Below are 111,609 nucleotides of genomic sequence, written 5' to 3' on the forward strand. Positions count from 1 at the left end.
AAGCGATCAGCATCGCAGTTGCTGGCTCACACGTTGGCCGATGATTGCTTCGTCGCGACTGGTATTTCAGCAGCCTGCTAGGTTCAGCCAGTCAGGTAGTGCATTGCTCCAAGGCCTTGGTTTTCCAGGGCCTCTTTATCTGTTTGCGGGGGCAGAGTGGGCCTTGAAGAAGATATCAACCACCCAAAATCATCCGCGCCGCATTATGCCCAGGCGCCCCGGTCACCCCGCCGCCCGGATGCGTGCCGGACCCACACAGATACAGCCCGGCAATCGCGTCGCGATATGCGCCCTGCCCCAGCATCGGGCGTGCGCTGAAAAGTTGATTGAGGCTGAGGGCGCCGTGGAAAATGTCGCCACCGATCAACCCGAAGATACGTTCCAGATCGAGCGGGCTGAGGATCTGCCGGCCTAGCACCGAAGCCGCGAATCCGGGAGCGTAGCGCTCGACCGTCGCGATCATCAGATCGGCGAGCTCACGATGATCGTCCCAATGCCGGCCATCCGGCAGCTGTGGTGCCACGTGCTGGCAAAACAGGCTGGCCACATATTGACCGGGCTGTGCCAGCGTGTCGTCCAGCGTGCTGGGAATCAGCAACTCGACCACCGGTTCGCATGACCATCCCGAAGCGCGCGCGTCCTGCCCGGCACGATCCATGTAATCCAGGCTCGGCGCCAGGATGATGCCGGCAGTCAGATGATCGCCCGTGCCCGGCAAGGCGGTGAAATCCGGCAGCCGTGAGAGCGCGACATTCATGCGGAACGTGCCCGATCCGCAGCGGTAATGCGCCATGCGTTCTCGTGTCGCCGCGCGGACAGCGTCCGGCTGCATCAAACGCTGATACAGCAGCTTCGGATTGACGTTGGCCACCACTGCACGCGCACGTAGCGTCTCTCCTTGGACGGTGATGACACCGACCGCACGACCCTGCTCCACCAGCACGCGCTCCATCGCGCAGCCGGTGCGAATAGTCACGCCAGAGTCGCGCGCACTGGCGGCCATCGCCTGGGTGATCGCGCCCATGCCGCCGATGGCGTGTTCCCAGGCGCCTTTGACGCCATTGCTTTGCCCGAACACGTGATGCAGCAACACGTAGGCGGTGCCCGGCGTGTAGGGGCTGGCGTAATTGCCGACGATCCCGTCGAAGTCGAATAGCGCCTTGATCGGAGCTTTCGAACCAGCGATCCAGCTACTCGGCGGCCGAAATCGTGAACAGGTCGAGCAGCTCCTGCCGCAACGCGAGCGGTAGTCCCTGCAGCTACAGCCCCAGCTTGCCCGCGGCCATAGCTGCGGCAACGCGCGCAGCCATCCACCATCGCTGACACCCGGCGGTGGCTGCAATGCCAGCGCACGCAAGACATCGGCCAGTTGCTCCAGGCGCGCTTCATAGGCAGGCAATGCAGCGGCATCGCGCGCGGAGAACTTGCCGACTTCCATAGCCGTGCGCCCCGCACCGGCCAGCAGGTACTCGCCAGTCGGCAATGGCAGAAAGTTGTTGATGCGGCGCGCCACCACGCGCAGGCCATGTCGCTCCAGGTCAAGATCGGCGATGACCTTGGGTTGCAGCAACGACACCGTGTACGCCGCCACCGAGTTGCGAAACCCCGGATGGAATTCTTCGGTGACCGCTGCGCCGCCGACGACGTCGCGCGCTTCCAGCACCGCTACCAGCTTGCCGGCTTTGGCCAGGTAGGCGGCGCAGACCAGGCCATTATGGCCAGCGCCGATGATCAGGGCATCCAACGGTTCGGAGGCGGTAGGCATGCGCTTGTATATAGCAGTGCTTGCATAGCCGGACCATTGGGCTTTCGCGGCCATCAAGATGGCTGTCCGGCCACCGAAATCGACGGTCAGGCCGGGAGAGCAAGAACGGGATCCGAAGCCACAGCGCGCAGGACTCGCAAACATCGGATTGCCACTGCGCTTGGCGCCCTGCGCAGGACTGCCACGCACCCGGACACCGTGGGCCGTCCCACCTACACACGCCGCACCCATGACCTTCGACACCATGCCTATCGGCTGGGCAGGCGTAGAGTGCCGGCCACAGCCCCGGCGACGGGGCTTCCCACATCTGCTCCCGGAGCCCTTTGTGATTCGTACACCTCATTTGTTGACCCTGTCCCTGGCCGTGGCCGCCGCGCTGAGCGGCTGCAAGAAATCCGAAGACGCCACGCCGGCCGCGCCCGCGGCCAATACCGCCGCAACCACTCCGGCGGCTTCCAAGGCGCTGACCCTGGACCAGAGCAAGCTGCCGGCCGTGAACCAGTTCACCGCCGCCGACCTGGATACCAACGGCAACGCCTGCACGGATTTGAATGCGTACGCCAACGCCAAGTTCCTGGCCGCCAACCCGGTGCCGAGCGATCGCACCAGCTGGGGCGCGTTCGAGATGCTCGACGAGCGTTCCAATGCGATCCAGCAGCAACTGGTCGAACAGGCGGCGGCCGACACCGGCGCCACCGGCGTGGAAAAGATCGTCGGCGACCTCTGGTCCACCGGCATGGACGAGGCCAAGATCAATGCCCAGGGCATCGAGCCACTGAAGCCCGAACTGGCCGCGATCGACGCCATCAGCGACCAGACCAAGCTGGTCGACTATCTGCGCAGCAGCGCGGCCAAAGGCAACAACGAGCTCTTCAGCTTCGGCGCCGAGGCGGACTTCAAGAAGTCCAGCCAGAACATCGCCTATGCCATGCAGGGCGGTCTGGGCCTGCCGGATCCGGAGTACTACACCAGCGCCGCCAACAAGGCCAAGCTGGAGGCCTACCAGGCGCACGTGGCCAAGGTGCTGGAACTGTCGGGCGTGACCGCGGCCGATGCCGCCGCGCAGGCCAAGCAGGTGGTCACGTTCGAAACCCGTCTGGCCAAGGTCTCCAAGACCAGCACCCAGATGTCACGCGATGCCTCGCTGGCCTACAACCCGATCTCGCCGGCCGATGCCGACAAGCTGACGCCCAACTGGTCGTGGACCGAGTTCTTCAAGTCGCAGGGCGTGACCACGCCGGAGATGTTCTCGCTGGCGATCCCGGCCTTCCACCAGGAAGTGAGCAAGATGATCGCCGACACCGATCCGGCGAACTGGCGCGCCTACCTGCGCTTCCATACCGTCGATGGCGCCTCGCCGTTCCTCAGCCAGCCGTTCGTCGATGAGAACTTCGCGTTCTACAACCAGACCCTGCGCGGGCAGAAGCAGATCAAGCCGCGCTGGAAGCGTGTGCTGGCGACCATCAATGGCCAGACCGGCGAAGCGCTGGGCCAGATGTACGTCAAGGTCGCCTTCCCGGCCGATTCCAAGGCCAAGATGGAAACCCTGGTGACCAATCTGCGCACCGCGCTGAAGGCCCGCATCGAAAAGCTGGACTGGATGAGCCCGGAGACCAAGACCAAGGCGATCGCCAAGTGGGAAAGCTTCACGCCCAAGATCGGCTACCCGGAAAAGTGGCGCGAGTGGAACGGCTTGAGCACCAGCCGCGACAGCTACCTGGGCAACGTGATGGCCGCGTCCGAGTACAACTACAAATGGAACCTGTCCAAGATCGGCAAGCCGGTGGACAAGACCGAATGGGGCATGAGCCCGCAGACCGTCAACGCCTACTACAACCCGTTGCAGAACGAGATCGTGTTCCCGGCCGCCATCCTGCAGCCGCCGTTCTTCGACCCGAATGCGCCGGAGGAAATGAACTACGGCGGCATCGGTGCGGTGATCGGGCATGAGATGACCCACGGCTACGACGACCAGGGCAGCCGCTTCGGTGCCGATGGCAACTTCATCGCCGATCCGGGTTGGTGGACGCAGAAGGATCTGGACGCGTTCAAGGCGCGCACCGGCAAGCTGGTCGCGCAGTTCGATGGCTATCGCACCCCGGCCGGCGACAAGGTCAAGGGCGACCTCACGCTGGGCGAGAACATCGCCGACCTGGGCGGCCTCAACACCGCCTATGACGCGATGAAGACCGCCACCGCCGGCAAGGACGACCCCAAGACCGACGGCATCACCCGTGACCAGCGCTTCTTCCTCAACTGGGCCACGGTGTGGCGCCGCAACTTCACTCCGGAAGAACTGGTGGTGCGCCTGAAGACCGACCCGCATGCACCGGCCAACTTCCGCGCCAGCGGTGCGCCGTCGAACATGCCGGCGTTTGCCGCAGCGTTCTCGTGCAAGGCTGGCGATGCGATGGTGCGTCAGGGCGATCAGCAGGTCGTGATCTGGTAACTGCGTAATCGCGATCAATCACGCGGGCGGCGATCGAAAGATCGTCGCCCGTTTTTTTTTGTTTTCGATTTTTGCTGCGTGGCAGGTGAATTACGCTGGCCGGCGACAGTCGCTTCTTGCAGCCAATCGCTTCAAGCATTCAAACGTTGCCATCGCGGCACCGCACGCGTCTTGGCCTGCATCCACACTGCGCAGGTCACCGGCTGCAAGCGCTTCCAGCTCGATGGCACCACACGCTGGCGCGCACGCGCGGGCCTGATGCGTTCATGCAAGCGGCCGGCACCGGGAACCAACGGCGGCTCGCGCCCGCCTGCACGAGGCGCAGCCTTGCTAAACTCCGCCGACTTCAATCTGGCCACCTTTCTTCTCGATGCCCACCATTCGTCCGCTTGCCCTCGCTCTTGGCTTCAGCCTGATCACGCTGCTGTCCGCCCCCGACGCCGACGCCGCTCGCAAGAAGAAGGCCGCCCCCAAGGCCCCGGCCGTATCGGCGGCCTGCACCGACTTCTACGATTACGCCAATGCCGGCTGGCTCAAGGCCAACCCGGTGCCGCAGGCCGGTGCCGTCACCGCGCTGGGCCAGCTGTCCGAGCGCGCGCTGCAGCAGCAACGCGAGTTGCTGGATGCATCGATGAAAGCGCCGCAGGGCAATGTGCAGAAACTGCTTGGCGACTTCTGGGCCAGCGGCCTGGACGAAGCGTCGGTCGAAAAGGATGGCTCCAACCCCATCGCCCCCTTGCTGTCGCGCATCGACGCGATCAAGAAGGCCAAGGATGTGCCCGCTTCCATCGCAGCATTGCATCAGGTCGGCATTCCGGTCGGTTTCAATTTCGGCCCAGATGTGGACCTGAAGGCGCTCGATCGCCATATCGGCTATTTCATGCAGGGCGGCATGGGCCTGCCGGACCCGGCGTTCTACACCCGCACCGACGCCGACACCCAGGCGCTGATGGGCCGCTACCGCGCCTACGTCAAGCAGATCCTGGCGCTGACCGGCACCCCGGCCGACAAGCTCGACGCCGATGCCGCCTCGGTGCTGCAGATCGAGACCGCGCTGGCGCGCAGCGCGCAGTCGGTGCAGGGCATCAACAACCCGTTCAACAACTACGCACCGATCGCCATCAAGGACCTGACAAAGCAGTACAAGAATCTGCGTCTGGCCGACTTCCTGGAAGCGCAGGGCGTCAAGGACGACCTGGTGTCGATGGCAGACCCGGCCATGTTCAAGCAGCTCGACAGCATGATCGTCAGCATCAAGCCGGAACAGTGGAAGGCCTATCTGCGCTGGCGCGTGGGCGATGCGATGGCGCCGTACCTGTCCAAGAGCTTCCACGATGCCGAATACCAGTTCCGCGGCCGTCTGCTGCGTGGCGATGCCCTGCCGCCGCAGCGCTGGCAGCAGGTGCTGGACGCGATCAATATCGCTGCCGGCCCGATGCTCGGCCGCGAATACGTGGCGCGCTACCTGAGCAGTGACACGCGCCGCCAGGCCGAGGCCATCGCCGACCAGGTACGCGACGCGCAGCTGGCCGCGCTGGAGCGTACCGGCTGGGGCAACGGTGAAGTGATCGCCGAAGCCAAGTCCAAGCTGTCGGCGATGAAGATCGAGGTCGGCGCGCCGCGTCGCGATCTGGATTACACCGTGCAGCCGATGGGCCGCGGCAGCTTCGGTGGCAACATGCTGATCGCTTCGACCTGGCGTCACCGCGAGGAGATGAAGCGCATTGGCAAGGGCAACGCCGACCGCCGCTGGGACGTGCTGCCGCAGCAGCCGGCAGTGGCCTACGACATCGCACAGAACCGCCTGATCATCACCGCTGCCGTGCTGCAGCCGCCGGTGCTCACTGCGGGCAGCACGCCGGCCGCGCAGTACGGCGCTTACGGCGCGCTGGTTGCCCACGAAATCACCCGTGCCATCGACGCCAAGGGCTCGCTGGTGGATGCCAAGGGCGAGTTGCGCAGCTGGTGGACGCCGGCCGAGAAGACCAGCTGGACCCTGCTGGCCGGCAAGGTGGCCAGCCAGTTTGGTGCCTACGCCTACCCGGGCGTGCCCAACGTCAAGGTCAACGGTGCACAGACCGCCGAAGAAAACCTGGCCGACCTGGCCGGCATCGAACTGGCCTGGCAGGCCTTCAGCAAGGCACAGCCAGCGGCCACCGAGGCCGACAAGCAGGCATTCTTCACTGCCTGGGCCGGCTTGTGGGCCCAGCAGCTGTCGCCGAACGAAGCGGTGCAGCGCGCCAGCGCCGACATCCGGGCGCCGGGCCAGTGGCGCACCAACGGCCCGCTGTCCAACCTGCCGGAATTCGGTGCGGCGTTCAGCTGCAAGGCCGGCCAGCCGATGCAGCGCGTGGATGCCGAGCAGTTGAAGATCTGGCGCTGATTCAAGCGCCAGGAAGTCACTGGCAATCGACATGCAGTGGCTGGAAATGAAAAAAGAGCGCGGACTCCGCGCTCTTTTTTTGTGCCTGGCATTCCATCCATGACAACGCACGCTTGGCAGGATCGGCACCGGCCGCGATGAAGACCTACCGGTAACGCCCATCGCGGCCAGGGCCGCTCCTACGGATCAGCGTGGATCTGCCACGCCACGACTATCTCAACGCACCACGCGCAGCGGCGGCTTGCGCCCCTTGCCACCGCCCTTCTTGCCGCCACTGCCGCCAAACGGCGACTGCCCGCGCCAGTAACGGATCATCAGCCAGCCGAACAGCATGCCGCCCAGATGCGCGAAGTGGGCCACGCCCGGCTGCCAGCCGGTTGCACCCAGGAATAGTTCGATTGCACCGAACACGATCACGAAGGTACGCGCCTTCATCGGGATCGGCGGAAACAGCAGCATCACCCGCTGATTGGGGAACAGCATGCCGTAGGCCAGCAACAAGCCGAACACCCCGCCCGACGCCCCCACCACCGGCGCCCCGCCCTGGGTGAACCAAGCCAGCAGCAGCTGGCACACGCCGGCGCCGGCCACGCACACCAGGTAATAGGTCAGAAAGCGCTTCTGGCCCCAGGTCTGTTCCAGCGCCGCGCCGAACATGAAAAGCGCCAGCATGTTGAAGAACAGATGATTGAAGCCGCCATGCAGGAACGCGTAGGTCAGTAGCTGCCACGGCATGAAGCTGGCACCGGGCGAGAAGGCATCGAAGCCGTTGGAAATCGGCCACAACATCAACGACGACAGCGCCGCATCGGAGGGCAGCACGCCAGCGCCCAGATCGCCCAACGCCCACTGCAGCAGGAACAAGCCAATATTGGCGATCAACAACGCTTTGGTGACGGGCGGCAGTTGGGGCATGACGGCATCCTTCGGAATGCCAACCATCATAACGGCAGGCTTATGAAGGTCCCCACACGGCCGCGTCCAGACGCTGTGCGGCACTGGCACGACGCACCCGGCCCTGCTCGACCGCCACGCCTTCGGCGCGCAGTCGCCGACATTGCTCACGGTAGCCGGACGAGCCTTCCGGCAACGCGATCCGGCCGTCGCTGCGCAGCACCCGGTGCCAGGGCAGCTGCGGATCGTCATTGCCGCTGAGCACGCGGGCCACCAGCCGCGCCCGCCCTGGCAGGCCGGCGCGCAGCGCGACGTCGCCATAACCGGCAACCTGCCCGGAAGGGATTGCGCGAATCGCGGCGAGAATGCGCAGTCGTGCCTGGTCGCCGCAGAGCGCCTCAGCGCTTGATGCGGCATGCGCAGGCAGGTCGGCAGGTCGACGCGTCGTCGGGTTGCGGGGCTTGGACATCACGCAAGGATGCCAGTTACTGGATCAAAAACCCCTCTTCGCTCGGGCGAAAGGGGCACTGGCTGCGCGCCGTCGACGCGTTCGCCCCGAAGCACCCGCGCCGACTGCAGGTTGTCGAACTCCCGACCGATGTCGGTCCCTGCATCAAGCCAGGGACTGATGCCTCGCCCGCCCGGCCACAACTGGCACCTCAATGCATCAACACGATCTCTTCCGAGGAGGTCGGATGGATCGCCACGGTCTCGTCGAAGTCGCGCTTGGTCGCGCCCATCTTCACTGCCACCGCAAAGCCCTGCAGCATTTCGTCGGCGCTCTCGCCCAGCAGATGCACGCCGACCACGCGCTCCTCTTCGCCCACGCACACCAGCTTGAACAGGCTGCGCTGCGGCGCGTCGGCCAGCGCGTGCAACATCGGGCGGAAGTTGCTGCGATAGATGCGTACCGCGCTGCCATGCCGCGCGCGCGCCTGCTCCTCGGTCAGGCCGACCTGCCCGAGCGGCGGATGCGAGAACACCACGCTCGGCACGCCCTCGTAGTCCACGCGCGCATCCGGTTGCTTGCCGAACAGGCGATCCATCAGCTTGCGTCCTGCCGTGATCGCCACCGGCGTCAGTCCGACCTTGCCGCCGACATCGCCGATGGCATGGATGTTGGGCACGCTGGTGGTCTGGCCATCGTCCACCACCACCTCGCCTTTTTCGCCCAGGCGCACCCCGGCCTCTTCCAGACCCAGCCCCGCCGTATTGGCGCGTCGGCCGGTGGCGAAAAACACCTTGTCGAACACGTCGTTGCCCTGCTCGCTGGTGTGTGCGGGATGGCCATGCACATGCAACTTGGCGTCCGCATCGCGTTCCAGAGCGGTGGTCGAGAAACCGAAATGCAGGCGCACGCCCAGATGCCGCAGGTTGTCGGCCAGTTGCAGGGTCAGCTCGGCGTCGAAGCGCTCCAGCAGCCGCTCGCCCTGGACGAACAAATGCACGCGACTGCCCAGCGCCTGCAGCAAGCCGGCGATTTCCACCGCGATATAGCCGCCGCCGACGATGGCCACCTGCTCGGGCGCATGACAGAGATTGAAGAAATCGTCGGACACTTCACCGTGTTCGGCACCCTGCACGTCGGGGCGCAACGGGTGCGCACCGGTTGCGATCACGATGTGCTCGGCGGTGACCGGCACGCCATCGCCGCCCATGATGGTATGGCGATCCTGCAGCACACCGCGCTGCGGGATCATCACCACGCCATCTTCGTTGAGGCGACGCCGATAACTTGCGTGGATGTTGCCGATGTAGCCCTGCCGGTGCGTGACCAGTTCCTGCCATGCCAATGTCGGTCGCGGCACATCGAAACCCAGCGCCCCGGCAAGCGCGATCTTGCCGGCCAGATCGGCCGCCAGCCACATCGCCTTCTTGGGTACACAGCCGAGATTGACGCAGGTGCCGCCCAACGCATTCGGTTCCATCATCGCCACGCGTGCGCCGTGCTTGGCCGCGCGAAAGGCCGCTGCCAATCCACCGGAGCCGCCTCCCAGTATCACCACGTCGTAGTCGTAACGGACACTCATGCGAATTGCTCCGCCCGGTAAGGATGCAGGTCCAGCGCAGGTGCGCGGCCCGTGATCAGGTCGGCCATCAGTTGTTCGCTTGTGGTGCTCATGCTGATGGCGAGCATGCCATGTCCGGCTGCGAGCCAGACGTGAGGACGGCCCTGCCCGCGGCCAGCACCGGCACCTTGTCCCAGTTCGTCGGCCGCCATCCATCCCAGCGCTCGATCACGGCAGGAGCAGCCGGCGCATGCAGATGGTCGGCCGCGCGCTCCAGTGTGAGCGAACAGCCCTTGCCGGCTTGCACCGGCAAACACCCCCCGGCGGCGGCGCCTGTAGTGGCGACCACGGACCGGTGCGATGACCGCCACCGGGCACTCGTGCGCGCACTACCCCACTTGCCCGCTGCTGCGACGCATCGGCGGCACGCGCAGATAGGTCACGCTGCGCCATAGCCATTCCATCGGCCCGAAGCGGAACAAGCGCAGCCACAACCGGCTCAGCACCACCTGCAGCGCAAACAGCGCCAGCGCGAACGGCAGCTGCCATACGCGCGGCAGTTGCTCGAAGTAGCCCAGCCCGTAACCATAGAAGATCCACGTGCACAGCAACGACTGCATCAGGTAGTTGGTCAGCGCCATGCGTCCGGCAGGCGCAAGCCATGCCAGGCGCGGTGCCAGGCGCACCACCCACGCCGCATAGCCCAGGCTCATCAGCGGGCCGGCAATCAGTGACAACGCGAATGCACCCGACAAACGCAGATCCAGGCGCGCCGGATCGATCCACGGCTCCAGCGCGTAACTCACCCCCATCACGCCCAGCCCGAGCGGCAGCACGCCGTAGCGCAGGGCCCGAAACAGGCGCGGGAAGCGCTCGGGCGCGGCGATCGCGCCACTGCGCACAAACCAGCTGCCCAGCAGGAACATGCCGAGCATCGCCGGGCCATTGATGCTCAGCCCGGTCATCGCCTGCCGCAGGTCGTGCCAGCGCTGAAGCGTCGCTTGCGCATAGCTGCCGCTGCCGAAGGCGGCGCGCTGTGCCTGCACGTTCGCTGCCGCCTGTTGCGCCGCATCGGCCATCGCGGCCTTCCATTCCACGGCAGCCGCCGGATCGAGCTGCATCAAGGTGCCAGCGACGCCATACAGCAGCATCAACGCGGGCGCGCAACAGTAGACCAGCGCGGCAAGCCACGGCAGCGTCACCGTCGGCACCGAGCGTGTAGCGAGCAGCAACAAGGCCAGCAACGCGTAGGTCACCAGAATATCGCCAGACCACAGCAGCAGCGCATGTGCCAGCCCGATCGCCAGCAGCCCGACGGTGCGACGCAGATAGATGCCGAAAAACCCGCGCCCGGCCTGCGCGGCGCGCTGCGCCATCACCGCAAACCCCATGCCGAACAGCAACGAGAACAGCGTGTAGAACTTGCCCTGCACCAACAGGTACACCAGCGCATCGGCGACCCGGTCGGCACCGTGCCAATGCGGCTCGACGCCGGTGATCGCCAGATCGAGCGGACCGACGAAGGCTTCGATGTTCATCAGGAGGATGCCCAGCAGCGCAAAACCGCGCAGCACATCCAGCACCGCGATGCGCTCGCTCATTGCAATGGGCAGCAAAGGATCGCGCGGGGTCATCTCGGTCCGGACAGCGCGGCGCGGCAATCGCGGCGGGCAACATGCAAACGGCCCGCCGGGATGGCGGGCCGCAGAAACGCATCCGGCGAACGCTGGTCAGACCGGCACGATCGGCACCTGCAACCCGGCATCACCGCGCGGTGCATGCCCATCTTGCAGATTACCTGCATCGGTCTGCACACCACACCGACAGCGCGACGGCTGCGCTCAGTGGTGATGGCCGCCTTCGCCATGCACATGTCCATGGTCGCGCTCTTCCTGGGTGGCTTCACGCACCTCGATGATCTCCACATCGAAATGCAGGTCCTTACCGGCCATCGGGTGGTTGAGATCGACGTCGACCACGCTCATGCCGACCTTCTGCACCGTCACTGCGCGCGGGCCGAAGTTGGTCTGCAGCACCACCTGGGTGCCCGGTACCAGCTTGGTGGCACCGAAGTGCTTCTTGGGCACGCGCTGGCTCAGGCCTTCGCGATATTCGCCGTACGCTTCAGTGGCCTTGACGTCCACACCGAAGCTGTCGCCGGCCTGCTTGTCCATCATGGCCGCTTCCAGGCCCGGAATGATGTTGCCGTGGCCGATCATGATCGCCAACGGGTCACGCTCCTTGGAGCTCTCGATCGGTTCCTGGCCGAGCTCGGAAACGGTGTAGTGGAAGCGGACGACGCTGTCTTTTTCGATCTTCATGCCTGGCTCTGAATAGGCTGCCCGGTGGCAGACGGTGGAGGACGGCTTGTCGGCCGCCGGGTGCGCCGCCATCATGGCGACCTTTCGAACCGCCCATTATCCCGGCTCCATGCATATCACGCCAGTTTTCGCCGTCAGCGCCCGCCGCGCCGCGGCCAGTTCGTTGCTGGGACTGGTCGTGCTGCTGGGCGGTTGCGCACAGGCGCCGGTCCGTCGACCGGCAGCTGCCCCGCCACCGGCACCGCGCGTCTGGCCGCAGGTGCCGCCGTCCAACCCGGCCGCCGCCAACAATATCCTGATGCGAGCGCTGGGCTTGGTCGGCACGCCGTACCGCTTCGGCGGCAACACACCGGAGACCGGCTTCGACTGCAGCGGGCTGGTCACCTATGTCTACAAGGATGTGCTGGCGCTGGCGCTGCCACGCACCTCGCGTGAACTGGCCGCGGTGCAGGGCCCGCGCATCCCGCCGGAGACGTTGACCACTGGCGATCTGGTGTTCTTCGGCTCCAGCGGCAACGTGACCCATGTCGGCATTTATGTCGGTGAGGGCCGCTTCGTGCATGCGCCCAACACCGGCGGTACCGTCCGGTTGGATTTCCTGGACGGCGCCTACTGGCGCGACCATTATTCAGGCTCAAAGCGGGTTTTGCCCTGATATGCGATACACGTCACGTTTCATAAAACGGAAATTTAACCTTTTTTGAACGTAACGATTCTTTCACCAGGGCATCATCCCGCATCGACAGCAGAATTGTGATTCCCGCGTGACGAACGACGAACAGATCAACACTGGCGCCGCACCGCTTCCGCCCCGGAAACCGCTCCGCCTGCTATGCGCCACTGCCCTTTGGCTCGCAGCCTTACCCGCCCTGGCCCAGACCGCCAACGGCACGCCATCCGCTCCGCAGACGACCACGCCAGACAGCGCCGTCGCCGCCGAGAAAGCCGCAACCCGCAGCCGCGCCGACGCCGCTGCCACCGCAACACTGGCCGCCCTGCTTCCGCACCTGGCCGCCAACGACGCCATTCCGCTGATGGACCGCTCGGCAATGTTCGCCGGTGACCTCAGCCGCCTGCTGGCCAATTACGACGTTTCCCAGAGCGCGGCCAACGCTGCCCAGAACGCCGTCGCCGACAGCCGTGTCCAGGTGATCCTGCAACGCGCCATGGCCCTGCTCGGCACCCCGTACGTCTGGGGCGGCGAGTCCACCGAAGGTTTCGACTGCAGCGGCCTGGTCGGCTATGTGTTCAAGACCGCCCTGGGCATCGACCTGCCGCGTGTGTCGCGCGACATCGCACGCGACGAGTCTGCAGAACTGATCAAGGACCCCAACGCGCTCAAGGCAGGCGACCTGGTGTTCTTCGGCAGGCGTGGCCGCATCGACCATGTGGGTCTGGTAGTCGGCGATGGCAAGTTCCTGCACGCTCCCAGCCGCGGCAAGGACGTGCGGGTGGATTCGCTGGCCAGCGGCTACTGGAGCGAGAAGTTCATCCAGGCGCGTCGGGTGCTTTGACCTGAGCATCTGACCCACTGCATGACAGAAAGGCCGCGGAGATTCCGCGGCCTTTTGCGTTGTGGGCAGTCTTTGCGCCGAAGCTCCCTGCCGCCGCCGCGCACGCCTCTGGATCGCGTACGCATGCCGCGCGCGTTGCCCCACGGTCAGCGTGCAGCAGCGGCCTGGTAATGCGCCATGGTGTCCTCGATGCCCTTGCTCAGTTCCATCACCTTGAGCGCGTATTCGGCCAGGCGCTGGTCTTCCGGCGTGTCCGGCTGCCAGGAGGGCACTGCCACCGGGGTGATGCCGTCCGGGTCCATCGCCACGAACACGATGATGCAATGCGTGCATAACCGCGAGTCGCCGCCCATCGGGCTGCGCGCCCGCACATCGATGGCAAAGTGCATGCTGGTGCGGCCGGTATAGACCAGCTTGGCGGACACTGCGACCAGATCGCCGATCCGTACCGGCGCCACGAAGCGAATGCCGCCCACCGCCACGGTGACGCAGTAATGCCCGCTCCAGCCGCTTGCCGCGGCAAAGCCGACCTGATCGATCCACTTCATCACTACCCCGCCGTGCACCTTGCCGCCGAAGTTGACGTCGCTGGGCTCGGCCAGAAAACGAAACGTCAGATCACGCTGTTTGCCAATCACCGCCCGCCCTCGTCAATAGATGGGCGGGCAGTGTGCCATGCGGGTGGACTACCAGTGCGCACAACGGCAATGCCTTGGCGCATCGTCCATCAGCGCCGATGCGTCAAGCGGGGACCTGGCGCCTCCAGGGTTTCCCGCCTGCGTAGACACAACATGGGAAAGTGCGGTTGCCGCACTTCAGCATCCGCCGCAGGCGCGCTCCCGGCGTTGCTGGTCGACCAGTCGCTGCACCGCAGAGCGGTCTGCTCGAACGGGTCGTCGGCCAACGACCGCCGCACCAACATGCCCTCGACGCTGTGCAACTCAGGCAGCTACTGCAGGCGATTGCACAGCGTTGGAAATCCAACGCGCATCGGTGGCGGTCAGCGCTGCGTCGGCGCGCGATCGGTCAGCGGATCTTCCAGCCCCACATTGGTCGATGCCGACTCGTAGACCGCCTTGTCGAGCAGGCCGGTTTCCTTGGCCACCAGCACCGGCACCAGCATCTGCCCGGTCACGTTGGTCATGGTGCGCATCATGTCGAGGATGCGGTCGATCGCATACAGATAACCGATCACTTCCAGCGGCAGGTTGGCCGCACTCAGCACCACCGTGGCCATGATCACCGCAGTGCCGGGCACGCCGGCCGTGCCGAAACTACCCAGCACCGAGGCGATCAACACCACGAAGTACTGGTTGGCGGTCAGCGGTACGCCGGTGTATTGGGCGATGAACACCGCGCACAGGGCCGGGAAGATCGCACCGCAGCCATCCATCTTGATGCTGGCACCCAGCGGCACCGCAAACGCGGCGTAGTCCTTGCTGACGCCCAGGTTATGCGTGATCGAACGCATCGCCACCGGCATCGCGGCAAAGCTCGATGAACTGACGAAGGCCACCTGCATACCCGGCGCCGCGCCGCGGAAGAACTTCCACGGATTCAATCCATGCAGCAACAACAGGCTGCTGTAGACCACCACGATATGGATCGTGCAGGCCACATACAGCGCCAGCACGAAGTTGCCGAACGGCAGCAGCTTCTCGAAACCATAGCTGCCGACCAGGCTGGCGATCAGCCCGAAGGTGCCGAGCGGGGTCATCTCCAGCACGAAGCGGGTGACCTGGATCATGATGTCGCTCAACTGCGCGGTGAGCTTGCGTGCTTCGGCCACGCGCTCGCCGAGCTTGACCATCGCAAAGCCCAGCAGCGCGGCGAAGAAGATCACCGGCAGGATCGATCCGCGCCCGGCAGCCAGCACCGTTTCGCCGGCCGCATTGGTCTTGGTGCCGATACCGGTCAGTGCGTAGAACGGATTGGAGGGCACCACGTCCAGCAGCACCTTGATCGGGCTGGGCACATCGCGCGGTTTCCAGGCCGAATCCACGCTCAGGCTGAAATGCCCGGCGCCGGGTTGCATCAAGGTGCCCACCGCCAGGCCTACGCCCACCGCCAGCGCGGCGGTGATGACGAACCACAGGAAGGTGCGCCCACCGAGCGCGGCGACGGATTTTTGCCCGTGCAGCGAGGAGATCGCATTGATCACCGCAAAGAACACCAGCGGGATCGCGATCATCTTGATCAGGGTGACGTACAGATCGCCGAGTGGGCCGAACCACACATCGGCCGCCGGGCCCATGGCCCAGCCGGCCAGCGCGCCGAGCACGAAGCCGGCCACCACGCGTTGCCAGAACGGAATGCGCAACCAGGCCGAGACCAATGTCATGCGTCGAATCATCCGGGGGGAGAGTGCATGCACCATAGCCCAGGCCCGCGCCGCCGGCGAGGTCACGACTGGAACAGCGGCGTGTCATCCGTGTGACACCAGGCATCCCGGCATAATGCGCACTGATTCAGTCACGAGTTCGATGCCGATGCGTTACCGCCTGCCTGCCCTCGCCGCCCTGACCACCCTGTGTATCGCCGCCTGCGCGTCCAGCGCCGGCACCGGCGCATCCGCGCCCGCCGCCGTGCGCGTGGAGGTGCCGCAGGTGACGCATCCCGCCGGCGAGACGCCGCAATGGTGGTACCGCTCTGGTGCAGCGCGCGCAGCCGGCAACGGCGCAATGGCCGGGCGCGCGCGCAACGTGATCCTGTTCCTGGGCGACGGCATGAGCCTGACCACGGTCGCGGCAGCGCGCATCCTGGATGGCCAGCGCAAGGGCGGGCCGGGCGAAGAGAACCTGCTGTCGTGGGAGCAGTTCCCCGCCACCGCTTTCAGCAAGACCTACAACACCGATTCGCAGACGCCGGATTCGGCCGGCACCATGACCGCGATCACCACCGGGGTGAAGTCGCATATGGGCGCGATCGGCGTCAGCAGCGGCAACCGCAGCGACTGCGCCGACAGCCTGGGCAAGGGCCTGCTGAGCTGGCTGCAGCTGGCCGACAGTGCCGGCATGGCCACCGGCATCGTCACCACCACTCGCCTGACCCACGCCACCCCGGCGGCGACCTATGCGCATTCGCCTGACCGCAACTGGGAAAACGATACCGACCTGCCCGAGTCCGCCCGCACTGCCGGCTGCCAGGACATCGCCCAGCAACTGCTGTCCAGCGCGCGCTTCGGGCGTGGCCCGCAGGTGGTGCTGGGCGGCGGACGCAGCCAGTTCCAGACCGTGCAGGAGCGCGATCCGGAATACGACGACAAGGTCGGCCTGCGCCTGGACGGCCGCGATCTGGTCGCCGAGTGGAAGCAGGCGCACCCGCAGGGCGCCTATGTCTGGAACGAACAACAGCTGAAAGCGGCCGCCGGCGCGCCCGCGCTGCTGGGCCTGTTCGAGCCGGATCACATGCAGTTCGATCACGACCGCAATCGCACTCCGCAAGGCGAGCCCAGCCTGACCGAGATGACCCGCACCGCGATCCAGTCGCTGTCGCGCGACCCGAACGGCTTCGTGCTGATGGTCGAAGGCGGCCGTATCGATCACGCCAACCACGCCGGCAATGCCTACCGTGCGCTCGACGAAACCGTGTCGCTGTCCAACGCGGTGCGCACTGCGGTGCAGACCGCGCCGGCGGACACGCTGATCATCGTCACCGCCGACCATTCGCATACGCTCAACTTCGTCGGCTACCCGGTGCGCGGCAACCCGATCCTGGGCAAGGTGCGCGGTACCGGCGGCGAGGAAGGCGACCGCAGCCAACTGGCCACTGACCTGGCCGGCCAGCCCTACACCACGCTGAGCTACGCCAACGGCCCCGGCTACACCGGCGCCAGCAACGCGCAGCCGGCCGGCCCCAAGAAGTACCCGCACGAGCCCAGCAGCAACGAGCCGGCCGCCGGGCGCCCGGACCTGACCCACGTCGACACCGAGGCGCCCAGCTACATGCAGGAATCGCTGGTGCCGACCAAGTCCGAAAGCCATGGCGGCGAAGACGTCGGCATCTGGGCCACCGGCCCGGGCAGCGCGGCCTTCCGCGGCACGCTGGAAGAGAACGTGATCTACCACGTCATCGTCCAGGCCACCCCGCGCCTGCGCGAGCGCCTGTGCAAGGCCGGCACCTGCGACAGCGCCGGCGTACCGGTGGAGTTGCCGCAGTCGGCAACGTTCGAGACTGCGGCCAAGCGCTGATGGGCCGGCTGCGCGGAGCGCGAGTGGCGGCACCGGCGAGTCATACCTCGCCGCCCGCGTCCGGATGCAGCGTCGCAGCAAGCTCGCTGCGGCGATGACCGGATTGCCGCAACCCGCACCGCCGCCCGCCCCGGTGCTGGTCGCCTACAGCGGCGGCGTGGATTCGAGCGTCTTGCTGCATCTGCTGGCAGCGACACCGCGTTACCGCGACACGGGGCTGCGTGCGGTGCATGTGCATCATGGCCTGCATGCCGATGCCGACGCCTGGGCCGCGCATTGCCAGCGCCAGTGCGATGCCTTGCGAGTTCCATTGCAGGTCGCGCACGTGCAGGTCGCGCGCGACAGCGGCCTGGGGCTGGAAGCAGCGGCACGCCACGCACGCCACGCCGCATTTGCCGCCGCGCTGGCGCCGGGCGAATGGCTGGCGCTGGCGCACCATCGCGACGATCAGGCCGAAACCTTCCTGCTGCGCGCACTGCGCGCTTCCGGCCCGGACGGCTTGGCCGCGATGCGCGCGCAGCGTCCTTTCGCCGCCGGCATGCTGTGGCGTCCCTTGCTGCATCACGCGCGCGCCGAGGTGCAGGCGTATGCGCAGGCACATCGCCTGCAGTGGATCGAAGACCCCAGCAATGCCGACGCCCGCCACGACCGCAACTTCCTGCGTACCCGGCTGATGCCCGTACTGCAGCAGCGTTGGCCACAGGCCGCCGAGGCACTGGCGCGCAGCGCGCAGCTGAGCGCCGATGCCAGCGACCTGCTGCTGCAAGAAGACTGCGCACTACTGCCTGATCTGCTGACCTCCGCCGGCGCACTGGATCTGCAAGTGTTGCGTGCGCAGCCGGCAACACGTTGGCCGCGGCTGCTGCGCGCCTGGGTGGCTGCAGCGCAGGCGCCACCGCTGCCTGCGCACGGCGTGGCCGCACTGGAGCGGGAAATCGACGACGACGCGCCGGATCGGCAGGCCTGCTTTGCCTGGCAACAGGTGCAGGTGCGGCGCTGGCGCCAGTGCCTGTACCTGCTGCGTTCGCATACCGCGTGGCCGGCGTCATGGCAGACCAGCTGGGATGGCGCCACCCCGCTGCCGCTGCCGGACGGCGCATGCCTGCAGTTGCAGGGCGCACCCGGCCTGCGCTTCGCGCAACCGCTGCTGGTGCGCGCACGCCGGGGTGGCGAACGCATCGTGTTGCCGCAACGCGCGCATGCGCATCGGCTCAAGCACCTGCTGCAGGCGCTGGATCTACCGCCCTGGCAACGCGCGCGCCTGCCGGTGCTGTGGGCCGGCGACCAGGTGCTGGCAGCCGGCGACCACATCGTCTCGGCGGCATTGAGCGACTGGCTGCGCGCACATGGCGCGTCCTTGCAGTGGCGCGACCACGCCAATGCGAATTGACCCGCCTGCCTGCGCGCCGCACACTTTGACGATGGTCAAAAAATCCTTGAACGAAACCTCCCCGGTCGCCCGCTTCGAACAGTCGCTGGAAGAACTCGAGCAACTGGTGCAGAAGATGGAAGTCGGCGACCAGAGCCTGGAGCAATCGCTCACCGCCTACGAGCGCGGCATCGGCCTGTACCGCGACTGCCAGCAGGCACTGGAACAGGCCGAACTGCGCGTGCGCATGCTGACCGACCCCGCGCGCCCCGATCTGGCCGAAGACTTCCAGGCGCCGTCGCAGGACGGCGGCTGAGGTGAGTTCGGCGTTGTTCGAACACTGGATCGGCCGCACCGAACGCAGCCTGGAGGCCTGTCTGCCAAGCCCCTTGTTGGCGCCGCAGCGACTGCACGCCGCGATGCGGCACGCGGTGCTGGGCGGCGGCAAGCGCATGCGTCCGCTGCTGGTGTATGCGGCCGGCGCGCTGTTCGGCGCCGACGAGGACAGCCTGGACACGCCCGCGGTGGCGGTGGAGCTGATCCACGCCTATTCGCTGGTGCACGACGACTTGCCGGCAATGGACGACGATGCCTTGCGTCGCGGCCAGCCCACCGTGCATATCGCCTTCGACGAAGCCACCGCGATCCTGGCCGGCGACGCGCTGCAGACGCGCGCCTTCGAGCTGCTGGCTGCGGCCCCGGTCAGTGCGGAGCTGCGGGTCGGCTGGCTGCAGAGTCTGGCCACCGCCGCAGGCGCTGCCGGCATGTGCGGCGGCCAGGCGCTGGATATCGACGCCACCGGCCGGTTGCAATCGCTGCCCGATCTCGAGCGCATGCACGCCCTCAAGACCGGCGCGCTGATCCGTGCCGCAGTGCGCATGGGCGCGCTCGCCGGCGCAGCCGCAGCCGACGATCAGCAGCGCCTGGATGCGTTTGCCGATGCGCTGGGCTTGGCGTTCCAGGTCCGCGACGACATCCTGGATGTGGAGTCGAGCTCGGCGCAGCTGGGCAAGACCGCCGGCAAGGACGCCGCACAAGCCAAATCCACCTATCCCGCCCTGCTCGGAATGGACGGCGCCAAAGCCAAACTGGCCGAGCTGGCCACACGCATGCACGACATCCTGCAGCCCTACGGCCCGCCCGGCGACACGCTGGCGACACTGGGCCGGTTTGCGGTGGACCGCGCGCACTAGGGCGCCGCGTTCGTTCGAGCTACCGTGCCGCCGCGCCGTGCCCCTCGTGCCGATGCCTGGTGCCAGATTAGGTGAAGACATCGCCGCACGGGCAGTCACCGGCCGGCATGAGCAGCGCCGTCCGCGCGTGGTCGATCAGCGCGACGGCCAGCCGACCAACAGGTGACCGACGCGAAGGCAGCGCCCTGCCCGCGCAAGCACCACAGACCGGCCGACGATTCGCCAGCGGCCTGCGGCCACGACGACGACCAGGGTTTTCAGGCAATCGATGGCCTGGCCACCGCATCTCCCGCGCTCGCGGCGGACTCGCACCGCATTCTGTCGCGCACTTCGACACCTGCATCGATCAGACGATCGCGCCGCTTTTTGCGCACACCGTGCGCCAGCGCACGGTGCGGTGATGGCGCACCGCCCTGCAAGCACTGCGCTATGTCACAGAACGTAAATTTTCTTCCCAAACATTTTTCACAGGAAGATTTTCATAGATTGATCAAAAAGCGTGGAAGAATTCACATTTTTCTGCCGATTTGTCTCCATCGGTGTCCGCATTTGTCATTGAGTGGCCACCGGCAGGCCAAAAACAGCATCAATCGATTCTCTTGTTGCGTCTGCTCGCTCTGCCTAGGTTGACCTGCCCGCGTCCGCGGACATCCCCCGACCACATGGAGAGTCACTGGTGAAGAACGTTTTTCTCGCATCGTTTGCAGCAGGCACGCTGGCCGTTGTTGGCGTGCTCGGTTCGGCGCAGGCACAGTCCGTGCGCGGCCCGGTCCCGTTGACCATCGAACTGGCGCCGGTCGCCGATCAGGCCGGGCGACACCAGGGCAAGATCGCGGTGACCGTCACCAACAACGGCAGCCAGATCGCCCGCGTGCCGACCTATCAGCTGCCGCTGCAGACGCTGGATAACGGCATCCTGGAAGTGAGCCGCGATGGCGTGCCGGTGACCTACACCGGACGCCTGGTCAAGCGCGGCCTGCCCAAGGCGGCAGACTTCACCATCCTCAAGCCCGGCCAGAGCGTCAAGGGAGAGGTCGATCTGGCCGGCGCCTACGATCTGTCGACCAGTGGCAACTACACCATCCAGGTCCGTTCGTCGCTGCAATACGCCTCGCTGTCAGACGGCAGTCTGATGAAGGCGGCCAACGGCCAGCCGGCCGTGGCCACCAGCACGCCGCTCACCGTCTGGCTGGACGGCGCGCGTCGCGGCGTGCAGCGCCAGCTCGCAATCGGTCCGACCGCGGTGGTTAATGGCATCAACTACCTCAACTGCAGCACCACCCGCACCAATCAGGCCGCCAGTGCCGTCACCGCCGCGCGTAATTACTCGCAGAACGCGCGCAACTACCTCAATGCCGGCAGCACCGGAGCGCGTTACACCACCTGGTTCGGCGCCTACAACGCCTCGCGCTACAGCCGGGTCAGCTCGAACTTCGTCAACATCGACAACGCACTGGACCAGAACAACGGCCAGCTGACGATCAACTGCAGCTGCGAAGCGGATCTGGCGGACTCCTTCGCCTACGTCTATCCAAACCAGCCGTACGAGATCCATGTCTGCAATGCGTTCTGGAGTGCGTCGACAACCGGCACCGACTCCAAGGCCGGAACGCTGGTGCACGAGACCAGCCACTTCACGGTCGTCGCCGGCACCCAGGACCGTGTCTACGGCCAGTCCGGCGCGCGCAGCCTGGCGATCAGCAACCCGGCCCAGGCGATCACCAATGCCGACAGCCACGAGTACTTCGCCGAGAACACCCCGGCGCAAAACTGATCGCATCATCGTCTGAAACGACGAAGGCCCGGCATCGCTGCCGGGCCTTTGTCATTTGCACCGCGCCGGATTACTTGATCAGGCGCAGCGTGAACGGATAGCGGTAGTGCTCGCCGTTATTGGCCTTGACCGCGGCCAGGATGCACAGCACCAAGTTGGCGATCCACACCAGCGTCGGCACGAAGAACAGGATGCCGAACGACACGATGGTCAGGATCACCGCAGCCACATAGGCAATGATCACGGTGATCTGGAAATTCAACGCTTCCTTGGCCTGATCGGTGGCGAACGGCTTGGACGGGCTGGCGTCCTTGCTGATCAGCCAGATCACCAGCGCGCCGATGAAGGACGTGAGGATGCCGAGCAGGTGCGCGGCCAGCGCCAGGGTGCGCTCCTCCGACGGCGTACTGGTCCCGATCGGCGGCGGTGGCGGTACGGCGTGTGACTCGAGTTCGCTCATCATCTCTCCCCATGCATGGTTGTGGTGCGGCGGACTATAGCAACGATTCAGCCAGCCACCAGTGCGGGAAGACATGGTCTCGGCGGCGCACGGCCACTGCCGCCAGGCAGAGCGGCAAGATGCGCGCGCGCCGGGTGGCGGGCGCAGCAGCCCGGCCAGCTGCGCTCAGCTGTCGCCTGCCACCGTCATGCGGTTGAGCAGCACCGAGCCGATCTTGACGTGCGAGCGCGGATCGACATCGTTGCCGACCGCCTCGATGCCGGCGAACATCTCGCGCAGATTGCCGGCGATGGTCAGCCCGTCGACCGGATAGGCGATCATGCCGTTCTCGATCCAGAAGCCACCGGCGCCACGCGAATAATCGCCGGTCACCGGATTGACGCCGTTGCCCATCAGCTCGGTGACCAGCAGGCCGCGCGACATGCCGGCAACCAGCGAAGCCAGGTCGCCGGCATTTGCGCTGACCTGCAGGTTGTGCACGCCGCCGGCGTTGGCGGTGGTCTGCAGGCCCAGCTTGCGCGCCGAGTAGCTGCCCAACACGTAACGCTGCAGCACGCCGTCGCTGATCAATGCCGAATGCCGCGTCGCCACGCCTTCGCCGTCGAACGCGGCCGAACGCAGTCCGCGCCGCAGATGCGGCAGTTCTTCGATATTGAACCAGTCCGGGAACAGTTTGCTGCCGACACTGTCGAGCAGAAAACTGGCGCGGCGATACAGCGCACCGCCGGAGACCGCGCCGAGCAGATGCCCGACCAGCGAGCGCGCCACCTCCGGCGCGAACAGCACCGGCAGCTGACCGGTCGGCAGCGAGCGTGGCTGCAGCCGCGCCAGGGTGCGTTCGGCAGCGTGGCGGCCGATCGCTTCCGGGGCCTCCAGGTCTTCGCGTGCGAGGGCACTGCTGTACCAGCCATCGCGCTGCATGCCGTCGCCCTGGCCGGCGATCAGCGCGCAGCTGATCGAATGATGGGTGCCGCGCTCGCGACCGATGAAACCGTGCGAGTTGGCATACACCGACAGGCTGAGCCCGGTGCTGGCCGAGGCGCCGTCGGAGTTGCTGATGCGCGCATCGGCATCGCGCCCGGCGCTCTCGCAGGCCAGCGCCAGATCCACTGCGGTGTCGGCGTCCAACGCCCACGGGTGCCAGCTGTCCAGCTCGGGGAAGTCGCGCGCCATCAGCTCCGGGTCGGCCAGGCCGGCAGCGACGTCGTCCTCGGTGTAACGGGCGATGGCGCAGGCCTGGGCGACGGTCGATTCCAGACTGGAATCCTGCAGATCGGCGGTGCTGGCGCTGCCCTTGCGCTTGCCGAAGTACACGGTGACCGCAATGCCGCGGTCGCGGGTGGATTCCACCGTCTCCACATCGCCCAGGCGCACGTTGACGTCCAGGCCGCGCTCCTCGCTGCAGCTCACTTCGGCCTGGGTGGCGCCGGCCGCACGGGCGCGCTCGAGCAGGCGCTGCGCGATGTCGGTAAGCGCGTCCAGGCGCTGCAGGCTGTCGTCGTGGACACGTGTTTCGGAGGAGAGTGCGTTCAATGCTTTATCCTAGTCTCATGGTGCGAGTGACCTGATAGCGGGTCCCTGCGCAAGAGCTGGCCGGCATGGCCAGAATTTTTAATCAGTCTGTTTTGGGATGTATTGGCAATGCGCGGACGCGACGAAGATACCGGTGAATTTCGCGGCGCCAGCCGCAGCCAGCAGCGGCGCGAGGCGCTGGAAATTTTCGACCTGGGCGAAAAGCTGGTGGCGCTCACCCCCGCGCAGCTGGCCAAGTTGCCGGTGCCAGAATCGCTGATCCCGCATATCGAAGAGAGCAAGCGCATCACCTCGCATATCGCGCACAAGCGCCAGCTGGCGTTTCTGGCCAAGCACATGCGCCGCGAGGACGATCAAACGCTGGCCGCGATCCGCGATGCGCTGGATGCCAACAGCGACACCGCGCGCCGCGAAGTGGCCGCGATCCACCGCGTCGAGCGCTGGCGCGAACGCCTGCTCGCCGAAGGCGACGTGGCGCTGGCCGAGCTGCTGGAAGCCTACCCGGCGGCCGACCGCCAGCAACTGCGTCAACTGGTGCGCAACGCCATTCACGAGCGGGCCAAGAACAAGCCGCCGCGCGCCTACCGCGAGCTGTTCCAGGTATTGAGGGAATTGTCTCAGGAGCAGGGATTGGAGAGTGGGGAATCGGCATCGGAAGACGACGAATCGGCGTCGGAAGGCGACGAATAAGGCTCCGCCCGATCCATCCAGCCCCGCAACGGCCATCCCGGCCGTTGCCAACCCCGAATCCCGCTTCCTGAGTTCCCGCAGAAACGGACAATCACCCAAGCGGAACCCACCACACCCCGCAGTCCCCGCTGTTGCGATTCCCGATTCCCGATTCCCGAATCCCCGCATCTCAGGCCTGCGTTCCGCCAACGGTGATGCCGTCGATCAGCAGCGACGGCTGGCCGACGCCGACCGGCACGCTCTGCCCGTCCTTGCCGCACACGCCCACGCCTTCATCCAGCGCCAGGTCGTTGCCGATCATGCGCACCTTCTGCATGGTCTCCGGGCCGTTGCCGATCAACGTGGCACCCTTGACCGGCGCGGTGACCTTGCCGTCTTCGATCAGGTAGGCCTCGGTGGCCGAGAACACGTACTTGCCGCTGGTGATGTCGACCTGGCCGCCGCCGAAGTTGACCGCGTAGATGCCCTTTTTCACCGAGCGGATCATTTCCTGCGGATCGTGCTGGCCGGCGCGCATGTAGGTGTTGGTCATGCGCGGCATGGTCAGGTGCGCGAACGATTCGCGCCGGCCGTTGCCGGTCGGCGCCACGCCCATCAGGCGCGCGTTGTGGGTGTCCTGCATGTAGCCGACCAGTACGCCGTCGTCGATCAGCGTGGTGCACTGGGTGGGTGTGCCCTCGTCGTCGATATTGAGCGAGCCGCGACGGCCATCCAGGGTGCCGTCATCGACGATGGTCACGCCCTTTGATGCCACGCGCTCGCCGATGCGGCCGGCGTAGACGCTGGTGCCCTTGCGGTTGAAGTCGCCTTCCAGGCCATGCCCTACCGCCTCGTGCAGCAGCACCCCGGGCCAGCCCGGGCCGAGCACCACCGGCATCACGCCGGCTGGTGCCGGAATCGCATCCAGGTTGACCAGCGCCTGACGCAGCGCTTCGCGGGCGAAGCCTTCCGGGCGACCATCGGCGAACAGTTCGGCATAGCCGTAACGGCCGCCGCCGCCGGAGTAACCGGACTCGCGCCGCCCGCCCTGCTCGACGATCACCTGCACGTTCAGGCGCACCAGCGGGCGCACGTCGGCGGCGAGCACGCCGTCGCTGCGCGCGATCAGTACCGTGTCCACACCGCCGGACAGGCTCACCATCACCTGCTTGACGCGCGGGTCGGCAGCGCGCACGTACTGATCGATACGGCGCAACAACTCGACCTTGGTCGCGCTGTCCATGTCGTCGATCGGGTCGGTCGCCGGATACAGCGCGCGGCCGTTGCCGCGCACCAGCGAACGGGTGGATTGCGCGCCGCCCTCGCGCGAGATCGCGCGCGCGGACTGCGCCGCCTCCAGCAAGGCGTCGCGCTGGATGTCGTCGGAATAGGCGAAGCCGGTCTTCTCGCCGGCAATCGCGCGCACGCCCACGCCTTGTTCGATGGAATGCGCACCGTCCTTGACGATGCCGTCTTCCACGCTCCAGCTCTCGCGCCGCGAATGCTGGAAATACAGGTCGCCGAAGTCGATGCCCGGGCCCAGCAGGGCGCCGAAGGTGCGGTCGAGATGGCCGGTGTCCAGGCCGGAAGGAAGCAGCAGCCGGGTTTCGGCCAGAGTGAGAGCGTTATCGGTCATGCGGTCAGGATGGGGCCCGCGCGCCGGGGAGACAAGTCGTTCGGCTGAACATGCGGCACGGCTATCATCGCAGGCCCATCGCCACGCCGACGCCCGCGCATGAAGCTCACTGCCCACGTCCTGGATGGCCATACGCTGGACATCCGCCCCGCCCCGCACGAGCGCGACTGGATGGACGCCACCGACCAGCGTTATGCGTACCGCTGCCTGCCGCTGGCGATCGCCAATGCGCATGGCTGGGAGCTGTTGTGCCAGGCCGGTTTCGAGGCCAGCTGGGACGGGCGCGAGGGTCTGGATGCGATCCGGATCAGCGTCGATGCCGGCGCCGCGTCACCGGCGATCAGCCACTTCGGCTACGGCGTGCTGACCTTCCACGTGCCCTGCCTGTTTCGCACCGATACCGGCATGGATCTGTTCGTCACCGGGCCCTTGAACCGGCCCAAGGACGGCATCGGCGCGCTGAGCGGCATGGTCGAAACCGACTGGAGCCCGTACACCTTCACCATGAACTGGAAGTTCACCCGGCCCGGGAAGGTGCGCTTCGCGGCCGGCGAGCCGTTCTGCCATCTGTTCCCGCTGCCGCGACACCTGATCGAACAGGTGCAGCCGCAGTGGAAGCCCTTGTCCGAGGCGCCGCAACTGGCGCAACAGCATGCCGACTGGACGCGCAGCCGCACGCAGTTTCTGCAGGAACTGCCGGATGCGCAATCGGCCGCCGCGCGCGAGAAATGGCAACGCGGCTATTTCCGTGGCGTCGCCGGTGCCGATCAGGCGCCGGTGCAGGGCCACCGCTCGCGCCTGCGTCTGCCGATGTTCGTACGCGCCGACAGCGACGGCGACAGTTCAGTCGACTGAGTGCATCAGTGCGCGCAGCTTGCCGGCTGGCGCGCGTGCCGCGTTCGATCGACTTGCGGTAAGACCTGAGCGCCCGCGACGACCAGCACCGACGCTCGCCAGCGCGCCCGCAATCGGGCGCGTCAGCGTGGCGACCGACCGGGCGTGCCTGGAGTTGCCGTTGGCGTGTCTGCTGCAGGCGGCTTGCCCGGCGCGCGCTCGCGCACTTCGCGTTCCACCACGTCCACCTGCGGATCCTTCCACGGCCCGGTGACGTGATAGGTCTTGGCGCCGATCGCCCCCAGCGGCTTGCCGAGCACCGCATTGGCGGCCGCGCCTACCGCCGCACCGACCGGGCCGCCGGCCACGGCGCCGACCACCGTGAGCAGATTGCCGGCCTTGGGGTTGACGTCCACGGTCTGGTCGAAGGTCTGCGCACGTAGGTCGGTCTGCCCCCGGATGGCGATGTCGGCGGCCGGGCCTTCGATGCGGATCGCATCGGTGCGCGCGAAGCCGTCGCCGAAGCGCACCTGGCCGTCCAGCTTGTTGAAGGCCAGCCCCTTGGAGAAGAAATCGCGGAAGTCGAACATCAACCGGCGCGGCAACTGCGCCACGCTGAGCAGGCCGAGCACGCGACCGGCGCCCGGGTCCACTTCCAGCAGCTGGCCGTTGCGCACGTCGATCTTCAGATCGCCGTCCAGCGAACCGAGCGCAAACCCGGTCGGCGAGCCCTGCCAGCCGGCATTGAGTTCCAGCTGCCCTTCGCCGCCGCGCAGCTGGCCGCCCAGGGTGAGGTTCTGCAGCAGGTTGCCGAGATTGCGGCTGTCCACCCGCGCCGACAGCCGGGTGCTGGCGGAATCGCCCTTGCCGCGCCAGGCGCCGGTCAGGCCGATATTCTGGTCGTTGGAGCGCAGCTGCAGCTGGTCCACCTGCATGCCGTCGGTCAGCCGGCTGCTGCGCAGGGTGGCCGCGCCCAGGGTCATCTTGCCGACCTGCAGGTCGTCGATATCCAGCGACAGCGGCGGGATCGAGACCGGGTCGAACTCGGCCACCGCGCGGCGCGCCGGTTCCGGCAAGGCACCAGCCAGCGGATCGCCCGGCTCGGGCGCGGCCGGCTCGGCCGCTGCGGCCACCGGCTGCCAGTGCACCGTGCTCAGCTTGCCCTGCACGGCGGCGCCATCGGCATTGGGCACGCTGAGCTGGCCGGCCAGCGATGGGCCGTCCAGGGTCACCGCGACCGCGTCGCGGGTCGGCCGCAGGCGCAGGCGCGTCTGCGGGAACACCCCGCCGATCATCAGCAACCGGTCGGCCTGCACATCCACCTGCTGCAATGGCACGGCGTCCTGCTTGGGTGCTGCTGGCTGGCCCGGCAGCGGCGGCATGTCCGGCTCGCTGCTGCCGCGCGCCAGGCTGATCCAGTCGATCGCATCCAGCGAGGCGGTGCGGCCGGTGACCACCAGGCCGTTGGCGGGCGGACGCTCGGTGACCGTGTCGGTGCCCATCACCACGCGCACGCCGGTCTGGTTGCCGTGGCTGCTGGCCTTGAGCGCGACCAGCTTGCCGAAGGCCACGTCGATGTCGCCATCGCCCACCGGCAAGGCCACCTTGACCTGCGTGTCCAGCGGCTGCGTGGCCGCCTTGTCCAACGGTGCGGGCAGATCCAGGGTGGTGCCGACCAGCTGCGAGCGCAGCGTCAGCAATGCCTGCGCGTCCGCCCGCCCCGGCGACGGCAGCGGCACGTCCACGCCCACCTGCCACGGTGCGCTGCCATGCACGTAGGGGCGCAACCATTCCATCTGCGGCGCGCGATCGAACAATTCCTTGGCATCCAGGGTGGCGCCGAAGCGCGCCTCGAAGGCCTGTTCGGGGTCCTGCACGAAGCCACCGGCGCGCAACGACAACTCGCCGCTGCGGCCCTGGTGCTGCACGCTCAGGCGTTCGGCGGCAAAGCCGGTGTCGCGGTACTGGGCCTGCCCGTTCACCTGATCGAAGGCTAGGTTCCAGCGCGCATCGGCCAGCCTGGCGCCCTGCAATGCGACCGTGCCTTGCAGATGGCCGCCCACGCCCTTGCTGCGTAACGGGCGCAGCAGATCGAAGCTCACCGCTGCCGGGCCGGACACGGTGAGATTGCGTAAGGTGTCGCCGTAGCGCTGCTCCAGCGGGCTCTTGCGCAGCATGCCCAGCAGCTGCGCGGCGTCGGCCCGGGTGGAGGCGCGCACGTAGAGCTCGGAGGCGGCGAAGCTGGGAATGCCGGCCTCCAGGGACGCGATCGGCGCGCCGGCCAGCTCGCCCTTGCCCTGCAGGGAAAATCCGTTGCCGATGAAGCGCAGATCGGCCTGCACCTGCTCCATTGCCGGCCAGTCCGGATTGAACGGGATCACGCCGTCGCGGATCTGGCCGAAGGCCTCGAACCGGCCGTCGTTGTTGTCGAACGGCCAGTCGTCCAGATCGCCGCTGACCAGGCCGGTGCCGCCGGTGATCACGCCACCGGCAACCGCCGTGTCCAGCCAGTCGATGGCCGCTTTGCTCATCTTGGAGCGGATCCAGAACTTGCGTGCCACCGGCAAGGCGACATCGTCCAGTTGCGTGGCCAGCTGGATGCGCGGGCGGCTGCCATCGTTCTGGAACCACAGCCCGCCGCGCACGCTGGCGCCATAGTCCTTGGCCTGCACGCGCAACGCCGGCGTGGCGACCTGCCAGCCGGCACCGTCGCGCCAGCCCACGATGCTGCCGGCCAGCTGCAACTCGTGTACCACCCCAAAGCCGGTCGGCCAGTCGAAGCGCAGCGTGGCATCCGGTGCGGGGTCGAGCTGAATCGCCTGCGCATCGCCATCGATCCGGCCACGCAGACCGCTGATGCCAGGCGCGTTGCCCACCGGCAGGAAGCCCAGCTCCTCGATCCGGCCCTGCGCCCGCACCGCCCCACCCTGCTCGCCAGCGATCTGCAGATCGGCCAGGCGCACCTGCGGCCGGGACAGGCTCAGCCAGCGCCGCAGGCCGGGCGATAGTTGCTCGCTCAAGGCGGCCGCCGCGATCAGGCCCGAGACATCGAGGTGTTTGCCCACCACCGCATAACGGCGCCCGCCGGCAACGCTCAGCCCGTCCAGCCGCTGCAGCCTGGCCGCCTGGCCCAACCGCAACAGCGGCGCATCCATCCGCCAGCCGCCGTCGATGGCCTGCCAGCGCGCGCGCGCCTGCAGCCGCTCCCACGCCAGCGTGCGGCGTGCGGTCTGCTCGGGCAATGCCGCGCCGGACAATCGCAGTTGCCGCAGATCGGCATCCACGACGACTGCAGTGATCCGGCGCGCGCGCAGTTGCGCCCAGGCCTGCAGGCGTCCGCGACCGCCGTCCACGCGTATGCCGCCGAACTGCAGCAACGGCGCCCAGGCGGCCAGATCGGCCGGGTCGGCTTGCGCATAGGCGCTGCCGTCGCCGCTGTCGCGATCGAACGCGATCACCGTGGTCAACGGCGCGCGCTGCAGGTCGCTCCAAGCGCGGCTGCCGACCTTCACGGTCGAGCCGTTGACGCGCAGGCGCAGGTCGATGCGCGGCAGTGTGGTGTCCACGCCGAGCGACGGCGCGGCCACCCGCAGGCGCGCCTCGGCCACCTGGATCTCGCCGAGCCGGCGCAGCGCTTCCAACGGGTCCGAACGCCGCCCGGCCGGCAGGCCCTGCACCGACCACACGCCATCGTCGCTACGTTGCAGCGTCAGCGCCAGGCCACGCAGACGCACCTCGGTCAGCGAGTGGCCGGGCAACAGGCCGGCATACATCGCCAGCAGGATTTCGGCCTGGCCCACGCGCACCTCGCCATGCGGGCCGATCCGCAGGCCATCCAGCCGCAGCAACGGGCCGCGCCGGGTCCATTCGGTCTGCAGGCGATCGAAGGCGATCGGCTGGCCGGCGCGCTGGCTCAGCCACGCGGCGATCTGCTGCGGCCGCTGCTCGGCCAACGGCAACGCCTGGCTGGCCGCACCCACCAGCAACGCGATCGCCACCAGCGCAAGCGCAGTGGCGGTGATCGCATAGCGGCGAAACAGACGGAGACGGCGGCGCAGCGGGGTGGGCATCAGGGGTGGGGATTGGGCATTGGAGATTGGGGATTGGTCAAAGCAAGGCCGCGCACTGTGCCTTCAAGCGCCATTATCGGACCAAGCCACGCTACCTGGGCCGGCGTTGACCAATCCCGAATCCCGACTCCCCAATCCCGAACTCACAACAGCACCACATCGAACTGCTCCTGCAGATACTGGTCGTCGGACTGGAAGCGGATGCTCTTGCCGAGGAATTCCTCCAGCTCGGCCACCGCGGCCGACTCCTCGTCGGTGATGCGGGCGACGACCTTCGACGAGGCGATCACCAGCAGCCGCGCGGCATCGAACTGGCGCACCGCGCGGGTGATCTCGCGGAAGATCTCGTAGGTCACCGTCTCGGCGGTCTTGATGGTGCCGCGCCCGCTGCACTGGCCGCAGGTCTCCGACAGCTGCCGCTCCAGGCTTTCGACGGTGCGCTTGCGGGTCATCTCGACCAGGCCCAGCGGCGAGAATTCGTAGACGGTGGTCTTGGCATGGTCGCGCGCCAGCGCCTTTTCCAGCGTGCGCAGCACCTGGCGGCGATGCTCCGCGTCGTCCATGTCGATAAAGTCGATGATGATGATGCCGCCCAGGTTGCGCAGCCGCAGCTGCCGCGCCACCGCCTGCGCGGCCTCCAGGTTGGTGCGGAACACGGTTTCCTCGAGGTTGCGCTGGCCGACGAACGAACCGGTGTTGACGTCGATGGTGGTCATCGCCTCGGTCTGGTCGATCACCAGGTAGCCGCCGGACTTGAGCGGCACCTGCTTGTTCAACGCGCGCCCGATCTCGTCCTCGACCCCATACAGGTCGAAGATCGGCCGGTCGCCGGTATACGGCTCCAGCCGCTCGGCCAGCACCGGCATGTACTTGGCCACGAACGCCTGCAGCTGCACGAAGGTCTCGTTGGAGTCGACCTTGACCTTTTCCACGTCGCGGCGGATCAGATCGCGCACCGCACGCAACGGCAGGCTCAGGTCCTCGTAGATGATGCTGCACGGCGGCGCCTCGCGGCCGCGTCGCTCGACCACGTTCCAGACCCGCGACAGGTAGGCGATGTCCTCGGCCAGCGCCTCGGCCGGCTGGCCTTCGGCGTTGGTGCGGATGATGTAGCCGAAGCCGCCGTGCTGGGCCGAGACCTCGCTGACGATGGTCTTCAGGCGCAGCCGCTCGGCCTCGTCCTCGATCCGCGCCGACACCCCGACGATCTTGGATTGCGGCAGCAGCACCAGGTAGCGCGAAGGGATGCTGATCTGCGTGGTCAGCCGCGCGCCCTTGGTGCCGATCGGGTCCTTGACCACCTGCACCACGATCTCCTGGCCGTCGCGCAGCAGCTCCACGATCGGCACCGCCGCCGCCGGCGGCGGCGGGATCGGGGTCTCCTCGGTATCGACCACGCTGGCCGGTGCCGGCACCGGGCGCACCACGTCGTTGGCGTGCAGGAACGCCGCGCGCTCCAGACCCAGCTCGACAAATGCCGCCTGCATGCCCGGCATCACCCGCTGCACCTTCCCCTTGTAGATATTGCCGACCACGCCCCGGCGCCAGCCGCGCTCGATATGCAGCTCCTGCAGCATGCCGTTCTCGATCACCGCGACGCGGGTTTCGCGCGGGGTGACGTTGACCAAGATCTCTTCCGACATCAATGCGCTCCGAAGGCTGTGAGCAACTGCGAGGTGTGAAACAGCGGCAATCCCATCACACCGGAATAGCTGCCGGACAGATGGCTGATAAAACGTTCGGCGCGGCCTTGAATCGCATACGCGCCGGCCTTGCCCATGGGCTCGCCGCACGCCACGTACGCGGCAATCTGCGCAGCATCGAGCGTCGCGAAGGTCACCTCCGACACCACCAGGGCCTGCACCGGCGCGCGTTGTGCGCAGACTAGAACCACTGCCGTGAGCACCTGGTGGGTACGCCCGGACAGCAGGCTCAGCATGGCGATCGCATCGTCCGCATCGGCCGGCTTGCCGAACACCCGCTCGCCCAGCACCACCTCGGTATCGGAGCCGAGCACGATCGCATCGGGGTCGCTGGCCTGCACCTGCGCCAGGCCGGCACGCGCCTTGTCCAGCGCAACGCGCTGCACGTATTGCGCAGGCGATTCGTCGGGCGCGCGCAGTTCGGGCACGTCCAGTTGCAGGGTCTGGAAAGGCACATCCAAGCGTTGCAGCAGTTCTTGCCGGCGCGGCGACCGGGAGGCGAGATAGAGCATCCGTCCAGCATACCTGTTGCCCCTCCCCGCCCGCTTGCCGATCCGGGCGGCAGTGGTCGCGTTCGACTCACAACATGTTCATCGAACCGGCAACACGCTTCCCCTACAGACAAGGAGATCTCATGCGTACCACCCTCAAACCGTTGTTGCTGGCCCTGTCCATCGCTGCCGGAACCGCCATGACCGCCCACGCCCAGACCGCTCCGAGCTACACCATTCCCAACGACGGCACCCTGCTCAACGTGTCGGCCGAAGCGGACGCCAAGCGCATACCGGACATCGCCACGCTGTCTGCCGGCGTGGTTACCCAGGCCGCCGACGGCAACGCCGCCATGCGCCAGAACGCTGAACAGATGAGCAAGGTCATGGCCGCGATCAAGGCCGCCGGCATCGCCGACAAGGACGTGCAGACCACCGGCATCAACCTCAGCCCGCAGTACACCTACAAGGAAAACGAGGCGCCCAAGATCAACGGCTACCAGGCCAGCAACACCGTCAGCCTCAAGGTCCGCGACATCTCGCGCCTGGGCAAGGTGCTGGACGCGCTGGTCGCCCAGGGCGCCAACGACATCAACGGCCCCAGCTTCTCGGTCGACCAGCCCGAACCGGCCTACGACGAGGCCCGCGTGGCCGCGCTGAAGAAGGCCCAGGCCCGCGCCGACACCTATGCCAAGTCACTGGGCCTGAAGGTGCGCCGCATCGTCAGCATCTCCGAAGGCCGCAGCGGCGGCGGCGTGCGTCCGATGATGATGGCCGCCTCCATGCGCTCGGCCAAGGCCGAGATGGACACCCAGGTCGCCCCGGGCGAGAGCACTTTGTCGATCAACCTGGATGTGACGTTCGAGTTGGGTCGCTGACCTGACCGCAACCGCGTTCGGTTTGCTTTCCAGACTGCCCTCCTCGAGGGCAATTTTTTTATTTCACGATGACTCCAGCCTGGCACTTCGCTGGACTGCGCTGAAGCTGGATACAGCAGGTTTATCAATAACTTACGCGCGTCCATCATATGCCGGTGCTTTCTGAAACCTGACCCTGCTTCCACTCTCATGGCTCCCATGTGGCTCTTGGAAACGGGTCTTTCCGAGGAGTCATCATGGCCAAGATCAAACTCACCAAGACCGCTGTGGAGTCGGCGCAGCCCCAGGCGCAGGCGGTCGAACTGCGGGATACCGTGGTGCCTGGCTTCCTGTGCAAGATCACCCCGGCGGGTCGCCGGGTGTTCATGCTCCAGTACCGCACGAATGCCGGGGAGCGCCGCAAACCCGCCTTGGGCCTGTTTGGGGAGCTGACCGTCGAGCAAGCCCGCGTTATGGCCCAGGACTGGCTGGCCGAGGTTCGCCGGGGTGGCGATCCCGGCGGTGCCAAGACCGAGGCGCGCAAGGCCCCCACCATCGCGGAGTTGTGCAAGAAGTTCATGGAGGACTACTCCAAGAAGCGCAACAAGCCCAGCACGCAGGAAGGCTATCAGGGCGTCATCGACCGCTGCATCATCCCATTGCTGGGCCGCAAGAAGGTGCTTGATGTGAAGCGCCCCGACATTGCCGGGCTGATGGAAAAGCTCTCGTACAAGCCGACCGAGGCAAATAAGGCATTCGGCGTACTGCGCAAGATGTTCAATCTGGCCGAGGTGTGGGGCTACCGCCCGGACGGCACCAACCCGTGCCGCCATGTCCCGATGTTTCCGCCGGGCAAGGAAACCCGGCTCATCGTGGACGGCGAACTGGCGCTGATCTACCGCCACCTGGACAAGCTGGAGGCCGAAGGATTGGAGAACTACGTCATCCCGCTGGCGATCCGGCTGCAATTTGAGTTTGCCGCGCGTCGCTCCGAAGTCTGCCCGCTCGAATGGACTTGGCTGGACTTCGAGAACCGCCGCGTGGTTTGGCCCGACAGCAAGACCGGCGGCATGTCCAAGCCCATGAGTGCGGAAGCCTATCGGCTGCTTTCGACAGCTCCGCGTCGGGAAGGCTGCCCCTATGTCCTGCCTTCGCCCCACAACCCCGACAAGCACCTGACTTTTGGCGAGCACTATGGCGGCTGGTGCCGGGTGCTCAAGGCCGCCGGCGTGCCACACGTCGGCACGCACGGCATCCGCCACCGCTCGACGACCGACATTGCCAATTCGGGCGTACCCACCAAAGTAGGCATGAAGCTAACGGGCCACAAGACCGTGGCGATGTTCATGCACTACGTCCACACCGAGGACAAGCCGGTGCGCGATGCGGCCGAACTGGTGGCCAGCCGACGCCAAGCCATCACTGGCGCGAGGCGAACTGATCCGGTGGAAACAGCAGCTACTTAAGCCAACTTCTTGCGATTCATACCCGAACGGATATAATCATGGTTCAGAAACGCAAGCTGCTGTACTGGGAAGGCTCCTCGAAGAAGGACTTCAAGGAGTTTCCCGTCGATGTACAGAAGGACATGGGTGTGGCGTTGTTCATCGTTCAGTTGGGCAGCACACCACATTCGGCCAAGCCCTGGAGGGGGTTGGGCTCCGGTGTGTACGAATTGGTGGAAGACCATCGGAGCGATACTTTCCGGGCGGTCTATACAGTGAAGATGGGCGATGCGGTACATGTACTACATGCGTTCCAGAAGAAGTCCAAGTCCGGCATCGCCACGCCGCAGCCGGACGTGGAACTGATCGAGAAGCGGTTGAAGGCCGTGCTGGCCCGTCACAAGACGAGCGGGAGATAAACGATGAAGCGTAGTGACCATTCGCAAGGCACTGACAACGTGCTGCGAGATTTGGGCTTTGACGATGCTGAAGAGCTTTCGGCAAAGGCAGCGCTCGCGCTCAAGCTCAATGAATTGATTGACCATCGCGGCCTGAGCCAGACGGAGGCTGCGGCGATCACGGGCATGACTCAACCGAAAGTGTCCCAAGTCCGCCGCTACAAGCTCCAGAACATTTCACTGGAACGGCTGATGCAGGCACTGGTGTCACTGGACCAGCGTGTGGAGATTGTGGTGCAGCCTGCGCGGCGTACTCATTCGGCGTGCATTACGGTTGCTGCATGAGTCGATGGGGCCTGCATAGAGGGGGATGGGGAGAATGAAGTTTGCTTATGAAGATTTGAGCGACGATCAGTTCGAGGTGCTGATCGTGCTCTTGTGCCAACGCTTGCTCGGTATCGCCGTTCAGGGATTCGCAAAAGGGCCGGATGGCGGGCGTGACGCAAAATTCGTCGGCACGGCCGAGCTGCATCCTAGCAAGACAGCCCCGTGGGTAGGCACAGTCATCGTTCAGGCCAAGCATACCAACGGGTACAACCGCAGTTTTTCGGAACTGGACTTCTACAGCACGTCTAGCAGCAATACGGTGGTCGGCAAAGAAGTACCACGCATCAAGAAGCTGCGCGAGGCCAAGCAACTCGACCACTACATGCTGTTTGCGAATCGCCGCCTGACCGGCAATTCCGAGACGGAAATCCGTGACCACATCGCCGCCGAATGCGGCGTCCCTGCTTCGTCTATCTATCTTTGCGGCCTGGAACAACTGGAACTTTGGCTGAAACGCTTTCCAGAGGTGGCCCAGGAGGCGAATTTGGATGCGGTGGACTCGCCGTTGATTGTTAGTCCAGATGATCTTGCAGAGGTTGTCCAGGCGCTAGCACGGCAGAAGGATGGTTTGACGGCGTTACTCGACGACCCACCCACCGTACGTGTGACGTATGAGGAAAAGAACACGCTGAACAATATGACGGCAGCGTACGCAAAGGAGCAGAGGCGAAAATACCTGAAGGAAACGGCGCAAATTCGCACGTTTCTTGCTGCGCCAGAGAATATCGAATTGCTGCGCATGTACGAATCTGTGGTCGATGAGTTTCAGCTCAAGATTCTTGCGAAGCGCAAGGACTACCAGACCTTCGACGAGGTCATGGAGTATCTGGTAGATCTGCTGTTCAATCGTGACCCGGTTCTTCGGCAGCACGCGCACAAGCGACTGACGCGAGCCATTCTTTTCTACATGTATTGGAATTGTGACATTGGGGAGGTGGATGATGCTGCGGCCAACCAAACACTCACATCCTGATCGCACAGTTATTAATGTTTCTCTGCTGCTCCTGTCACGACTGAAAGATCGTCGTGTCGATGAATACGATGTGCTGCGCAAATTTGCGAAGAAGCACGTCGTGGGTGGCGATGTACTTTTCCTGCCCGCGCTCAACTTTCTCTATTTGATGGGCTTAGTTGAATATCGCCCCAAGACTGACGCAGTGGAATATGTGGGGCCAAATGAAGCTATCTAAACTCTATTCAAACAAGCCGGATGTGTTCGAGCCCGTGGACTTTGCTCCTGGGCTGAACGTCGTCATGGCTGAAATTCGTCTGCCGGAGAATCGAAACAAGGACACCCATAATCTTGGGAAGACCACGCTGGGGCGTCTTTTGGATTTTTGCTTCCTGGCAGGCAAAGACCCTAAGTTCTTCCTCTTCAAGCATTTTGACTTGTTCAAGGATTTCGTTTTTTTCCTTGAAATTGAACTGGAAGACGGCTCTTTCATCACGATCCGACGCAGCGTAGAAGACGCAACCAAGATTGCCTTCAAGCAGCATGAAGCAGGCCACCAGGACTTGTCGGCTTTGGCGCTCGCGGAATGGGGACATCGGGACGTTCCTTTTGAACGCGCACGCGAACTGCTTGACGGCCTGCTCGACTGGCGTGCTCTCAAGCCGTGGTCGTACCGGAAAGCGCTTGGTTACCTGCTGCGTTCGCAAGAGGATTTTCGTGAAGTTTTCCAACTTCGCAAGTTCGCCTCTAAACACGCCGACTGGAAGCCATTCCTTGCACATCTTCTGGGCTTCGATGCCAAGCTGATCGCTGACCACTATGCGAAAGAGCACGAACTCGCCAAAAAGCAGGAGACAGCGCAAACCATCAAAAATGAACTAGGAGGCTCGGTCGAGGACATCAGCAAAATTGAAGGCATTCTTCTGCTCAAGCAAAAAGACGCAGAGAAGAAGCAAGTGCTGTTGGATGCTTTCGATTTTCGCGCCCAAGACAAAGATCGCACCAAAAAGGTGGTTGATGAAGTCGATGAGCGAATTGCCGCGCTGAATTCGGAACGTTATTCCTTGAGTCAAAACAGGAAGAAGGTGCAAGCATCGTTGCAGGAAGATCAAATCCTTTTCAGTCCCGATGAGGCGCAGAGGTTGTTTGGCGAAGCCGGCGTGTTGTTCCAGGGGCAGATCAAGAAAGATTTCCAGCAGTTGATTGCTTTCAATCGGGCCATCACGGATGAGCGCCGTGGCTATCTCCAAGAGGAGTTCGCGGAAATCGAAGGTGAGCTGAAGCGGGTGAATGCAGAATTGAATGCGCTAGGAAAAAAGCGCTCGGAAATGCTCTCCTTCCTGAGCGGAACGGATGTTTTCACCAAGTACAAACAGCTCTCGGATGAGATGGTGACGTTGCGCGCGGACATCACATCGTTGGAGCACCAGAAAGGCCACTTGCATCGCCTCCAGGAGTTGCGCGCTGAGATTCGATCCTTGACGGAAGAGCGCGACCATTTGCAAGCGCGGATCGAAGCCGACGTGGATAAGCAGAACTCGGATCAGGCAAGCCCGTTCTCCACGATCCGCGTTTTCTTCAGCGAAATTGTTGAGGAAGTCATTGATCGCAAGGCACTGTTGAGCGTGGCGATCAACCAGGTAGGTCACCTGGACTTCAAAGCGGAAATTCTTGATGGATCGGGCAACGCCACCAGTGCTGACCTGGGGCACACATACCGCAAGCTGCTGTGTGTCGCTTTCGATATGGCCGTGCTGCGAGCACACCTGAGCGAGAAGTTCCCACGCTTTGTGTATCACGACGGAGTGTTGGAGTCGCTGGATGACCGCAAGAAAGAGAATTTGCTGACGGTTGTACGTCGCTATGCAGATTTGGGATTGCAGCCGGTCATCACGCTGATCGACTCAGATTTGCCTGTACGTGCAGAAGATGATGCCCCTGTTTTTACAGCAGGCGAAATCGTCGTCACGCTGCACGATGAGGGCGATCGCGGCCGAATTTTCAAGATGAGAGGGTGGTAATTCAATCATCCATGCGTCCCGGCGTGCTGCCGTCGGGCTCGCGGGCTGCGCCCCGCGCTTCGTGCCGAATCGCGGCCATCCGGCTTTGATCCCTGACGCCTCCGGCCCTCTCGGGCCTGCGCGCTGCGCTTGCCCAAAGCCGAGTGTGTGCAGTGGGCGGGATGTGGGCGGTCTTGCTGTTCCCTTCACCGTATCACGGCGTTCTCGCCGTCAAGGGCGGCGCGCGCTGGTGCGCGCTTGCGTCCTGGCGGCCGTCTGCGACCCCTGACTGCTTGCGCTGCGCCGTGTTTCCCACGGTTCCGGGCAATTCCGCCCGAGTAACCGGAGCACGATCATGTCGCAACTTTCCCTCTCTCTCGATACTCCGCTGATGGTGCGCGATGGCCGTGGCCGCTATCGGCCGGCGGACGCCGACCAGATTCTGGAAGCTGCGCGTCAGGTCATCGAACAGAAGATGCAGCGCGGCGAGACGTTCACGTCGCCGGAGGCGGTGAAGGACTACCTGCGCGCCAAGCTGGCCGGCTACGAGCACGAAGTCTTTGCGATGCTGTTCCTCGACACGCGCCATCGGCTGATCGACTACGTGGAGATGTTCCACGGCACGATCGACTCGGCCGAGGTGCATCCGCGCGAAGTAGTGAAACAGGCGCTGCGGCTCAATGCGGCGGCGGTCATCATTTCGCACAATCACCCCAGCGGGAACCCCGAGCCGAGCGCGGCTGACAAAGCTCTGACCGCGCAGCTTCGGCAGGCGCTAGCGCTGGTGGAGGTTCGCACGCTGGATCACATCATCGTCGCGGGCAGCAGCACCACGTCATTCGCCGAATGCGGCCTGCTTTGACCCTCGGGGGCTTCGGCCCCCTTTTTTTGCTGCGCCCGGTGGCGCAGCTCCGGCCCTTGCGGGCCTGCGCGTGCTGCGCACTTGCCGAAAACCGGGGTGCGTGGAGGTGCGAGGGAGGCGGTCTTGCTGTTCCCTTCATCGTGCCACGGCGTCGGGTAGCAGCGGCGCATTGCTGCGCCGCCGCCCCCTAAGAACCGGACGTGCGAGTCGCCCCGCATCCGGCTCAAGCCATTCCTCAGCACCATAGGCTGGCACCGAACAGTTTGACGGAACGCTTCGTGGCTCGACGGCGGTCCAGGTTTTGGGTCCATGCCGGATCGAACGGATTGGCGGAGGCAGGGACTTTGATGTGCCGAGTGATCGCCACCGTCATCGCGCGGAAGAGTCGAAGGCCGACAGTTTTGCCGTCGGCAGAGCCCTTCGTGGCGAAGTCCCCGTTCCGGTTCCCGATCGTTCGGAAGTACCGCTTCTTGATCCACCGTGCTCCTTTGGCGGGATGCCTGCGCTTTGCCCACCTCCAGAGCATGTGCCAGATGAAGTCATCGACTCGGTTAAAGGTTGTTTTCGCCGCAGAGTGGCGATGGTAGACAGCCCAGCCACGGATTACCGGGTTGAGCAGCCTTATCAACGCAGCCTGCGTGGCGGTCGCATTGCCTTTGATGATTTCCCTGACTTTGTCCAGCAACGACTTGATGCTCTTCTTCGCTGGTTTGGTCAGGCACTGGCGACCGTACTTGCGCACGGTCTGGCCCAGGAAATCGAATCCTTCCGCAATGTGCGTGATCCGGGTTTTTTCCTCCGACAGTTCCAGCCCGCGTGCCGCCATGAAGCGGCGGACAGCAGGCAGGACGACGGATTCGAGCACGTCCTTCGACGCACCTGTCACCACGAAGTCATCGGCATAGCGGATGACGTTGAGCTTGGCCCTGCGGTGTGCTCGCTCCGATCCTCCGGTGCTCGCAAGAACCGCTGCTTCCAGACCATCCAACGCCATGTTCGCGAGTACGGGCGAGATGACCCCACCCTGGGGTGTACCAGCACGGCTCTCGAACAAGGTTCCCTCATCGACGTAGCCAGCCTCCAGCCATCGGCGCAGGATCGTCTTGTCCATCGGTATGTGCTCCAGGAGCCAGGCATGGCTGAAGTTGTCGAAACAACCTCGAATGTCGCCTTCCAGCCCCCACTCTGCCGACGTACGATGCGACAGGCAGTTGAAACACTGTTCGATGGCGTCGGCGGTCGAACGCTCCGGCCGGAAGCCGTAGGAATTCGGGTCTGCCAAGGTCTCCGCGATAGGTTCCAGGGCGAGCTTCCACAAAGCCTGCATCGCCCGGCACCGCATGCAGGGGATTCCCAGCGGACGCCTCTTTCCATTGCTCTTGGGAATGTAGACCCGCCTCAGCGGCATCGTGCGATAGTCGTGATGCCGCAGCGACAGCATTCCCTTCCATCTGGACGCCGAGGTCAGCCAGACTTTCCCGTCTACCCCCGGCGTTCTCTTGCCTCTGTTTTCCGTCACTCGCTTCACGGCCAACATCTTGCCGCTGTGCGAGCGGGTCAGCAGGCGTTGCAAGGCTTTCGCCTTGCCCCACCTGCCTTCCCGTACTGCTTTGGCGATACGCATCTGGAGCCGCTTCACCTCCGCTTCGATCTGGGGCCAGTCTGCCTGTTCCCACATCCGAGCATCGGGCGAGGACGCACCAACGCCCGATGCTTGCGCATCGTTCGTCGTCATCTGCTTTTCCTCGTACAACGGTTAATCATCTTCTCTCGCCATGAATGACCTTGCGGAAGTCTGCCCGCTTTCGCGTCGGGCGATGTCGCAGCCCGTATCCCGGCCATTACAGCCAGGCATTCGCTTTCTCCGCATTCCTTTACCCACCACGCCAACAGCGTCCCTTGCGGTTCGCCTGCCGTTGCCGGCAGCGTGATGGGCTTACCCTGTTCCGCATGAATTTCTGGATGGTGCGGACCCGTCCTGTGCGCCGGCAGCATTCGTGTCCATGATGATCCAGAGAACGAAGACCATGCCTTGCCGCGTACCTTTTGGTTCGAGCCTGTCAGCACATTTGGCTCGATAGACGTTACGACGCGTTCGCGGACGTTCACATGTGTTGGTCGTACCCATCCATCCCTCGCGCCTCTCCGCCTTCGTGCTGGCAGATTCCGCTTCGCCTCGCGGCTCGGCGTACCGGATAACCCGGCGGCTACGTTGTCCCCGAAGCTTCACACCGAACCGTTGCCAGCTCCGCATGTCCGGGTAGGGAACGGCTGATGGAACAGCCGGTTTCATCAGGTCATATCTACCTCCGTGAAACAGAAATTCAAGCGACTTGCAGGTCGCACGTTCTCGCCGTCAAGGGCTGCGCGTGCTTGCACGCTTGCGTCCTGGCGGCCGTCGTTGACCCCTGACTGCTTGCGCTGCGCCGTGCCCCGGAAGGGTCGGGCAATTCCGCCCGGCATCCTTTCAGGAGTTCACCATGAACAACGCACTCATCACTGACGAGCAGCGCATCGTGCTACTGGCCAACGGCCGCGAATCCTTGGAGAACCCGGACTTCGATCCGGCCCCCGTGGTCAAGCTGTTCACGCCGGACGCCGGCGCGACCTGGCTGCTGACCGAGATTGATCCCGATGACCACGACCACGCCTTTGGCCTTTGCGACCTGGGCCTGGGGATGCCGGAAATCGGCTGGGTCAGTTTGGGCGAGCTGGCAACGGTGCGTGGCGGGCTGGGCCTGCCGATCGAGCGTGACCTGTCGTTCCGCGCCGAGAAGCGCTTGAGCGCTTATGCGCGCGATGCGCGGCTGGCCGGGCGGATCGTTGTCTAACCCGGCCCTGGGCGAATGGCCCAGCAGCGCATCCCATATCGGGATGCGCTTTACTACATCGTCAGCGAGGCCAGTCGTCGCTGCGAACACCTTCAAAGAAGCCAGGGCCGACTTCGATACGCAGTGAGGAGTGGCGGCGCAAGATCTTCTGCGCTATCTCGGGCGATGCGTAGTCCGTGAAGTCGAGGAGGTAGCCATAGACCATTTCACCGCTACTGCCGTCCAGCTCCATTGCTTCTACATCGGCGAGATTGCCAACCTCATGCAGTTCGAGGCCCAGCAGTTCGGCATAGGCTTGCGATACGCTGCGCGGCGGTGGCTCGCCATCGTAGTCGTCATCTCCCCAGTTCGTATCGAGTTCCGCTTTGGTGACTTGGCAGTCCACTGACCCAAAGCACTGGCTACCCAATCGATCCACTGTCAGGAAGCCTTCCACGTTCACTTTGTGGCCCGCGTAGGGGCGCTCAGTGTCGATTCCCAGGCCAACATGGCCATCCAGGTTGATTTCCAGCGAGCCGCCAACGGGTACGTTTTCAGACTCGACCTCGAAATCGAAATAGACCTCATCAATGCCATCGTAATTGGCGTTGACCATCTCGCTGTTCACGTCATCGTCTTCGATGACCACCTGATCCACATGCTCACGCAAGTAGTTGTCGAAGTCCGCATGAGAGGCGTGAATGTGTGTACGAGGCGCCCGCTCTTTGAAGGCTGCGTCGATCAACTCGTGCAGTTGGCTTGGCGTGGGGGCCGCGCCAAGTTCGCTGGCGCGCTGATCGAGCTGGTCGTAGTCGACTACAACGTGGTGGACGTTGCCCAAATCCTGGGGTTCGAGCGCGGCTACCTGCGCAGCCTGGTAGGCGGCAAGGCTCTTGTAGCCAAGTGCAGCAACGATGAGTTGCTGCGCGTGGCCAAGCTGCACAGGTGCGGCCACGGAAGCGCTGTTCTTGCGAACAGAATGGGCAAGGTCGGAAATGCCGATGGGCATACGATTCTCCTGATTTCAGCGCAGACCAATCGAGCGATTACTTGGCCTACGCCCAGGCGATATCGCATGGTGGTGGCAAGAAATACGGGGGAAAGCAGAACGCAGTCTTGATTGAGCCGCTCGAAGCTCAGGCGGACAGGGCCTTACCCACATTGTCCGCGAAAAATCGACCAAAGACAAATTCCGCGATGCCCAAACTGCTGGGCGTCCCCGGCCACCTGGGAGATGGCCGGTCGCGCTGTCGTGCGCGTAGCGCATCGAGCCGCCTGCGGCGTCTCGCCCCTTCCGGGCTTCCATCGTTCCCTCGCTCCGCTCGGCTGACGCCTCCGGCCCGGCTTCCCGCTTCGGGCCTGCGCGCTTCGCTTGCCGTGCGGTCGGCGTGTGGGGAGGCCGTTGCCATGTCCAGCCGTCTTCCCTGACTTCATCACCTTGTCCGCGACTGTAGCCCGCGGCCTGGTGCCGTCAAGGCGCGCAGGGCCGTGTCCTCGGCTGCGCCTGCGGGCCGCACCCACCCTGCGCTGGTTTCCTTGACGGCTCCCGTCCACGCGCTCCCTTTCGTCGCGGGCGATGAACTCAGGAAAGACGGTGGCAACAGGGCCAACCGGGTTCCTCGTGCCGACCGCACCGAACAGCCGAAAGGCTGGGCTCCGAATCTAGGAATCCGGTGTGTGGTGTGAACAGCAAACCTCTTTTTGTCAGGAGAAAGACCATGCAACTCGCATCCCGTTTCGCTTCCCGTTCCCCCTCGCTGCGCAGCGATTACCCGCTGTCCGATGACCAGATTCGCAGGGTGGCCCCGTCCATCTTCGCCGATGCACCGCATGAGAGCCGTTCCGAACGGTACAGCTACATCCCGACCGCTGCCGTCCTGACTGAGCTTCGCAAAGAAGGCTTCCAGCCTTTCATGGTGACGCAAACCCGCGTGCGCGATGAAGGCAAGCGCGAGCACGCCAAACACATGATTCGCCTGCGCCACGCCAGCCAGATCAACGGCGCGGAAGCCAACGAAATCGTGCTGCTGAACTCGCACGACGGCACGAGCAGCTATCAGATGCTGGCCGGGATGTTCCGTTTCGTGTGCAGCAATGGCCTTGTGTGCGGCGACACCGTGGCAGACGTGCGCGTACCTCATAAGGGCGACGTGGCTGGTTCCGTCATCGAAGGCGCTTTCGAGGTGTTGAGCGGCTTCGAGCGCGTGAAGGAATCCCGCGACCTGATGCGCGGCATCACGCTGGACGAGGGCGAGGCCGAAGTGTTCGCCCGCGCTGCGTTATCCCTCAAGTACGACGACCCGGACAAGCCCGCGCCCATCACTGAATCGCAAATCCTGATGCCGCGCCGGTTCGATGACCGCCGCCCCGACCTGTGGAGCGTATTCAACCGCACGCAGGAGAACCTGACCAAAGGCGGATTGCATGGCCGCAGCGCCAACGGACGCCGCCAGCAGACCCGCCCTGTGCAGGGCATTGATTCCGATGTGCGCCTCAATCGCGCCCTCTGGATGCTGGCCGATGGCCTGCGCCAGTTGAAAGCCTGAACCGTTCCCCCGCCGGAGGGGCGGTTCCCCTCCATTCCCTTGTTTCACTCGATTGGAGATTCACCATGAACGCCACTACGCAAACCGAAGCCCGCGCCGTCAATACCGCCGCAGCTATCCCGCTGGAAGCCGCCGACCCGACCAAGAATCTGATTCTGGTTCCGCTGTCGCGGCTGGTGCTGCGCCCCACGGGCCGCAACGTGCGCAAGACCCCGCGCATGTCCATCCCCGAACTGGCCGCGAGCATCCAGCGCGTGGGCCTGCTGCAAAACCTGATCGTGATCGCATCCGCCGATGGCGAGCATTACGAGGTGGTCGCCGGTGGCCGTCGCCTCGCCGCGTTGAAGCTGCTGGCGAAGAAGCACCGCATCAGCAAGGAATGGGAGGTGCCCTGCCTGCTGGTGGCCGATGGCACGGCCCGCACCGCCAGTCTGACCGAGAACGTGCAGCGCGAAGCCATGCACCCCGCAGACCAGTTTGAAGCCTTCGCGGCACTGGTGGCCGAAGGCCGACCCATTGAGGACATTGCGGCGGACTTCTCCGTCACGCCGCTGGTGGTGCAGCGCCGCTTGAAGCTCGCCAACGTGTCGCCGCGCTTGATGGCCGACTATCGCGCCGATGCCGTGAGCCTTGACCAGTTGATGGCACTGTCCATCACCGACGATCACGCCGCGCAGGAAAGCGCGTTCTACGATGCGCCGCAGTGGCAGCGCCAACCGTCCGCGCTGCGCGAGCGTCTGACCGAGCGCGAGATTGACGCCTACCGCCATCCGCTGGTGCGATTCGTCGGGCTGGACACTTACGAAGCCGCAGGCGGTGGCGTGCGCCGTGACCTGTTCGCGGAAGGTGACGCGGGCGTGTATCTGACCGATGCCGCGCTGTTGGACAGGCTGGCGCAAGACCGGCTGGCGGGCATCGCCGCCACCGTCCGCGCCGAGGGCTGGGCGTGGGTGGATGCCACGCCGGGCGTGACCCATGCCGACCTGCACGCCTTCCAGCGTGCGCCGAGAGAACGGCGCGAGCCAAACAAGCGGGAAGCGCAACGCATCGAGAAGCTGCAAGCCCGGATGCACCAACTGGCCGAAGCCGTGGACGCCGCGATGGACGCCGATGACGAGGACAAGGCCGACGCCCTGCAGGAGGAAGGCGAAACCGTGGGCGAGCAGTTGCAGGCGTTGGAAGATGGCTTGCAGGACTACGGCCAGACCGTGAAGGCCGCAGCCGGGGCCATCGTCACCATCGACCGCAACGGCGAAGCCGTCATTCATCGCGGCCTGATGCGCGAGGCCGAGGCCAAGGCGCTGCGCACGCTGGAAAAGCTGCGCCAAGGTTTCGGCAGCGTGGAAGACGAAACCGAGAGCGACGACGAGGGCGAGAGCGAAGAAGCGCCCAAGGCCACGATCTCTGACCGGCTGGCCCAGCGCCTGAGTGCCCACCGCACCGCCGCGCTGCAAATCGAAGTCGCCCGGCATCCGCAAGCTGCGCTGGCCGCTGTGGTGCATGGCATGGTGCAGACCATCTTGCAGGAACGCCGCTACGGCCACGATCTGCCGCTGGGCGTGAGCCTCAAAGTGCAAGACCGGCTGGAAGGCATGGCCCCGGACTGGCCCGAGTCGCCCGCTGCCGTAGCGCTGCGCGAATTGCAGCAGGCATGGCGCGGCAAGCTGCCCGAGGACAGCACCGCACTGTTCGCCGCGCTGCTGGCGATGGAGCAAGCCGAACTGGTCAAGCTGCTGGCCGTGTGCGTGGCTACGACCGTGGACGTGGTGACGCCGCGCACCACGCCACACCAGCCCGGCGCGGAACTGGCGCAGGCCGTGGGCCTCGACATGGCCGCATGGTGGAAGCCGACCGCAGAAAGCTACTTCAAGCACGTTTCCAAGGCCGTGATTCTGGATGCCGTGGGCGAGTTCGCCCCGGCCCACGTCACCCGACTGGCGAAGTTGAAGAAGGCCGACATTGCCAGCGAAGCCGAGCGGCTGGCCGATGGTACGGGCTGGATGCCCGCCATCTTCAAGGCCGAAGGCCCGCAGCAGGCAGTGAAGGAAAGCGCGCAGCAGGCAGGCCCGGAGCAGGACGCCCCGGACGATGCCGAGGCAATGGCGGATGAACCCGCCGAGGCGCTGGCCGCTTGAGCCACGCCGAAGGCAAGCGCCCCGGCCTCGACCGGGGCGCTTCGCTGGAAGGAGAAGTCCCCATGACCCGCACCACCACCAGCCGCCCGTGCATGGCGGCGATCTACGCGCCCGGCACGGTGCGCGCCCGCCGCTGGCACGGCGATGGCGACGTGCGCGGCTACCGCCCGCCCTCGGGCTGGTCGGCCCGCGCCGATCTCACCGACATTCATCCCATCACGGGCCGCGCCTTGCCGCGTGCCATGTGGTGGATCATCGAGACGAAGGAATAGCCACGTTCAGCACCGCGCCCAGGCCGTTCCGTCCTGGGCGCGGTGAACTTCAAAAATCCGGGCGCGGCGGTGGCCGCGCCCGGTGTCGAAGGCGAACAGCCGGAACACCACGCCGCCGCCTTCGCTTGTGCTCAGGCGGCGGCGTTGAAGGCATCGCAATACCGCGAGATGCCTTCTTTCATTGCCCCCATAAATGACAAGAGCAATTAAAGTGAAGTGATATTGGGGGGCAATATCTAATGAACAAAGAACATCGTCCGCATGGCAAGGCTCCTACCGCATGGGAAGCCGACATTCTCAAAATCCGGGCCTTTGAGATGGTGCTGATCCTTTTCTACATGGAAGATTTGCGGCGCTTCATCATGGGCTCCATCGAGGCGACCGACAAACTGCATGGGCTGAATCGGCTGAGTGATGGCAAACCCAAGACCAGGGAAGGCAAGAAGCTGGAGCTGGCCCGCGCCGTGCTGGTTTCCGAAGGGGTCATTGACCAGGCGGAGAGCGATGAACTCAAGGAATTGGTGGACTACCGCAACATCATTGGGCACACGATCCATGACCTGACCGTGGATGTGGGAGCCTATTCTGATCTGACCAGACAGCGAGACCCCAAGACCTTCAAACCGATGCCTTTGTATGACTACACGGCAGCCAAACGGGCCAAGGCGCTGCGGCAGAAGGTGAGCAAAGGCATGATGAAGAAGTTCATGATGATGGCGTCGCTCGACTTCCTGACCTTTGAAGCGGCGGAGAAGACCTACGTTGCGGAGATCGAGCGGCTGAAGAAGCGGGTCAACCGAGGCATCGTGAAGGCCAACAAGGTGATTGCGGAAACGAATCGCATCATGAAGGCCATCCCGGAGTCGGTCATGGAATCGGCCCAGCCCGGCCACCCGAGGAACGTCAAGGAAAACGGAACCTTGAGCAAGCGCGGCGTGGAGTGCGTTTTCCAGCTCTTTGAAGCCCAAGCAACCCCGTTGGCTGCGGCTTACCTGATGAGGATTTCGCAGCGCTCGGCCACGCATTGGTTTGCCAAGTGGAAGGCCAGCAAGGCGTAGCGCTTTCCGTCTGCGCTGTTCGGTTGGATACCTCGGGCGTGTCGGCGCGATGCGCCGCCGGGCTTTCGGGCTGCGCCCCATGCTTCGTGCCGAATCACGGCCATTCGGCTTCAATCCCTCACGCCTTCGCGCCTGCGGCGCTGCGCGCTTCGCTTGCCTCCGGGGGAAAACCCTGCGGGCTATCCCCGCCGCGCGATGCTTGGCGCCCCTCGGGCACTGCCGAACCGGCTGCGCCGGATCGGCCCGGCCAGCGCCCCACCGCATGGGCAGGGCTGGGGCGGTACGCCGGGGCTTGCTGCGGCAGGTTGTACGAATGCGTGCCGTCCTCAACGCTGGCGGTTCTCGCCCATCACGTCACGAAGGACGGTTCACAGACATCCCGCCCGGCATCGCTATGGAGCTTCCATGTCACGCCTCAAGGCTGGCGCCCCTAAATGCGGCAGGGGCGTTCTCGCCTGTCGTTGGGGTATTGACCTGGCCCGCGTCAGGGCGCAAGCCGGTGCAGCCTGTGTGCGGGGATGCCGAGCCGGCCCTGTCTCCTTTCGGTGCGGTTCGGCCCAAGGCGTCCTTGTCTCGTTGTGAATCCTGGCGGTGGCGCGGCTGCGCCTCGGGCTTCATGGCTGCAACCGTCCGGCTCTCCACTGCGTTGCGACCGCAAGCGGTGCAGCCAGCCCGTCCCCCGCCGGCCGGATCACAACAAGGACGCGATGGGCGCGAACCTTGTTCCACCAAAAGGAGATCCATCATGGCCAACATCGGCACCTTCACCGCAGACAAAGACGGCTTCACCGGCACGCTTCGCACCCTGACGCTCAACGTCAAGGTCAAGCTGGTGCCCAACGACAAGGGAGACAACGAGAAGGCCCCGGACTTCCGCCTGCAGGCCGCCAGTCACGACATAGGCGCGGCGTGGAAGAAGACCAGCGAGGCCGGGCGCGAGTACATCTCCGTGACCCTCGACGATCCTTCGTTCCCGGCCACGGTCTACGCCCGCCTGATCGAAGGCGAGGACGGCACGCACGACCTGATCTGGTCGCGCAGCAAGCCCCAGACGGCCTGACGGCCTGACGGCCGCCAGCGCCCCGCCCACGCGGCGGGGCGCAGTGCTGCTTTTGCGGCGCTGCGTGGAGGCAGCACCATCGCCTGGTCTGCGCCGTGTCGAGTTGCTTGAGTATGCGTTGAGTCTGCGGTTGCAAGAACAGTCGGGCGTGCGGTGCCTTGCACCGCCGGGCTTTTCGGGCTGCGCCCCGTGCCGACTTCACCGTCACGGCCATCCGGCTCCAATCCCTCACGCCTACGCGCCTGCGGCGCTGCGCGCTTCGCTTGCCCTCCGGGGATCGGCGCAAGGCCCATCCCCGCCGCGTTGCACTTGACGCCCCTTGAACGCCGCCGAACCGGCTTTCGCCGGATCGGCCGGGCCGTCGCCTACGGCTGGGCCGCTGCTGCGAGCTGGCTTTCAGCCTCGCTCATCAGCACGGCCGTGCTGCATTCGAGCGCGCCGGCGATCTTGAAGATGATCGCCAGCGTGGGCATGTGCTCGCCGCGTTCGATCTTGCCCATGTGGGAGCGCTCGATACCGGCCTGGTGCGCCAGCGATTCCTGCGCGATGCCGCGCTCCATCCGCAGCGCACGCACCGCCGCGCCGAAGGCGTGAGCCAGCTCGGCGTCGTGGGTGGTGGAGCCGGCCGGTCGGCCGCGCTGGACGGTTCGCTTCTGCATAGACAGAAGCGTCAATTCGCAGCACAATTAAAACCACGTTATCTTTAACTCAATCACTCGATTCGATCCTTTTTCGTGCTTCTACGTTTTTACGGAAATCCGCCTCTGAGGCTTTCTGCAAAAGCGCACAGTCTCATCCGTGCATTTCTTCCAATCCGCCGATACGGCTTTACGCTTTCACGTTTGGGTGGATTTGTTCCAAGAAGGGGCCGCCCATGAACCGACTCATCACCGAGGACGAGCGCAGGCAGTTGCTGGCCCACGGCCAGGCTCGCGCCCGTGGCGAGGCCATCGACCCGCTGCCCGTGGCGCGGCTATTCACTCCGGACGCGCATCTCATCTGGCTGCTGGCCGCGCTCGATCCTGTCGATGGCGATACGGCCTGGGGACTGATCGACCTGGGGCTGGGGATGCCCGAACTGGGCTCCGTGAAGCTGTCCGATCTGGCATCCATCGTCGGGCCGCGCCAGCAGCCCGTGATGCGGGATCGGTATTTCCAGGCAGCGCGCCCGCTGTCGGAATATCTGCGGCTGGCCCAGGAGAACGGTTCCATCCTCGATTGAACCGTTCGCGCTCCAGCCAGACCGGGCGCATTGAGACTATTTCAGTCTTATTCCTGACCTGTCCGGTCTGAATCCGCACTCTTGCATCAAACCATTGCTGGTGTGACTCAATCAGTCAGGCTCTTTTGTGCGGAGTCGGGCACGGTGTTTTATGCCGCATGACGTTTTCAGGTCGAGCGGCCGTCGCATTCGGACGGGATTCGCAATACACCGGAGCCAATCTGGCTTGATACCGCATGTTACAGCTTGAATTGACACAGAGGACGGTTTTGACCTGGATGCGGTAGCTCCGTTTTGATCTGCCCGTGGCGGCGTTCCTGCGGTTCGACAGGAGCTTTCGTCATGGTCAACCCTCATCACGTTGCCCACTGGTATCCCACCGCCGCCTATCTGTACATCCTGGGATTGGACATGCTGGCGCTGGCCTGGGAGTATCTGCGCAGGCATCCCGATTACCGGCTCGACTGGATGCGCCACCGTCGCCGGTCACAGGCCGCACAACATGCGGCGCTGCGCTGGGGCTTGCGCCTGCTGGAAGACCCTGCCCTGGATGCGCGCGACGCGCACCCGGCCTGGCTGCCCGGCAATGCCGCCGTGGTGCAGCTCCATCCCGATCCCGATCCGCCGCCGGATGCGGCCGTGTTCGCGTTCTGGCGCATCCCTGGCCACAAGCAACTGCTGCACGACGGCAAGGGACTGGCGCTGATCGTGCGCAGTCCCGGCCATTATTCGCGCTTCGCGCTCGCTCCGGGTCTGGAGGACGGCATGGCGGTCGTCCATGCTCATCGCGGAAGTGGTGACGGCGGCGCTGCCGCGCCTGCCCGCTGCCATGCGCTCGTGCCGGACGCCGCGCTGGCCCATGCCATGCCCAGGCCACCTCCTGCCGCACTGTTGGAGCTGCACACCTTGCAGGCGCTCGACGCGACCCTGGCGGGTGCGTCCTTGCGCGAAGTGGGCGAAGGGCTGTTCGGTGCCGACGCCGTGGCCGACTGGTACAGCGACGGCGGCCTGCGCTCCAAGGTACGCCGCCTTGTGCGGCGCGGCGATGCGCTAATGCGCGGCGGCTATCGCCGCCTAGCACAATTGCCGCCGCTTGAGAAGGGTCGTTTTGATAAGGACGCAAAACGACCCTGAGCAAGAGGGCTTCGTTTTCTGAGACTGCCTCCATCCGGTTGCGCTGTGTGGCCGGAGCTTTGAAAGCTATGGAGGTTCTCACCATGCGTCCCGCTCCCTTGCGGCCTGCCGCCGCTCCTGCCACTACCACTGCGCAACCGCAGCGTTACCTCACCAACGACGAAGCCGCTGACTATCTGCGCCTGTCGCCGCGCACGCTGGAAAAGCAGCGCGTGCTGGGTGGCGGCCCCAAGTTCCGCAAGTTCGGCCGGCGCGTCATGTACGCCGTGGCCGACCTCGATGCCTGGGCCGCCGAGCGCAGCTTCGAGAGCACATCCGATCCCGAATACGCCGAGCAGCATTCGGCGGACAGCCGTGCGCGCTGATCGCTTGCACGCGGATGGCCTTCGCCATGTCCAGCCCTGCGCTGCCATCCCGGCAGCGGCCGTTGCAGGAGCGCGAACAGCTCGACCTGTTCCGCGCCTTGCCGGGCGACATGGCGCCGCGCGACAACCAGGACTTGATGGCCTATCCGTTCTTCTCGCTCGGCAAGTCCAAGCGGGTCAAGCCCATCGACTTCCGAGCGGGCAACGTGACGATCCGCGTGGAAGGCACGCAGGAGCATGGCATCGCCACGATTTGGGATGCGGACGTGCTGATATGGGCGGCCTCGCAGATCGTGGAAGCGAAGGACGCGGGCCTGCGGCCGTCGCGGCTGATGCACGCCACGCCTTACGAGATCCTGCGCTTCATCGGGCGCGGCAAGTCGCTGCGCGACTACCAGCGCCTCAAGGCTGCGCTCGACCGGCTGCAATCGACCACGGTGGCCACGTCCATCCGCGAGACGACCGGGCGGCGCCTGCACCGTTTCTCGTGGATCAACGAATGGAAGGAGCTGGCCGATGCCAGCGGTACGCCGCTGGGCATCGAGCTGATTCTGCCGGACTGGTTCTACGCGGGCGTGCTCGACGCGGCCCTGGTGCTGACCATCGACCCGGCATATTTCCGGCTGACTGGCGGCATCGAGCGGTGGCTGTACCGGCTGGTGCGCAAGCACGGCGGCAAGCAGGCATACGGCTGGCAGTTCGACTTTCGCTACCTGCACCAGAAATCGGGCAGCACCGCCAAGCCCTACGACTTCGCTTGCGACCTGCGCGCGCTGGTCGCGCGGCAGTCGCTGCCCGGCTACGTCCTGGGCATCGAGCGGATGCCGGACAACGGCATGGAGCTGCTGACCTTCCGGCCCGTGCCACAGACGGCACGGGGATAACTTCGGAAAAGCCTGTGGATGGTGTCGTGCTATCAGGCGTGCGGGGTATCGTGCTATCAGGCGTGAGACTATCGTGCTATCAGGCGTGCCGATCGGCCGCAAACCCGCGCCAGCACTGGGTTTGCGCGTCCTCTAACTTCCCTAACTTAATTTCTCTAACTTTTAGTAGAGAAACGCCGCTGCGGTGGACAACCACCACGCGGCCACCAACGCAGCAGCAACAGCCTGGCTTTCCAGCATGGAGGGCCAGGCCATGATCGTCGCTCTGCTCAACCAGAAAGGCGGCGTGGGCAAGACCACGCTCGCCACGCACATCGCCGGCGAACTGGCGATGCGGGGGCAATCGGTCATCCTGCTGGACGCCGACCCGCAGGGTTCATCGCTGGACTGGACGCAGCGCAGAAGCCAGCAAGGCTTGCCACGGCTGTTTAGCGCCGTGGGCCTCGCACGCGAAACGCTGCATCAGGAGGCGCCAGAACTCGCCAGGCGGGCCGATCACATCGTCATCGACGGGCCGCCGCGCATCGCGGCGCTGGCGCGCTCCGCGCTGCTGGCGGCCGAGCGCGTGCTGATCCCCGTGCAGCCCAGCCCTTACGACCTGTGGGCCAGCGCCGAGATGGTGGCGCTGATCCGCGAGGCGCAGGTGTTTCGGCCTGTGCTGCGCGCGGCCTTTGTCATCAACCGGCGCGTGGGCACCACGGTGATCGGGCGCGAAGCGCGCCAGGCGCTCGCCGACCAGCCGCTTCCTGCGCTGCGCGCGGAAGTGCATCAGCGCATCGTGTTCGCCGATAGCGTGGCCGCTGGCCGGCTTGCACGCGAGACGGCACCCGACAGCGCCGCCGCGCGTGAGATCACTGCGCTGGTCGATGAACTGCTGCGGTGGCCGTCATGACAGCGAAGTCGCCACCGGACAGCAAACGCGCGGCAAAGCGCGTCGGCATCGGCGCGCGCCCACCCGCGAATCCGCACGCAGAAGCGTGGATTCGCCAGGGCGACGCCGATGCGCTGGGCAAGGGCGACCTCTACACGGCCCGCCTGACCCTCGACGTCACGCCCGCGATGCGCTCGCGCATCAAGGTATCGGCCTTCACGCAAGGCGTGACCGTCGCCGACCTGCTGCGCGGCTTGCTGGAGCGCGAGTTTCCAGAACACCGCAGGGAGAACACCCCATGACCGCATCCGCTTCGCCTGCCTCCACACCTGTTGCCGTCGCGGCCACGGCCGCGCTCGCAGCGCCTTCCGGCCAACTTGCCAGCGCGCCGCTGACGCGCGTGGCGCTGGCCTACATCGAACCGCGCTTCAAGCTCTACCTGCGCTTCGGCGAACCTGCGCGCATGCACCAGCTCGACCGCTGGCGGCGCTGCGCGGTATTCCTGCCGGGCGCCATGTTCTGCCGCATCCGCTGGCAGGCCAACGACTACGGCACGATCCGCTGGCAGCTCATGGTGATGCAGGCTTGCACGCCGCTGGACGTGGTGCAGCGCATTCCCGGCGTGCAGCCGGGCGCGCGCCTGCTGCTGCACGCGGAGGGCGAGAACCAGGTGCGCGCCGTGTTGGAGCGCATCGACGCCATCGAGGCGCTGGGCATCGCGCCCGTCGCCGTCTCGCCCGCGTACTGGCGCACGCTCGCCAACCGGCTCGCTGCGCGCCTGCCGCTGCCCGAATACACCGCCGAGCGGCTCGCCGCTTGGCTCATCGGGAGGGGGTTGCCATGACCGCCGTTTCGACTGCCGGCACCGCGCCGCGTCCTCGCTCGCCCCGCGCACGTTTGCGCGCTCGCCTCGTGCTGGCGGGCCTGTCCGCCTGCGGCCTCGCTGCGCTGGCCTGGGCGTCCTTCGTGCAACCGATGCCGCGCCTGATCTACAACCCATCCGACAGCGTGGCGGTCGGCTGGTATCACGTGGAGCCGCTCCACCAGCACACCGGCTCGCTGCTCCGGCCTTTGTCCGTTGGCAGCATCGTCCTGACCACGTTGCCGGCGGACACCGCCGCGCTGGCTGCGCAGCGCCGCTACCTGCCTGCGCGCGTGCCGTTGCTCAAGCGCGTGGGCGCGGTCGCGCCGCAATCGGTGTGCGTGTTCGATGCGCTGGTCTGGATCGACGGCGTGCCGGTGGCCGCCGTCCTACCCACCGACCGGCTGGGCCGTCCGCTGCCCTCATGGAGGCAGTGCCGCCAGCTTCGGCCTGGCGAACTGTTCCTCTTGAGCGTGACCAACCCGGCGTCGTTCGATAGCCGGTATTTCGGGCCGGTCAGCGCATCCGCCGTGATCGGCGTTGCGCGCCCGGTCTGGCTGGAGTCGCGCCCATGATGGCCGCCGATTCGCTGCACGTTGACGTGCATCTCACCGTGCTATCGGGCGTGTCGTTCCGGCTGTTGTCGCCGTGTCGCCGCGCGCGCCGTGCGGGTGCCGATCCTGCGTATCCGGCACAGCACTTCGCGCTGCCTCCGGCGCAGCCGTCCAACGTGCAGGCGTCTTGCCTCGAACGCGCCCGGCCTGTGGCCGTGTCTGCGTTTGCCGGCGCGCTGGCTGCTCGCGCAGCAGCGCCGCCGGGCCGCCGCTGCCCGGAGCGCCAGCGAGGGGCAAAGGCGGAAGGCAAGACAAAAGGACGCGGCACCGGGTCGCGTCGAAAGCCTGTCTGCACATGGCGGTGGCGCGGCACGCAGCGGCTTCGCCACCGTGCCGCGTGGGGCGCGAGGTTCGCGCCAATGCAGGCATGTCCGCGTGCTTCGCACGACAGGGCACGCCAGAGCTGGCAGGGAGCGCGCCCATGACCGACCGCCGCGACGACGATTTCCGGGTGCGCCCCAGTGCCCCGAAGAACCGGGGCAAGGGCCAGGGCCAGAGCTTCGTTTCCAAGGTGCTCAAACAAGCTGGCAAGGCCAGCGGCGGCAAGTCCTCGATGCGCCATTCCGCCGCGTCCGGCGGCCAGGGCCAGCGCGTAGGCCAGCGGCCCGGCTCGCGCCTGGGGCGCGGCCATACGGCGGCGCGTTTCGCCGGGGCGAAGCTGACGCCCATGTCGCGGCGCGTGACCATCAAGACCCTGCTGGTCAATCAGCGCAGCGCCAGCCCGCAGTCGCTCGCCAAGCACCTGCGCTACATCGAGCGCGACGGCGCAGGCCGCGATGGCGAACCTGGGCGGGCCTACGGGCCACAGACAGACGAAGCCGACCTCGATGCCTTCAAGGAGCGGGCCGCCGACGACCGGCACCATTTCCGCTTCATCGTCTCCCCGGAGGACGGCGCCGAGCTGGACGACCTGCGCACCTATACCCGGCACCTGGTGAACCGCATGGAAGCCGACCTGGGCACGCGGCTGGATTGGGTGGCGGTGGATCACTGGAACACCGACAACCCGCACACCCACCTGATCGTGCGCGGACGCGACGACACCGGCAAAGACCTCATCATCGCCAGCGACTACATCGCCCACGGCTTCCGCCACCGGGCCGCCGAGCTGGCGACGGAATGGCTGGGGCCGCGCACCGAACTGGAGATCCAGCAGACCTTGCAGCGCGAGGTGGAGCAAGAGCGGTGGACCAGCCTCGACCGCACGTTGCAGCGCGAGGCCGGCGAGGATGGCCGGGTGCAGACCGAACGCTTCAACGAACCCCGGTTGCAACGCCAGCGCCTGCTGCTGATCGGCCGCCTGCAACGCTTGCAGAGGCTTGGCCTGGCCGACGAGATGCAGCCCGGCACCTGGGCCGTCCATGCGGACGCGGAGAAGACCTTGCGCGCCCTGGGCGAGCGTGGCGACATCATCCGAACGATGCAGCGGGCCATGAGCGGCCAGCCGCGCGAGCTGGTGGTGTTCGAGCCGGGCGAGGATGCCGACGGAAGCGGCCGCACCATCATCGGCCGCGTGGCCGGCAAGGGGCTGGCCGACGAGCTGCACGACCGCGGCTATCTGGTCATCGACGGCGTGGACGGCAAGGCCCACTACGTCGCGCTGAACGCCCGCGACGAGCTGGCGAACTATCCCGCCGGCGCGGTGGTGGAGGTACGCGGTTCCGCCGAGGTGCGGGCAGCCGACAAGAATATCGCCGCGCTGGCGAGCGATGGCCTGTACCGCACCGACCACCACCTCGCCATCGCGCAGGGCCAGGCCGTGCCGGGCCGCGATCCGCAGGAAGTCGTTGCGGCCCACGTCCGACGGCTGGAAGCCCTGCGCCGTGCCGGCATCGTGGAGCGCGTGGCCGAGAGACTGTGGAAGGTGCCGGACGACCTAGCCGAGCGCGGCCGCCAGTACGACGCACAACGGCTGGGCGGCGTAGCCGTGGAGCTGAAATCGCACCTGCCAATCGAGCGGCAGGCACGGGTGATCGGTGCAACCTGGCTGGATCAGCAGTTGATCGGCGGCGGCAAAGGGCTGGGCGACCTGGGTTTTGGCGGCGACACTAAGCAAGCTTTGCAGCAGCGCGCTGACTTCCTCGAAGAACAGGGGCTGGCCCAGCGGCGGGGACAGCGCGTGATCCTCGCCCGGAACCTGCTGGGCACGCTGCGCAATCGGGAACTGGCGCAGGCTGCAAAGGACATTGCCGCCGATACCGGTTTGGAACATCGACCCGTGGCAGACGGCCAGCGCGTGACCGGCATCTACCGGCGCTCGGTCATGCTGGCGAGTGGGCGTTACGCCATGCTGGACGATGGCATGGGCTTCAGCCTGGTGCCGTGGCGGCCAGTGATCGAACAGCGGTTGGGACAGCAACTCGCCGCCATGGTGCGCGGTAACGGGGTTTCATGGGAAGTCGGAAGGCAGCGCGGCCCCGGCGTTGCCTAGTCCTCGTCCCGCCTTGACGCAGCCGTCGTTGCACCAAATGCGCCGAGGAAGGTCGTGACCGCCAACTGCACCCAATGATCCTTCTGTGCGGCGGACGGGTGGGTGCCCGGATGCGTCAGGCACTCCATCTGCGGCTGGGCGCGAAGCATGCTCAGAAACAATGTCGCGGCGGCTTCGACGCCCAGCGCATGGACGTCGATCTCGCCGGCCTGCGCCGCCACGCCCAGCCGTTCGACCAGGATCGAGGTGACGACCTTCGGGCCGGCCAGGAAGAACCGTCGGCCCAGCTCCGGGAACCTCGGCGCTTCCGCCATGACCACCCGATGCAGTGCTAGTGCCGTGGGCGAGAGGACGATGTCGAGATAGGACATGCCGAGGTCGCTCAGGGTCTTGGCGATGTCGTCCGGCGACGAGTCCATCGCCCTGAAAGTGGCGGCCATCGCTCCGCATTCGTGCTCGATCACGGCGGCGAACAGGACTTCCTTGTTGGGAAAATAGACGTACATCGTCGCCTTCGAGACTCCCGACTCGCGCTGGATCATGTCCGTGGTCGCGGCGCTGAAACCGTGCGCCAGGAACACCGATGTGGCCGCCTTCAGGATGGCAACTTCCTTGTCGTTGCGTTCTGCAGCAGGGGTGGCGGACATCGGGCTACTCAAGTGAAAGGTCATGTCTGGGACTATACCGAACGGTTTGAATATGGCCAGTTCGATTTCGGAAAAACTGTGCTTCGCATTGATAAATGCGCATCAAATTGACGACTTGACAGCTTGGGATTAGAGTACCATACCAAGTTGAACCGATCGGTTTAGTCGTGGGCCACCAACGTCCGCGATCTTGCCGCCTGCATCGTCAAAGGACTTCTATGAATCGCGTTTTTCGAGGCAAGACGCTGGGCCGCGCGTCGTGCGTGGCGCCAGCGCTGGCCTTGGTTCTGGCCGGTTGCGTGACGGCTCCCGATGTCCGCGAGCCGTCACTTGCCTCGCCCGACGCAGCCTTGCGCGCACGCGCGGCGGCGATGGCGACCCAGCCCGCGCTGGTCGAGGCGCCGGCGCCGTCCGAATGGTGGCAACTGTTCGGCGATGCGACGCTGACCGCGTTGCAGGCCGAAGCCTCCGCATCCAACCTGGATCTGCTGGCCGCCACCGCGCGCATCGAGGAAAGCCGTTCACAGCTTGGCTTGGTCAACGCGGCGCGCAGGCCTCAACTGTCCACAGACGCCAGTTACGCACGCTCGGCCCTCAGCGAGCACTCACCGATGGTGTTGCTCGGCGCGCCGACCGAACCCAGCAGCACTTGGTCGCTGGGCCTGCAAGCGGGCTGGGAACTGGATCTGTGGGGGTATCTGCGCCACCTCAGCGATTCGGCCGAGGCCAAACTGCAAGCCAGTGGCTTCGGCATGGAGGCGGTCAAGGTCTCCGTCTCCGGCGACGTGGCGCGCACGTACCTGTTGCTGCGTGGCGTGCAGGCGCAGGAGGCCATCGTCGAGGAAAACCGGCGGATTGCCGAAGACCTGTTGCGCATGGCCGAAAGCCGCGAGCGCAACGGCGTCGCCACACGTTTCGATGCGGCGGCGGCGCGCGCCGATGTGGCCGGCATCGAGGCCCGCCTGTCACAACTGCGGCAGCAGCGCGATGCACTGATGAACGCACTGGCCCTGCTGTTGGGCAAGCCACCTTGGGAACTGGACGGCCGCCTTGCCACGGCCGGCCTGCCGCCGATGCCGGAGCGCCTGCCCGTGGGCATCCCGTCCGAACTGGCGCGGCAGCGGCCGGACATCCTGCAGGCGGAAGCGCGGCTTCGCGCCGCCGTCGCCGACATCGGCGCGGCGACCGCCGACTTCTACCCACGCATCAGCCTGACCGGGAGCCTGGGGGTGCAGGCGTTCGACCTGTCCGACCTGGGCAGTTGGGATTCCCGGCGCTTCTCGATCGGGCCGACGCTGCACCTGCCGATCTTCCAGGGCGGCCGGCTCAAGAGCAATCTGGCGTTGAGCGAGGCCCGCCACCGCCTGGCGGGCATTGCCTACCAGCAGACCGTCCTGCGCGCCTGGCACGAAGTCGATGATGCGCTGAACGCCTACAGCACCGAGTTGAAGCGGCACGAGCAGTTACAGCTCGCTCTGTCGCAGAACCAGACCGCGTTGAATGTGGCGCAACGCGCCTACCAGCAAGGCACTGCCGATTTCACCGCTGTTCTGGTCGCCCGGCGTTCGCTGCTGGCAAGCCAGACCGAGTTGAGCGATTGCGCGACCGCCTCCGCGCTTTCCGTCGTTGCGCTCTATCGCGCGCTCGGCGGCGGCTGGTCGTCCGCACTGCGCCCCGAAACCGCATCGGTGGGCGACAGGTCATGAGCACGCCAGCGGCCAGCGCCGCCCCGCCATCCAGCCCACCGTCGCCGCCAGTCTTCAATGCACGCTTGGCTGTGGGCCTGCTCGGCGCGCTGCTGGCGGCCATGGTCGCCGGTTTGAACGGCCGTATTCCCGGCCTGGTGCTGGCCGACCTGCGCGGCGCGCTGGGTTTCGGTTTGGATGATGCCTCCTGGCTGAGCACGGCCTATTCGGCCGGAGAACTGGCCGCCATGCCGTTCGCGACCTGGCTGGCCATCACGTTCTCCTTGCGCCGCTTCCATCTGGCGATGTTGTCGGCCGCGCTGCTGTTGTCGGCCGTCTTGCCCTTCGTGCGGGATCTGCACCTGTTGCTGGCCTTGCGCGTGCTGCACGGTTTTTTTGGCGGCGCGCTGATTCCCTTGCTGATGATGTCCTGCCTGCGTTTCATGCCGCCGGCCATCCGCCTGCATGGCTTGGCGGTGTTCGCGCTGGTCGCCACCTTCTCGCCCAATGTCGCGCTCTGGCTGGCCGCCCTGTGGGTGGATCGTCTGGAGGACTGGCGCCTGGTCTACTGGCACGTGATTCCCCTGGGCCTGCTCGCCGTCGCGCTGGTGGCGTGGGGCATCCCGAAGCTGCCGCTGGCACTGCCGCGGCTGAAACAGGCCAACTGGTTCGGCATGGCCCTGGGTGTGCCCGGCCTGATGCTACTGGTAGTCGGCGTGGATCAGGGCGTGCGGCTGGATTGGTTCCGTTCGCCACTGATCGTCGCCGCACTGCTGATCGGCACCGTGTTCACCGTGCTGTTCCTGGCGAGCGAATGGCGTCACCCGGCCCCGTTCAACCGGCTGCAACTGCTGGGGCGCCGCAACGTCTGGCTCGGCTTCTTCAGCCTCGCGGTTTTGCTGATGGTAATGGCGACGGCCGTCACCTTGCCCGCCAGTGTGCTGGGCCAGCTCCAGGGATTCCGCATGCAGCAGAGCGCGGCCATCGGCCTGATGGTCGGGCTGCCGCAACTGGTGCTTGGGCCATGCGTGGCGCTGCTGCTGTACCGGCGCTGGGTCGATGCGCGCCATGTCTTCGCAGCGGGACTCGCTTGCATGGCGGCGGCTTGCTGGCTGGCGTCCGGTATCACCAGCGAATGGATGGTGCATCAGTTTCTGTGGGCCGAAATCCTGCAGGCCGTCGGCCAGCCCATGGCGATGGTCGCACTGCTGTTCCTGGTGACCAGCGTGGTTCAACCCATGGAAGGCCCCTTTCTCGCCGGCATGGTCAACATCGTGCGCGTGTTCAGCGCGACCGTCGGCGGTGCCGTCATCGGTCAGCTCACAGCGGTGCGTACCCGCTTCCATACCGACATGCTGCTCGACAGCGCGGCCCAGGCCATGCCTCGGCTGCCGCTATCCGATCCTTCCCTGGCCACGCTGTCGTCCACGGTCGCGCAGCAGGCCGGCGTACTGGCTACGGCGGACGTCTATCGGGTGTTTGCGGTGCTGGCGCTGCTGCTGATTCCGGCGGTGCTGAAGCTGCAATACATCCCCGCGCCGGTCGTGAATCGAATGCCCCAGGCGGTGCCGCCCAGCGCACCGGCCGGTGCAGCCTCCTGATCTTCTCTTGGTGAAACAGTTTCCTATGGCCACTAACCTTCGCTTTCGCATCACGGTCGGCACGATTGCCGCCGTCGCCCTCGTAGGCGGGTTCTTCTTCCTGAACCGCTCGGAATCCAGTGCGTCCCGGCAAAGTACCGACGACGCCTATGTGCAAGCCGACTTCACGGTGATCGTCCCCCAGGTGGGGGGCGTCATCACTGAGGTCGCAGTCGCCGACCATCAGGACGTCCAGGCCGGCGCCCCGCTGGTCAGCATTGACGAACGCGACCTGCGCATCGCGGTGGACAACGCGAGTGCGCACGTCGCCAGCGCACAGGCCGCCATCGGCAGCCTGCAGGCGCAGATCGCGCGCCAGCAAAGCATCATCGAGCAGGCACGTGCCGCGGTGGTCGCCGCCAGCGCCAATCTCAAGCTCGCGGAGGCCAATCGCAGCCGCTTCACCAACCTGGCCCGCGATGGTTCCGGCACGGTACAGGCCCAGCAGCAGGCCGAGGCGCAGTGGGAAATCCAGCGCGCCGCGCATGAGCGGGATCGCGCCGGCCTGCATTCGGCCGAGCAGCAGACCGCCATCCTGCGCGCCGATCTGGACAAGGCGCAGGCTGCCTTGCTGGCAGCGCAGGCGGAAAAAGCGGCCGCCGACTTGAACCTGTCCTATGCCCGCGTGACCGCGCCTGTCGGCGGGGTCGTCGCCCAACGCCGCGCCCGGGTCGGTGGCTATGCCCGTGTGGGCGAGCCGCTGCTGACCCTGGTGCCGCTGGATGCGGTCTATGTGGAAGCCAACTTCCGCGAAACGCAACTGGCCCGTGTGCAGGTCGGCCAGCCGGTGGAGGTCACCGTGGATGCCTTGCCGGGCCTGCGCCTCAAGGGCCGCGTCGAAAGCTTGGGGCCGGCCAGCGGCGTGAGCTTCTCGGCGGTGCCGCCGCACAACGCCACCGGCAACTTCACCAAGATCGTGCAACGCCTGCCGGTACGTATCCAGTTGGAGCCGGGCCAGGAGGATGTCCGTCGCTTGCGCGTCGGCATGTCGGTGCGTCCGGTCATCGACGTTGATGCCAAGGTCGCCGAGGCGGCAGAAGCCGGACAAGGCGCGGCACGCCCATAGTTTCACCGTAACGGAGAGTCCCCATGTCCATTCCCTTGGTTTCCTCATTCAGATCCGCTTTCGTTCGCACTTTGTTGGTCGGTCTGCTGCCTCTGTGCAGCGCGGCACAGGCTGGGCCGGCACGGGCCGATATCGTCATCGAACGTCCAAGCATCGCCCTGGCGGCCGCACGCAGCATCGTCGCTGCGGCGAATGCCGAGGCCGGCCGCAACGGCTGGGCGATCAGCGTGGCCGTCGTCGATATCGCGGGTGAACTGGTGGCTTTCGAGAAGAGCGATGCGGCGATCGGCATCAGCCCTGCGGTGGCCATCGGCAAGGCACGCACGGCGGCCTTGTTGCAGGCACCGTCCAAGCAGTTCGAGGACTTCATCAACGCCGGGCGGCCCAGCTTTCTGTCCACGCCGGGCGTTACCGCGCTGGAAGGCGGGGTGCCCATCGTCGTCGAGGGCCGGGTGGTTGGCGCCGTGGGTGTCAGCGGCGCCCACGGCGCCAACGACTCGCAGGTCGCAACCGTCGCCGCTGCTGCCATCGAACATCCACGGAAATGAGGGCGCCGTCATGAACACCTTGAGAGACAAGACCGTGGTCGTTGTCGGCGGCAGTTCCGGCATCGGCCTGCGTGTTGCCCAACTCGCGGCTGACGAAGGGGCGCAGCTGCTGATCGTCGGCCGCGATAGCGGCCGCCTGCAGGCCGCGCAAGCCGACCTCCAGGCACGTGGGGCCACCGTCGGCACTTACCAGGTGGACGCCCATGACCACACGGCGCTGGCAGCGCTGTTCGATGAATTGCCCGCGTTCGACCACCTGGTCTCGATGATCGGCGACGTGATGGGCGGTGGCTTCATCGGTGCCGACATCGCGGTGATTCGTCATGTGATCGAATCCAAGTTCTTCACCAACCTGCGCATCGGCCAACTGGCCGCGGCCAAGGTGCGCGAAGGCGGCAGCCTGGTGTTCACGTCCGGCACCGGCGGTCGGGCTCAGGATGCCTGCGCCAGCTATGTCGGCAATCTCGGCATCAACGCACTGGCCGAGGGGCTGGCGGTGGAGCTGGCCCCAAAAGCGCGGGTCAACGCGGTCTCGCCGACCTGGACGGTCACGCCCTTCTGGCGCGACGTGCCGCCGGCACAGGTCGAGGCCACGCGCGCCCACTTCGAACAGGTCATCCCGCTCAAGCGCACCGCGCGGATCGACGAGCTGGCCTCGACCTACCTGTTCCTGATGACCAACGGTTTCATCACCGGACAGCACATCGCCGTGGACGGCGGCATCATGCTTGGCGCCTGACGCCGGCACATCCCTACTTTTCTCGGAATTCGCCATGCACGGCTACCAAGTCACCTTTTATACCCAGCAGGATCGTATGCACGGTTCCACGCCCCTCGCACAATGGTTGCTCGACGAAGCGAAGAAGCTGGGCATTCGCGGCGCGACGCTGGATGGTGCGCTCCAGGGTCTTGGGCATGACGGCACCGTCCATGCGATCAACATGTTCGACTTCTCCGACCAGCCGGTGCAGGTCACGATGGTGCTCACCACCAAGGAAGTCGAGCGCCTGTTCTCTCAACTCGATGATGCGCAAGTGCGGGTTTTCTACACGAAGATTCCCGCAGAGTTCGGCACCCTGGGAAAGCCCGATTGAACCGCCGCAACGGCGGTGCCTGTGCCGCCGTGTAGGGGATACCCGCTCAAGTCCGAGCCAGGCGCTCGCGCAGAAATTCGATGAAGCGCTGCGTTTTCGCCGGCAGCAGACGTGTCTCGGTAATGGCGTAAACCGGGGTGGGACTGCCTTGCCATTGCGGCAACAGGCGACGCAAGCGGTCGTGGGCAAGGTCGTCCGCGGCGATTTCCTCGGGCATCAGCACGATGCCCATGCCCATGGTCGCCAGGCGCCGGATCATGCCGACATTGTTGACCGCGAACCGGCTGCCCACCGAAATCGTGGTCGTTCGTGTGCCGTCGTGCAGCGTCCACATGTTGGTTTTCGCCATGCCAAGGCACTCGTGCTGCGCTAGGTCAGCGGGCTCGCCGGGTTCCCCCGAGCGTTCGAGATAGTCCGGGGAGGCGTAGAGGCAGGTCGAGAGCCGGGCTAGCGGACGTGCGATCAACTGCGAATTCTCCGACTCACCCATGCGGATCGCCACGTCGAAGGGCTCGCTAACCAGATCGACCCGCCGCGGCGTCAGGTCGAAGTCGAACGTGATGCCGGGATAGTGCCGGGCAAACTCGGCGATCAACGGCGCTAGGTAGGTGACCGCGAAATCGACCGGCAAGGATACGCGCAGCATGCCGCTGGGCTGCGCCAGCATTTCCCCCAGTTGTTCGTGCGCGAGCCGGGCTTCATCGACGATGCGCTTGCAGCGCTCGAAGTAGATCTGGCCGGCTTCGGTCAGCTCGACCTTGCGGGTCGTGCGGTGCAGCAAGCGCAGGCCGATGGCCTTCTCCAGCATGCTGATCCGCCGCGACAGCGTGGAGTTCGGCATCCCGATCGCCTCGGCGGCCCCGCGGAATCCCTTGGCTTTGACGACCTCGACGAACAAGGCCATGTCATTCAAAAGCTGTTCCATAACATTGCTCCATTGATGGAGCAATGTTATCCAATTCACCCCATTTATTCCAAATCAAATGAGGCCGATGATGGCTCCATTGTCAACCCGAGGACATCATCATGAGTCAGCTTTTCACCCCCGTCCGTGTTGGACGCTACACTCTCCCGAACCGCTTGGTCATGGCCCCCATGACCCGCTCGCGTGCCGATGACGCGACCGGCGTGCCGACCGACCTCGTCACAACCTACTACGCACAGCGTGCCGGCGCCGGCCTGATCATCAGCGAGGGCGTCTACCCCTCGCCGACCGGCAAGGGCTACGTGCGCACGCCGGGCATCATCGACGACGCACAGGTCGCAGCCTGGAAGAACGTCGCCGATGCCGTGCACGCCAAGGGCGGCCGCATCTTCATGCAGTTGATGCACGCCGGGCGCGTATCGCATCCGTCGATGCAGCCGGGCGGCGGGTTGCCCGTGGCGCCGTCGGCGATCAAGCCGGAAGGCCAGTCCTGGACTGCCAGCGGCCCGCAGGACTACGTCGTGCCGCATGCACTGAGCGTGGCCGAGATCGCCGGTGTCGTCGAGGACTACCGCACCGCCACCCGCCGGGCGCTGGAAGCCGGTTTCGATGGCGTCGAGCTGCATGGCGCGTCGGGCTACCTGCCCGAGCAGTTCCTGTCCTCGGGCAGCAACCAGCGCACGGACGAATACGGCGGTTCCGTCGCCAACCGCGCCCGCTTCGTGCTGGACGTGCTCAAGGCCATGGTCGAGGAGGCCGGCGGTGATCGCGTTGGCCTGAAGATCTCGCCGGAGATGAACTTCAACAGCATCTCCGACGCCACGCCGCAGGAGACCTACACTTATCTGGTCGATCAATTGGACGGCCTCGACCTGGCCTACCTGCACGTGGCCCTGTTCGGCCCGACCAGTGTCGATTACCACGCGCTGCTGCGCCCGCGTTTCAAGGGTGCCTACCTGATCGGCAGCGGTCTGGATCAGGCCAAGGCCGAAGCCATCCTGAGCGAGGACAAGGCCGACGCCACGGTGTTCGGCGGTGCCTTCCTGGCCAACCCGGATCTGCCCGAGCGCTTCCGCCAAGGTGCCGCGCTGAATGCGCCCGACAAGGACACGTTCTACTCGCCGGGCGCCAAGGGCTACATCGACTATCCCGCCTTGAGCGATAGCACCACTGCCTGAGACCGCCACCATGTCCATTGTCATCGCCCAGCTTCATCGCGCCAACCACGCCGGCCATTTCCGCGCCTTCGGTCTGCGTGGCGAGGCCGGGTTGCTGTCCCCGTTCCTCGGGGTCGATCACTATTGGATGAACGGGCCGACCTTTCCGCCGCACCGCCATGCGGGCATGTCGGCCGTGTCCTACCTGCTGCTCGATTCCGAGACGGGCATGGCCAACCGCGACTCCATCGGCACCGACAACCTGATCCGGCCGGGCGGTCTGCACTGGACGACCGCCGGGCAGGGAGTGGTGCACGAGGAAGTCCCGGCCGAACCCGGCAAGACGGTTCATGGACTGCAGATATTCGTCGGACTGGCACCGGCGCGCCGCGACATTGCGCCGTTCCCGCTGACGATCGAACCGCAGGACGTGCCGGTCATCCAACGGCCCGGCGCCAAGATCCGCGTCCCGGTGGGACGCTATGGCGACACGCACTCCCCGTTGACGCCGCCGACCGAGGTAACGCTGCTCGATGTCTCGCTGGAGGCGGGCGCCGAGCTGACTGTGCCGGTGGCCGCAGGCCACACCCTGTTCGCCATGCCGATCTTCGGCACGGTGGAGGTGGCGGATCAGCGCTTCGACAGCGAACACCTCAGAGTGCCGGTGTTCCCCGCGCAGGATGCGCCGCGCGACATTTCATTCAGAGTCCCCCAGGGCAGCGTCAAGGTCGTGCTGTTCAGCGGCCCACCGCTTCCGCTTGTCTAAACCCCAAACGAAGGACTTCCATCATGGCAAGAGACCAATTCACCGCCGAAAACTCCGCGCTGCTGCTGATCGACCACCAGGTCGGCACCATGCAACTGATCAAGAACATCGACTCCGGGTTCGCCGGCAAGCAGGCAATCGCGCTGGCCAAGCTGGCGAAGATCCTGAACCTGCCGACCGTGATCACTTCCAGCCAGGAAGATCGCGCCCAGGGGCCGATCATGCCGGAAATCGCCGAAATCCTGCCCGCAGCGCACGCCGCGCGCATCAAGCGTCCCGGCGTGGTCAATGCCTGGGCCTACCCGGAGTTCCGCGACGCGGTGCTCGCCACCGGGCGCAAGCACCTGATCATGGCCGGCGTGACCACCGATGTCTGCCTGATCTTCCCGGCCATTGACGCCGCGCTCGAAGGCTTCTCCGTGCAGGCGGTGATGGATGCCTCGGGCTCGCCCAGCGACCTGTCCGAGGAGTTCTCCCGTCAGCGCATGCACGATGCCGGCGTGGTGCTCACCGCCACCAACACGCTGATGGCCGAGATCGCCCAGGATTGGTCTACGCCCGATGGCCAGCAACTGATCGGCCTGCTGTTCAGCGACGTGTTCCCGGCACTGGGCGCCAGCATCTCCTGAGCCACGCTCCCGACTCGCTGGCCGAAGCGCAAAACGCTTCGACCAGCGACCTGTTTCCATCAAGGAGAAGACAATGAGCTATATCGACGTTTCGGAGCGCTCGCTTAGCAACCTGATTTCGTTGCGCGGTCGCACCGCGGTCGTCACCGGAGGTGCGGCCGGCATTGGCCGTGCGATCAGCAAGCGCCTCGCGGAGGCTGGAGCCACGCTGGTTATCGGCGACCTCGACGAGGCCAAGGCGAAGGAAACGGCCGCCGAGTTCGCGTCCTTCGGCGGCAAGCACCTCGGGGCGAGCCTCGATGTCAACGACCATGCCTCGATCTCCGCGCTTGCCGACCTGGCCGTGTCATCGACCGGGCGGCTCGACATCTGGGTCAACAATGCCGGCATCTACCCCTCCCGTGCGGTGCTGGACATCACCGATACCGAATGGGATCGCGTCATCGACCTCAATCTGCGCGGCACCTTCTTCGGTGCCCGCGAGGCGGCGCTGCGCATGCAGCCCAATACCGGCGTCATCGTCAACATCGTCTCGACCGCCGCCTACAACGCCAGCAATGGCGCCAACTCCGCCCACTACGTCGCCTCAAAGCACGCGGTGGCGGGCCTGACCAAGAGCCTCGCGGTCGAACTGGGCCCCAAGGGCATTCGCGCCGTGGGCGTCGCTCCGACACTGACCGAAACGCCCGGCGTGGCGAGCAAGCGAACCGAAGGCGAGGCCGTCAACGAGGCGCTGGTGCGCTACGCGCAGGCGCTGCCTCTGGGCCGGCTCGGTGTTCCCGACGACATCGCCCGCGTCGTCCTGTTCGCAGCGTCCGATCTTGGTGCATTCGTTTCCGGCAGCGTGATCCCCGTGGACGGCGGCGATCTGGCCCGTTGAGACGGCGGGCATGGCTGGAGGCCCGCCGTTCGCGCGGGCCGCTGCACCGTTCCAAACGTGAGAAAGCATCCAAGACCAGATCACTGGTACTGCCCTTGGCCACCACGCTGTCGGCCATCTGCCTTGTCGCAGCCTGCGGCACGTCCGGCACGCAACAGCACACCTCGGCGGCGGAAGGCTCCACCAGCCTGGACTTCGACGCAGCCCGGTACGAACGCCAATCCCTGATCGTCGATGGCCGTACCATCGCCGTGCGCGCCTACGAGAATATCGTCTACGTCGCCCGGCCGGTGGACACCACCTACCAGGTAATGAACATCTACGTGCCCGAGGTGTACTTCCAGGGCCAGGGCATCGGCGCGTTCACCGCGCAGACCGCGCCGATCTTCTTCCCCAACCAGGTCGGTGGCTACATGCCCGGCAAGCCCGGCACGCCGGCCGGACGTGGCCGCCCCCCCGCCGACGGCGGCCCGCGCGGTGCCGGAACTCCGCCTCCCGAAGGTGTGCCTGCGGGCAGAGGTGGCCCCCCGAGAGACAGCGGCCAGCCCAGCACGATCGCCGTGGCGCTGTCCAAGGGTTACGTGGTCGCCTCGCCCGGCGCCCGCGGCAGAACCACGCGCGATACTGACGGCCGCTACACCGGCAAGGCGCCTGCGGCCATCGTCGACCTCAAGGCGGCGGTGCGCTACCTGCGCCACAACGATGCACGCATGCCCGGCGACGCCGAGAAGATCATCTCCAACGGCACCAGCGCCGGCGGCGCGTTGTCGGCCCTGCTGGGCGCCAGCGGCAACAGCGCCGACTACGCGCCCCATCTGGAGGAACTGGGCGCCGCGCCGGCGCGCGACGACATCTTTGCCGTGTCCGCCTACTGCCCGATCACCAACCTCGAACATGCCGACAGCGCCTACGAGTGGCTGTTCAACGGCGTCAACGATTACAAGAAGATCGAGATGGCGATGCTGGACTACAACGTGCAGCGCAAGGAAGTCGCGGGCACGTTGACGCAGGCGCAGATCGCGCTATCCGGCGCGTTGAAGGCGCAGTTCCCCGGCTATCTCGACAGCCTCGGCCTGCGCGACGCGCAAGGTCGGCCGCTGCGCCTGGACAGCGCCGGCAACGGCACCTTCAAGGACTACGTGAAGTCGCTGCTCATCGCCTCGGCGCAGACGGCGCTGGACGAGGGCAGAGACCTATCGGGCCTGTCCTGGCTCAGTGTGCAGGGCGGCAAGGTGCGCGATCTGGATTTCGACCAGTACGTGCGTTATGCGGGGCGCATGAAGCTGCCCCCCGCGTTCGACGCCCTCGACCTGGGCAGCGGCGAGAACCAACTGTTCGGCACACAGGCGATCGACAAGCGCCACTTCACGGCGTTCGCCCAGGAGCACAGCACCGCCGCCGACGCCTCCCTGGCCGATGCCGAAAAGGTCAAGATGATGAACGCCATGCGCTACATCGGTGCGACCGGCACGGCCACGTCGAGACACTGGCGCATCCGCCACGGCACGAAAGACCGCGACACTTCGCTGGCCGTACCCACGATCCTGGCCGCGACGTTGCAGAACAAGGGCTACGCCGTCGATTTCGCCTTGCCCTGGGATCGCCCGCACAGCGGCGACTACGACCTGGACGCCCTGTTCGCCTGGATGGAGCGGGTCAGCCTCGCGGAGTGAGGTTCGCAGCACTGCCGATCCCGGTATGCCACGCAGCGACACATGAGGACAAGAGATGCTTAACGTACTTCGATCCAGCGCCGGGCGATCCTTCGCCCGAGGCCCATTCAAGATCCGCCGGATACGCCCCGGCGCCATCCTCGGCACCGATGCCGATCCGGCCTTCGGGCAGTTCAGTGTCGTCGATCATGCCCATCTCGATGTGGGCACCGTGGTCGCAATGCACGAGCACGTCAACGACGAGATCCTTAGCTACCTGTGGCGCGGGACGATGGTTCATGAAGATTCGGCAGGCCACAGGGTTTCGATCCACCCAGGCAAGCTGATGATGATGAACGCCGGCAAGAGCTTCTGGCACGAGGAATCGACGCCAGACGAGCCGGTGGAGATGCTGCAGATATTCTTCCGCCCGCGCGAGGCCGATCTATCCGGGCAGGTGCAGTTCTTCGAGCGCCCGGCAGACTTCGCCGAGCAGGGCTGGAACCTGATCGCTGCGCCCGAGGGAAGCCCTGCGCTGCTCTCGGTGCGGCAGAGCGTCACGGTCTACGACGCCCATCTCAAGGCCGGCGAGGCGATCGAGATCCCGCATGCAGAAGGCTTGTCGCCATGGCTGTATGTCATGGATGGACGGGTCAGCATCGGCGGCGAGCGCCTCGGCAAGGGCGACGCGGCCACCGACTTGCAGATCGCCTTGCCGGCCGTGCGCGCCGAAGTGGCGACGACGCTGGTGCTGTTCCTCGTCGATCGTGGGGCGTCCGGCTCGCATGCCGGCACGATCAGCGGCCAATAGCGGCCCGCGCCGACTGTCCAGGCGCCGACTGCTCCCATTGCTGGCGCGATGTTTTCCAACCTAGAGCAACGAGGTGTGACCATGAGACTGCAGGATAAAGTCGTTGTCATCACGGGTGCGGCCAGCGGCATCGGCGCAAGTACGGCGAAGCTGTTCGCTCGCGAGGGCGGGCTGGTGGTGGCCACCGACATCCAACTGTCCGGCGTGGAAGCCGTGGTCGCGGACATCGCCGCCGCGGGCGGCCGGGCGATCGCCGTCGGCCACAACGTCGCTTCGGCCGCCGATTGGAAGACCGTCGTGGAGCGCGCGATCGCTGAGTTCGGCCGGGTCGATGTCCTCATCAACAACGCCGGGGCCGCCGACAGGAAGCCAATCCAGGAGAGCACTCCGGAGACGACCGACGAGGACGACTGGAACCGCGTCATCGACATCGACCTCAAGAGCGTCTTCCTGGGCATGAAGTACGCGATCCCGGCGATGAAAAATGCCGGCCGCGGCTCGATCATCAACGTATCGTCGATCGCCGCCATGGCGGGCAGCGGCGGCCCCTTCGCCTATACCGCGGCCAAGGGCGGCGTGCGCTCGATGACCAAGCACGTGGCCTACCACTACGGCAGGTTCAACATCCGCGTGAACTCGATCCACCCGGGCGGAGTCAGGACGCCGATGATCGAGGCAGACCTCGCCAACCACGCTGAACTCGCCAAGATGATCATGGGCAGCATCCCGCTCGGCCGGCTTGCGGAGCCCTTGGAAATCGCCAACCTGGCCTTGTTCCTGGCCTCGGACGAGTCGAGCTACCTGACCGGAGCCGAGCTGGTGGCCGATGGCGGGGTGACAGCCGCCTGAAGACGGCGGCCGCCTCGGATCGCAACGGGCGGCGATGCCATCGCCGTCCATGGAGGGGCGCGCCGGTCACTTCGCCGCCGCATAGCGGCGATACTCGGCGCTGATCCGGCTCGAATGGGCGACCAGCCCGCGCACGAACGGCAATCGCGCCGCCCCGTAGCGGGCCAGCGCGGCGGCAATGGGTTCCTCTGCCGGCCGGTCGGCCAGCGTCCCGGCCAGCAACGTGGCATCTTCCACGCCGGTCAGGTAGCCGCGCCCGGTCATCGGCGAGACGACGTGGGCCGCATCGCCGACGATGGCCAATGCGCCATGCGCCAGGCGAGGCGGCATGTACTCGGCGATCGGCGCGCCGCTCAGCACTTCGGTCGAGCGCACCCCGGCCATCACCGCCTCCGCCCATTCCGCTGGCCAGAATCGCGGCGCCAGCGTCGCCAGTTCTTCCCTGACCGCTTCGTCGATCGTTCCACGCCCCAGCGTTCCCACGATCTCGCCATCGGCGGTCAGGCAGCCGCTGCGGCGCAGCAGTTCGTCCCGATGCACGTCGAACCAGGCGAAGGTGACTTGGCGCCGCCCAGGTTCCACCGAGCCATCACGGCCAGGGAGCGTTGCGGCGACCAGTCTGTAGCCACCCATGAATTCGATCCACAGTCCGCCATCCGACGGCCAGGGGACTGGGCGCGCCAGCGTGCGTTCCTCGACCAGCCCGCGCCACACCAGGTAGCCGGCGTAACGGGCGAATGGGGCTTCCGGGGCGATCGCCCGGCGCACGGTGCTGCGATAACCGTCCGCGCCGATCACTGCTGCGGCGACCCGTTCGCTGCCGTCGGCAAAGGTGATGCGCGCTCGATCGCCCAAATCGGTGATAGAGGCGACGGTCTTGCCTTCTTCGAGGACAATGCCTGGTGTGGCGATCGCCCGCTCTCGCAGCCAGGCGTACAGCGCCGGCCAGGTGGTCAGTTCGCGATAGGCAGGCACCACGGGCAGCACGGGCGGCTGACGCGGATCGTGCCCCGTGGCCGCTGCCACGAGGGCCAGGTCGATGCTCAGGCTGTCGCCGCCGTGCACGTGCCCGGCGGAGCGCTCGACGACATGCACCGGCACGCCTCTCGCCACGCAGGCGAGCGCCAGGGTGAGGCCGGCGAGCGACGCGCCGACGATGGTGATTTCCGGGTGCGGAGCGCTCATAGCGTGCGAATGTCCATGAAGTTCACCTTTTGGATCTGGTCAGCAAGCGCGAAGCCCCTTCGTCACGATCAAGACCGCATCGTCAATGCTCCGGCTTGCCTGGAGGTTGTTCGTGAACAGGTGCAGCCAAGACATGCCGGTCAACATCGCCACGGCTGCTTCGACCAACGCAGAATCCTCGATCTCTCCCCGCTCGACGGCACGGGCGAAGATGTTGCGCAAGGTTCGTTCGCGACGAGGAAGGAAGGTTTCGCGGAATTCCTGCAGGGACTCCGGGTTCAACTGGATTTCGGTGATGAAGCTGCGCAGCGCTTCACCGGAACGGGTGGTGGCCCACCAGCGCCATAGAGAGCCTAGATGCGCCTTGAGATCCTGTTCCAGGCTCCCAGTATCGGGAACGACGAGCGATGCTTCACCGGAGCGCTCATAAACCTCCCGGATCAGCGCCGCCTTGCTGCCCCACCAGCGGTAGATGGTGGGTTTGCTCGCCCCGGCACGGGCGACCACCGCATCCAGGGTGAATGCCTTGTAGCCGTTTTCTTCCAGGATGTCTTCCGCGGCCGTCAGGATCGCCTCGGTGCTTTCGGGGCTGCGGACAGCGCCGATAGAAAGGCGGCTTCGGCCTTTGGGCTTGGCATTTTTTGCCGGCGTACCGGTCTTCTTTCCAGGTTTCATTTGTCTGTTCTGGCTATCGACTTTGCATCCGAGGACACTCTTTGAAGGTGTCTAACCGCCGGCCGAGGCGGGCGTAGGGATGGACGAGAACATGCCCGGCGCCATCGACTGACCGGACATGAAGATGCGAAGTGGATCTGGCTCCATCAGTGCTGGCTCAGGTGACGGGAATCGCCCTTGACCCCGGCGGAGAAGGGCTGTTCCGATCAAATAGACACTGTGAGTATTTATAGGCTAGGATTATTACATCGTCAATCTCGATGGTGATGCCCGAAAGAGGAGTTAATAAAGGAGAACGAATAAATGGAGCTACGACATCTCCGCTACTTCTTGGCTGTAGCCGAAGAACTTCACTTCGCGCGGGCCGCTGAGCGGCTGCACATCGAGCAATCGCCCTTGTCGAGGGCCATCAAAGAACTCGAAGAAGAACTGGGGACGCAACTGTTCGTGCGTACCACGCGCAGCACGCGGCTGACCCGCGCGGGCACGTTGTTTCTGGAACATGTGCGTCGCGTGTTCGCCGCCCTGCAGCAGGCCCGCGACAGCGTGAAGGCTGCCGCCAATGGTTTCCACCGACAACTGCGCATCGCCTTGTCGGACGGCATTACGCCCTCGCGCCTGCCGGCGCTGCTCGCGCTATGTCGGGAGGAAGAACCCGAGGTCGAGATCCGCTTCTTCGAGGTTCCGCTGTCGCAGCAGATCAAGGGCTTGAACGATGATCTGTACGATTTGGGATTCGCGCAGTCCGAGGAGGTCGGTGACGGTATTACCGCCTTACCTGTTTGGAGCGACCCGCTGATGGTGGCCGTGCCAGCGCGCCATTCGCTGCTGATCCATAAGCGTATTCCGTTGGAAGAACTCATGCGCTTTCCGCTGGTGGTATGCGACGCACCGGCGTGCGAGGGCCATGCGCGCCAAGTCGAGCGGGTGTTGCGCCGGTCGAGCATGGAGCCACTGATTGCCGAACGGGTGGCATCATCCGACCTGATGATGGCGCTGGTGTCGGCTGGCCTCGCCGTGGGACTGAGCGGTGCCTCGCACATTGCGACCAGTCGGGAACCCGGCGTTGTCGCACGGCCGCTGGCCGGCCGGTCGCCGGTACTCACGACGTACCTGCTGTACCCGGCAGGCGAGCCATCGCAAGTGCTGGCTCGCTTCATCGAGCGCGTGCAGGCCATCGAGTCCCCCAAGGCCGTCAGGCCCGCGCCGGGCAATGATCCTTACCTCTCGGAGGAAACAGAGCCATGAACAAGACCATACTGCTCCTGCTGGCCGCGTTTTTGACTGCCTGCGGCCAATCAGAAACGCCCAAGCAGGCCGACATCCCGACCGTGGAGGAACTGGCTGCCGATCCGACACGGTTGAAGGAGTTGCGCCAACAGTGCAAGACCGATCGCCCCAAGTTGGGCGATGTGCTGTGCAATCGGGTAGCCGAGGCAACGCGCAAGCGCTTCTACGGTGACGGTACAACGCCCTACACACCGCCAGAGAATCCGCCCAAGTTCTGATCGCTGGCGATTCGCTACGAATCCTTCATTCTTCGCTAGACACGCCGCAATGCGCCATCGCTTGCGGCGTTTTTCTTTGGCCCGACCCTGCGCGAATTCTTTCTTTTTGCTCGACTTTTCTGCCGATAACGGTCTTTGACCGGCACTGACCCGGCACCGATCCTGACGCCTGCGGCACGTCCTAGTGCCGTTTCTTCCATGAGGAATCAGCGCAGGAGAGATCGGAGGCCAGGTCATGCAAGGGACGAACGTGCTGTTTGGTCAGATCGCCGTAGTGTTCGGCATCGTGATCGCCGGCGTGTGGGGCGCCACACAATGGACAGCAGCGGCCCTTGGCTATCAAGTACGCCTCGGCTCGCCATGGTTCGATCTTCTTGGCACACCCATCTACCACCCGTGGAAGCTGTTCGAGTGGTGGTTCGTCTTCGATGCATATGCGCCGCGCGTGTTCGATACCGGCGGCGCCATCGCGGGCGGCAGTGGCCTGCTGGCAGTAGTGGTCGCAATCGGCATGTCGATCTGGCGCTCGCGGCAGTCGCGCTTGGTCACGACTTACGGCTCGGCCCGCTGGGCGAACGCGGATGACATTCGCAGGGCGGGCCTGACGCAACCGGCCGGCGTGCTCCTCGGCCAGTACGACCATCAATACCTGCGTCACGAAGGCCCGGAACACGTCCTGACCTTCGCGCCCACACGTTCGGGCAAAGGCGTGGGCCTGGTAGTGCCGACGCTGCTGTCCTGGCCAGCCTCGGCCGTCATCCACGACATCAAGGGCGAGAACTGGCAGATCACTGCCGGCTGGCGTAGCCGGTTCAGCCACTGCCTGCTGTTCAACCCGACCGATGCGAAGTCGGCGGCCTACAACCCGCTGCTGGAAGTTCGGCGCGGCGCGCATGAAGTGCGCGACGTGCAGAACATCGCGGATATCCTGGTCGATCCCGAAGGTGCGCTGGAGAAGCGCAATCATTGGGAAAAGACCAGCCACGCGCTGCTGGTCGGGGCCATCCTGCATGTGCTCTACGCAGGCGAAGACAAGACGCTGCGCGGCGTCGCCAACTTCCTCAGCGACCCAGCCAGCCCGTTCGAGCTGACGCTGCACCGGATGATGACGACAAAGCACCTGGGCGATGCACCGCACCCGGTTGTCGCATCCGCTGCGCGGGAAGTGCTCAACAAGTCGGACAACGAGCGGTCGGGCGTGCTCTCCACGGCCATGTCCTTCCTTGGCCTGTACCGCGATCCCACGGTGGCCGAAGTCACGTCGCGCTGCGACTGGCGCATCGCCGACTTGATCGCCGCAGCGCATCCGGTATCGCTGTACCTGGTGGTGCCGCCTTCGGACATCAGCCGCACCAAGCCGCTGATCCGCCTGATCCTCAACCAGATCGGGCGGCGCCTTACCGAATCGCTCGATGGCTCCGATGGCATCGAGCGTCGCCACAAGCTGCTGCTGATGCTCGATGAGTTTCCGGCGCTGGGGCGCCTGGACTTTTTCGAGACTGCCTTGGCCTTCATGGCCGGCTACGGCATCCGCAGCTTCCTCATCGCCCAAAGCCTGAACCAGATCGACAAGGCGTATGGGCAGAACCATTCCATCCTCGACAACTGCCACGTTCGCGTGACGTTTGCGACGAATGACGAAAGGACGGCGAAAAGGATTTCGGAAACCCTTGGCACCGCCACCGAGCTGCGCGCGCAGCGAAATTACGCCGGCCACAGATTGGCCCCGTGGCTCGGCCACTTGATGGTGTCGCGGCAGGAAACCGCACGGCCGCTACTCACTCCAGGCGAGGTGATGCAGCTTCCGCCCGATGAAGCCGTGGTGATGGTGTCCAGCGTCGCGCCGATCAAAGCCAAGAAGCTTCGCTACTACTCGGACGCTAATTTCAGCCGCCGCGTGCTGCCACCGCCTGTACTTGCAGACGGGCACTACGACGATGCGCCGCCATTGCGCTCCGACGACTGGAGCGGGCTGGCGATCCCTGCCGTACCCGCTGCACTGGCCACAGCATCCGCGGATGGCCTGGGCGGCACCGACGACGGCGGCCCACGCCGTCAGCCCGAACTCACCGAAGCCGTCGCCTACGACCCCGAACCGGACGCACACGCTTCCGACCTAGGGCTGCTCGACGACGACTTGCCGCTGCCACTTCCTGCCCAGCTCGACCCGGCCATGCAACGCACGGCCCGGCTGGCGTCCCTCGACCCCAATGACGGAATCGACCTATGAGCCAATACCGCCTCAATCTATTCATTCAGCCCGAGCACGCTCAGCGCCTGGACGAACTCGCCGCCAAGAAAGGCGTGTCCAAGTCGTCCATCGTCGCGGCAGCGCTGGCATCCTGGCTATCGCCGGACGCGGGCGACCAGCGCGAGGCGGCCATCGCCAAGCGGCTGGATCGGCTGTCGCGCCAGACCGAGCGCCTGGAGCGCGACCAGAACATCCAGATCGAAACGCTGGCCCTGTTCATCCGCTACTTCCTGACCGTCAGCACGCCGATTCCCGAAGCCCATCAGGACGCGGCACGCGCCCAGGGCAAGGCGCGTTTCGAGCAGTTCGTGGAACAGCTTGGCCGCCACCTGCTGCGCGGCCGCAGCCTAGTACGCGATGTTGTGGAGGAGCTGCATCCCGATCCGATGCGGATGGATGACGCGGCGGCGCTGGCCGAAGCGCGGGAGAGGGCCTCATGAGCGCCGTTCCGCACACCCCGCCTGAACCACGGTCATCGACCGCGACATCGCTGGATCGCCGCATCCAGATGCTGCGCACAGCCATGGGGCCGCTGATCGCCGCCGCGCTGGAAGACCCGGACGTGGTGGAAATCATGCTCAACCCCGACCGTACCCTGTGGGTCGATCGGCTGTCGTCGGGCCGTTCGCCGCTGGGTATGGAACTGCCCGAGGCCGATGGCGAACGCATCATCCGCCTGGTCGCCGCCCACGTCGGCGCGGAAGTGCATCGCGGCCAGCCGCTGCTGACCGCCGAGCTGCCCGAGACGGGCGAACGCTTCGAGGGCATCTTGCCGCCGGCCGCACCGGGGCCGGCGTTCGCGCTGCGCAAGCGTGCCGTGAACATCATCGGCCTGGATCGCTACGTCGGCGACGGCATCCTGACTGGCGGCCAAGCGGACTTCCTGCGCCGCGCAATACGCGAGCGGCAGAACATCCTGATTGCCGGTGGCACCAGTACCGGCAAGACCACCCTCGCCAACGCCTTGCTGGCCGAGATCGCCGCCACTGGCGACCGCGTGCTGGTGCTCGAAGACACCATCGAACTGCAATGCGCAGCCCGCGACCATGTGCCGCTCCGCACGCGCGCGGGCGTGGTGTCGATGCAGGAGCTGGTGCGCGCCACGATGCGCCTGCGCCCCGACCGCGTGATCGTCGGCGAAGTGCGCGGCGGCGAGGCGCTGGATCTCATCAAGGTGTGGGGCACCGGCCATCCCGGTGGTATTGCCACGATCCACGCCGGTTCCGCGCTGGGCGCACTGCTGCGGCTGGAGCAACTGATTCTCGAAGTGGCCGTGAACCCGCCGCGTGCGCTGATCGCCGAGGCGGTCAATGTCGTCATCCACATCGCCGGTCGTGGCCGCAAGCGCCACGTCGAAAGCATCGCCCGCGTCGTCGGCTTCGACGGCGCGGGCTACCGGCTGGCGGACGCGCTGGAAACGCCGTTTCCCGTGCTGACGCCGGTTCCTCTCGCAGCCGATGCCGCTGCGCCGTCCCCGTCCCCTGACCAACCTGGAGAATTGCCATGACACACGTTGATTCTTTCCGCTTTTCCGTAAATCCGCTTCCCCGCCAGTCCAGCCTTGCGAGGCTGCGCAGCCTCGTCCGCCCTGCGGGGCAGGGGCTGCTGCTGGCCGCGCTGCTGCTGCTCCTGGCCGGTACGGCGCAGGCCGCCGGTTCCTCGATGCCGTGGGAGGGGCCGTTGCAGTCGATCTTAGAGTCGATCCAGGGGCCGGTGGCGCGCATCGTCGCGGTCATCATCATCATCGCCACGGGCCTGGCGCTGGCCTTTGGCGACACCAGCGGCGGCTTTCGCAAGCTGATCCAAATCGTGTTCGGGTTGAGCATCGCGTTCGCCGCGTCCTCGTTCTTCCTGTCGTTCTTCAGCTTCTCCGGCGGGGCCGTCGTATGAGTACGGCCAACGATCTTCCAGGCTTCGAGGTGCCGCTGCATCGCTCGCTGACGGAGCCGATCCTCATGGGCGGTGCGCCGCGCACCGTGGCGATCGCCAACGGCACGCTGGCCGCCGCCGTCGGGCTGGGCCTGCAACTGTGGATTCCCGGCGTGGTGCTCTGGATCGTCGGCCACTCGCTGGCCGTATGGGGTGCGCGCGTCGATCCGCAGTTCATGCAGGTCTTCGCGCGCCACATCAAGCACAAGCCGCTGCTGGACGTGTGAGGGGGATACCATGTTGAACCTTGCCGAATACCGCCAGCGGCCCGCCTTGCTCGCCGACTGGCTGCCCTGGGCCGGACTGATCGCGCCGGGCGTGGTGCTGAACAAGGATGGTTCGTTCCAGCGCACGGCGCGCTTTCGCGGGCCTGATCTGGACAGCGCCACGCAAGGCGAGCTGATCGCCACGTCGGCGCGGCTCAACAACGCGCTGCGCCGCTTGGGTTCGGGCTGGGCGCTGTTTATCGAGGCCGAGCGCTGCGCAGCGGCGGGCTATCCAAGTTCCGACTTCCCCGAGCCGCTGTCCTGGCTCGTCGATGAAGAACGCCGAGCCGCGTTCGAGGAATCGGGCCATCACTTCGAGAGCACCTATCACCTGACGTTGACGTTCCTGCCGCCCGAGGAATCCCGCGCCCGCGCCGCCAAGCTGCTCTACGAGAACTCGCCCGGCGATGGCGTGGATTGGGACGGCCGCCTCGATGCCTTCGTGGCGGAAACCGATCGCGTGTTCGACCTGCTCGACGGCGTGATGCCAGAAATCGCCTGGCTGGACGACAGCCAGACGCTGACCTACCTGCACGCGACCGTCTCGACGCGGCGCTATCGCATCGGCGTCCCCGAAGTGCCTTTCCATCTGGACGCGCTGCTGGCCGACTCCGCGCTCGTCGGTGGCCTGGCGCCCACGCTGGGCGACCAGCACCTGCGTGTGGTGTCAGTGCGCGGCTTTCCGACCTCAACCTGGCCGGGCCTGCTGGACGACCTCAACCGCCTGGGCTTTGGCTATCGCTGGAGCACGCGCTTCATCTGCATGGACAAGGCCGAGGCAGAAAAAGAACTCGGTCGCCTGCGCCGCCAGTGGTTTGCGAAACGGAAGAACGTCGTCGCGCTGCTGCGCGAAACGATCTTCCAGCAGGAAAGCCCGCTGGTCGATACCGACGCCAGCAACAAGGCGGCCGACGCCGATGCCGCCTTACAGGAGCTGGGCAGCGATCAGGTCGCCTTCGGCTACCTCACCGCCACGGTGACGGTGCTCGACGCCGACCCGGCCGGGGCTGACGAGAAGCTGCGCATGGTGGAGCGCGTCATACAGGGCCGGGGCTTCGTCACCATCCCCGAAACCCTCAATGCCGTCGATGCGTGGCTGTCGTCCATTCCCGGCAATGCCTACGCGAACGTGCGCCAGCCCATCGTCTCGACGCTGAACCTGGCGCACATGATGCCGCTGTCGGCGGTGTGGGCCGGGCCGGAGAAGAACGACCACCTCGACGGCCCGCCGCTGATCGTCACCCGCACCGATGGCGCGACGCCTTTTCGCTTGGTCACTCACATCGGCGACGTGGGGCATACGCTGGTCGCTGGGCCGACTGGCATGGGCAAGTCGGTACTGCTCGCCATCCTAGCAATGCAGTTCCGCCGCTACTTTGGCTCGCGGATCTTCGCCTTCGACATGGGGCGCTCGATGCGCGCCACCATTCTCGGCCTGGGCGGTGAGCACTACGACCTTGGAGCCGATGGCGGCATTGCCTTTCAGCCGCTCGCCCGTATCGACGGCGAGGGCTACCGCACCTGGGCGGCCGAATGGGTGGAAGGCCGCCTGCTGCACGAAGGCGTGACCGTCGGCCCCGACGAGAAGGCGGCGATCTGGTCGGCGCTCGGCAGTCTCGCCGGTGCACCGGTCGAACAGCGCACGATGACCGGGCTTTCCGTGCTGCTGCAATCGAACGCGCTGCGCCAGGCACTCGCGCCTTATGTTCTGGGCGGCGCGCACGGAAAGCTGCTGGATGCGGACGCCGACCGCCTCGGATTCGGCAATGTGCAAGGCTTCGAGATGGAAGAACTGATGCACAGCCCCGCCGCCGTGCAAGCCGTGCTGCGCTATCTGTTCGCCCGCTTCGATGAGCGCTTCGACGGTGCGCCCACGCTGCTGATTCTCGATGAGGCGTGGCTGTTCCTCGATGAGCCGTCTTTCGCGGCGCGCATCCGGCAATGGCTCAAGACGCTCAGGAAAAAGAACGTCAGTGTCATCTTCGCCACGCAGTCGCTGGCCGACATCAAGGATTCGCCCATCGCGCCCGCGATCATCGAAAGCTGCGCCAGTCGGATTTTCTTACCTAACCCGCAGGCCACCGAGCCGCAGATTCGCGCGATCTACGAGGGCTTCGGCCTCAACAGCCGGCAAATCGAGATCGTCGCCACCGCGCAGCCCAAGCGCGACTACTACTACCAATCGCGCCTCGGAAATCGCCTGTTCGACCTCGACCTGGGGCCGGCCGCGCTCGCGTTCGCGGGCGCATCCACACCGCAAGACCAACGCGACATCGACCGCGTGCTGACACAGGCCGGCGCACCCGGCTTCGCCGGCGCGTGGCTGCGCCATCGCGGCCTCGATTGGGCCGCCGATCTGCTGCCGTCCGCACCGGCGGCGGCTTCCTTCCTTTCACAGTCACAGGAGAACTTGCCATGAAGACCAAGCCCCGTCTGCTGTCCGTCTCGCTCGCAGCCGTGCTGTCGGTGTCTCTGCTGGCCGTACAGCCCGCGTCCGCGCTGACGGTGTTCGACCCGTCGAACTTCGTGCAGAACACGCTGACCGCCATCCGCACGCTGGAGCAGATCAACAACCAGATCAACCAGCTTCAGAACGAAGCGCAGATGCTGATGAACCAGGCGCGCAATCTAGCGAATCTCGACTTCAACATCGTCAACCGGCTGCGCTCCACCCTCGCCACCACCGAACGCCTGATCGCCGAGGCGCGCGGCTTGGCCTACGACGTGCAGAGCATGGATGCCACCTTCGCCCGCCTGTACCCGGAGCAATATGCCGCCACCATCAGCGGTGACCGCATGGCGCAGGACGCCCGCGAACGCTGGCAGAACACCTTGAACGGCCTGCACACCGCGATGCGGATGCAGGCGCAGGTGTCGCAGAACCTCGCCCAGGACGAAAGCGCGCTGGCAGACCTCGTGAGCCAGAGCCAGTCGGCCACAGGGGCGTTGCAAGCGATGCAGGCGACGAACCAGCTTCTCGCGCTCCAGGCCAAGCAGTCCATCCAGGCCCAGCAGCTCCAGATCACGCAAGACCGGGCCGCTTCGCTGGAACTCGCGCGGCAGGCGGCGGCGACCGAGCGCGCCCGCGAAGTGCGGCGGCGCTTCCTCGGCACCGGCACGCCGTACACGCCGCAGTCCGTCAACTTCTACAACAACTGACGGGAGGCGGCCATGCGATGCGCTCCCGTCCTGCTGGCCATGCTGCTGACCGCTTGCGGACAGCAGCCGGCCGAGAACCTGGCCGACGCCTTGGCCGCCGATCACGTGCGGCTCAAGGCGTTGCGCGCGCAATGCGCGGCTGACCGGCAAGCCGAGGGCGAGGACGCCTGCCGTGCCGCCGCCGAAGCCTTCCGGCGACGATTCTTCGCCGGCCACACCGGGCCGGACGAATACGGCTCGCTGACCGACTTGCCGCCGATTCCGCCGAGCTTCGATACGCCCGCCGACGACGTACACGAAGGCGACGCGCCACCCGCCTCGCCGGAGGACACGCCATGAACGACGTGACCATCATCGACCGCTTTCTCGACACCTTCTCGCGCTACATCGACTCGGGTTTCGGGCTACTGCAAGGCGAAGTCGCGTTCCTGACCGCCACGCTCATCGTCATCGACATGACCATCGCCGGCCTGTATTGGGCCATGAGCCACGCGACCGGCCAGGGCGAGGACGTGATCGCCAAGCTGCTGCGCAAGGTGCTGTACGTCGGCGCCTTCGCCTACATCATCGGCAACTTCAACTGGCTGGCGAGCATCGTGTTCCGCTCGTTCGCCGGCCTGGGGATCACGGCCACCGGCTCGGCCATCACGATGGAGAACTTTCTCCAACCGGGGCGACTGGCGAAGACCGGCATCGACGCGGGCGCGCCGATTCTGGAACAGATCGGCGATATGGCCGGTTTCCCCGAAGTATTCGTGAACCTCGACCCCATCGTGGTGATGTTCCTCGCCTGGCTGGTGGTGATCCTGTGCTTCTTCGTGCTGGCGGTGCAGCTTTTCATCACGCTGATCGAGTTCAAGCTGACCACGCTCGCCGGCTTCGTGCTGGTGCCATTCGCGCTATGGAACAAGACGAGCTTCCTGGCCGAAAAGGTGCTCGGCAACGTGGTGTCGTCGGGCATCAAGGTCTTGGTGCTGGCCGTCATTGTCGGCATCGGTTCGGGCCTGTTCGCGGAGTTCCAAGTGCATCCCGACGAGCCATCCATCGACCATGCCCTTGTCGTGATGCTGGCCTCACTCGCGCTGCTGGCGCTGGGCATCTTCGGCCCAGGCATCGCCACCGGCCTGGTATCCGGGGCGCCGCAGCTTGGCGCGGGTGCAATGGCCGGTGCCGCTGTCGGCGCTGTTGGCACGGGTGTTGCCATTGGCGCCGCCGCGACTGGTGTGGGCGGTGCGGTCATGGCCGGGGCGCGCATGGCGCCGGCCGCCGCCAAGCTGGCCGGCAGCGGTGCGCGTGCCGCTGCCTCGACGGCCGGTAGCGCCCGGTCGGCGTTCCAGGCCGGTTCCGCCGCAGCCGGTGGCGGGGCCAAAGGCGCGATGGCGGGCCTGGGCAATGTCGCCAAGACCGGCGCACAGGCGGCGGGCCGTCGCGCTGCTTCCGGCGCTTCCGCTGCCGGGCAGAAGATGGCCGGCCCTTTCCGTGCCGGCTGGAACGGATCTTCGGGCGATTCCGGCACAGGGGCCGCATCCGGCGGTGCTGCCGCCGGTGCAGCCACGGCCGGCCCATCCGCCGCAGACGGCGCCGCCAGTTCGCAGAAGCAAGAACAACCCGCCTGGGCCAAGCGGATGCACCGCCGCCAACAAGCCACCCATGCCGCCACCACCGCCGCCCACACGCTGCGGGGTGGCGACGGCGGCGGCTCCGGGCAAGGCCCGAGCCTGCGCGATTCCGATACCTGACCTTGAAGGAGAACACCCATGCGATTCAAACGACCGCAGGTGCGCTACGCCGATACGCCGCAGCCTGCCACTCCGTACCAAGCAGCCGCCCAGGTGTGGGACGACCGTATCGGCTCGGCCCGCGTGCAGGCCAAGAACTGGCGGCTGATGGCCTTCGGCTGCCTAGTGCTCGCGCTGCTGATGGCTGGCGGCCTGGTCTGGCGCTCGGCGCAGTCCATCGTGACCCCTTACGTCATCGAGGTCGATCAGGCCGGACAGGTGCGTGCCGTGGGCGAGGCCGCCACGCCTTACAAGCCGGCTGACGTGCAAGTCGCCTATCACCTGGCGCGCTTCGTGACGCTGGTGCGCTCGCTGTCCATCGACCCCATCGTCGTGCGGCAGAACTGGCTCGATGCCTACGACTACACCACCGACCGCGGCGCGGCCGTGCTGAACGATTACGCCAGCAAGAACGATCCGTTCGCCCGCGTTGGCCGGGAGTCGGTGACGGTGCAGATCACCAGTGTGACCCGTGCCAGCGACACGTCTTTCAACGTGCGTTGGACGGAGCAGCGCTACGTCAACGGCGCGCCCGCCGGCACCGAGCGCTGGAACGCCGTGCTGTCCACCGTCTTGCAAACCCCGCGCACCGAACAGCGCCTGCGCAAGAACCCGTTGGGGATCTACGTCAACGGTCTGTCGTGGAGCCGCGAACTGGATTCTTCTGAAGGAGCCAAGCCATGAACCTACCTTTCCGCTTTTACGCTTTGCCGTCGATCCTGCTGGCCCTTGCGGGCTGCGCCTCGCAGGGCAAGCCGCCGACCATCTCGCTCGACGAGCCGGTGCAGGCCCAGCCGCTGCCCGAACCGCCAGCGCCGGTGGAGGTCGTCGCCGTCCCTGAGCCGCTGGCGTTGCCTGCGCAGTTGAAGCCGCTGCCGGCGGCCGATGCGGCCCCGGCTGCGCCGGAGCCGGCCGATGAGAAGGTGCGCGTTTCGCGTGCCAACGCGGAGGCGCGCATCGCACCCACGCGCGAGGGCTACGTCAATGCGATCCAGGTCTGGCCCTTCACCGATGGCGCGCTCTATCAGGTCTATGCCGCGCCGGGGCGCGTGACCGTGGTGTCACTCCAGCCGGGCGAGGAACTGGTGACGGTCGCCGCTGGCGATACGGTACGCTGGATCGTCGGCGACACGTCCAGCGGCAGCGGCGATGCGCTGCGCGTGAACGTGCTGGTGAAGCCCATCCGCTCGGGCCTGAAAACTAATCTGGTCATCACCACCAGCCGACGCACCTACCTGCTGGAGCTGACCTCGACGGAAAAGGCGTGGATGGCGTCGGCATCTTGGGACTACCCGAAAGACCGGATGCTGGCCTTGCAGCGCCAGTCGCAGGCGGCCAGCGCCGCCGCGCCGGTCGATACCGGCCTGTCGCTGGAGAAGATCCGTTTCCGCTACGCGGTGTCGGGCAGCAACCCACCGTGGAAGCCGCTACGCGCCTTCGACGACGGCGAGAAGGTTTATATCCAGTTCCCGGCAGGTATCGCCCAGGGCGAGCTGCCGCCGCTGTTCGTGATCGGCGCGCAGGGCGACGGGCAACTGGTGAACTACCGTTTTCGCTCGCCGTACTACATCGTGGATCGGCTGTTCGGCGCGGCCGAACTGCGCCTGGGCGGCGATGGTGGCGACGTGGTGCGGATCGAGCGCACCGACGGCGTGGCGCGGAGGAACTGACCATGAGCCAGGACGATACCCCTGACCTTGCAGCCCCGCAGGTGGCCAAGGTGGCGCCCGAGGCGGTGGCGCTGCGCGCCCAGCCGCGCCCGGTCACGCGCCTGAACCGGCGCACGCTGGCCATCCTCGCCGGCGTCCTGTCGGTCGCCGTGTTCGGCGCGCTGATGTGGTCACTGCAACCGCAGCGGCGCGGCGCGGGCGAACAGACCGAGCTTTACAACGTCGATCGCGTGTCGAAGTCGGAAGGACTGGACGGGTTGCCAGCGGACTACTCCAAGCTGCCGCCGGCCTTGTCGCCTGCCGTGCCAGAACTGGGGCCGCCACTGCCGGGCGATCTTGGCCCGGCCATCGTGAAGTCGCAGCAACCGGTGACTGCCGCCTATGCGGCCCCAGGCCACGATCCGAACGACGCGCTGCGCAAGGAAGCCGAAGCGGCCGCGGCCTCGTCGGTGTTCTTCCGCTCGGGTGGGCAGAATGCGGCGCCGGTAGCGCAGACACAGGTGGCTGCTGCGCCGGGCTTCGCTGCCAACGCGGCGTTCGATCCGATGGCGGCTGGCCCGGCCTCGACGGCGGCCCAGCCTGCCGATCCGACCGCCGTGCAGAACCGGCAAGACCAGAAAGAGGCTTTCCTGAAAGGCGGTTCCACGGAAACCCGTAATTCCGGCAACCTGACCCTGCCGGCTTCGCCGTACCAGGTCATGGCCGGAACGGTGGTGGCCGGTGCCTTGGTGACGGGCATCAAGTCGGACTTGCCGGGCGACGTGATCGCCACGGTGACAGAGCCGGTCTATGACACGGCCACCGGGCGTTTCCTGCTGATCCCGCAGGGTTCGCGCATCCTGGGGCGCTACAACAGCTCGGTCAGCTATGGGCAGAGCCGCGTGCAGGTGGTGTGGAACCGGATCATCCTGCCCGACACGTCATCGCTCACGCTCGACAACCTCGTCGGCACCGATCCGGCCGGGTATGCCGGGCTGGAAGACGATGTGGACTGGCATTGGGATCGCATCTTTGCCGGTGCGGCGCTGACCACGCTGCTGGGCATCGGCGCCGAGCTGGCCGCGCCGGAGAACCGCCAGGACGGCGATCGCGTCATCATCGCCGGGCGCGACAGCTTGCAGGACACGGTGAATCAGGTCGGCCAGGAAGTGACCCGTCGCAACCTCAACATCCAGCCCACCTTGACCGAACGGCCGGGCCTGCCGGTACGGATCATCGTCAACCGCGACTTGGTGTTGCGCCCGTACCAGCCGCTGTTCTTCAATCGAGGGACTTCACGATGAGCACGACCAAGAAGCTGCGGCTCGGGCCGCTGCCCAAGACCGAAAGCGTCAAACTGACCTTTGCCTGCCCGGCCAGCCTCAAAGCCGACCTCGACCGCTACGCCGCGCTGCACGCGCAGGCGTATGGCGAGGCGGTGGATGCGGTGACGCTGATCCCGCACATGCTGGAAGCGTTCATGGCGGGGGATCGGGGATTCAGAAAAGGAGGGACGGGCAAGGCCGCCCCGCCGAAACCTAGTTGACGATGCGGACGCCTCTACCATCCGCCCACAATGAAAGCGCAGCCCAAGGGCTGCGCTTTCGCTTTGAGCGGTAGCTTGCGACAGGCCGGACTATGATGATGGTGTGACCTTGCCCGCTCCTCCGCTCCTGGGCTTGCTACCGCGAAACGCCTATGCGACACCTAGCTCAAAACGCGGCGAGAGCACACCGAGGCCGAAATTTGGCCTAACCTATTACCCCACAAGACATTTCGTACCGTTGCGTGTCTGCACTAATGACTTGACAGCGGACATTTTTTATTGGGCAAGCCAAAAGTTCTGCCGCCTCGCCTTGCGATGACACCTGCCCCGCTTCCGGCACGAGTCAGATGTGCCAAATGTGTGCGGATCGATGCGACCGGGGCGAATCGACCAGCCGACCTCCGGCGCGTCGAAATCGCTTGTGCCCGCGCAAGGCTCGCGGTAAACCTACGCTACCGGATGGTGTAGTGCGTCCGGCTCGCGCTGGTCCTTTCCGCAGTTCCGTTGAGGAGGTGGATGATGGTTCGCACGCAATCGCAGGTTTCTTCCCGATCCACTGGCATCGACACGTCGCGCGTCCTGGCGATGAGCACGGCGGTGGCCTTGCACTTGCTGGCCGGCGGGCTGTTGTTGATACCGCTCTCGTACCGGGCAATTCCGCAGCAGCCCGCACCGAAAGAACGCTGGGTCATGCCCATCACCATCGAGACGCCGCCGCCACCGGTGTTTCCGATCGAGGTGAAGTTCAAGCCGAAGGCAACGCATACATCGCCGACCACGGTGCCGGTGCAGGTGCAGACCCAGGTGATCAGTGAGCCCGCGGTGGTCGACAACGCAACGTTCGCCTTACCTGCGGTCTCGGAGGCGGCGTCTGACAGCGCGCCGGCGATTGCCGCGCCCAGCGGTCCGATCGAGGCAGGCCAGCTGCAGTATCTGAGCTCACCGGCGCCGAGTTACCCGGCGGCAGCGCTGCGTGCCGGGCAGCAAGGCACGGTGCTGCTGCGCGTGTTGGTCGGCACCGATGGGCGCCCGGCCGAGGTGAGCGTGCAGACCAGCAGCGGTCATCGCGCGCTCGATCTGGCCGCACGTAGCCAGGTGCTGCGCAACTGGCGCTTCCAGCCGGCGATGCAGAACGGCCAGGCCGTGCAGGCCTACGGCCTGGTGCCGGTGAGTTTTTCGTTGAACTGATGCGTCATCACCTGCGGCGACCCGGATGCCCGGTCGCCGCATGGTCTGGCGTTGCGCAGCCGGCCACTGCGAGGCCACGGTTTCAGCTGTTGCATGCGCAGCATTGCATCGCGCCTTGCGTGCACGCGACGACGTGCGGTCTCGCGGATCGGATTAAGGGTGCGCGCTGCTACTCGCCCGCACACCCATCTGGAAAGCGCAGCGGCGAGACGCGGCATACTGCCCTCGCGCATGCCGCTTAGGCGCGGTGATACGGATGGTTGGCCAGCATCGCTGCAGCGCGGTACAGCTGCTCGGCGACGATCAGGCGCACCAGCATGTGCGGCAGGGTCAGCGGGCCGATCGACCAGCTTTCGCTGGCGGTTTTCAGCACCTCGGCGGCGTGACCTTCGGGGCCGCCGATCAGGAACGCCAGATCGCGGCCCTGCCCGCGCCAGTGCTCCATGCGCTGGGCCAGCTGTTCCGAACTGAGCGGGCGGCCCGGGATATCCAGCGCAACCACGTAGGCGTTCTTGGGCAACGCGGTAAGCACGCGGCGGCCTTCGTCGTCGATCGCACGTTGCGCGTCGCGCCCTTTGCCGCGCAGGCCGGGCTCGATCTCGACCAGCTCCAGCGGCATCCAGTGGGAGAGACGTTTCTGATATTCGGCAAAGCCCTGCGCCACCCAGGCCGGTGCGCGCTCGCCGGTAGCGATAAGTCGGCATTTCATGACCACATGATATCCGCGTCACAGCTTGGGCATCGGAACCGGGTCGATCGCGCCGGTGTCATGGTGCGGTTACAGCGGGCTTCTAGGGTCGGCGCACTACCCAGCCCGCAGGAGTCGTTCGATGCCGATTTTCGATCCCGCCCGCCGCCAGGTGCTCAAGGGCAGCGCCGCCGTGATGGCCGCCGGTGCGCTTGGCAGTTTGAGCGCGCTGCAAGCGCGCCAGGCCCGGGCCGCCAACAGCGCCTCGCCGCCGCTGCAGCTTGCCCCGGTGCCCAGCCGGTATGGTCCGCTCGCGCCGGTCGCCGACCAGAGCACCGGGCTGCCGTTGCTACAGTTGCCGCGCGGTTTCAGCTACCGCTCGTTCGGCTGGAGCGGCGACCGCATGGACGATGGCCAGCCCTGCCCCGACCGCCATGACGGCATGGCCGTGGTCGGCCTGCGTCGGCCCGACTGGCGTCCGGGCAGCGACCCGTTGCGCGGCCTGGAATATGTGCTGATCCGCAACCACGAACGCGGTGCGACCACCCCGTTCCGCGCACCGGCGATGTACGACACCGGCATCGTCAGCGGCACCCAACTGGCCGGCGGCGGCACCACCACGCTGAGTTACGGCCGCCGCGGCTGGGGCAGTCTGGAGCCCAGCCTGGGCGGCACCCTGGTCAACTGCGCCGGCGGCCCGACCCCGTGGGGCACCTGGCTGAGCTGCGAGGAGATCAAGACCAATGCGGTATCCAGCACCGGCCGCAAGCATGGCTACGTGTTCGAAGTGGACCCGGACAGCAAGCGCACCACCGGCCGGCCGCTGGTCGGGCTGGGCCGCTTCAGCCACGAGGCAGTGGCGATCGATCCGCGTACCGGCATCGTCTATCTCACCGAGGACGATCGCAACAAGGCCGGTCTGTACCGCTTCATTCCCAACGACCGCCGTGGGCGCAATGGCTCGCTGGAAAACGGCGGCCGGCTGCAGGCCGCCCGCGTGCGCGGGCGGCGCAATGCCGATCTCACCGTCGCCAGCATCGGCCAGCAGTTCCAGCTGGAATGGGTGGACATCGAAGAGCCGGATCTGGACAGCATCGCCGCGCCGACCGGCTTTGCCGACATCGGCGCCAACGACACCCTGAGCGGGCCGTTCGCGCAGGCCTGGGCAAACGGCGCGCTGCGCATGAGCCGTGGCGAAGGCATCTGGTACAGCTACGGCAAGCTCTTCATCGTCGACACCAGCACCGGCGTGGATGCGCAGGGCCGGCGCGGTTACGGCAACGGCGCGGTATGGGTGCTGGACCTGTTCACCCAGCGCCTGAGCGCTCTGTTCGTCAGCGGCAATCAGCTGGCCGCGCACAACCCGGACAACGTCACCGTCAGCGCGCGCGGCGGCGTGGTGCTGTGCGAAGACGGCGGCGAAAGCCCGGACGAATACGGCCCCGGCGCGCGGCTGCTCGGGCTGACCCGCGGCGGCGAATCGTTCTATCTGGCCAAGAACAATGTGCAGCTCACCTCGCAGCAGATCGCCGATGCCGGCAAGACCATTGCCGAGGGCGACTACCGCGATACCGAGTTCTGCGGCGCCTGCTGGGATCCGCTGGCGCGCACCCTGTTCGTCAACATCCAGACCCCGGGCATCACTCTGGCGATCACCGGGCCGTGGGAGCGCGGGCCGTTGTGAACCTGTGGCCCTGAGCTGGCTGTCTTAGGCATAGGGCAACGGCCAGCGCTGCCGAACGGACCGGCCTCCGTTCGGCAGCGTCGCTCCGGCCGCCGGCACAACGCCACGCATGCACGCGCCCCGATTGCAGGGCTGGCAGTGTGTCCAGCCAAGGCTGCGCGCCGCGCGCGCGCGATGGCGGGTGTGCAAGCCGACAACCACCATAAAGACCGGGATCAGAACCAGGGCGCGTCGGGCGCGCCCGCCATGGCGCGCTGCCGCTTCAACCAGCGCTTGAACGATTGCGGGTCTTCCAGCTCGCGCAGGCCACGGCGCGCGTCCAGCAGGTCGTCTTCGACTTCGCGCTTGAGTTGGGCCATCAAACGGCCCAGTCGCTCCGGCTTGGGGCGCGACGGCAGCTCCAGCCCGTATTCGGCGCAAAAGTCGTCCGACTGCTGCTGCACCTGCTGCTGCAGCTGCCTGCACTGCCGATCCAGCTCGCGGTTGTAGTCCTGCAAGCGCGCGGCGCTCATCGCATCCACGCCTTGCGCGTCCATCAGCCCGATCTCGGCCTGTAGTTCGAGCAGACCCAGCAGATCACCGGCCTTGTAGGCCGCGTTGAGCCGCTGCATCAGGATGGTGCGCGCGGCGTGGTCGTCGGCGCCCTTGGCGCGGTCCGGATGCAGATTGCCGGCCAGCTTGCGATAGAGCTCGCGCAACGGAGGCGGCTCGGCATTCTCCACCACTGCCTTGTGCTCGGCACGCTTGCGCCGTTGTGTGTGGCGTTGCTGTTGCTGCGCACGCTCCTGCTGCAGGCGCTCGCTGACGCGCTCGTAGAGCTGCTCGGGCGAATCGATGCCATCAAGCTCGTCGGCATCCAGCCCGTAGGCCTGGCCGAGGATCTGCTTCATCAGCGCATCGGATTCGGCGACTTCCTGATCGTAACCGGCTGCGCTGTGGCGGTCGTAGATTGGGCGCAGTGACTCATGGCCGGCCTCGATCAGCGGGGCGGCGATATCGCACAGCAATTCGGACAGGAAGGCGCGGTCGGCCTTACCCAGCTTGACCGTGGCATACGCATGGTCGAGCTCTTCGACCAGGGCGATGTCGGCCGCGCGGCGGTGGTCGAGCAAGGGCTGCAATTCGGCGTGGTAACGCTCGCGCCACTGCGACAGTGCAAGCTGCCAGGCCTGCAGGTCGGCACGATGCCGTTCCAGGTCGCGCAGCAATCGGTCGAAGCGCTTGCGTGCCGGCGACAGCGGCGCGCCGGAGGCGTGCGCGCCCTGGCTGCGCAGCTGTTGCAGCGCCTGCGAGGCAGGCGCGTCGGTCGGGGGTCGGGCATTGCGTGGCATGCCCGGCTCACTCACTCTTCGGGATCGGCTTCCGCGTCGTCCGGACGCTGGTCGCCCACCGTCCACAGACGCTCCAGAGCGTAGAACTCGCGCACGCGCGGCAGCATCACATGCACCACCACGTCGCCCAGGTCCACCAGCACCCACTCGGCCTCGCGCTCGCCTTCCACGCCCAGCGGCATCACGTCCAGCCGCTTGGCGAACTTGACCACTTCTTCGGCGATCGACTTCACATGGCGGGTCGAGGTACCCGAAGCGACCACCATGTAATCGCAGACGCTGGACTTGCCGCGCACATCGATCTCGACCACGTCCTTGGCTTTCAGCTCCTCCACGGCCTCGCGCACGGTGGCCAGCAGGGCCGGCACGGACGGCGGCGGATTCGGGATGGAGGTCTTGATGACTTGGGCTTGGGTGGTCAAAGCGGGCAACTCGATGGAATTGGCGTGAATTATAGGCCGGTCCGGCCGGCTGCGTGTTCAGCTAGTCGGCGGGGCGCAGCCATAGAGGCCTTCGTGCGCGATAAATGCCGCCACCGACGCCGGCACCAGCGCCTGCCAGTCACCGCCGCCGGCGATGCCCGAGCGCACCGCGCTGGCCGATTCGCCGCGCAACGGCTGCTGCAGCGACCACAGGCGGCCGGCCGGCGAGATGCCCAGCTCGCCCGCCCTGGCCGCCCAGCGGCCCTGCACTGCCGCGGCGAGCTGCGGCGCATCGGCAAGGTCCAGCGGCGTGCCCGGACGCGCGGCAATGACGAAATGCGCCAGTTCGAACAAGTCTTCCCACTGATGCCAGCTGCTCAGCCCCATGAAGGCATCGGCACCGAGCAGCCAGGCGATCGGTGTCGTGGGGCCGAGTTCGGCGCGCAGCGCGCGCAAGGTGTCGACGGTGTAGGACGGCGCACGGTCGCGGCTGGCGCGCTGCAGCTCGCGGGTGTCCAGCGCCAGCCCGGCGGTGTCGGCCAGCGCCAGCTCCAGCATGCGGGCGCGCTGCGCTGCGGTGGCGCCGGGTGCGGGACGGTGCGGCGGATCGGCGGCCGGTACCAGGTGCACCAGCGCGCCCAGTTCGTCGCGCGCGGCGCAGGCGATGGCGAGGTGGCCCAGGTGGACCGGATCGAAGGTGCCGCCGTAGTACAGGTGGAGCGGGGATTCGGGAATCGGGATTGGGGAATCGGAAGAGCGCGGAGCCGGTGCTGCCGGGCGGGAGTCGGTGGGCAGAGAGGTGGGGGCCGCAGCTGCGGCCTGGTCGGGGGTTGCGCTGCTTGGGGAGGCGGGTCGCGCGTCGCCGTTGGCGGCATCGCCGGCTTTCACGCCAGCAATCTCACCGCGCGGGATTCGGCCATGGCCACCAGCAGGCGTTCCAGGCCGACCCAGGGGTCGCCATCGGCGCGGCCCTTGGCCATGCGATCAACCCGCGAGGCTTCGGCGACGAAGCGCTCCCAGCGGCGTGGTTCGGGGTGCCGTTGCAGCGCGCGCTTGAACGGCGCCTGGCGTGATTCCCACAGGCCCTGCGCCTTCATTTCGGCAGCGAGGTTGCCGCCATTGGCCTGCACCTTGGCCAAGGACGCGGTGCGCAGCAGTTCCTTGATCAGGATCGGCATCAGCGCGGCCACCGCTTCGCCTTCGGCGCGCAAGCCGGCAAGCATGCGAATCGCTGCGGCCGGCTGCCCGGAGAACGTGGTTTCGGCCAGGCGGAACACGTCGTAGCGCGCAGCATCGGCGACCAGCGACTCCATCGCCTCCAGGTCCAGCACCTTGCCATCGGCCAGCAGCACCAGCTTGTCGATTTCCTGCGCGGCGGCCAGCAGGTTGCCTTCCACCCGCTCGCTCAGGCGCTGCACCGCCGCGGCGTCGGCACGCAGGCCGTGGCTGCGCAGGCGGCGCTCGATCCAGTCCGACAGCTCGTGCGGCTTGATCGCCCAGGCCACCGAAATGGTGCCGATGCGGCCGACCGCATCGGCCCATTTGCCCTGGTGCGCCTTGCTCCAGTCGTTGGCGGTGATCAACAGCACCACGTCCGGCGGCGGGTTGGCGCAAAAGCGGGTGATGACCTCGGCGCCGTCCTTGCCCGGCTTGCCGCTGGGCAGGCGCACTTCCACCAGCCGGCGCGGACTGAACAGGCTGGGCGCGTTGAAGGTCGCATCCAGCTGGTTCCAGTCGAACTCCCGGCCATCGGCGTCAAAGACCTCGCGCTCGCTGATGCCTTCGGCGCGCGCGCGTGCGCGTACCGCATCGGCCGCCTCCAGCACGCGCAAGGTCTCCGGACCGGCGATCAGGTAGACCGGCTGCAGCGGCTGATTGGACTGACCGGCGAGCTGCTCGGGACGAAGTTCCATGGGGCGAGAAGCGCGCGCTGGCTCAGCGGTTGTTCGATGACGGTTGTGGCGTCGTCGACGGTTGCGTCGAACCAGGTGTCGTCGATGAGGGCGTTGTCGATGGCTGTTGCACCGGCGGTGTGGTGGCCGGCTGCAGCGGTGCGCTGGGCGTGCTTTCCAGCGTCTCGCCCCGCTCCACGCGCGCGCGCACAACGCTGTCGATGCGCCGCAGGATCGAGGCCGACATGTCCTTGCGCAATTCGTTGGCCAGGATCTCGCGCTCGGTGGCGGTACCGGTGGCGTCCACCGGTGGCGACACGTAGTCGCGCGACAGCTCGATCACCTGCTGCGGCACCAGCACCGAACCGCTGGCAGTGGTGACGGTGAAGATGGCCGCATAGCGCAGGCTGTACTCCTGCGCGCGGCCCTGGCTGTCGATGGCGATCGGCAGATCGCCCCAACGTTCGGACAACACCTGCACCTGAGCAAAGCCGGTCTTGGCATCTTCGTCGGCCAGCGTGGCGCCGGCGGCCTTGAGGCCACGCCGCAGCAACTTGGCCAATTCGCTGTACTGCACCGCGGACTGCACCTTCACCGCAGGCGTATCCGGCGGCAGCGCCAGCGAGTTGCGCAGATGGAAGCCGCAGGCGGTGAGGCTCGAGACAAGCACGAGGGACGCAGCGAAGGCAGTAGGAAATCGAATCATGGGCACAGTCTGGATGAGCGCCCCGGCGGCGGCAACAGGCGGCTAGCCTGCCCGACGCTGCGTGAACGGGGCTTGAGAGGGCGCCGCGAAAAAAGCGGCGCCCAGGTGATGACAAACGCGTCGCCACGCGCCAGTGAAGTGAATGACCAAAAGCCACCCCGGCAATCTCACCTGCGCATCGCCATGCGCCATTGCAATGAACTGCCAGGAACCATCGCGGAAACCTCACCCGCGCGTCGCGCTGCGCCGATGTGGTGATTTGCCAAACACCACTGCGGCAACCCTACCCGCAGCGCCACGCGCCAATGCAACACATTGCCAAAATCGCCGCAGCAGCCTTGCAACCGCGTCGCCAAGACGACCCGGCGAACGACCCGGTTCGGCAATGGCAACCCGACCACTCGGCAACGATCAGCCCGCCACGATATTCACGATCTTGCCGGGCACGATGATGATCTTGCGCACGCTCAGCCCGTCCAGGAACTTGGCCGCGTTCGGCTCGGCCTGGGCCAGCGCTTCGATCTGCTCGCGCCCGACATCGGCAGCGACCTCGATGGTGCCACGCAACTTGCCGTTGATCTGGACTGCCAGGGTCAGCGCGTCGCGCACCAGCGCGGCGGCATCGACCTGCGGAAACGCGACATCTTCCAGCAGCGTCTCGCCGCGGCCCAGCACCTGCCACAGGGCGTGGCTGGCGTGCGGGGTGATCGGGTTGAGCAGCAGCACCATCGCTTCCAGGGCTTCCTGGCGCACCGCACGGCCCTGCGCGCCGGCATCGTCGAACTTGGCCAGCGCGTTGGACAGCTCCATCACTGCGGCGATCGCGGTATTGAAGCTGTGGCGGCGGCCGTAGTCGTCGCTGACCTTGCCGATGGTCTCGTGGGTCTTGCGGCGGATCGCCTTGTGCTCGGCGCTCAGCGCGGCGGCATCCAGTGCGGCGGCAGCGCCCTCGCCCACGTGCTTGTGCACCTGCACCCACAACCGGCGCATGAAGCGCGCCATGCCATCGACACCGGCCTCGTTCCACTCCAGCGACTGCTCCGGCGGGGCGGCGAACATCGAGAACAGCCGCACCGTGTCGGCGCCGTACTTGGCCACCATCGACTGCGGGTCCACGCCGTTGTTCTTGGACTTGGACATCTTCTCGGTGCCGCCGATGTGCACCGGCTGGCCGTCGGCGATCAGCACCGCGCCGGTGACGCGGCCGCGCTCGTCGCGCTGGATCTCCACGTCGGCCGGATTGATCCAGTCCTTGCCGCCGTTGTCGGCATCGCGATAGAAGGTGTCGGCGATGACCATGCCCTGGGTGAGCAGGTTGGTCACCGGCTCGTCGCTGTCCACCAGCCGCGCGTCGCGCATGAGCTTGTGGTAGAAGCGGAAGTACATCAGGTGCAGGATCGCGTGCTCGATGCCGCCCACGTACAGGTCGGCCGGCATCCAGTAGTTGGCGCGGCGGTCGACCATGTCGCGCGCGTTGGGGCTGGTGTAGCGCGCCACGTACCAGCTCGACTCCATGAAGGTATCGAAGGTGTCGGTCTCGCGCTCGGCCGGGCCGCCGCAGTCCGGGCAGGTGGTCTGCCGCCAGGTCGGGTCGGTCTTGATCGGCGAACCGGTACCGGCAAATTCCACGTTCTCGGGCAGCACCACCGGCAACTGGTCTTCCGGCACCGGCACCGCGCCGCACTTGGCGCAATAAATCACCGGGATCGGGCAGCCCCAATAGCGCTGGCGGCTCACGCCCCAGTCGCGCAGGCGGTAATTGACCCGGCGCTGGCCCTGGCCCTTGCGCTCGAAGCGCTCGGCCAACGCCTCGAAGGCGCCGCCGAAATCCAGGCCATCGAACTCGGCCGAATTGATCAACTCCAGCGGGCGGCTCTTGTCGGTGTACCAGTCGCGCCACTGGGTGGCGTCCCAGCTTTGCTCCTCGTCGTTGCGCGGCTCGCGCAGCTTGACCACCTGCACGATCGGCAGCTCGTACTTGTTGGCGAACTCGAAATCGCGCTGGTCGTGGCCGGGCACCGCCATCACCGCGCCGGTGCCGTAGCCCATCAGCACGAAGTTGGCCACCCACACCGGCACCTGCTCGCCGCTGATCGGATGCACCGCGGTCAGGCCGGTGGCCATGCCGCGTTTTTCCTGGGTTTCCAGCTCGGCTTCGGAGACGCCGCCGTGCTTGAGCGTTTCCAGCAGCGCGGCCAGCTCCGGGTTGGATCTGGCCGCATGCAACGCCAGCGGATGCTCGGCGGCGATCGACACGAAGGTCACGCCCATCAGCGTATCCGGGCGGGTGGTGAACACCCGCAGCGGGTCCAGTGCAGCGCCGTCGGTGTCGCGCACGTCGAACTGGATCTCCAGCCCTTCCGAGCGGCCGATCCAGTTGCGCTGCATGGTCTTGACCGAGTCCGGCCAGCCGTCCAGCTGGTCCAGGCCGTCGAGCAGTTCCTGCGCGTAGTCGGTGATGCGCAGGAACCACTGCGGGATCTCGCGTTTTTCCACCAGCGCGCCGGAGCGCCAGCCACGGCCGTCGATGACCTGCTCGTTGGCCAGCACGGTCTGATCGATCGGGTCCCAGTTCACCACTGCGTTGCGGCGATAGGCCAGGCCCTTGCGCATCAGCCGGGTGAACATGCGCTGCTCGTGCACGTAGTACTCGGGCGTGCAGGTGGCGAACTCGCGCGACCAGTCGATCGCATAGCCCAGCGATTTGAGCTGGCCGCGCATGTGCTCGATGTTGGCGTAGGTCCACTTGGCCGGCGCGGTCTTGTTCTTGATCGCCGCGTTTTCCGCCGGCAATCCGAACGCGTCCCAGCCCATCGGCTGCATCACGTTGTGGCCGGTCATGCGCTTGTAGCGGCTGACCACATCGGAGATGGTGTAGTTGCGCACATGGCCCATGTGCAGCGCACCGGACGGGTACGGCAGCATCGACAGGCAATAGAACTTCGGCTTGTCCGAAGTTTCGTCGACCTGGAAGGCGCGGGTGGCATCCCAGAACTGCTGGGCGGAGGTTTCGACCTGCTGCGGGTCGTAGGCGTTCGGTTCGACGGTGGACATTGGGAGCGGATGCTCGGGCGGTGCAAAGCGGCACAGGGTACCGCAGTGCAGCAGGTGCTCCAAACGCTCGCCTCAGGTGGCGGGTCTGGCCGGCCAGCGCCAGGCCGCCACGGCGAGCCAGCCGACCCAGGCCAAGAACGCCAGGCGCTGGGCGATCGCCTGCCGCAGCAGGCCCGGCGGGCCGAACGCCAACACCGCCACCAGCAGCCCCGCTGCCAGGCTCAGCCACGCCAGTGCGCGGGTGCCGGGCCGGTTGATCAGCGCGGCGGCCAGCAACACCATGCCCGGCACGAAGGCCACCGCCCACAACAGCCAGGCGGTGGCATGGGCCTGGCTGGCGCGCCCGTCCAGATCGGTGGGATCCAGGGGCAAGGCGCCCATGCCGAGAAAGGCCAACCCCGCCAGCACGACCAGCTGCCCGCCCACGCGCAGGCTCCAGCTGGACCTGGCCGGCATGCGTGCCAGCAGGCTGACCCCGGTGGCCATGCCGAGCGCACCGACCAGTACGAACGCCAGCAGGTTGAAGCCCAGCGCATGCGGCACCCCGTCGGCACCGAGCAATGCCACCGGATGGCTGGCCTGCAGGTAGCCGGGCAGTGCCACGCCGAAACCGGCCACCGCCAGCACGAACACGGTTGCGGCGACCAGACCCAGGTAGCGCTGGGTGCCATCGATGCTTGTCATTGCCTTGCTCCAACGCCGGGCGCAGGCTGCGCCACCAGGACGCGGCATTGTCGTGCCGGGCGCGCGTGGCGTGAACCCCTGCCGGCGTGACGGCCGGCCGCGCGCCATGCGCCCGGGCCGGCCAGCCTTGTGTCGGCCCGGTTTGCCACCATTACCTCCCACTGTTGCCGCAATCACTCCTGGAAGCCCATGTCCGACAAGCCGCACGTATTCGATGCCACCACCGACACCTTCGAGACCGAGGTCCTGCAGAAATCGTTGACGACGCCGGTACTGGTGGACTTCTGGGCCACCTGGTGCGGCCCCTGCAAGTCGCTGACGCCGATCCTGGAAAAGCTCGCCGCCGACTACAACGGCGCCTTCGAGCTGGCCAAGGTCGATGTGGATAAGGAGCAGCAGATCGCCGCCGCGTTCCAGATCCGCTCGGTGCCGACGGTGTTCCTGGTCAAGGGCGGCGAACTGGTCGACGGTTTCCCGGGTGCGATGCCGGAAGGCCAGGTGCGCGAATTCCTGACCCAGCACGGCGTGCTGCCGGCCGAGCCGCAGGTTGCCGAAGAACTGCCGCCGGCCCCGCTCGAGCCGCAGGACCAGGTGGCCGCGCTGCGCGAGGCGATCGCCGCCGAGCCGGACAAGGACGAGCTCAAGCTGGACCTGGCGCTGGCGCTGCTCAAGACCGGCGACACCGCCGAGGCCGAGCAATTGATCGACGCCCTGCCCGCCAACCTGGCCACCGACGACCGCGCGGTGCGCGCCAAGGCGCGGCTGAGCTTTGCCAATGTGCTCAAGGACGCGCCGGATGCCGACGCCCTGCAGGCCGCCGTTGCGGCCAACGGCACCGACCTGCGTGCGCGCCATCTGCTCGGCGTGCGCCACCTGCTTGACGGCCACGACGAAGCCGCGCTGCAGCAGTTCCTGGAAATGCTGCGGCAGGACCGCGCCTTCGACGACAACCTGCCGCGGCGTAGCCTGATCGATGCGTTCCGGGTGATCGAAGACGAAGACCTGGTCGGCCGCTACCGCCGCAAGATGTCGTCGCTGGTGTTCTAAGCGCAACCGGCACATTGGCGCCCGGTGCAGGCCGGCCGGGCGTTGCCGTCACCGCCACAACTTCCATACGCATGCGAATGGTATGCTGCGGGCCCGCCCCCGCCATGGACCCTGGCCGCATGCGTGCTTCACTGTTCAAGCTCGGTATCAACCTGTGGCCGCCGTACCTGTTCGCCGGGATCCACGTCACCGCGTTGTCGCCCGACTACCGCCACGCACGCGTGGAACTGCGCCAGCGGCCGTGGAATCGCAATTACGTCGGCACCCACTTTGGCGGCAGCCTGTTCGCGATGACCGACCCGTTCTGGATGCTGCTGACCATGCAGAACCTGGGGCGCGACTACTACGTGTGGGACAAGGCCGGCAGCATCGAGTTCGTCAAACCCGGGCGCGGCACGGTGAGTGCGGAGTTCGTCATCGACGACAGCGTGCTGGCCGAGTTGCGCGCGGCCACCGCCAGTGGCGAAAAACACCTGCGCTGGTTCGAAAACGTGGTGCACAACCGCCAGGGCGAGGTGGTGGCGCGGGTGCGCAAGCAGTTGTACGTCAAGCGCAAACCGGCACGCTGACATTGCGCCGCCGGTGCATTGCCGGATGGCCAACACATTGCATCGGTTCCACGCGCGTCGTCCGGAGGTGATCGTGGCGTGCGCAAGCCCGTCATGCCCTCGCGCACGCTCACGAGGTGTTGCGCGCGGCATGCGGACTCTGGGGTCTCCCAACCCACACGGACTGTCTTCATGAAAACGCTCGACGTCATCACCCTGGTGCTTCTTATCGTCGGCGGCTTGAACTGGGGCCTGGTTGGCCTGTTCAAGTTCGATCTGGTCGCCACGCTGTTCGGCGGCCAGGATGCCCTGCTGTCGCGTGTGGTCTACACGCTGGTCGGCCTTTGCGCGTTGTGGCAGCTGGTCCCGCTGTTCGGCAACGACCATGGCGCCAACGTTCACCACACCAGCCCGCACGTGCGCAACAACCCGTAAGCGCACAGCTGCGGCAGGCATGCACGCACAGCACGACGCCGGCGCATTCCGCCGGCGTCGTGCTGTGCGTGCATGCGCTTTGCGTCCGGGCGCGTGGTCGGCAAGAATCGGGCATCCCTCCCGCTGGCTGCCTTCATGCTTCTGCGCACTGCTGCTTCCGCCTGCCTGCTTGCCCTGGTGTTACCGACTGCCGCCAACGCCGCCTATCGCAGCCCGCAACAGATCCTGGATGCCTCGCCGGCCAGCGCATGGCGCGTGCTCGACCCAGAGCGCACGCTGTACCTGGAACTGGATGGCGGACGGGTGATCATCGAGCTGGCGCCGCAGTTTGCGCCCGCGCACGTGGGCAACATCCGCACCCTGGCGCACGAACGCTTCTGGGACGGGCTCAGCATCTACCGGTCGCAGGACAACTTCGTGGTGCAGTTCGGCGACCCGGATGGCGAGACGCCGGCCAAGGCCAGGTCGCTGGGCTCGGCGAAGACGCACCTGCCGGCCGAATTCGAACGTCCATCGCAGGGTCTGGATTTCCAGCGCCTGCCCGACAGCGATGGCTGGGCAGCGCAGGTAGGCTTTGTCGACGGCTTCCCGGTCGGGCGCGACAGCGCCAGCGGCAAGACCTGGCTGGCACATTGCTACGGTGCCCTGGGCGCCGGCCGCAACAACGACGAAGACAGCAGCATCGGCGCCGAGCTGTATGTGGTCACCGGGCAATCGCCGCGCCAGCTGGACCGTAACATCACCGTGGTCGGTCGCGTGGTCAAGGGCATGGAGTTGCTCAGCGTGATCCCGCGCGGCCCGGACCCGATGGGGTTTTACGAAGACGCAACGCAGCGCTCGCCGATCCGCGCCATTCGCCTGGCCAGCGAGGTGCCCTTGCCCGAACGCACGCCACTGCAATTGCTGCGCACCGACAGCCAGACCTTCCGCGATGTGGCCGAAGCGCGCCGCAACCGCAAGGACGATTTCTACAAGCGCCCGGCCGGGCATATCGATCTGTGCAATGTGCCGTTGCCGGTGCGGACGCCGCCGGCTGGCTGAGTCGGGAATCGGGAATCGCAAAAGCGGGGCGCGCTTGCCTAGCGGGCGCGTTGGCTGAAGGCGACGCTGCCCAGGATCAGCACCGCGGCGACCAGCATGGTCCAGGTCAACGGCTCGCCCAGCAGCGACCATGCCAGCAGTGCGCCGAACACCGGCACCAGGTAGGTCACCGTGGAGGCGCGTGCCGGGCCGATGCGCTGGATCAGGCGGTAATACATCAGGAACGCCAGCCCGGTGCAGACCACGCCCAGCGCGGTGGCGCAGGCCCAGGCCACTGCCGGCACCGGCGTGGTCGGCCACTGCCACCAGGCCAGCGGTGCCAGCAGCAGCGCGCTGCAACCCAGCGTGGATGCCGCCGACGCGGCCGGTGGCAAATCGCCCATGTGGCGCTTCACCAGGTTGTAGCCGATGCCGTACAGCAGCGACGCGCTGGCGCCCGCCAGTGCCGCCGGCCCCACGCTCAATCCGGCCGACTTGCCGGTGGCCAGCACCAGCACACCGATGAAGCCGATCAGCAAGGCCAGCGCGCGACGCGTGCCGATCTTCTCGCCGAAGAACAGGAAGGCGATCAGTGCGGTAAACAACACCGTCATCGCATTGCAGATCGCACCGATCGCAGCCGGCGCGTGTTGCGCGCCCCAGGCGAACAGCAGGAACGGCAACGCGGAGTTGAGCACGCCGATCGCCGCCAGCATCGGCCAGCGATGCAGGGGGAACCGCTCGCGCGCCAGCCACAGGAACGGCAACAGCACCAACGCCCCGAGCGCCAGGCGGATTTCCACCAGCACCACGGTGCCGAACCTGGGTGCGGCCACGCGCATGAACAGGAACGAGCAGCCCCAGACGATGCCAAGAAACCCCAGCTCCAGCGGGGTGCGCCATTCGCGTGGCGCGGCCGCCGGCCGCGTTGCCGGTTGCGCGCTCATCGACCCGCCTGCGCAAGCTGCGGTGAAGTGCTGAAACCGCAAAGGACAACGTCAGGCAGGCAGATGGACATGGCACGATCATCGCGATGGGGTAATGCAGCATCGGCTGCCACCGAAGGCGCGACAAGCGCGTAGTATCGAGGCGAGCCACAAATCTCATTCATGCCTCGATGAACCTGCGCCCTACCCTGTTACCCGCGCTGGGCGTGTTCGCCGCCGCCGCGCGCCACCAGAACTTCGCGCATGCCGCCGAAGAACTGCATCTGACCGCCAGTGCGGTCAGCCACCACGTGCGCAAGCTCGAGGCGCTGCTGGGCGTGACCCTGTTCCAGCGCTTGCCGCGTGGGGTCAAACTCACCGCGGAAGGGCGCCAGCTGGCCGATGCCGCCACCGCAGCGTTGGCCGAGATCGCCTCCGTGGCCGGCAACCTGCATCCGCGCGAAGATGCCATCCCGCTGCGCGTGACCACCTTGCGCTCGCTGTCGTACTGCTGGCTGTTGCCGCGGCTGCCGCGCTTCTGTCGCGCGCATCCGCATATCCGCATGGATCTGCAATCGGACGCGGCGTTTTCGCGCTTCGAAGAAGGCGGCCCGGATCTCGGCATCCGCTATGGCCAGGGCGCCTGGCCCGGGTTGACCTCGCATCATCTGATGGACGACGAACTGTTTCCGGTGGCCTCGCCGTCACTGCCGGAGGTCGCTGCGCTACGCACGCCGGCGCAGATCGCGCAATTGCCGCTGCTGACCGACATGTCGCCGCAGGGCTGGCGCGACTGGTTCCGTGCCGCCCAGGTGCGCGGCACCACGCTGCCGCCGATGCACACCTTCAACGACAGTACCGACGCGATGCGCGCGGCAGTCTATGGCCTGGGCGCGGTCCTGGCGCGCAAGCACATCGCCCAACCGTATCTACAGCGTTACGAGCTGGTGCGCCTGCCCGGGCCCACCCTCAAGGCACGCTACGCCTACTACATCGTGCACCCCAGCCACCGTGTCCCCGGCCCTGCGGCAATGGCATTTATCGACTGGCTCAAGCGCGAGGCCCTGGACGAACGCACCCCGATGCCGGCACTGCCGGCAGAGCTGGTGGCGTTGCCGGCGAGCGAGGCGTCGGGTGCATCGCGCGCGCAGCGGCGATCGCGCAAAGCATCGGCTACGGAATGAGGTTGCGCAGGAATCTTCCCTTGCCCCCTCTGCGCGAGCGTTACCTCTGCGTTTCTGCCTCCGGGACATCGCCCCCTTCACGGAGAGAAGGTGTCCGAAGAGGTAGCAGCGAGGCCTTGAGCGGCTGTTGCTTCTTCCTCTGGGAGACGTGCCCCCGATGCCGCTGATGAGGGTACGAGCGAAACCGGGCAGAGTTTGAGTGCACGTGTGGCTTCGCCTCGTACCCTCACCCCACCCCCTCTCCCGCAGGAGAGAGGCTTTTTGTTGCGCCGGGGGGCTTTGAAGACGCGCGCGTCAGTGGCGCGCAAGCGTTGCCTTAAGTCACCCCGCAGGAAAGGGGCTTTATCGCGAGCGGCAAAAGCGCTCGATGGGTGACATGCTCGATGGAGCAGCCGACGCCCACCATCACCTCGTTTTGTCCTGCCGGTGCCTAGGCTTTGGCTCCCCAATCCCCAGGACACTCCCATGCCTACTCTTCGCATGCGTATCACCGGCACCGACGACGACGCGCGTGCCATCGCCAACCTGCTGCAGAGCATCGAAGGCATCGAGCATGTGGAAGAAGTCGACGATCTGATGCCGCACCTGGACGACGACGACTCCAGTTCGGCCGGCCTGTCCGACGACGAAGGTCCGGGCAGCCACGAGTTCGAGGTGGAAGCCGGCAACGACGCCACTGCGCAGAAGGTGCGCGACGCCGTGCAGGAACTGGCCCTGCAGCTGGACGTGTTTGTCGAGTACGAACTCGACGAAGGCTGAGCGGGCCAGAGACGACTGCGCTGCCCATGCAGGCGCAGTCGGTACCCGGAAGCTGGCGCACACGACGCGCTGCGCCGCTACCGCGTGCAGACAGCGCAATTGAGAGCACTGTGCAACCCTCAACGCTTCGAGTAACTCTCTGAAGTAAGCCCCCGTCAGGGACACGCGCAGCCGGCGCGGCATCGCCGGCCGGCTGCGTGGTGGTCAGGACATCCGGCGCCGCCGCGCACGCCAGCGCCATGCCTGCAGCAGCAGCCAGCCGGCAATCAGCCCTACCACCGCAACCGGCAGCAACGCCGCCACCGCGCGGATCACCCAGGCCACGCTGGACGCGAAGACCTGGCCGAACTCGGCTGCCGCCCCGGCAACTTCGCCCCTGCCCTGCTCGCCACCGGTCCCGCGAAAATTGAGCGTCAACAACTGCGTGCGTACGCGCCGTTGTTGCTGCGCAGCGTCCTGCTGGGCCTGTTGCGCTTCGGCCTCAATCTCGGCCAACCGCTTGGACAGCGCCAGCAGATCGGTCACGGCCAGATCGCGGCGTTGCTGCAGTTCGAGCAGGCGGGCATGTTCTTTCTGCAGGCGTGCCTGCGCCAGCCCGGTGTCGGCGATCTGCTGCGCCAGATCCTCGGCACGCGTGCTGCGCGCGGCGACATCGCCATGCTGGCCGGCCAGTTGCACCAGCGGCTCGATGGCGTCCGGCACCACCCGCACGCTGACGCCGCCGCTGGGGTCGCGCCCACCGGTTTGCTCCACCGCCAGCAGCGTGCAGTCGCCGAACTGCGCGGACTGGCAGGCGGTGCGTACCGCCGCGATGCGTTGGCCAATCTGATCGGCCGGCAGCTCGATCCGTACATCATGCTCATATGCCAGGGCGTTGCCTTGCGCGGTAGGCGGTGCCGGCGCCGGCGCGCCGCCGTCTGCCGCCATCTCCGCAGACTGCCTGGCACATCCGCTCAGCGCCCAGCCCAGCAGCAACCCGACCGCGTAACGCTGCACGCCGCGCCTCATCGGCTTGCTCCATCGACCGCGTGCACGCTCAGCGCGGCCAGATCCAGTTCCGGCAGGCAACGCAGGTTGACCGCCACACCGGCCTCGCCGGTTTTGGGATTCACGCCCTCGCTGAAGGGCGCGATGCCGCACTGCGGACAATGGTGGTGATCGATATGCTGCTGGTTGAAGCGATAGGTTCCCAGCGCCTCGGGCTCACCCTGCAGACGCAACTGCGCGCGCGTGCCGAACCACAACAGGCCGCCGCGGCGACGGCACAGCGAGCAGTTGCAGTCGTATGCCTCGGTGATCGGCGCATCGGTCTCCAGGTCGAACGCGATGCGTCCGCAATGACAGCTACCGGCGTAATGCATGGTGATCCTCCTTGGAAGGGGCCACTCTAAACCAATGGCGGATGCGGACAAGCGCGCACATGCCTATGCTGGCGGACTGTTTCCATCGGGATCCACCATGCGTCAACGTTTGCTTGTCCTCGCCCTGCTCGCCGGCCTCGGCGCCTGCCAGCAACAGCCCGAATCGCCGCGCGCCGGCGCCCCTGATGCCACGACGCAGGATGCGCAGACGCCGGATGCGCGCTTTGCGGCGCTGTCCAAGCGCGCGCTCGACACCTGGATGCAGCTGTCGCCGGTCACCGCCACCCAGACCGGCGATCACCGCTTCGACACGCAGATCGACGATCTGAGCAGCGCCGGCCGCCAGCGCAGCCTGGATGCCGGCAAGGCTTTGCTGGCCGAGCTGGATGCCATCGAGGTCGCCAAGCTGTCGCGCGAAAACCAGGTCGATGCGGCCATTCTGCGCAACCAGCTGCAATCGGAAATCTGGAACACCGAGGTGCTGCAGAGCTGGGCCTGGGACCCGCAGGTCTACAACGGCCTGGCCGGCAGCGCGCTGTATGGCCTGATGGCGCGCGAATTCGCGCCGCTGTCCGAGCGCCTGACCTCCGCCACGCAGCGCATGGAAAAGATTCCCGGCATCTTTGCGCAGGCGCGCCAAAACCTGGACCCGGCCCGCGTGCCGAAGATCCATGCAGAGACGGTGGCCAAGCAGAACAAGGGCATCCTCAGCATCGTCGATACCTTCATCGCGCCCAACATCGGCCAACTCGGCCCGATCGAGGCGGCCCGCGCGCAGGCCGCCATCGACCGTCTGCGCAAGGCCGTGGCCGAGCAGCAGACCTGGCTGGATACCGTGCTGGTACCCAATGCCAAGGGCGATTTCCGCGTCGGTGCGCAACTCTACGACCAGAAGCTGAAATTCGCGCTGCTGTCGTCGCTGTCGCGCGCCGAGATCAAGCAGCGCGCCGAGTCCGAGCTCAAGCGCGTCCGTAGCCAGATGTACGGCATTGCCCGCACGGTGCTCAAGGACAAGCCCGGCGCACCCAAACTGCCCGAGACGCCCAACGACGACCAGCAGCAGGCCGCGATCGAGGCGGCGCTGGAACTGGCCTATGCCGACAAGCCGGCCCGCGACAAGGTGGTGGACGACGCCAAGGCCGCACTGGCGCAGTCCACCGAGTTCGTGCGCCAGAAGGATCTGATGACGCTGCCCGATTCGCCGGTGGACATCATCCTGATGCCGGAATTCCAGCGCGGCGTGGCGGTGGCGTACTGCGATTCGCCCGGCCCGCTCGACAAGAATCTCAAGACCTTCTATGCGGTCTCGCCGATTCCCGACGACTGGAACGACCAGCAGGTCGATTCGTTCCTGCGCGAATACAACAGCCGCATGATCCACCTGCTCAGCATCCACGAAGGCACCCCGGGCCATTACCTGGAAGGCTGGCATTCGGCCAAGTTCCACTCCACGCTGCGCGCGGTGCTGCGCTCGGGCATGTTCGCCGAAGGTTGGGCGGTGTACACCGAACGCATGATGCAGGAACAGGGTTATCTGGATAACGACCCGCTGTTCCACCTGGTGCAGCTCAAGTTCTACCTGCGCACCATCGCCAACGCCATCCTCGACCAGGGCGTACATGTGGACGGCTGGGAGCGCGACAAGGCAATGCACCTGATGACCCACGACACCTTCCAGCAGGAAAGCGAAGCGGCGGGCAAGTGGGTGCGTGCGCAGCTGTCGTCCGCGCAGCTACCGACTTACTTCGTTGGCGTGCAGGAACATCTGGACACGCGCAAGGCGGTGCAGGACAAGCTGGGCAAGGATTTCAACCTGAAGGCGTACCACGACAAGATGCTGTCCTACGGCGCCCCGCCGGTACGCTTTGCACGCGAGTTGATGCTGGACCAGCCGATCGAGTGACTGATCCTTCTCCTACCGGGAGAACGAGTGACCCTTCTCCCTCGGGAGAAGGTGCCCTGCAGGGGCGGATGGGGGTACGGGCAAGCCTGGCGTGGCCGGGACTAGCGAGTGGCTTCGCCCCGTACCCTCACCCCGACCCCCGCTCCGCGCCCCTGCCCGCGCTTGCGGCGCGGGCGCTCCAAGGCACGCGCGCCAGTGGCGCGCAAGCCGTGCCTTGGCGCCCCGGCAGGAGCGGGGCTTGTTGCTGCGGTGGTTGCACGTCTGCAACCCACTAAAGCCCTCTCACCGATCCGCCGCAACGAACCCTCCGGTCTGCCGCGCCCACAGACGCGCGTACAGGCCACCCTGCGCAATCAGTTGCGCATGCGTGCCGGTCTCGACGATGCGTCCGGCATCCATCACCACCAGCCGGTCCATGCGCGCGATGGTCGAAAGACGGTGCGCGATCGCGATGACGGTCTTGTTGCCCATCAGCGCGTCCAGGCTGTCCTGGATCGCCGCTTCCACTTCCGAGTCCAGCGCCGAGGTGGCCTCGTCCAGGATCAGGATCGGCGCGTCCTTCAGCAGCACACGCGCAATGGCGATGCGCTGCCGTTGACCGCCCGACAGCTTGACCCCGCGTTCGCCCACATAGGCATCGAATCCGCGACGGCCTTCGCCATCGACCAGCGTGTCGATGAAGCCTTCCGCGCGCGCCTTGCGCACCGCCTCCAGCATCTGCGCGTCGCTGGCCTGCGGCCTGCCATACAGCAGGTTGTCGCGGATCGAACGATGCAAGAGCGAGGTGTCCTGGGTGACCAGGCCGATCTGCCCGCGCAGGCTTTCCTGGGTGACCTGGGCGATGTCCTGCCCGTCGATGAGGATGCGCCCCTGCTCCAGGTCGTACAGCCGCAGCAGCACGTTGACCAGGGTCGACTTGCCCGCACCCGATGGCCCGACCAGGCCGATCTTCTCGCCCGCGCGCACCTGCAGATCCAGCCCGGCAATCACCCCGCCGCGCTTGCCGTAGTGGAAATGGATGTGCTCGAACTGCACCTGGCCTTGCGTCACCTGCAGCGGCACGGCGTCGGGCGCGTCCTGCACCAGCACCGGCTGCGAGATGGTCTGCATGCCGTCCTGCACGCTGCCGATGTCTTCGAAGATGCCGTTGACCGTCCACATGATCCAGCCGGACATGTTGTGGATGCGGATCACCAGACCGGTGGCCAGCGTGATCGCGCCCACGCTGATCTGGCCGCGGCTCCACAGCCACAACGCCAGCCCGCAGGTGCCGACGATCAAAAAGCCATTGGCCACCGCGATGGCGGTATCCATCGTGGTGGTCACGCGCGTCTGCCCGCGATGTTTCACCGCCAGTTCGTCGATCGCATCGCGCACATAGGCCTGCTCGCGGCCGGCGTGGGCGAACAGCTTGAGCGTGGAGATATTGGTGTAACCGTCGACGATGCGCCCGGTGGCCTTGGAGCGCGCATCCGATGCGACCCATGCGCGCGCCTTCATGCGCGGCACGAAGAACGCCATCAGCGCGACATACACCACCAGCCAGATCAGCAGCGGCAGCATCAACCAGGGGTCGGCCTGCGCAAACAACCACAGCGCGCTGCCGGTATAGACCACGATGTACCAGAGCGCATCGACCATCTGCACCGCCGATTCGCGCAGCGAGGTCCCGGTCTGCATCACCCGGTTGGCGATACGGCCGGCGAAATCGTTGTTGAAGAAGCCCAGGCTTTGCCGCACCACGTAGTTGTGCATCAACCAGCGCGAGCGGTTGCTCAGGCCCGGCACGATCGCCTGGTTGACCAACAGATTGTGCAGCCCGGTGAACAGCGGCCGCGCCACCAGCGTGATCGCCGCCATCCAGATCAATTCGCCGGCATGACGACGGAAGAAGTCCGCGCCCGGTCGCTCGGCCAGCATGTCGACGATGCGCCCGAGGAAGTCGAACATCGCCACTTCCACCAAGGCAAGCAGCAGTCCGGCGACCAGCGTGGCCAGCAGGATCGGCCACAACGGCCGCAGATAATGCAGATAGAACCGCCACACGCTACGCGGCGGCA

General features: G+C 66.1%; 105 protein-coding genes and 4 pseudogenes (1 of these 109 only partly in view). 72 read left to right on the forward strand and 37 right to left on the reverse strand.

Annotated elements, in window-relative coordinates; all coding sequences use genetic code 11:
* Positions 1-175: 175 nt before the first annotated feature.
* Positions 176-1,765, reverse strand: a pseudogene (locus tag XarjCFBP7645_RS00005) (phytoene desaturase family protein).
* A gap of 346 nt (positions 1,766-2,111) precedes the next feature.
* Between XarjCFBP7645_RS00005 and XarjCFBP7645_RS00010 the strand changes: the two are divergent.
* Together XarjCFBP7645_RS00010 and XarjCFBP7645_RS00020 are read left to right on the forward strand one after the other, a co-directional pair.
* Positions 2,112-4,214, forward strand: coding sequence for a M13 family metallopeptidase (locus XarjCFBP7645_RS00010; RefSeq protein WP_181126074.1), 2,103 nt, complete (start codon positions 2,112-2,114; stop codon positions 4,212-4,214).
* Positions 4,215-4,584: 370 nt separating this feature from the next.
* Complete coding sequence (locus tag XarjCFBP7645_RS00020) at positions 4,585-6,597, forward strand: M13 family metallopeptidase (RefSeq protein WP_104535804.1); 2,013 nt, start codon at positions 4,585-4,587, stop codon at positions 6,595-6,597.
* 216 nt (positions 6,598-6,813) lie between these two features.
* Here the strand turns inward: XarjCFBP7645_RS00020 and XarjCFBP7645_RS00025 are convergent, their stop codons facing one another.
* The 6 genes and pseudogenes from XarjCFBP7645_RS00025 to XarjCFBP7645_RS00050 all read right to left on the reverse strand — a co-directional run bounded on the left by XarjCFBP7645_RS00025 (position 6,814) and on the right by XarjCFBP7645_RS00050 (position 11,821).
* Complete coding sequence (locus XarjCFBP7645_RS00025) at positions 6,814-7,512, reverse strand: rhomboid family intramembrane serine protease (protein ID WP_104536683.1); 699 nt, start codon at positions 7,510-7,512, stop codon at positions 6,814-6,816.
* A gap of 40 nt (positions 7,513-7,552) precedes the next feature.
* The gene (locus tag XarjCFBP7645_RS00030; RefSeq protein WP_104535805.1) at positions 7,553-7,960 is read right to left on the reverse strand and encodes an MGMT family protein; all 408 of its coding nucleotides are present in this window, start codon (positions 7,958-7,960) and stop codon (positions 7,553-7,555) included.
* Positions 7,961-8,150: 190 nt separating this feature from the next.
* Positions 8,151-9,521: a glutathione-disulfide reductase gene (gene gorA / locus XarjCFBP7645_RS00035; protein ID WP_104535806.1), complete on the reverse strand. Its 1,371-nt coding sequence runs from the start codon at positions 9,519-9,521 to the stop codon at positions 8,151-8,153.
* A pseudogene (locus tag XarjCFBP7645_RS00040) lies at positions 9,518-9,857 on the reverse strand (amino acid dehydrogenase); the annotation flags it as partial. The pseudogene XarjCFBP7645_RS00040 and the gene gorA, both read right to left, overlap by 4 nt.
* Positions 9,858-9,889: 32 nt before the next feature.
* Positions 9,890-11,134, reverse strand: a complete 1,245-nt coding sequence (locus tag XarjCFBP7645_RS00045) for a DUF418 domain-containing protein (RefSeq protein ID WP_104535808.1) — start codon at positions 11,132-11,134, stop codon at positions 9,890-9,892.
* Positions 11,135-11,341: 207 nt separating this feature from the next.
* Complete coding sequence (locus tag XarjCFBP7645_RS00050) at positions 11,342-11,821, reverse strand: FKBP-type peptidyl-prolyl cis-trans isomerase (RefSeq protein ID WP_104535809.1); 480 nt, start codon at positions 11,819-11,821, stop codon at positions 11,342-11,344.
* A gap of 46 nt (positions 11,822-11,867) precedes the next feature.
* On the opposite strand from XarjCFBP7645_RS00050, the gene XarjCFBP7645_RS00055 reads away from it, so the two are divergent.
* Together XarjCFBP7645_RS00055 and XarjCFBP7645_RS00060 are read left to right on the forward strand one after the other, a co-directional pair.
* On the forward strand, positions 11,868-12,476 hold the full coding sequence (locus XarjCFBP7645_RS00055) for a C40 family peptidase (RefSeq protein ID WP_181126076.1): 609 nt from the start codon (positions 11,868-11,870) through the stop codon (positions 12,474-12,476).
* A 109-nt stretch (positions 12,477-12,585) separates the two neighbouring features.
* Positions 12,586-13,335: a C40 family peptidase gene (locus tag XarjCFBP7645_RS00060; protein WP_104535810.1), complete on the forward strand. Its 750-nt coding sequence runs from the start codon at positions 12,586-12,588 to the stop codon at positions 13,333-13,335.
* Between the two features lie 146 nt (positions 13,336-13,481).
* Here XarjCFBP7645_RS00060 and XarjCFBP7645_RS00065 read toward each other — a convergent pair whose 3' ends face one another.
* Complete coding sequence (locus XarjCFBP7645_RS00065) at positions 13,482-13,973, reverse strand: acyl-CoA thioesterase (protein WP_104535811.1); 492 nt, start codon at positions 13,971-13,973, stop codon at positions 13,482-13,484.
* A 362-nt stretch (positions 13,974-14,335) separates the two neighbouring features.
* Entirely contained in the window at positions 14,336-15,676 is a 1,341-nt protein-coding gene (locus XarjCFBP7645_RS00075) for a dicarboxylate/amino acid:cation symporter (protein ID WP_104535812.1), read from the reverse strand.
* 142 nt (positions 15,677-15,818) lie between these two features.
* Between XarjCFBP7645_RS00075 and XarjCFBP7645_RS00080 the strand changes: the two genes are divergently transcribed.
* From XarjCFBP7645_RS00080 to XarjCFBP7645_RS00100, 5 genes are all read left to right on the forward strand, one after another.
* A complete protein-coding gene (locus tag XarjCFBP7645_RS00080) occupies positions 15,819-17,525 on the forward strand; it encodes an alkaline phosphatase (RefSeq protein WP_104535813.1) in 1,707 nt (568 codons plus the stop codon).
* A 94-nt stretch (positions 17,526-17,619) separates the two neighbouring features.
* Positions 17,620-18,915 carry a tRNA lysidine(34) synthetase TilS gene (gene tilS / locus XarjCFBP7645_RS00085; protein ID WP_104535814.1) on the forward strand — a complete coding sequence of 432 codons (1,296 nt, stop codon included), beginning with the start codon at positions 17,620-17,622 and terminating at the stop codon, positions 18,913-18,915.
* A 31-nt stretch (positions 18,916-18,946) separates the two neighbouring features.
* Positions 18,947-19,210 (forward strand): exodeoxyribonuclease VII small subunit, encoded by a 264-nt coding sequence (locus tag XarjCFBP7645_RS00090; protein ID WP_016903977.1) that lies wholly within the window; start codon positions 18,947-18,949, stop codon positions 19,208-19,210.
* Between the two features lies 1 nt (position 19,211).
* Complete coding sequence (locus XarjCFBP7645_RS00095) at positions 19,212-20,087, forward strand: polyprenyl synthetase family protein (RefSeq protein ID WP_104535815.1); 876 nt, start codon at positions 19,212-19,214, stop codon at positions 20,085-20,087.
* Between the two features lie 676 nt (positions 20,088-20,763).
* Complete coding sequence (locus tag XarjCFBP7645_RS00100; RefSeq protein WP_104535816.1) at positions 20,764-21,861, forward strand: M35 family metallo-endopeptidase; 1,098 nt, start codon at positions 20,764-20,766, stop codon at positions 21,859-21,861.
* Positions 21,862-21,931: 70 nt separating this feature from the next.
* Here the strand turns inward: XarjCFBP7645_RS00100 and XarjCFBP7645_RS00105 are convergent, their stop codons facing one another.
* Positions 21,932-22,396, reverse strand: coding sequence for a DUF4870 domain-containing protein (locus XarjCFBP7645_RS00105; protein WP_181126078.1), 465 nt, complete (start codon positions 22,394-22,396; stop codon positions 21,932-21,934).
* 90 nt (positions 22,397-22,486) lie between these two features.
* Complete coding sequence (pmbA, locus tag XarjCFBP7645_RS00110; protein WP_104535818.1) at positions 22,487-23,854, reverse strand: metalloprotease PmbA; 1,368 nt, start codon at positions 23,852-23,854, stop codon at positions 22,487-22,489.
* A 108-nt stretch (positions 23,855-23,962) separates the two neighbouring features.
* Here pmbA and yjgA point away from each other — a divergent pair, with 108 nt between their 5' ends.
* Positions 23,963-24,544: a ribosome biogenesis factor YjgA gene (gene yjgA, locus XarjCFBP7645_RS00115; RefSeq protein WP_104535819.1), complete on the forward strand. Its 582-nt coding sequence runs from the start codon at positions 23,963-23,965 to the stop codon at positions 24,542-24,544.
* 169 nt (positions 24,545-24,713) lie between these two features.
* On the opposite strand, the gene tldD is transcribed toward yjgA, so the two are convergent.
* A complete protein-coding gene (gene tldD, locus XarjCFBP7645_RS00120; protein WP_104535820.1) occupies positions 24,714-26,159 on the reverse strand; it encodes a metalloprotease TldD in 1,446 nt (481 codons plus the stop codon).
* Positions 26,160-26,258: 99 nt separating this feature from the next.
* Here tldD and XarjCFBP7645_RS00125 point away from each other — a divergent pair, with 99 nt between their 5' ends.
* Positions 26,259-27,014 carry a DUF6065 family protein gene (locus XarjCFBP7645_RS00125; RefSeq protein WP_104535821.1) on the forward strand — a complete coding sequence of 252 codons (756 nt, stop codon included), beginning with the start codon at positions 26,259-26,261 and terminating at the stop codon, positions 27,012-27,014.
* Between the two features lie 122 nt (positions 27,015-27,136).
* Here XarjCFBP7645_RS00125 and XarjCFBP7645_RS00130 read toward each other — a convergent pair whose 3' ends face one another.
* The 3 genes from XarjCFBP7645_RS00130 to XarjCFBP7645_RS00140 all read right to left on the reverse strand — a co-directional run bounded on the left by XarjCFBP7645_RS00130 (position 27,137) and on the right by XarjCFBP7645_RS00140 (position 33,278).
* Positions 27,137-31,063, reverse strand: a complete 3,927-nt coding sequence (locus XarjCFBP7645_RS00130; protein ID WP_104535822.1) for a YhdP family protein — start codon at positions 31,061-31,063, stop codon at positions 27,137-27,139.
* A 143-nt stretch (positions 31,064-31,206) separates the two neighbouring features.
* Positions 31,207-32,706, reverse strand: coding sequence for a ribonuclease G (gene rng / locus XarjCFBP7645_RS00135; RefSeq protein ID WP_104535823.1), 1,500 nt, complete (start codon positions 32,704-32,706; stop codon positions 31,207-31,209).
* The gene (locus XarjCFBP7645_RS00140; protein ID WP_104535824.1) at positions 32,706-33,278 is read right to left on the reverse strand and encodes a Maf-like protein; all 573 of its coding nucleotides are present in this window, start codon (positions 33,276-33,278) and stop codon (positions 32,706-32,708) included. Before XarjCFBP7645_RS00140 ends, rng begins: the two co-directional genes overlap by 1 nt.
* A 122-nt stretch (positions 33,279-33,400) precedes the next feature.
* On the opposite strand from XarjCFBP7645_RS00140, the gene XarjCFBP7645_RS00145 reads away from it, so the two are divergent.
* The 8 genes from XarjCFBP7645_RS00145 (at position 33,401) to radC (ending at position 40,158) form a co-directional block, all read left to right on the forward strand.
* On the forward strand, positions 33,401-34,135 hold the full coding sequence (locus tag XarjCFBP7645_RS00145) for an SIMPL domain-containing protein (RefSeq protein ID WP_024939727.1): 735 nt from the start codon (positions 33,401-33,403) through the stop codon (positions 34,133-34,135).
* Positions 34,136-34,371: 236 nt separating this feature from the next.
* On the forward strand, positions 34,372-35,580 hold the full coding sequence (locus XarjCFBP7645_RS00150; RefSeq protein ID WP_012249076.1) for a tyrosine-type recombinase/integrase: 1,209 nt from the start codon (positions 34,372-34,374) through the stop codon (positions 35,578-35,580).
* Between the two features lie 38 nt (positions 35,581-35,618).
* Positions 35,619-35,978, forward strand: coding sequence for a type II toxin-antitoxin system RelE/ParE family toxin (locus XarjCFBP7645_RS00155; RefSeq protein WP_012249077.1), 360 nt, complete (start codon positions 35,619-35,621; stop codon positions 35,976-35,978).
* 3 nt (positions 35,979-35,981) lie between these two features.
* Positions 35,982-36,302 (forward strand): helix-turn-helix domain-containing protein, encoded by a 321-nt coding sequence (locus tag XarjCFBP7645_RS00160; RefSeq protein WP_012249078.1) that lies wholly within the window; start codon positions 35,982-35,984, stop codon positions 36,300-36,302.
* 34 nt (positions 36,303-36,336) lie between these two features.
* A complete protein-coding gene (locus XarjCFBP7645_RS00165; protein ID WP_012249079.1) occupies positions 36,337-37,317 on the forward strand; it encodes an ABC-three component system protein in 981 nt (326 codons plus the stop codon).
* Positions 37,286-37,534 carry an ABC-three component system middle component 8 gene (locus XarjCFBP7645_RS00170; protein WP_012249080.1) on the forward strand — a complete coding sequence of 83 codons (249 nt, stop codon included), beginning with the start codon at positions 37,286-37,288 and terminating at the stop codon, positions 37,532-37,534. Before XarjCFBP7645_RS00165 ends, XarjCFBP7645_RS00170 begins: the two co-directional genes overlap by 32 nt.
* Complete coding sequence (locus XarjCFBP7645_RS00175; protein ID WP_047127739.1) at positions 37,521-39,317, forward strand: DUF2326 domain-containing protein; 1,797 nt, start codon at positions 37,521-37,523, stop codon at positions 39,315-39,317. Before XarjCFBP7645_RS00170 ends, XarjCFBP7645_RS00175 begins: the two co-directional genes overlap by 14 nt.
* 334 nt (positions 39,318-39,651) lie before the next feature.
* Positions 39,652-40,158 (forward strand): RadC family protein, encoded by a 507-nt coding sequence (gene radC, locus XarjCFBP7645_RS00180; protein WP_104535825.1) that lies wholly within the window; start codon positions 39,652-39,654, stop codon positions 40,156-40,158.
* A gap of 235 nt (positions 40,159-40,393) precedes the next feature.
* Here the strand turns inward: radC and ltrA are convergent, their stop codons facing one another.
* Complete coding sequence (ltrA, locus tag XarjCFBP7645_RS00185) at positions 40,394-41,893, reverse strand: group II intron reverse transcriptase/maturase (protein ID WP_104536685.1); 1,500 nt, start codon at positions 41,891-41,893, stop codon at positions 40,394-40,396.
* Between the two features lie 745 nt (positions 41,894-42,638).
* Between ltrA and XarjCFBP7645_RS00195 the strand changes: the two genes are divergently transcribed.
* Positions 42,639-42,989 (forward strand): DUF2958 domain-containing protein, encoded by a 351-nt coding sequence (locus tag XarjCFBP7645_RS00195; protein WP_012249083.1) that lies wholly within the window; start codon positions 42,639-42,641, stop codon positions 42,987-42,989.
* Between the two features lie 61 nt (positions 42,990-43,050).
* Here XarjCFBP7645_RS00195 and XarjCFBP7645_RS00200 read toward each other — a convergent pair whose 3' ends face one another.
* On the reverse strand, positions 43,051-43,977 hold the full coding sequence (locus XarjCFBP7645_RS00200) for a hypothetical protein (protein WP_047127310.1): 927 nt from the start codon (positions 43,975-43,977) through the stop codon (positions 43,051-43,053).
* 709 nt (positions 43,978-44,686) lie between these two features.
* On the opposite strand from XarjCFBP7645_RS00200, the gene XarjCFBP7645_RS00205 reads away from it, so the two are divergent.
* The 6 genes from XarjCFBP7645_RS00205 to XarjCFBP7645_RS00225 all read left to right on the forward strand — a co-directional run bounded on the left by XarjCFBP7645_RS00205 (position 44,687) and on the right by XarjCFBP7645_RS00225 (position 50,039).
* Entirely contained in the window at positions 44,687-45,514 is an 828-nt protein-coding gene (locus tag XarjCFBP7645_RS00205) for a DUF932 domain-containing protein (protein WP_047127311.1), read from the forward strand.
* 65 nt (positions 45,515-45,579) lie between these two features.
* The gene (locus tag XarjCFBP7645_RS00210) at positions 45,580-47,649 is read left to right on the forward strand and encodes a ParB/RepB/Spo0J family partition protein (protein ID WP_047127312.1); all 2,070 of its coding nucleotides are present in this window, start codon (positions 45,580-45,582) and stop codon (positions 47,647-47,649) included.
* Positions 47,650-47,711: 62 nt separating this feature from the next.
* Complete coding sequence (locus XarjCFBP7645_RS00215; RefSeq protein ID WP_047127313.1) at positions 47,712-47,921, forward strand: hypothetical protein; 210 nt, start codon at positions 47,712-47,714, stop codon at positions 47,919-47,921.
* Positions 47,922-47,963: 42 nt separating this feature from the next.
* Positions 47,964-48,131: a hypothetical protein gene (locus tag XarjCFBP7645_RS21570; RefSeq protein ID WP_155407453.1), complete on the forward strand. Its 168-nt coding sequence runs from the start codon at positions 47,964-47,966 to the stop codon at positions 48,129-48,131.
* Between the two features lie 29 nt (positions 48,132-48,160).
* Positions 48,161-48,979: a hypothetical protein gene (locus XarjCFBP7645_RS00220; protein WP_047127314.1), complete on the forward strand. Its 819-nt coding sequence runs from the start codon at positions 48,161-48,163 to the stop codon at positions 48,977-48,979.
* A 745-nt stretch (positions 48,980-49,724) separates the two neighbouring features.
* Positions 49,725-50,039, forward strand: coding sequence for a DUF736 domain-containing protein (locus XarjCFBP7645_RS00225; RefSeq protein ID WP_104535827.1), 315 nt, complete (start codon positions 49,725-49,727; stop codon positions 50,037-50,039).
* 365 nt (positions 50,040-50,404) lie between these two features.
* On the opposite strand, the gene XarjCFBP7645_RS00230 is transcribed toward XarjCFBP7645_RS00225, so the two are convergent.
* Positions 50,405-50,698 carry a helix-turn-helix domain-containing protein gene (locus XarjCFBP7645_RS00230; RefSeq protein ID WP_011516230.1) on the reverse strand — a complete coding sequence of 98 codons (294 nt, stop codon included), beginning with the start codon at positions 50,696-50,698 and terminating at the stop codon, positions 50,405-50,407.
* Positions 50,699-50,913: 215 nt separating this feature from the next.
* Here XarjCFBP7645_RS00230 and XarjCFBP7645_RS00235 point away from each other — a divergent pair, with 215 nt between their 5' ends.
* The 9 genes from XarjCFBP7645_RS00235 to XarjCFBP7645_RS00285 all read left to right on the forward strand — a co-directional run bounded on the left by XarjCFBP7645_RS00235 (position 50,914) and on the right by XarjCFBP7645_RS00285 (position 58,422).
* Positions 50,914-51,261 (forward strand): DUF2958 domain-containing protein, encoded by a 348-nt coding sequence (locus XarjCFBP7645_RS00235; RefSeq protein ID WP_047127315.1) that lies wholly within the window; start codon positions 50,914-50,916, stop codon positions 51,259-51,261.
* Positions 51,262-51,603: 342 nt separating this feature from the next.
* On the forward strand, positions 51,604-52,395 hold the full coding sequence (locus tag XarjCFBP7645_RS00240) for a DUF2285 domain-containing protein (protein ID WP_104535828.1): 792 nt from the start codon (positions 51,604-51,606) through the stop codon (positions 52,393-52,395).
* A gap of 83 nt (positions 52,396-52,478) precedes the next feature.
* The gene (locus XarjCFBP7645_RS00245; RefSeq protein WP_047127741.1) at positions 52,479-52,760 is read left to right on the forward strand and encodes a helix-turn-helix transcriptional regulator; all 282 of its coding nucleotides are present in this window, start codon (positions 52,479-52,481) and stop codon (positions 52,758-52,760) included.
* A 14-nt stretch (positions 52,761-52,774) separates the two neighbouring features.
* Positions 52,775-53,644 (forward strand): replication initiator protein A, encoded by an 870-nt coding sequence (locus tag XarjCFBP7645_RS00250; RefSeq protein ID WP_425511727.1) that lies wholly within the window; start codon positions 52,775-52,777, stop codon positions 53,642-53,644.
* Positions 53,645-53,897: 253 nt separating this feature from the next.
* Entirely contained in the window at positions 53,898-54,536 is a 639-nt protein-coding gene (gene parA / locus XarjCFBP7645_RS00260) for a ParA family partition ATPase (RefSeq protein WP_047127743.1), read from the forward strand.
* Positions 54,533-54,817, forward strand: coding sequence for a hypothetical protein (locus XarjCFBP7645_RS00265; RefSeq protein ID WP_047127317.1), 285 nt, complete (start codon positions 54,533-54,535; stop codon positions 54,815-54,817). The genes parA and XarjCFBP7645_RS00265 overlap by 4 nt, the downstream gene beginning before the upstream one ends.
* Entirely contained in the window at positions 54,814-55,359 is a 546-nt protein-coding gene (locus XarjCFBP7645_RS00270; protein ID WP_047127318.1) for a DUF2840 domain-containing protein, read from the forward strand. The genes XarjCFBP7645_RS00265 and XarjCFBP7645_RS00270 overlap by 4 nt, the downstream gene beginning before the upstream one ends.
* Entirely contained in the window at positions 55,356-55,952 is a 597-nt protein-coding gene (locus tag XarjCFBP7645_RS00275) for a S26 family signal peptidase (RefSeq protein WP_047127319.1), read from the forward strand. Before XarjCFBP7645_RS00270 ends, XarjCFBP7645_RS00275 begins: the two co-directional genes overlap by 4 nt.
* Positions 55,953-56,412: 460 nt before the next feature.
* On the forward strand, positions 56,413-58,422 hold the full coding sequence (locus XarjCFBP7645_RS00285) for a relaxase/mobilization nuclease domain-containing protein (RefSeq protein ID WP_047127320.1): 2,010 nt from the start codon (positions 56,413-56,415) through the stop codon (positions 58,420-58,422).
* Here the strand turns inward: XarjCFBP7645_RS00285 and XarjCFBP7645_RS00290 are convergent.
* On the reverse strand, positions 58,419-59,069 hold the full coding sequence (locus tag XarjCFBP7645_RS00290) for a TetR/AcrR family transcriptional regulator (protein ID WP_104536686.1): 651 nt from the start codon (positions 59,067-59,069) through the stop codon (positions 58,419-58,421). The two genes, XarjCFBP7645_RS00285 and XarjCFBP7645_RS00290, sit on opposite strands and share 4 nt — an antisense overlap.
* A 218-nt stretch (positions 59,070-59,287) precedes the next feature.
* Here XarjCFBP7645_RS00290 and XarjCFBP7645_RS00295 point away from each other — a divergent pair, with 218 nt between their 5' ends.
* Genes XarjCFBP7645_RS00295 through XarjCFBP7645_RS00320 form a run of 6 tightly spaced genes read left to right on the forward strand, consistent with a single transcriptional unit; the run spans position 59,288 to position 65,102 of the window.
* Complete coding sequence (locus XarjCFBP7645_RS00295; protein ID WP_104535829.1) at positions 59,288-60,775, forward strand: efflux transporter outer membrane subunit; 1,488 nt, start codon at positions 59,288-59,290, stop codon at positions 60,773-60,775.
* Positions 60,772-62,355, forward strand: a complete 1,584-nt coding sequence (locus XarjCFBP7645_RS00300; protein ID WP_047127322.1) for an MFS transporter — start codon at positions 60,772-60,774, stop codon at positions 62,353-62,355. Before XarjCFBP7645_RS00295 ends, XarjCFBP7645_RS00300 begins: the two co-directional genes overlap by 4 nt.
* A 25-nt stretch (positions 62,356-62,380) precedes the next feature.
* Positions 62,381-63,460: an HlyD family secretion protein gene (locus XarjCFBP7645_RS00305; RefSeq protein WP_047127323.1), complete on the forward strand. Its 1,080-nt coding sequence runs from the start codon at positions 62,381-62,383 to the stop codon at positions 63,458-63,460.
* A 23-nt stretch (positions 63,461-63,483) separates the two neighbouring features.
* Complete coding sequence (locus XarjCFBP7645_RS00310) at positions 63,484-64,008, forward strand: GlcG/HbpS family heme-binding protein (RefSeq protein ID WP_080960029.1); 525 nt, start codon at positions 63,484-63,486, stop codon at positions 64,006-64,008.
* 10 nt (positions 64,009-64,018) lie between these two features.
* Positions 64,019-64,747, forward strand: a complete 729-nt coding sequence (locus XarjCFBP7645_RS00315) for an SDR family oxidoreductase (RefSeq protein WP_047127324.1) — start codon at positions 64,019-64,021, stop codon at positions 64,745-64,747.
* Positions 64,748-64,781: 34 nt separating this feature from the next.
* A complete protein-coding gene (locus tag XarjCFBP7645_RS00320) occupies positions 64,782-65,102 on the forward strand; it encodes a DUF190 domain-containing protein (protein ID WP_047127325.1) in 321 nt (106 codons plus the stop codon).
* Between the two features lie 46 nt (positions 65,103-65,148).
* Here XarjCFBP7645_RS00320 and XarjCFBP7645_RS00325 read toward each other — a convergent pair whose 3' ends face one another.
* On the reverse strand, positions 65,149-66,027 hold the full coding sequence (locus tag XarjCFBP7645_RS00325) for a LysR family transcriptional regulator (protein WP_047127326.1): 879 nt from the start codon (positions 66,025-66,027) through the stop codon (positions 65,149-65,151).
* Positions 66,028-66,128: 101 nt separating this feature from the next.
* Between XarjCFBP7645_RS00325 and XarjCFBP7645_RS00330 the strand changes: the two genes are divergently transcribed.
* The 5 genes from XarjCFBP7645_RS00330 to XarjCFBP7645_RS00350 all read left to right on the forward strand — a co-directional run bounded on the left by XarjCFBP7645_RS00330 (position 66,129) and on the right by XarjCFBP7645_RS00350 (position 71,132).
* Complete coding sequence (locus tag XarjCFBP7645_RS00330; RefSeq protein WP_047127327.1) at positions 66,129-67,205, forward strand: alkene reductase; 1,077 nt, start codon at positions 66,129-66,131, stop codon at positions 67,203-67,205.
* A 10-nt stretch (positions 67,206-67,215) separates the two neighbouring features.
* On the forward strand, positions 67,216-67,950 hold the full coding sequence (locus XarjCFBP7645_RS00335; protein ID WP_047127328.1) for a pirin family protein: 735 nt from the start codon (positions 67,216-67,218) through the stop codon (positions 67,948-67,950).
* A 23-nt stretch (positions 67,951-67,973) separates the two neighbouring features.
* Complete coding sequence (locus XarjCFBP7645_RS00340; protein WP_047127329.1) at positions 67,974-68,579, forward strand: isochorismatase family protein; 606 nt, start codon at positions 67,974-67,976, stop codon at positions 68,577-68,579.
* 73 nt (positions 68,580-68,652) lie between these two features.
* Positions 68,653-69,459 carry an SDR family NAD(P)-dependent oxidoreductase gene (locus XarjCFBP7645_RS00345; RefSeq protein WP_047127330.1) on the forward strand — a complete coding sequence of 269 codons (807 nt, stop codon included), beginning with the start codon at positions 68,653-68,655 and terminating at the stop codon, positions 69,457-69,459.
* Between the two features lie 95 nt (positions 69,460-69,554).
* The gene (locus tag XarjCFBP7645_RS00350; protein ID WP_219842079.1) at positions 69,555-71,132 is read left to right on the forward strand and encodes a subtype B tannase; all 1,578 of its coding nucleotides are present in this window, start codon (positions 69,555-69,557) and stop codon (positions 71,130-71,132) included.
* Here the strand turns inward: XarjCFBP7645_RS00350 and XarjCFBP7645_RS21800 are convergent.
* Positions 71,116-71,322, reverse strand: a complete 207-nt coding sequence (locus tag XarjCFBP7645_RS21800) for a hypothetical protein (protein WP_219842080.1) — start codon at positions 71,320-71,322, stop codon at positions 71,116-71,118. The genes XarjCFBP7645_RS00350 and XarjCFBP7645_RS21800 overlap by 17 nt on opposite strands.
* Positions 71,323-71,334: 12 nt before the next feature.
* Here XarjCFBP7645_RS21800 and XarjCFBP7645_RS00355 point away from each other — a divergent pair, with 12 nt between their 5' ends.
* Together XarjCFBP7645_RS00355 and XarjCFBP7645_RS00360 are read left to right on the forward strand one after the other, a co-directional pair.
* On the forward strand, positions 71,335-71,922 hold the full coding sequence (locus XarjCFBP7645_RS00355) for a pirin family protein (RefSeq protein WP_219842081.1): 588 nt from the start codon (positions 71,335-71,337) through the stop codon (positions 71,920-71,922).
* A gap of 81 nt (positions 71,923-72,003) precedes the next feature.
* Positions 72,004-72,771 (forward strand): SDR family NAD(P)-dependent oxidoreductase, encoded by a 768-nt coding sequence (locus XarjCFBP7645_RS00360; RefSeq protein ID WP_047127747.1) that lies wholly within the window; start codon positions 72,004-72,006, stop codon positions 72,769-72,771.
* Positions 72,772-72,837: 66 nt separating this feature from the next.
* Here XarjCFBP7645_RS00360 and XarjCFBP7645_RS00365 read toward each other — a convergent pair whose 3' ends face one another.
* The 3 genes and pseudogenes from XarjCFBP7645_RS00365 to XarjCFBP7645_RS22130 form a co-directional block, all read right to left on the reverse strand.
* Entirely contained in the window at positions 72,838-73,956 is a 1,119-nt protein-coding gene (locus XarjCFBP7645_RS00365; protein WP_047127332.1) for an FAD-dependent monooxygenase, read from the reverse strand.
* 39 nt (positions 73,957-73,995) lie between these two features.
* Positions 73,996-74,343, reverse strand: a pseudogene (locus tag XarjCFBP7645_RS22125) (TetR-like C-terminal domain-containing protein); the annotation flags it as partial.
* Between the two features lie 6 nt (positions 74,344-74,349).
* Positions 74,350-74,631: pseudogene (locus XarjCFBP7645_RS22130) on the reverse strand (TetR/AcrR family transcriptional regulator); the annotation flags it as partial.
* 303 nt (positions 74,632-74,934) lie between these two features.
* Between XarjCFBP7645_RS22130 and XarjCFBP7645_RS00375 the strand changes: the two are divergent.
* From XarjCFBP7645_RS00375 to XarjCFBP7645_RS00445, 15 genes are all read left to right on the forward strand, one after another.
* Positions 74,935-75,879 carry a LysR family transcriptional regulator gene (locus tag XarjCFBP7645_RS00375; RefSeq protein ID WP_047127334.1) on the forward strand — a complete coding sequence of 315 codons (945 nt, stop codon included), beginning with the start codon at positions 74,935-74,937 and terminating at the stop codon, positions 75,877-75,879.
* Positions 75,876-76,139 (forward strand): EexN family lipoprotein, encoded by a 264-nt coding sequence (locus XarjCFBP7645_RS00380; RefSeq protein WP_047128786.1) that lies wholly within the window; start codon positions 75,876-75,878, stop codon positions 76,137-76,139. The genes XarjCFBP7645_RS00375 and XarjCFBP7645_RS00380 overlap by 4 nt, the downstream gene beginning before the upstream one ends.
* 235 nt (positions 76,140-76,374) lie before the next feature.
* Entirely contained in the window at positions 76,375-78,369 is a 1,995-nt protein-coding gene (locus XarjCFBP7645_RS00385) for a conjugal transfer protein TraG (protein WP_047127336.1), read from the forward strand.
* Positions 78,366-78,830, forward strand: coding sequence for a CopG family transcriptional regulator (locus XarjCFBP7645_RS00390; protein WP_047127337.1), 465 nt, complete (start codon positions 78,366-78,368; stop codon positions 78,828-78,830). The genes XarjCFBP7645_RS00385 and XarjCFBP7645_RS00390 overlap by 4 nt, the downstream gene beginning before the upstream one ends.
* 68 nt (positions 78,831-78,898) lie before the next feature.
* Positions 78,899-79,897, forward strand: a complete 999-nt coding sequence (gene trbB, locus XarjCFBP7645_RS00395; protein WP_425511728.1) for a P-type conjugative transfer ATPase TrbB — start codon at positions 78,899-78,901, stop codon at positions 79,895-79,897.
* Positions 79,894-80,280 (forward strand): TrbC/VirB2 family protein, encoded by a 387-nt coding sequence (locus XarjCFBP7645_RS00400; RefSeq protein WP_047127339.1) that lies wholly within the window; start codon positions 79,894-79,896, stop codon positions 80,278-80,280. The genes trbB and XarjCFBP7645_RS00400 overlap by 4 nt, the downstream gene beginning before the upstream one ends.
* Positions 80,277-80,546: a VirB3 family type IV secretion system protein gene (locus XarjCFBP7645_RS00405; RefSeq protein WP_032956449.1), complete on the forward strand. Its 270-nt coding sequence runs from the start codon at positions 80,277-80,279 to the stop codon at positions 80,544-80,546. Before XarjCFBP7645_RS00400 ends, XarjCFBP7645_RS00405 begins: the two co-directional genes overlap by 4 nt.
* 10 nt (positions 80,547-80,556) lie before the next feature.
* Positions 80,557-83,004 carry a conjugal transfer protein TrbE gene (gene trbE / locus XarjCFBP7645_RS00410; RefSeq protein WP_047127340.1) on the forward strand — a complete coding sequence of 816 codons (2,448 nt, stop codon included), beginning with the start codon at positions 80,557-80,559 and terminating at the stop codon, positions 83,002-83,004.
* A complete protein-coding gene (gene trbJ / locus XarjCFBP7645_RS00415) occupies positions 83,001-83,744 on the forward strand; it encodes a P-type conjugative transfer protein TrbJ (protein WP_047127341.1) in 744 nt (247 codons plus the stop codon). Before trbE ends, trbJ begins: the two co-directional genes overlap by 4 nt.
* A 12-nt stretch (positions 83,745-83,756) precedes the next feature.
* On the forward strand, positions 83,757-84,083 hold the full coding sequence (locus tag XarjCFBP7645_RS00420; RefSeq protein WP_047127342.1) for a hypothetical protein: 327 nt from the start codon (positions 83,757-83,759) through the stop codon (positions 84,081-84,083).
* Entirely contained in the window at positions 84,080-85,483 is a 1,404-nt protein-coding gene (gene trbL, locus XarjCFBP7645_RS00425; RefSeq protein ID WP_047127343.1) for a P-type conjugative transfer protein TrbL, read from the forward strand. Before XarjCFBP7645_RS00420 ends, trbL begins: the two co-directional genes overlap by 4 nt.
* A gap of 18 nt (positions 85,484-85,501) precedes the next feature.
* Positions 85,502-86,206 carry a conjugal transfer protein TrbF gene (gene trbF / locus XarjCFBP7645_RS00430; protein ID WP_047127344.1) on the forward strand — a complete coding sequence of 235 codons (705 nt, stop codon included), beginning with the start codon at positions 85,502-85,504 and terminating at the stop codon, positions 86,204-86,206.
* On the forward strand, positions 86,203-87,192 hold the full coding sequence (gene trbG / locus XarjCFBP7645_RS00435; RefSeq protein ID WP_047127345.1) for a P-type conjugative transfer protein TrbG: 990 nt from the start codon (positions 86,203-86,205) through the stop codon (positions 87,190-87,192). Before trbF ends, trbG begins: the two co-directional genes overlap by 4 nt.
* A 2-nt stretch (positions 87,193-87,194) precedes the next feature.
* Positions 87,195-88,475, forward strand: a complete 1,281-nt coding sequence (locus tag XarjCFBP7645_RS00440; protein ID WP_047127346.1) for a TrbI/VirB10 family protein — start codon at positions 87,195-87,197, stop codon at positions 88,473-88,475.
* Positions 88,472-88,717, forward strand: a complete 246-nt coding sequence (locus tag XarjCFBP7645_RS00445; protein ID WP_047127347.1) for a DUF2274 domain-containing protein — start codon at positions 88,472-88,474, stop codon at positions 88,715-88,717. The genes XarjCFBP7645_RS00440 and XarjCFBP7645_RS00445 overlap by 4 nt, the downstream gene beginning before the upstream one ends.
* Positions 88,718-89,169: 452 nt before the next feature.
* On the opposite strand, the gene XarjCFBP7645_RS21820 is transcribed toward XarjCFBP7645_RS00445, so the two are convergent.
* Positions 89,170-89,409 carry a hypothetical protein gene (locus XarjCFBP7645_RS21820; protein WP_258079519.1) on the reverse strand — a complete coding sequence of 80 codons (240 nt, stop codon included), beginning with the start codon at positions 89,407-89,409 and terminating at the stop codon, positions 89,170-89,172.
* On the opposite strand from XarjCFBP7645_RS21820, the gene XarjCFBP7645_RS00450 reads away from it, so the two are divergent.
* Complete coding sequence (locus XarjCFBP7645_RS00450) at positions 89,297-89,905, forward strand: energy transducer TonB (RefSeq protein ID WP_411758010.1); 609 nt, start codon at positions 89,297-89,299, stop codon at positions 89,903-89,905. The genes XarjCFBP7645_RS21820 and XarjCFBP7645_RS00450 overlap by 113 nt on opposite strands.
* 238 nt (positions 89,906-90,143) lie before the next feature.
* On the opposite strand, the gene rlmH is transcribed toward XarjCFBP7645_RS00450, so the two are convergent.
* A complete protein-coding gene (gene rlmH / locus XarjCFBP7645_RS00455; protein WP_104535830.1) occupies positions 90,144-90,614 on the reverse strand; it encodes a 23S rRNA (pseudouridine(1915)-N(3))-methyltransferase RlmH in 471 nt (156 codons plus the stop codon).
* A gap of 121 nt (positions 90,615-90,735) precedes the next feature.
* Here rlmH and XarjCFBP7645_RS00460 point away from each other — a divergent pair, with 121 nt between their 5' ends.
* A complete protein-coding gene (locus tag XarjCFBP7645_RS00460) occupies positions 90,736-92,277 on the forward strand; it encodes an alkaline phosphatase PhoX (RefSeq protein ID WP_104535831.1) in 1,542 nt (513 codons plus the stop codon).
* A 215-nt stretch (positions 92,278-92,492) separates the two neighbouring features.
* Here XarjCFBP7645_RS00460 and XarjCFBP7645_RS00465 read toward each other — a convergent pair whose 3' ends face one another.
* From XarjCFBP7645_RS00465 to XarjCFBP7645_RS00500, 7 genes are all read right to left on the reverse strand, one after another.
* Positions 92,493-93,608, reverse strand: coding sequence for a J domain-containing protein (locus XarjCFBP7645_RS00465; RefSeq protein ID WP_016903758.1), 1,116 nt, complete (start codon positions 93,606-93,608; stop codon positions 92,493-92,495).
* 11 nt (positions 93,609-93,619) lie between these two features.
* Positions 93,620-94,030 (reverse strand): ribosome silencing factor, encoded by a 411-nt coding sequence (gene rsfS, locus XarjCFBP7645_RS00470; protein WP_016903759.1) that lies wholly within the window; start codon positions 94,028-94,030, stop codon positions 93,620-93,622.
* 57 nt (positions 94,031-94,087) lie between these two features.
* Entirely contained in the window at positions 94,088-94,918 is an 831-nt protein-coding gene (gene nadD / locus XarjCFBP7645_RS00475; RefSeq protein ID WP_016903760.1) for a nicotinate-nucleotide adenylyltransferase, read from the reverse strand.
* On the reverse strand, positions 94,915-95,943 hold the full coding sequence (gene holA / locus XarjCFBP7645_RS00480) for a DNA polymerase III subunit delta (RefSeq protein WP_016903761.1): 1,029 nt from the start codon (positions 95,941-95,943) through the stop codon (positions 94,915-94,917). The genes nadD and holA overlap by 4 nt, the downstream gene beginning before the upstream one ends.
* A 22-nt stretch (positions 95,944-95,965) precedes the next feature.
* Positions 95,966-96,628 carry an LPS assembly lipoprotein LptE gene (lptE, locus tag XarjCFBP7645_RS00485; RefSeq protein ID WP_104535832.1) on the reverse strand — a complete coding sequence of 221 codons (663 nt, stop codon included), beginning with the start codon at positions 96,626-96,628 and terminating at the stop codon, positions 95,966-95,968.
* A 411-nt stretch (positions 96,629-97,039) separates the two neighbouring features.
* Positions 97,040-99,682 (reverse strand): leucine--tRNA ligase, encoded by a 2,643-nt coding sequence (leuS, locus tag XarjCFBP7645_RS00495; RefSeq protein WP_104535833.1) that lies wholly within the window; start codon positions 99,680-99,682, stop codon positions 97,040-97,042.
* Between the two features lie 72 nt (positions 99,683-99,754).
* Positions 99,755-100,366 (reverse strand): DUF998 domain-containing protein, encoded by a 612-nt coding sequence (locus XarjCFBP7645_RS00500; protein WP_104535834.1) that lies wholly within the window; start codon positions 100,364-100,366, stop codon positions 99,755-99,757.
* Positions 100,367-100,555: 189 nt separating this feature from the next.
* On the opposite strand from XarjCFBP7645_RS00500, the gene trxA reads away from it, so the two are divergent.
* The 4 genes from trxA to XarjCFBP7645_RS00520 all read left to right on the forward strand — a co-directional run bounded on the left by trxA (position 100,556) and on the right by XarjCFBP7645_RS00520 (position 103,437).
* Positions 100,556-101,413 (forward strand): thioredoxin, encoded by an 858-nt coding sequence (gene trxA, locus XarjCFBP7645_RS00505; protein ID WP_104535835.1) that lies wholly within the window; start codon positions 100,556-100,558, stop codon positions 101,411-101,413.
* Between the two features lie 119 nt (positions 101,414-101,532).
* Positions 101,533-101,982: a DUF4442 domain-containing protein gene (locus tag XarjCFBP7645_RS00510; RefSeq protein WP_104536688.1), complete on the forward strand. Its 450-nt coding sequence runs from the start codon at positions 101,533-101,535 to the stop codon at positions 101,980-101,982.
* A 171-nt stretch (positions 101,983-102,153) separates the two neighbouring features.
* Positions 102,154-102,396, forward strand: a complete 243-nt coding sequence (locus XarjCFBP7645_RS00515; RefSeq protein WP_104535836.1) for a DUF378 domain-containing protein — start codon at positions 102,154-102,156, stop codon at positions 102,394-102,396.
* A 135-nt stretch (positions 102,397-102,531) separates the two neighbouring features.
* Positions 102,532-103,437 (forward strand): peptidylprolyl isomerase, encoded by a 906-nt coding sequence (locus XarjCFBP7645_RS00520; protein WP_104536689.1) that lies wholly within the window; start codon positions 102,532-102,534, stop codon positions 103,435-103,437.
* A 38-nt stretch (positions 103,438-103,475) separates the two neighbouring features.
* Here the strand turns inward: XarjCFBP7645_RS00520 and XarjCFBP7645_RS00525 are convergent, their stop codons facing one another.
* Complete coding sequence (locus tag XarjCFBP7645_RS00525; RefSeq protein WP_104535837.1) at positions 103,476-104,363, reverse strand: DMT family transporter; 888 nt, start codon at positions 104,361-104,363, stop codon at positions 103,476-103,478.
* Positions 104,364-104,533: 170 nt separating this feature from the next.
* Here XarjCFBP7645_RS00525 and XarjCFBP7645_RS00530 point away from each other — a divergent pair, with 170 nt between their 5' ends.
* Entirely contained in the window at positions 104,534-105,526 is a 993-nt protein-coding gene (locus XarjCFBP7645_RS00530) for a LysR substrate-binding domain-containing protein (protein ID WP_104535838.1), read from the forward strand.
* A 465-nt stretch (positions 105,527-105,991) separates the two neighbouring features.
* Positions 105,992-106,285, forward strand: a complete 294-nt coding sequence (locus XarjCFBP7645_RS00535) for a hypothetical protein (RefSeq protein WP_104534137.1) — start codon at positions 105,992-105,994, stop codon at positions 106,283-106,285.
* 204 nt (positions 106,286-106,489) lie between these two features.
* On the opposite strand, the gene XarjCFBP7645_RS00540 is transcribed toward XarjCFBP7645_RS00535, so the two are convergent.
* Together XarjCFBP7645_RS00540 and XarjCFBP7645_RS00545 are read right to left on the reverse strand one after the other, a co-directional pair.
* The gene (locus XarjCFBP7645_RS00540) at positions 106,490-107,293 is read right to left on the reverse strand and encodes a DUF4349 domain-containing protein (RefSeq protein ID WP_104535839.1); all 804 of its coding nucleotides are present in this window, start codon (positions 107,291-107,293) and stop codon (positions 106,490-106,492) included.
* A complete protein-coding gene (locus tag XarjCFBP7645_RS00545) occupies positions 107,290-107,646 on the reverse strand; it encodes a GFA family protein (protein ID WP_104535840.1) in 357 nt (118 codons plus the stop codon). Before XarjCFBP7645_RS00545 ends, XarjCFBP7645_RS00540 begins: the two co-directional genes overlap by 4 nt.
* A gap of 97 nt (positions 107,647-107,743) precedes the next feature.
* Here XarjCFBP7645_RS00545 and XarjCFBP7645_RS00550 point away from each other — a divergent pair, with 97 nt between their 5' ends.
* Entirely contained in the window at positions 107,744-109,549 is a 1,806-nt protein-coding gene (locus XarjCFBP7645_RS00550) for a DUF885 domain-containing protein (protein WP_104536690.1), read from the forward strand.
* Positions 109,550-109,831: 282 nt separating this feature from the next.
* On the opposite strand, the gene XarjCFBP7645_RS00555 is transcribed toward XarjCFBP7645_RS00550, so the two are convergent.
* On the reverse strand, positions 109,832-111,609 hold the 3' portion of the coding sequence (locus XarjCFBP7645_RS00555; protein ID WP_104535841.1) for an ABC transporter ATP-binding protein. Its footprint extends 55 nt past the window's final position; 1,778 of the gene's 1,833 nt are visible here — the last part of the coding sequence; its start codon lies off the right edge, out of view — the gene reads right to left on this strand; it ends in the stop codon at positions 109,832-109,834.

The sequence above is a fragment of the Xanthomonas arboricola genome, assembly GCF_002940665.1.
GTDB classification, from domain to species: domain Bacteria; phylum Pseudomonadota; class Gammaproteobacteria; order Xanthomonadales; family Xanthomonadaceae; genus Xanthomonas; species Xanthomonas arboricola_B.

Excerpts from the sequence above, each read along its gene's own strand:
- XarjCFBP7645_RS00020 (WP_104535804.1), top strand. The coding sequence starts at position 4,585 with ATGCCCACCATTCGTCCGCTTGCCCTCGCTCTTGGCTTCAGCCTGATC.
- XarjCFBP7645_RS00025 (WP_104536683.1), bottom strand. The coding sequence starts at position 7,512 with ATGCCCCAACTGCCGCCCGTCACCAAAGCGTTGTTGATCGCCAATATT.
- XarjCFBP7645_RS00030 (WP_104535805.1), bottom strand. The coding sequence starts at position 7,960 with ATGTCCAAGCCCCGCAACCCGACGACGCGTCGACCTGCCGACCTGCCT.
- gorA (WP_104535806.1), bottom strand. The coding sequence starts at position 9,521 with ATGAGTGTCCGTTACGACTACGACGTGGTGATACTGGGAGGCGGCTCC.
- XarjCFBP7645_RS00045 (WP_104535808.1), bottom strand. The coding sequence starts at position 11,134 with ATGACCCCGCGCGATCCTTTGCTGCCCATTGCAATGAGCGAGCGCATC.
- XarjCFBP7645_RS00050 (WP_104535809.1), bottom strand. The coding sequence starts at position 11,821 with ATGAAGATCGAAAAAGACAGCGTCGTCCGCTTCCACTACACCGTTTCC.
- XarjCFBP7645_RS00075 (WP_104535812.1), bottom strand. The coding sequence starts at position 15,676 with ATGACATTGGTCTCGGCCTGGTTGCGCATTCCGTTCTGGCAACGCGTG.
- XarjCFBP7645_RS00080 (WP_104535813.1), top strand. The coding sequence starts at position 15,819 with ATGCCGATGCGTTACCGCCTGCCTGCCCTCGCCGCCCTGACCACCCTG.
- tilS (WP_104535814.1), top strand. The coding sequence starts at position 17,620 with ATGACCGGATTGCCGCAACCCGCACCGCCGCCCGCCCCGGTGCTGGTC.
- XarjCFBP7645_RS00090 (WP_016903977.1), top strand. The coding sequence starts at position 18,947 with ATGGTCAAAAAATCCTTGAACGAAACCTCCCCGGTCGCCCGCTTCGAA.
- XarjCFBP7645_RS00105 (WP_181126078.1), bottom strand. The coding sequence starts at position 22,396 with ATGTCTTCCCGCACTGGTGGCTGGCTGAATCGTTGCTATAGTCCGCCG.
- yjgA (WP_104535819.1), top strand. The coding sequence starts at position 23,963 with ATGCGCGGACGCGACGAAGATACCGGTGAATTTCGCGGCGCCAGCCGC.
- tldD (WP_104535820.1), bottom strand. The coding sequence starts at position 26,159 with ATGACCGATAACGCTCTCACTCTGGCCGAAACCCGGCTGCTGCTTCCT.
- XarjCFBP7645_RS00125 (WP_104535821.1), top strand. The coding sequence starts at position 26,259 with ATGAAGCTCACTGCCCACGTCCTGGATGGCCATACGCTGGACATCCGC.
- XarjCFBP7645_RS00130 (WP_104535822.1), bottom strand. The coding sequence starts at position 31,063 with ATGCCCACCCCGCTGCGCCGCCGTCTCCGTCTGTTTCGCCGCTATGCG.
- rng (WP_104535823.1), bottom strand. The coding sequence starts at position 32,706 with ATGTCGGAAGAGATCTTGGTCAACGTCACCCCGCGCGAAACCCGCGTC.
- XarjCFBP7645_RS00140 (WP_104535824.1), bottom strand. The coding sequence starts at position 33,278 with ATGCTCTATCTCGCCTCCCGGTCGCCGCGCCGGCAAGAACTGCTGCAA.
- XarjCFBP7645_RS00145 (WP_024939727.1), top strand. The coding sequence starts at position 33,401 with ATGCGTACCACCCTCAAACCGTTGTTGCTGGCCCTGTCCATCGCTGCC.
- XarjCFBP7645_RS00150 (WP_012249076.1), top strand. The coding sequence starts at position 34,372 with ATGGCCAAGATCAAACTCACCAAGACCGCTGTGGAGTCGGCGCAGCCC.
- XarjCFBP7645_RS00155 (WP_012249077.1), top strand. The coding sequence starts at position 35,619 with ATGGTTCAGAAACGCAAGCTGCTGTACTGGGAAGGCTCCTCGAAGAAG.
- XarjCFBP7645_RS00160 (WP_012249078.1), top strand. The coding sequence starts at position 35,982 with ATGAAGCGTAGTGACCATTCGCAAGGCACTGACAACGTGCTGCGAGAT.
- XarjCFBP7645_RS00165 (WP_012249079.1), top strand. The coding sequence starts at position 36,337 with ATGAAGTTTGCTTATGAAGATTTGAGCGACGATCAGTTCGAGGTGCTG.
- XarjCFBP7645_RS00170 (WP_012249080.1), top strand. The coding sequence starts at position 37,286 with ATGCTGCGGCCAACCAAACACTCACATCCTGATCGCACAGTTATTAAT.
- XarjCFBP7645_RS00175 (WP_047127739.1), top strand. The coding sequence starts at position 37,521 with ATGAAGCTATCTAAACTCTATTCAAACAAGCCGGATGTGTTCGAGCCC.
- radC (WP_104535825.1), top strand. The coding sequence starts at position 39,652 with ATGTCGCAACTTTCCCTCTCTCTCGATACTCCGCTGATGGTGCGCGAT.
- ltrA (WP_104536685.1), bottom strand. The coding sequence starts at position 41,893 with ATGACGACGAACGATGCGCAAGCATCGGGCGTTGGTGCGTCCTCGCCC.
- XarjCFBP7645_RS00195 (WP_012249083.1), top strand. The coding sequence starts at position 42,639 with ATGAACAACGCACTCATCACTGACGAGCAGCGCATCGTGCTACTGGCC.
- XarjCFBP7645_RS00200 (WP_047127310.1), bottom strand. The coding sequence starts at position 43,977 with ATGCCCATCGGCATTTCCGACCTTGCCCATTCTGTTCGCAAGAACAGC.
- XarjCFBP7645_RS00205 (WP_047127311.1), top strand. The coding sequence starts at position 44,687 with ATGCAACTCGCATCCCGTTTCGCTTCCCGTTCCCCCTCGCTGCGCAGC.
- XarjCFBP7645_RS00210 (WP_047127312.1), top strand. The coding sequence starts at position 45,580 with ATGAACGCCACTACGCAAACCGAAGCCCGCGCCGTCAATACCGCCGCA.
- XarjCFBP7645_RS00215 (WP_047127313.1), top strand. The coding sequence starts at position 47,712 with ATGACCCGCACCACCACCAGCCGCCCGTGCATGGCGGCGATCTACGCG.
- XarjCFBP7645_RS00220 (WP_047127314.1), top strand. The coding sequence starts at position 48,161 with ATGAACAAAGAACATCGTCCGCATGGCAAGGCTCCTACCGCATGGGAA.
- XarjCFBP7645_RS00225 (WP_104535827.1), top strand. The coding sequence starts at position 49,725 with ATGGCCAACATCGGCACCTTCACCGCAGACAAAGACGGCTTCACCGGC.
- XarjCFBP7645_RS00230 (WP_011516230.1), bottom strand. The coding sequence starts at position 50,698 with ATGCAGAAGCGAACCGTCCAGCGCGGCCGACCGGCCGGCTCCACCACC.
- XarjCFBP7645_RS00235 (WP_047127315.1), top strand. The coding sequence starts at position 50,914 with ATGAACCGACTCATCACCGAGGACGAGCGCAGGCAGTTGCTGGCCCAC.
- XarjCFBP7645_RS00240 (WP_104535828.1), top strand. The coding sequence starts at position 51,604 with ATGGTCAACCCTCATCACGTTGCCCACTGGTATCCCACCGCCGCCTAT.
- XarjCFBP7645_RS00245 (WP_047127741.1), top strand. The coding sequence starts at position 52,479 with ATGCGTCCCGCTCCCTTGCGGCCTGCCGCCGCTCCTGCCACTACCACT.
- XarjCFBP7645_RS00250 (WP_425511727.1), top strand. The coding sequence starts at position 52,775 with ATGGCCTTCGCCATGTCCAGCCCTGCGCTGCCATCCCGGCAGCGGCCG.
- parA (WP_047127743.1), top strand. The coding sequence starts at position 53,898 with ATGATCGTCGCTCTGCTCAACCAGAAAGGCGGCGTGGGCAAGACCACG.
- XarjCFBP7645_RS00265 (WP_047127317.1), top strand. The coding sequence starts at position 54,533 with ATGACAGCGAAGTCGCCACCGGACAGCAAACGCGCGGCAAAGCGCGTC.
- XarjCFBP7645_RS00270 (WP_047127318.1), top strand. The coding sequence starts at position 54,814 with ATGACCGCATCCGCTTCGCCTGCCTCCACACCTGTTGCCGTCGCGGCC.
- XarjCFBP7645_RS00275 (WP_047127319.1), top strand. The coding sequence starts at position 55,356 with ATGACCGCCGTTTCGACTGCCGGCACCGCGCCGCGTCCTCGCTCGCCC.
- XarjCFBP7645_RS00285 (WP_047127320.1), top strand. The coding sequence starts at position 56,413 with ATGACCGACCGCCGCGACGACGATTTCCGGGTGCGCCCCAGTGCCCCG.
- XarjCFBP7645_RS00290 (WP_104536686.1), bottom strand. The coding sequence starts at position 59,069 with ATGTCCGCCACCCCTGCTGCAGAACGCAACGACAAGGAAGTTGCCATC.
- XarjCFBP7645_RS00295 (WP_104535829.1), top strand. The coding sequence starts at position 59,288 with ATGAATCGCGTTTTTCGAGGCAAGACGCTGGGCCGCGCGTCGTGCGTG.
- XarjCFBP7645_RS00300 (WP_047127322.1), top strand. The coding sequence starts at position 60,772 with ATGAGCACGCCAGCGGCCAGCGCCGCCCCGCCATCCAGCCCACCGTCG.
- XarjCFBP7645_RS00305 (WP_047127323.1), top strand. The coding sequence starts at position 62,381 with ATGGCCACTAACCTTCGCTTTCGCATCACGGTCGGCACGATTGCCGCC.
- XarjCFBP7645_RS00310 (WP_080960029.1), top strand. The coding sequence starts at position 63,484 with ATGTCCATTCCCTTGGTTTCCTCATTCAGATCCGCTTTCGTTCGCACT.
- XarjCFBP7645_RS00315 (WP_047127324.1), top strand. The coding sequence starts at position 64,019 with ATGAACACCTTGAGAGACAAGACCGTGGTCGTTGTCGGCGGCAGTTCC.
- XarjCFBP7645_RS00320 (WP_047127325.1), top strand. The coding sequence starts at position 64,782 with ATGCACGGCTACCAAGTCACCTTTTATACCCAGCAGGATCGTATGCAC.
- XarjCFBP7645_RS00325 (WP_047127326.1), bottom strand. The coding sequence starts at position 66,027 with ATGGAACAGCTTTTGAATGACATGGCCTTGTTCGTCGAGGTCGTCAAA.
- XarjCFBP7645_RS00330 (WP_047127327.1), top strand. The coding sequence starts at position 66,129 with ATGAGTCAGCTTTTCACCCCCGTCCGTGTTGGACGCTACACTCTCCCG.
- XarjCFBP7645_RS00335 (WP_047127328.1), top strand. The coding sequence starts at position 67,216 with ATGTCCATTGTCATCGCCCAGCTTCATCGCGCCAACCACGCCGGCCAT.
- XarjCFBP7645_RS00340 (WP_047127329.1), top strand. The coding sequence starts at position 67,974 with ATGGCAAGAGACCAATTCACCGCCGAAAACTCCGCGCTGCTGCTGATC.
- XarjCFBP7645_RS00345 (WP_047127330.1), top strand. The coding sequence starts at position 68,653 with ATGAGCTATATCGACGTTTCGGAGCGCTCGCTTAGCAACCTGATTTCG.
- XarjCFBP7645_RS21800 (WP_219842080.1), bottom strand. The coding sequence starts at position 71,322 with ATGATCGACGACACTGAACTGCCCGAAGGCCGGATCGGCATCGGTGCC.
- XarjCFBP7645_RS00360 (WP_047127747.1), top strand. The coding sequence starts at position 72,004 with ATGAGACTGCAGGATAAAGTCGTTGTCATCACGGGTGCGGCCAGCGGC.
- XarjCFBP7645_RS00365 (WP_047127332.1), bottom strand. The coding sequence starts at position 73,956 with ATGAGCGCTCCGCACCCGGAAATCACCATCGTCGGCGCGTCGCTCGCC.
- XarjCFBP7645_RS00375 (WP_047127334.1), top strand. The coding sequence starts at position 74,935 with ATGGAGCTACGACATCTCCGCTACTTCTTGGCTGTAGCCGAAGAACTT.
- XarjCFBP7645_RS00380 (WP_047128786.1), top strand. The coding sequence starts at position 75,876 with ATGAACAAGACCATACTGCTCCTGCTGGCCGCGTTTTTGACTGCCTGC.
- XarjCFBP7645_RS00385 (WP_047127336.1), top strand. The coding sequence starts at position 76,375 with ATGCAAGGGACGAACGTGCTGTTTGGTCAGATCGCCGTAGTGTTCGGC.
- XarjCFBP7645_RS00390 (WP_047127337.1), top strand. The coding sequence starts at position 78,366 with ATGAGCCAATACCGCCTCAATCTATTCATTCAGCCCGAGCACGCTCAG.
- trbB (WP_425511728.1), top strand. The coding sequence starts at position 78,899 with ATGCTGCGCACAGCCATGGGGCCGCTGATCGCCGCCGCGCTGGAAGAC.
- XarjCFBP7645_RS00400 (WP_047127339.1), top strand. The coding sequence starts at position 79,894 with ATGACACACGTTGATTCTTTCCGCTTTTCCGTAAATCCGCTTCCCCGC.
- XarjCFBP7645_RS00405 (WP_032956449.1), top strand. The coding sequence starts at position 80,277 with ATGAGTACGGCCAACGATCTTCCAGGCTTCGAGGTGCCGCTGCATCGC.
- trbE (WP_047127340.1), top strand. The coding sequence starts at position 80,557 with ATGTTGAACCTTGCCGAATACCGCCAGCGGCCCGCCTTGCTCGCCGAC.
- trbJ (WP_047127341.1), top strand. The coding sequence starts at position 83,001 with ATGAAGACCAAGCCCCGTCTGCTGTCCGTCTCGCTCGCAGCCGTGCTG.
- XarjCFBP7645_RS00420 (WP_047127342.1), top strand. The coding sequence starts at position 83,757 with ATGCGATGCGCTCCCGTCCTGCTGGCCATGCTGCTGACCGCTTGCGGA.
- trbL (WP_047127343.1), top strand. The coding sequence starts at position 84,080 with ATGAACGACGTGACCATCATCGACCGCTTTCTCGACACCTTCTCGCGC.
- trbF (WP_047127344.1), top strand. The coding sequence starts at position 85,502 with ATGCGATTCAAACGACCGCAGGTGCGCTACGCCGATACGCCGCAGCCT.
- trbG (WP_047127345.1), top strand. The coding sequence starts at position 86,203 with ATGAACCTACCTTTCCGCTTTTACGCTTTGCCGTCGATCCTGCTGGCC.
- XarjCFBP7645_RS00440 (WP_047127346.1), top strand. The coding sequence starts at position 87,195 with ATGAGCCAGGACGATACCCCTGACCTTGCAGCCCCGCAGGTGGCCAAG.
- XarjCFBP7645_RS00445 (WP_047127347.1), top strand. The coding sequence starts at position 88,472 with ATGAGCACGACCAAGAAGCTGCGGCTCGGGCCGCTGCCCAAGACCGAA.
- XarjCFBP7645_RS21820 (WP_258079519.1), bottom strand. The coding sequence starts at position 89,409 with ATGACCCAGCGTTCTTTCGGTGCGGGCTGCTGCGGAATTGCCCGGTAC.
- rlmH (WP_104535830.1), bottom strand. The coding sequence starts at position 90,614 with ATGAAATGCCGACTTATCGCTACCGGCGAGCGCGCACCGGCCTGGGTG.
- XarjCFBP7645_RS00460 (WP_104535831.1), top strand. The coding sequence starts at position 90,736 with ATGCCGATTTTCGATCCCGCCCGCCGCCAGGTGCTCAAGGGCAGCGCC.
- XarjCFBP7645_RS00465 (WP_016903758.1), bottom strand. The coding sequence starts at position 93,608 with ATGCCACGCAATGCCCGACCCCCGACCGACGCGCCTGCCTCGCAGGCG.
- holA (WP_016903761.1), bottom strand. The coding sequence starts at position 95,943 with ATGGAACTTCGTCCCGAGCAGCTCGCCGGTCAGTCCAATCAGCCGCTG.
- lptE (WP_104535832.1), bottom strand. The coding sequence starts at position 96,628 with ATGATTCGATTTCCTACTGCCTTCGCTGCGTCCCTCGTGCTTGTCTCG.
- leuS (WP_104535833.1), bottom strand. The coding sequence starts at position 99,682 with ATGTCCACCGTCGAACCGAACGCCTACGACCCGCAGCAGGTCGAAACC.
- XarjCFBP7645_RS00500 (WP_104535834.1), bottom strand. The coding sequence starts at position 100,366 with ATGACAAGCATCGATGGCACCCAGCGCTACCTGGGTCTGGTCGCCGCA.
- trxA (WP_104535835.1), top strand. The coding sequence starts at position 100,556 with ATGTCCGACAAGCCGCACGTATTCGATGCCACCACCGACACCTTCGAG.
- XarjCFBP7645_RS00510 (WP_104536688.1), top strand. The coding sequence starts at position 101,533 with ATGCGTGCTTCACTGTTCAAGCTCGGTATCAACCTGTGGCCGCCGTAC.
- XarjCFBP7645_RS00515 (WP_104535836.1), top strand. The coding sequence starts at position 102,154 with ATGAAAACGCTCGACGTCATCACCCTGGTGCTTCTTATCGTCGGCGGC.
- XarjCFBP7645_RS00520 (WP_104536689.1), top strand. The coding sequence starts at position 102,532 with ATGCTTCTGCGCACTGCTGCTTCCGCCTGCCTGCTTGCCCTGGTGTTA.
- XarjCFBP7645_RS00525 (WP_104535837.1), bottom strand. The coding sequence starts at position 104,363 with ATGAGCGCGCAACCGGCAACGCGGCCGGCGGCCGCGCCACGCGAATGG.
- XarjCFBP7645_RS00530 (WP_104535838.1), top strand. The coding sequence starts at position 104,534 with ATGAACCTGCGCCCTACCCTGTTACCCGCGCTGGGCGTGTTCGCCGCC.
- XarjCFBP7645_RS00535 (WP_104534137.1), top strand. The coding sequence starts at position 105,992 with ATGCCTACTCTTCGCATGCGTATCACCGGCACCGACGACGACGCGCGT.
- XarjCFBP7645_RS00540 (WP_104535839.1), bottom strand. The coding sequence starts at position 107,293 with ATGAGGCGCGGCGTGCAGCGTTACGCGGTCGGGTTGCTGCTGGGCTGG.
- XarjCFBP7645_RS00545 (WP_104535840.1), bottom strand. The coding sequence starts at position 107,646 with ATGCATTACGCCGGTAGCTGTCATTGCGGACGCATCGCGTTCGACCTG.
- XarjCFBP7645_RS00550 (WP_104536690.1), top strand. The coding sequence starts at position 107,744 with ATGCGTCAACGTTTGCTTGTCCTCGCCCTGCTCGCCGGCCTCGGCGCC.